At 54.9% G+C, this 107,694-nt stretch carries 100 protein-coding genes, 1 pseudogene, 2 riboswitches and 3 other annotated features (1 of these 106 only partly in view); of the genes and pseudogenes, 29 read left to right on the forward strand and 72 right to left on the reverse strand.

The features are described 5' to 3' along the window. The 25 genes from rpoC to NFU03_RS04860 form a co-directional block, all read right to left on the reverse strand. Nucleotides 1-2,597, reverse strand: partial view of a DNA-directed RNA polymerase subunit beta' gene (gene rpoC / locus NFU03_RS04740; protein WP_285835412.1) — the 5' portion only. It extends 1,003 nt beyond the left edge of the window; 2,597 of the gene's 3,600 nt are visible here — the first part of the coding sequence; the start codon lies at nt 2,595-2,597; its stop codon lies beyond the left edge, outside the window. Nucleotides 2,598-2,699: 102 nt separating this feature from the next. Then, entirely contained in the window at nt 2,700-6,242 is a 3,543-nt protein-coding gene (rpoB, locus tag NFU03_RS04745) for a DNA-directed RNA polymerase subunit beta (protein WP_251636536.1), read from the reverse strand. Between the two features lie 303 nt (nt 6,243-6,545). Next, on the reverse strand, nt 6,546-7,148 hold the full coding sequence (locus tag NFU03_RS04750; protein ID WP_251636537.1) for a class I SAM-dependent methyltransferase: 603 nt from the start codon (nt 7,146-7,148) through the stop codon (nt 6,546-6,548). Between the two features lie 95 nt (nt 7,149-7,243). Next, nucleotides 7,244-7,609 carry a 50S ribosomal protein L7/L12 gene (rplL, locus tag NFU03_RS04755; RefSeq protein WP_251636538.1) on the reverse strand — a complete coding sequence of 122 codons (366 nt, stop codon included), beginning with the start codon at nt 7,607-7,609 and terminating at the stop codon, nt 7,244-7,246. Nucleotides 7,610-7,670: 61 nt separating this feature from the next. Then, entirely contained in the window at nt 7,671-8,171 is a 501-nt protein-coding gene (gene rplJ, locus NFU03_RS04760) for a 50S ribosomal protein L10 (RefSeq protein WP_251636539.1), read from the reverse strand. 35 nt (nt 8,172-8,206) lie between these two features. Next, nucleotides 8,207-8,355: a sequence feature (ribosomal protein L10 leader region), on the reverse strand. Between the two features lie 42 nt (nt 8,356-8,397). Beyond that, complete coding sequence (rplA, locus tag NFU03_RS04765) at nt 8,398-9,096, reverse strand: 50S ribosomal protein L1 (RefSeq protein WP_251636540.1); 699 nt, start codon at nt 9,094-9,096, stop codon at nt 8,398-8,400. A 117-nt stretch (nt 9,097-9,213) separates the two neighbouring features. Further along, complete coding sequence (gene rplK, locus NFU03_RS04770; RefSeq protein WP_251636541.1) at nt 9,214-9,639, reverse strand: 50S ribosomal protein L11; 426 nt, start codon at nt 9,637-9,639, stop codon at nt 9,214-9,216. A gap of 175 nt (nt 9,640-9,814) precedes the next feature. Then, nucleotides 9,815-10,351: a transcription termination/antitermination protein NusG gene (gene nusG, locus NFU03_RS04775; protein ID WP_251636542.1), complete on the reverse strand. Its 537-nt coding sequence runs from the start codon at nt 10,349-10,351 to the stop codon at nt 9,815-9,817. 108 nt (nt 10,352-10,459) lie between these two features. Then, complete coding sequence (gene secE / locus NFU03_RS04780; RefSeq protein ID WP_251636544.1) at nt 10,460-10,645, reverse strand: preprotein translocase subunit SecE; 186 nt, start codon at nt 10,643-10,645, stop codon at nt 10,460-10,462. Nucleotides 10,646-10,699: 54 nt separating this feature from the next. Next, a complete protein-coding gene (gene rpmG, locus NFU03_RS04785; RefSeq protein WP_251636545.1) occupies nt 10,700-10,849 on the reverse strand; it encodes a 50S ribosomal protein L33 in 150 nt (49 codons plus the stop codon). Between the two features lie 96 nt (nt 10,850-10,945). Beyond that, nucleotides 10,946-11,596 (reverse strand): RNA polymerase sporulation sigma factor SigH, encoded by a 651-nt coding sequence (gene sigH / locus NFU03_RS04790; protein ID WP_251636546.1) that lies wholly within the window; start codon nt 11,594-11,596, stop codon nt 10,946-10,948. Nucleotides 11,597-11,664: 68 nt separating this feature from the next. Then, entirely contained in the window at nt 11,665-12,180 is a 516-nt protein-coding gene (locus NFU03_RS04795; RefSeq protein ID WP_251636547.1) for an NYN domain-containing protein, read from the reverse strand. After that, complete coding sequence (gene rlmB / locus NFU03_RS04800) at nt 12,177-12,938, reverse strand: 23S rRNA (guanosine(2251)-2'-O)-methyltransferase RlmB (protein ID WP_251636548.1); 762 nt, start codon at nt 12,936-12,938, stop codon at nt 12,177-12,179. The genes NFU03_RS04795 and rlmB overlap by 4 nt, the downstream gene beginning before the upstream one ends. Then, the gene (locus NFU03_RS04805) at nt 12,925-13,353 is read right to left on the reverse strand and encodes a Mini-ribonuclease 3 (RefSeq protein ID WP_251636549.1); all 429 of its coding nucleotides are present in this window, start codon (nt 13,351-13,353) and stop codon (nt 12,925-12,927) included. The genes rlmB and NFU03_RS04805 overlap by 14 nt, the downstream gene beginning before the upstream one ends. Further along, nucleotides 13,350-14,750, reverse strand: coding sequence for a cysteine--tRNA ligase (gene cysS, locus NFU03_RS04810; RefSeq protein WP_251636551.1), 1,401 nt, complete (start codon nt 14,748-14,750; stop codon nt 13,350-13,352). Before cysS ends, NFU03_RS04805 begins: the two co-directional genes overlap by 4 nt. Further along, the gene (gene cysE, locus NFU03_RS04815; protein ID WP_251636552.1) at nt 14,747-15,415 is read right to left on the reverse strand and encodes a serine O-acetyltransferase; all 669 of its coding nucleotides are present in this window, start codon (nt 15,413-15,415) and stop codon (nt 14,747-14,749) included. The genes cysS and cysE overlap by 4 nt, the downstream gene beginning before the upstream one ends. A gap of 69 nt (nt 15,416-15,484) precedes the next feature. Next, nucleotides 15,485-15,715 (reverse strand) — a binding site (T-box leader). 62 nt (nt 15,716-15,777) lie between these two features. Beyond that, on the reverse strand, nt 15,778-17,238 hold the full coding sequence (gene gltX / locus NFU03_RS04820; RefSeq protein ID WP_251636554.1) for a glutamate--tRNA ligase: 1,461 nt from the start codon (nt 17,236-17,238) through the stop codon (nt 15,778-15,780). A gap of 65 nt (nt 17,239-17,303) precedes the next feature. Beyond that, nucleotides 17,304-17,780 (reverse strand): 2-C-methyl-D-erythritol 2,4-cyclodiphosphate synthase, encoded by a 477-nt coding sequence (ispF, locus tag NFU03_RS04825; RefSeq protein WP_251636556.1) that lies wholly within the window; start codon nt 17,778-17,780, stop codon nt 17,304-17,306. Continuing rightward, the gene (gene ispD / locus NFU03_RS04830; RefSeq protein WP_251636557.1) at nt 17,777-18,472 is read right to left on the reverse strand and encodes a 2-C-methyl-D-erythritol 4-phosphate cytidylyltransferase; all 696 of its coding nucleotides are present in this window, start codon (nt 18,470-18,472) and stop codon (nt 17,777-17,779) included. The genes ispF and ispD overlap by 4 nt, the downstream gene beginning before the upstream one ends. A gap of 30 nt (nt 18,473-18,502) precedes the next feature. Further along, nucleotides 18,503-19,600 (reverse strand): PIN/TRAM domain-containing protein, encoded by a 1,098-nt coding sequence (locus NFU03_RS04835; RefSeq protein WP_251636559.1) that lies wholly within the window; start codon nt 19,598-19,600, stop codon nt 18,503-18,505. Nucleotides 19,601-19,733: 133 nt separating this feature from the next. Beyond that, nucleotides 19,734-21,107 (reverse strand): DNA repair protein RadA, encoded by a 1,374-nt coding sequence (radA, locus tag NFU03_RS04840; protein WP_251636561.1) that lies wholly within the window; start codon nt 21,105-21,107, stop codon nt 19,734-19,736. Between the two features lie 84 nt (nt 21,108-21,191). Next, nucleotides 21,192-23,648, reverse strand: coding sequence for an ATP-dependent Clp protease ATP-binding subunit (locus tag NFU03_RS04845; protein ID WP_251636562.1), 2,457 nt, complete (start codon nt 23,646-23,648; stop codon nt 21,192-21,194). 149 nt (nt 23,649-23,797) lie between these two features. Next, nucleotides 23,798-24,883, reverse strand: a complete 1,086-nt coding sequence (mcsB, locus tag NFU03_RS04850; protein WP_251636564.1) for a protein-arginine kinase McsB — start codon at nt 24,881-24,883, stop codon at nt 23,798-23,800. After that, the gene (locus tag NFU03_RS04855; protein WP_251636566.1) at nt 24,873-25,424 is read right to left on the reverse strand and encodes a UvrB/UvrC motif-containing protein; all 552 of its coding nucleotides are present in this window, start codon (nt 25,422-25,424) and stop codon (nt 24,873-24,875) included. Before NFU03_RS04855 ends, mcsB begins: the two co-directional genes overlap by 11 nt. A 51-nt stretch (nt 25,425-25,475) precedes the next feature. Then, nucleotides 25,476-25,946, reverse strand: a complete 471-nt coding sequence (locus NFU03_RS04860) for a CtsR family transcriptional regulator (RefSeq protein ID WP_251636568.1) — start codon at nt 25,944-25,946, stop codon at nt 25,476-25,478. Nucleotides 25,947-26,226: 280 nt separating this feature from the next. On the opposite strand from NFU03_RS04860, the gene NFU03_RS04865 reads away from it, so the two are divergent. Next, a complete protein-coding gene (locus NFU03_RS04865; RefSeq protein ID WP_251636571.1) occupies nt 26,227-26,814 on the forward strand; it encodes a GNAT family N-acetyltransferase in 588 nt (195 codons plus the stop codon). 86 nt (nt 26,815-26,900) lie between these two features. Here the strand turns inward: NFU03_RS04865 and NFU03_RS04870 are convergent, their stop codons facing one another. The 3 genes from NFU03_RS04870 to NFU03_RS04880 form a co-directional block, all read right to left on the reverse strand. Continuing rightward, complete coding sequence (locus NFU03_RS04870; protein WP_251636572.1) at nt 26,901-27,938, reverse strand: tellurite resistance/C4-dicarboxylate transporter family protein; 1,038 nt, start codon at nt 27,936-27,938, stop codon at nt 26,901-26,903. 115 nt (nt 27,939-28,053) lie between these two features. Then, nucleotides 28,054-28,662, reverse strand: coding sequence for a biotin transporter BioY (locus NFU03_RS04875; RefSeq protein ID WP_251636574.1), 609 nt, complete (start codon nt 28,660-28,662; stop codon nt 28,054-28,056). A gap of 126 nt (nt 28,663-28,788) precedes the next feature. Further along, complete coding sequence (locus tag NFU03_RS04880) at nt 28,789-28,974, reverse strand: histidine kinase (protein ID WP_251636576.1); 186 nt, start codon at nt 28,972-28,974, stop codon at nt 28,789-28,791. A gap of 139 nt (nt 28,975-29,113) precedes the next feature. Continuing rightward, a riboswitch (SAM riboswitch) is annotated at nt 29,114-29,216 on the forward strand. 106 nt (nt 29,217-29,322) lie between these two features. Here NFU03_RS04880 and NFU03_RS04885 point away from each other — a divergent pair. Beyond that, nucleotides 29,323-31,182: a bifunctional homocysteine S-methyltransferase/methylenetetrahydrofolate reductase gene (locus NFU03_RS04885; protein ID WP_251636884.1), complete on the forward strand. Its 1,860-nt coding sequence runs from the start codon at nt 29,323-29,325 to the stop codon at nt 31,180-31,182. Continuing rightward, nucleotides 31,163-34,621 carry a methionine synthase gene (gene metH / locus NFU03_RS04890; RefSeq protein WP_251636578.1) on the forward strand — a complete coding sequence of 1,153 codons (3,459 nt, stop codon included), beginning with the start codon at nt 31,163-31,165 and terminating at the stop codon, nt 34,619-34,621. The genes NFU03_RS04885 and metH overlap by 20 nt, the downstream gene beginning before the upstream one ends. A 47-nt stretch (nt 34,622-34,668) precedes the next feature. Here metH and NFU03_RS04895 read toward each other — a convergent pair whose 3' ends face one another. Continuing rightward, the gene (locus tag NFU03_RS04895) at nt 34,669-35,031 is read right to left on the reverse strand and encodes a hypothetical protein (RefSeq protein ID WP_251636580.1); all 363 of its coding nucleotides are present in this window, start codon (nt 35,029-35,031) and stop codon (nt 34,669-34,671) included. A gap of 403 nt (nt 35,032-35,434) precedes the next feature. Between NFU03_RS04895 and NFU03_RS04900 the strand changes: the two genes are divergently transcribed. After that, entirely contained in the window at nt 35,435-36,373 is a 939-nt protein-coding gene (locus NFU03_RS04900) for a nuclease-related domain-containing protein (RefSeq protein ID WP_251636582.1), read from the forward strand. 115 nt (nt 36,374-36,488) lie between these two features. Here the strand turns inward: NFU03_RS04900 and NFU03_RS04905 are convergent, their stop codons facing one another. Further along, the gene (locus tag NFU03_RS04905; protein ID WP_251636584.1) at nt 36,489-36,668 is read right to left on the reverse strand and encodes a hypothetical protein; all 180 of its coding nucleotides are present in this window, start codon (nt 36,666-36,668) and stop codon (nt 36,489-36,491) included. A 223-nt stretch (nt 36,669-36,891) separates the two neighbouring features. Here NFU03_RS04905 and NFU03_RS04910 point away from each other — a divergent pair, with 223 nt between their 5' ends. Beyond that, on the forward strand, nt 36,892-37,284 hold the full coding sequence (locus NFU03_RS04910) for a thiol-disulfide oxidoreductase DCC family protein (RefSeq protein WP_251636586.1): 393 nt from the start codon (nt 36,892-36,894) through the stop codon (nt 37,282-37,284). 55 nt (nt 37,285-37,339) lie between these two features. On the opposite strand, the gene NFU03_RS04915 is transcribed toward NFU03_RS04910, so the two are convergent. Then, nucleotides 37,340-37,696, reverse strand: coding sequence for a DUF779 domain-containing protein (locus NFU03_RS04915; RefSeq protein WP_251636588.1), 357 nt, complete (start codon nt 37,694-37,696; stop codon nt 37,340-37,342). Nucleotides 37,697-37,808: 112 nt separating this feature from the next. Further along, nucleotides 37,809-39,350, reverse strand: coding sequence for an aldehyde dehydrogenase (gene adh, locus NFU03_RS04920; RefSeq protein WP_251636590.1), 1,542 nt, complete (start codon nt 39,348-39,350; stop codon nt 37,809-37,811). Between the two features lie 276 nt (nt 39,351-39,626). On the opposite strand from adh, the gene NFU03_RS04925 reads away from it, so the two are divergent. The 3 genes from NFU03_RS04925 to NFU03_RS04935 all read left to right on the forward strand — a co-directional run bounded on the left by NFU03_RS04925 (nt 39,627) and on the right by NFU03_RS04935 (nt 43,012). Then, the gene (locus NFU03_RS04925; protein WP_251636592.1) at nt 39,627-40,781 is read left to right on the forward strand and encodes a S1C family serine protease; all 1,155 of its coding nucleotides are present in this window, start codon (nt 39,627-39,629) and stop codon (nt 40,779-40,781) included. 123 nt (nt 40,782-40,904) lie between these two features. Then, nucleotides 40,905-41,603 carry a response regulator transcription factor gene (locus NFU03_RS04930; protein ID WP_251636593.1) on the forward strand — a complete coding sequence of 233 codons (699 nt, stop codon included), beginning with the start codon at nt 40,905-40,907 and terminating at the stop codon, nt 41,601-41,603. Continuing rightward, the gene (locus tag NFU03_RS04935) at nt 41,600-43,012 is read left to right on the forward strand and encodes a sensor histidine kinase (RefSeq protein ID WP_251636595.1); all 1,413 of its coding nucleotides are present in this window, start codon (nt 41,600-41,602) and stop codon (nt 43,010-43,012) included. Before NFU03_RS04930 ends, NFU03_RS04935 begins: the two co-directional genes overlap by 4 nt. A gap of 90 nt (nt 43,013-43,102) precedes the next feature. Here the strand turns inward: NFU03_RS04935 and wrbA are convergent, their stop codons facing one another. Then, entirely contained in the window at nt 43,103-43,717 is a 615-nt protein-coding gene (gene wrbA / locus NFU03_RS04940) for an NAD(P)H:quinone oxidoreductase (protein WP_251636887.1), read from the reverse strand. Nucleotides 43,718-43,802: 85 nt separating this feature from the next. Then, the gene (locus tag NFU03_RS04945) at nt 43,803-45,002 is read right to left on the reverse strand and encodes a DUF3238 domain-containing protein (RefSeq protein ID WP_251636597.1); all 1,200 of its coding nucleotides are present in this window, start codon (nt 45,000-45,002) and stop codon (nt 43,803-43,805) included. Nucleotides 45,003-45,093: 91 nt separating this feature from the next. Continuing rightward, nucleotides 45,094-45,201, forward strand: a riboswitch (TPP riboswitch). Nucleotides 45,202-45,318: 117 nt separating this feature from the next. On the opposite strand from NFU03_RS04945, the gene tenA reads away from it, so the two are divergent. Genes tenA through thiW form a run of 5 tightly spaced genes read left to right on the forward strand, consistent with a single transcriptional unit; the run spans nt 45,319 to nt 48,781 of the window. Further along, on the forward strand, nt 45,319-46,005 hold the full coding sequence (gene tenA / locus NFU03_RS04950) for a thiaminase II (protein ID WP_251636600.1): 687 nt from the start codon (nt 45,319-45,321) through the stop codon (nt 46,003-46,005). Continuing rightward, nucleotides 46,005-46,811 (forward strand): hydroxyethylthiazole kinase, encoded by an 807-nt coding sequence (gene thiM, locus NFU03_RS04955; protein WP_251636602.1) that lies wholly within the window; start codon nt 46,005-46,007, stop codon nt 46,809-46,811. The genes tenA and thiM overlap by 1 nt, the downstream gene beginning before the upstream one ends. Beyond that, complete coding sequence (thiD, locus tag NFU03_RS04960; protein ID WP_251636604.1) at nt 46,808-47,647, forward strand: bifunctional hydroxymethylpyrimidine kinase/phosphomethylpyrimidine kinase; 840 nt, start codon at nt 46,808-46,810, stop codon at nt 47,645-47,647. The genes thiM and thiD overlap by 4 nt, the downstream gene beginning before the upstream one ends. Continuing rightward, nucleotides 47,601-48,290: a thiamine phosphate synthase gene (thiE, locus tag NFU03_RS04965; protein ID WP_398289804.1), complete on the forward strand. Its 690-nt coding sequence runs from the start codon at nt 47,601-47,603 to the stop codon at nt 48,288-48,290. Before thiD ends, thiE begins: the two co-directional genes overlap by 47 nt. Next, complete coding sequence (gene thiW / locus NFU03_RS04970; RefSeq protein ID WP_251636606.1) at nt 48,287-48,781, forward strand: energy coupling factor transporter S component ThiW; 495 nt, start codon at nt 48,287-48,289, stop codon at nt 48,779-48,781. The genes thiE and thiW overlap by 4 nt, the downstream gene beginning before the upstream one ends. Before the next feature lie 213 nt (nt 48,782-48,994). On the opposite strand, the gene NFU03_RS04975 is transcribed toward thiW, so the two are convergent. The 8 genes from NFU03_RS04975 to ytxJ form a co-directional block, all read right to left on the reverse strand. Beyond that, nucleotides 48,995-49,537 carry a histidine phosphatase family protein gene (locus tag NFU03_RS04975; RefSeq protein ID WP_251636609.1) on the reverse strand — a complete coding sequence of 181 codons (543 nt, stop codon included), beginning with the start codon at nt 49,535-49,537 and terminating at the stop codon, nt 48,995-48,997. Nucleotides 49,538-49,620: 83 nt separating this feature from the next. Beyond that, nucleotides 49,621-50,511, reverse strand: coding sequence for a dimethylarginine dimethylaminohydrolase family protein (locus NFU03_RS04980; RefSeq protein WP_251636611.1), 891 nt, complete (start codon nt 50,509-50,511; stop codon nt 49,621-49,623). Nucleotides 50,512-50,623: 112 nt separating this feature from the next. Beyond that, nucleotides 50,624-51,964 carry a D-serine ammonia-lyase gene (locus tag NFU03_RS04985; protein ID WP_251636613.1) on the reverse strand — a complete coding sequence of 447 codons (1,341 nt, stop codon included), beginning with the start codon at nt 51,962-51,964 and terminating at the stop codon, nt 50,624-50,626. Nucleotides 51,965-51,976: 12 nt separating this feature from the next. Continuing rightward, nucleotides 51,977-52,594, reverse strand: coding sequence for a response regulator transcription factor (locus NFU03_RS04990; RefSeq protein WP_251636615.1), 618 nt, complete (start codon nt 52,592-52,594; stop codon nt 51,977-51,979). A 6-nt stretch (nt 52,595-52,600) separates the two neighbouring features. Next, the gene (locus NFU03_RS04995) at nt 52,601-53,734 is read right to left on the reverse strand and encodes a sensor histidine kinase (RefSeq protein ID WP_251636618.1); all 1,134 of its coding nucleotides are present in this window, start codon (nt 53,732-53,734) and stop codon (nt 52,601-52,603) included. An 86-nt stretch (nt 53,735-53,820) separates the two neighbouring features. Next, nucleotides 53,821-54,873 (reverse strand): Delta(5) desaturase DesA, encoded by a 1,053-nt coding sequence (gene desA / locus NFU03_RS05000; protein WP_251636619.1) that lies wholly within the window; start codon nt 54,871-54,873, stop codon nt 53,821-53,823. A gap of 149 nt (nt 54,874-55,022) precedes the next feature. Further along, nucleotides 55,023-55,763: an SDR family NAD(P)-dependent oxidoreductase gene (locus NFU03_RS05005; protein WP_251636621.1), complete on the reverse strand. Its 741-nt coding sequence runs from the start codon at nt 55,761-55,763 to the stop codon at nt 55,023-55,025. A gap of 95 nt (nt 55,764-55,858) precedes the next feature. Next, a complete protein-coding gene (gene ytxJ / locus NFU03_RS05010; protein ID WP_251636623.1) occupies nt 55,859-56,185 on the reverse strand; it encodes a bacillithiol system redox-active protein YtxJ in 327 nt (108 codons plus the stop codon). A 204-nt stretch (nt 56,186-56,389) separates the two neighbouring features. Here ytxJ and NFU03_RS05015 point away from each other — a divergent pair, with 204 nt between their 5' ends. Beyond that, nucleotides 56,390-57,070 carry a phosphatase PAP2 family protein gene (locus NFU03_RS05015; protein ID WP_251636625.1) on the forward strand — a complete coding sequence of 227 codons (681 nt, stop codon included), beginning with the start codon at nt 56,390-56,392 and terminating at the stop codon, nt 57,068-57,070. An 11-nt stretch (nt 57,071-57,081) separates the two neighbouring features. Further along, nucleotides 57,082-57,411 carry an MGMT family protein gene (locus NFU03_RS05020; RefSeq protein WP_251636627.1) on the forward strand — a complete coding sequence of 110 codons (330 nt, stop codon included), beginning with the start codon at nt 57,082-57,084 and terminating at the stop codon, nt 57,409-57,411. Nucleotides 57,412-57,662: 251 nt separating this feature from the next. Here the strand turns inward: NFU03_RS05020 and NFU03_RS05025 are convergent, their stop codons facing one another. The 10 genes from NFU03_RS05025 to NFU03_RS05070 form a co-directional block, all read right to left on the reverse strand. Next, nucleotides 57,663-58,136 (reverse strand): acyl-CoA thioesterase, encoded by a 474-nt coding sequence (locus NFU03_RS05025; RefSeq protein ID WP_251636629.1) that lies wholly within the window; start codon nt 58,134-58,136, stop codon nt 57,663-57,665. A gap of 42 nt (nt 58,137-58,178) precedes the next feature. Then, complete coding sequence (locus NFU03_RS05030) at nt 58,179-59,123, reverse strand: C40 family peptidase (protein ID WP_251636631.1); 945 nt, start codon at nt 59,121-59,123, stop codon at nt 58,179-58,181. 23 nt (nt 59,124-59,146) lie between these two features. Then, on the reverse strand, nt 59,147-60,067 hold the full coding sequence (locus NFU03_RS05035; RefSeq protein ID WP_251636633.1) for a S66 peptidase family protein: 921 nt from the start codon (nt 60,065-60,067) through the stop codon (nt 59,147-59,149). A 143-nt stretch (nt 60,068-60,210) separates the two neighbouring features. Next, complete coding sequence (locus tag NFU03_RS05040; RefSeq protein WP_251636635.1) at nt 60,211-61,167, reverse strand: DUF4003 family protein; 957 nt, start codon at nt 61,165-61,167, stop codon at nt 60,211-60,213. A 35-nt stretch (nt 61,168-61,202) separates the two neighbouring features. After that, complete coding sequence (trpA, locus tag NFU03_RS05045; RefSeq protein ID WP_251636638.1) at nt 61,203-62,000, reverse strand: tryptophan synthase subunit alpha; 798 nt, start codon at nt 61,998-62,000, stop codon at nt 61,203-61,205. Beyond that, nucleotides 61,997-63,193: a tryptophan synthase subunit beta gene (gene trpB / locus NFU03_RS05050; RefSeq protein ID WP_251636640.1), complete on the reverse strand. Its 1,197-nt coding sequence runs from the start codon at nt 63,191-63,193 to the stop codon at nt 61,997-61,999. The genes trpA and trpB overlap by 4 nt, the downstream gene beginning before the upstream one ends. A 12-nt stretch (nt 63,194-63,205) precedes the next feature. After that, complete coding sequence (locus NFU03_RS05055) at nt 63,206-63,814, reverse strand: phosphoribosylanthranilate isomerase (protein ID WP_251636641.1); 609 nt, start codon at nt 63,812-63,814, stop codon at nt 63,206-63,208. Continuing rightward, complete coding sequence (trpC, locus tag NFU03_RS05060) at nt 63,811-64,608, reverse strand: indole-3-glycerol phosphate synthase TrpC (RefSeq protein WP_251636643.1); 798 nt, start codon at nt 64,606-64,608, stop codon at nt 63,811-63,813. The genes NFU03_RS05055 and trpC overlap by 4 nt, the downstream gene beginning before the upstream one ends. After that, entirely contained in the window at nt 64,605-65,636 is a 1,032-nt protein-coding gene (trpD, locus tag NFU03_RS05065; protein ID WP_251636645.1) for an anthranilate phosphoribosyltransferase, read from the reverse strand. The genes trpC and trpD overlap by 4 nt, the downstream gene beginning before the upstream one ends. Before the next feature lie 65 nt (nt 65,637-65,701). Beyond that, complete coding sequence (locus NFU03_RS05070; protein WP_251636647.1) at nt 65,702-67,081, reverse strand: anthranilate synthase component I family protein; 1,380 nt, start codon at nt 67,079-67,081, stop codon at nt 65,702-65,704. Nucleotides 67,082-67,147: 66 nt separating this feature from the next. After that, nucleotides 67,148-67,381 (reverse strand) — a binding site (T-box leader). 216 nt (nt 67,382-67,597) lie between these two features. Between NFU03_RS05070 and rluF the strand changes: the two genes are divergently transcribed. Then, complete coding sequence (rluF, locus tag NFU03_RS05075) at nt 67,598-68,302, forward strand: 23S rRNA pseudouridine(2604) synthase RluF (protein WP_251636893.1); 705 nt, start codon at nt 67,598-67,600, stop codon at nt 68,300-68,302. A gap of 51 nt (nt 68,303-68,353) precedes the next feature. Here rluF and NFU03_RS05080 read toward each other — a convergent pair whose 3' ends face one another. From NFU03_RS05080 to NFU03_RS05095, 4 genes are all read right to left on the reverse strand, one after another. Beyond that, complete coding sequence (locus tag NFU03_RS05080; RefSeq protein WP_251636650.1) at nt 68,354-69,079, reverse strand: amino acid ABC transporter ATP-binding protein; 726 nt, start codon at nt 69,077-69,079, stop codon at nt 68,354-68,356. Nucleotides 69,080-69,094: 15 nt separating this feature from the next. Continuing rightward, nucleotides 69,095-69,760, reverse strand: coding sequence for an amino acid ABC transporter permease (locus NFU03_RS05085; protein WP_251636652.1), 666 nt, complete (start codon nt 69,758-69,760; stop codon nt 69,095-69,097). Between the two features lie 39 nt (nt 69,761-69,799). Further along, nucleotides 69,800-70,636: a transporter substrate-binding domain-containing protein gene (locus tag NFU03_RS05090; RefSeq protein ID WP_251636654.1), complete on the reverse strand. Its 837-nt coding sequence runs from the start codon at nt 70,634-70,636 to the stop codon at nt 69,800-69,802. 142 nt (nt 70,637-70,778) lie between these two features. Beyond that, a complete protein-coding gene (locus NFU03_RS05095) occupies nt 70,779-71,600 on the reverse strand; it encodes a transporter substrate-binding domain-containing protein (protein ID WP_251636656.1) in 822 nt (273 codons plus the stop codon). Nucleotides 71,601-71,787: 187 nt separating this feature from the next. Here NFU03_RS05095 and mgtE point away from each other — a divergent pair, with 187 nt between their 5' ends. Continuing rightward, a complete protein-coding gene (gene mgtE / locus NFU03_RS05100; protein ID WP_251636658.1) occupies nt 71,788-73,170 on the forward strand; it encodes a magnesium transporter in 1,383 nt (460 codons plus the stop codon). 62 nt (nt 73,171-73,232) lie between these two features. Here the strand turns inward: mgtE and NFU03_RS05105 are convergent, their stop codons facing one another. Then, the gene (locus NFU03_RS05105; RefSeq protein WP_251636660.1) at nt 73,233-73,850 is read right to left on the reverse strand and encodes an NAD(P)-dependent oxidoreductase; all 618 of its coding nucleotides are present in this window, start codon (nt 73,848-73,850) and stop codon (nt 73,233-73,235) included. Then, entirely contained in the window at nt 73,847-75,367 is a 1,521-nt protein-coding gene (gene scpC, locus NFU03_RS05110) for a succinyl-CoA:acetate CoA-transferase ScpC (protein WP_251636662.1), read from the reverse strand. The genes NFU03_RS05105 and scpC overlap by 4 nt, the downstream gene beginning before the upstream one ends. 310 nt (nt 75,368-75,677) lie before the next feature. Between scpC and NFU03_RS05115 the strand changes: the two genes are divergently transcribed. Further along, a complete protein-coding gene (locus NFU03_RS05115; protein ID WP_251636663.1) occupies nt 75,678-78,101 on the forward strand; it encodes a sensor domain-containing protein in 2,424 nt (807 codons plus the stop codon). Nucleotides 78,102-78,147: 46 nt separating this feature from the next. Here the strand turns inward: NFU03_RS05115 and NFU03_RS05120 are convergent, their stop codons facing one another. Both NFU03_RS05120 and NFU03_RS05125 read right to left on the reverse strand, forming a co-directional pair. Further along, on the reverse strand, nt 78,148-78,750 hold the full coding sequence (locus NFU03_RS05120) for an SAM-dependent methyltransferase (RefSeq protein WP_251636665.1): 603 nt from the start codon (nt 78,748-78,750) through the stop codon (nt 78,148-78,150). 21 nt (nt 78,751-78,771) lie between these two features. Next, a complete protein-coding gene (locus tag NFU03_RS05125) occupies nt 78,772-79,710 on the reverse strand; it encodes a magnesium transporter CorA family protein (RefSeq protein WP_251636667.1) in 939 nt (312 codons plus the stop codon). A gap of 272 nt (nt 79,711-79,982) precedes the next feature. On the opposite strand from NFU03_RS05125, the gene NFU03_RS05130 reads away from it, so the two are divergent. Both NFU03_RS05130 and NFU03_RS05135 read left to right on the forward strand, forming a co-directional pair. Continuing rightward, a complete protein-coding gene (locus NFU03_RS05130; RefSeq protein WP_251636669.1) occupies nt 79,983-80,615 on the forward strand; it encodes a CBS domain-containing protein in 633 nt (210 codons plus the stop codon). A 104-nt stretch (nt 80,616-80,719) separates the two neighbouring features. After that, entirely contained in the window at nt 80,720-82,390 is a 1,671-nt protein-coding gene (locus NFU03_RS05135; protein WP_251636671.1) for an ABC1 kinase family protein, read from the forward strand. 64 nt (nt 82,391-82,454) lie between these two features. Here the strand turns inward: NFU03_RS05135 and NFU03_RS05140 are convergent, their stop codons facing one another. Continuing rightward, on the reverse strand, nt 82,455-83,483 hold the full coding sequence (locus tag NFU03_RS05140; protein WP_251636673.1) for a YeiH family protein: 1,029 nt from the start codon (nt 83,481-83,483) through the stop codon (nt 82,455-82,457). A 107-nt stretch (nt 83,484-83,590) separates the two neighbouring features. Between NFU03_RS05140 and NFU03_RS05145 the strand changes: the two genes are divergently transcribed. Then, entirely contained in the window at nt 83,591-84,469 is an 879-nt protein-coding gene (locus NFU03_RS05145; RefSeq protein WP_251636675.1) for a LysR family transcriptional regulator, read from the forward strand. Between the two features lie 23 nt (nt 84,470-84,492). Here the strand turns inward: NFU03_RS05145 and NFU03_RS05150 are convergent, their stop codons facing one another. Together NFU03_RS05150 and NFU03_RS05155 are read right to left on the reverse strand one after the other, a co-directional pair. Further along, nucleotides 84,493-85,740: a cytochrome P450 gene (locus NFU03_RS05150; RefSeq protein WP_251636678.1), complete on the reverse strand. Its 1,248-nt coding sequence runs from the start codon at nt 85,738-85,740 to the stop codon at nt 84,493-84,495. A 441-nt stretch (nt 85,741-86,181) separates the two neighbouring features. After that, the gene (locus tag NFU03_RS05155; RefSeq protein ID WP_251636680.1) at nt 86,182-87,561 is read right to left on the reverse strand and encodes an FAD-binding oxidoreductase; all 1,380 of its coding nucleotides are present in this window, start codon (nt 87,559-87,561) and stop codon (nt 86,182-86,184) included. A 115-nt stretch (nt 87,562-87,676) separates the two neighbouring features. On the opposite strand from NFU03_RS05155, the gene NFU03_RS05160 reads away from it, so the two are divergent. After that, nucleotides 87,677-88,279: a YusW family protein gene (locus tag NFU03_RS05160; protein WP_251636683.1), complete on the forward strand. Its 603-nt coding sequence runs from the start codon at nt 87,677-87,679 to the stop codon at nt 88,277-88,279. A gap of 40 nt (nt 88,280-88,319) precedes the next feature. Here the strand turns inward: NFU03_RS05160 and ptsP are convergent, their stop codons facing one another. Genes ptsP through nagA form a run of 5 tightly spaced genes read right to left on the reverse strand, consistent with a single transcriptional unit; the run spans nt 88,320 to nt 94,981 of the window. Next, on the reverse strand, nt 88,320-90,032 hold the full coding sequence (ptsP, locus tag NFU03_RS05165) for a phosphoenolpyruvate--protein phosphotransferase (protein ID WP_251636684.1): 1,713 nt from the start codon (nt 90,030-90,032) through the stop codon (nt 88,320-88,322). Continuing rightward, entirely contained in the window at nt 90,029-90,295 is a 267-nt protein-coding gene (locus tag NFU03_RS05170) for a phosphocarrier protein HPr (protein ID WP_251636686.1), read from the reverse strand. The genes ptsP and NFU03_RS05170 overlap by 4 nt, the downstream gene beginning before the upstream one ends. Before the next feature lie 33 nt (nt 90,296-90,328). Further along, nucleotides 90,329-91,051: a sugar isomerase domain-containing protein gene (locus tag NFU03_RS05175; protein WP_251636687.1), complete on the reverse strand. Its 723-nt coding sequence runs from the start codon at nt 91,049-91,051 to the stop codon at nt 90,329-90,331. A 4-nt stretch (nt 91,052-91,055) separates the two neighbouring features. Then, nucleotides 91,056-91,778, reverse strand: a complete 723-nt coding sequence (locus tag NFU03_RS05180) for a GntR family transcriptional regulator (protein ID WP_251636895.1) — start codon at nt 91,776-91,778, stop codon at nt 91,056-91,058. Nucleotides 91,779-91,828: 50 nt separating this feature from the next. Then, entirely contained in the window at nt 91,829-94,981 is a 3,153-nt protein-coding gene (gene nagA / locus NFU03_RS05185; protein ID WP_251636688.1) for an N-acetylglucosamine-6-phosphate deacetylase, read from the reverse strand. Nucleotides 94,982-95,183: 202 nt separating this feature from the next. Between nagA and guaC the strand changes: the two genes are divergently transcribed. Then, the gene (gene guaC, locus NFU03_RS05190) at nt 95,184-96,167 is read left to right on the forward strand and encodes a GMP reductase (RefSeq protein ID WP_251636689.1); all 984 of its coding nucleotides are present in this window, start codon (nt 95,184-95,186) and stop codon (nt 96,165-96,167) included. Nucleotides 96,168-96,228: 61 nt separating this feature from the next. Here the strand turns inward: guaC and NFU03_RS05195 are convergent, their stop codons facing one another. After that, nucleotides 96,229-96,861 carry a YIP1 family protein gene (locus tag NFU03_RS05195; RefSeq protein WP_251636690.1) on the reverse strand — a complete coding sequence of 211 codons (633 nt, stop codon included), beginning with the start codon at nt 96,859-96,861 and terminating at the stop codon, nt 96,229-96,231. Nucleotides 96,862-96,939: 78 nt separating this feature from the next. Here NFU03_RS05195 and NFU03_RS05200 point away from each other — a divergent pair, with 78 nt between their 5' ends. From NFU03_RS05200 to NFU03_RS05225, 6 genes and pseudogenes are all read left to right on the forward strand, one after another. Then, the gene (locus NFU03_RS05200; RefSeq protein WP_251636691.1) at nt 96,940-97,893 is read left to right on the forward strand and encodes an alpha/beta hydrolase; all 954 of its coding nucleotides are present in this window, start codon (nt 96,940-96,942) and stop codon (nt 97,891-97,893) included. A gap of 131 nt (nt 97,894-98,024) precedes the next feature. Further along, a complete protein-coding gene (locus tag NFU03_RS05205) occupies nt 98,025-98,522 on the forward strand; it encodes a metallophosphoesterase family protein (protein ID WP_251636692.1) in 498 nt (165 codons plus the stop codon). A gap of 618 nt (nt 98,523-99,140) precedes the next feature. Beyond that, nucleotides 99,141-99,497, forward strand: coding sequence for a hypothetical protein (locus NFU03_RS05210; RefSeq protein ID WP_251636694.1), 357 nt, complete (start codon nt 99,141-99,143; stop codon nt 99,495-99,497). Between the two features lie 63 nt (nt 99,498-99,560). After that, nucleotides 99,561-100,226, forward strand: coding sequence for an ABC transporter ATP-binding protein (locus tag NFU03_RS05215; RefSeq protein ID WP_251636696.1), 666 nt, complete (start codon nt 99,561-99,563; stop codon nt 100,224-100,226). After that, nucleotides 100,223-102,772, forward strand: coding sequence for an ABC transporter permease family protein (locus NFU03_RS05220; protein WP_251636698.1), 2,550 nt, complete (start codon nt 100,223-100,225; stop codon nt 102,770-102,772). Before NFU03_RS05215 ends, NFU03_RS05220 begins: the two co-directional genes overlap by 4 nt. A gap of 179 nt (nt 102,773-102,951) precedes the next feature. Next, nucleotides 102,952-104,439, forward strand: a pseudogene (locus tag NFU03_RS05225) (IS5 family transposase). A 9-nt stretch (nt 104,440-104,448) separates the two neighbouring features. Here the strand turns inward: NFU03_RS05225 and NFU03_RS05230 are convergent. The 3 genes from NFU03_RS05230 to NFU03_RS05240 form a co-directional block, all read right to left on the reverse strand. Further along, nucleotides 104,449-105,453 carry an RHS repeat-associated core domain-containing protein gene (locus tag NFU03_RS05230; RefSeq protein WP_251636700.1) on the reverse strand — a complete coding sequence of 335 codons (1,005 nt, stop codon included), beginning with the start codon at nt 105,451-105,453 and terminating at the stop codon, nt 104,449-104,451. Between the two features lie 370 nt (nt 105,454-105,823). Further along, the gene (locus tag NFU03_RS05235; RefSeq protein WP_251636703.1) at nt 105,824-106,648 is read right to left on the reverse strand and encodes a hypothetical protein; all 825 of its coding nucleotides are present in this window, start codon (nt 106,646-106,648) and stop codon (nt 105,824-105,826) included. Nucleotides 106,649-106,951: 303 nt separating this feature from the next. After that, the coding region (locus NFU03_RS05240; RefSeq protein ID WP_251636705.1) for an RHS repeat-associated core domain-containing protein at nt 106,952-107,694 on the reverse strand (743 nt) is incomplete at its 5' end.

The following is a 107,694-nucleotide window of genomic DNA, read 5'->3' on the forward strand; positions in this document are numbered from 1 at the left end:
TGGTCTTTTTCCGCCAGCACTTCACCCGTTTCAGGATGGAGCACCCGCTTCTTCGCATGACGGCCTTCAATCCGCTCTTCCAGTGATTCGATCAGTTCCACGCCTTCTGTGAGCGCCGAGATTTCCAAACCGCGGTCGGTGCCGCAGTCGTCTTCCCGGACGATGACGTCTTGTGCAACATCGACGAGACGGCGTGTCAGATAACCGGAGTCCGCTGTCTTCAGCGCAGTATCGGCAAGACCTTTACGGGCACCGTGCGTGGAGATGAAGTACTCGAGTACTGTCAGACCTTCACGGAACGATGACTTGATCGGCAATTCGATGATCCGTCCTGCCGGGTTCGCCATCAGTCCGCGCATTCCGGCGAGCTGGGTGAAGTTGGATGCGTTACCCCGTGCTCCCGAGTCACTCATCATGAAGATCGGGTTTGTGTTTTCAAGGGAGCCCATCAGTTTGTCCTGGATGGTATCCTTCGCGTGGCTCCAGTAGGAGATAACACGGTCATAACGCTCTTCTTCAGTGATGAGACCACGTCGGAATTGCTGTGTCACCTTGTCCACTTTCGCCTGGGCATCCTGCAGAATTTCATGTTTGTCAGGGAGTACGACGATGTCGGAGATACCGACAGTGATCCCTGCACGTGTTGAATATTTGAATCCGAGGTTCTTCATGCGGTCGAGCATTTTCGACGTTTCCGTGATATGGAAGCGGCGGAAGATCTCCGCGATGATGTTACCAAGATATTTTTTAATGAATGGTGAAACGATTTCCGCATTTTTGATATGCTCGCGGACGTCAGTTGTGCCGGGCACAAAATACTTGGCCGGTGTTTCGACTTGAAGGTTGTGCTGGGTCGGCTCATTGATATACGGGAATGATGCCGGCAGGATCTCGTTGAAGATCACCTTACCAACCGTTGTGATCAGCAGCTGACTATTTTGTTCTTCCGTAAATGTCGGGTTGTTCAGCGAGCTGGCTTTGATGGCAATACGGGAATGCAGATGGACGTGTCCATTCTGGTAAGCGATCAGCGCTTCGTTGGCGTTGCTAAACGTTTTCCCTTCACCGACTACCCCGCTTCGCTCTAGTGTGAGGTAATAGTTACCCAACACCATATCCTGGGACGGTGTAACAACCGGTTTCCCGTCTTTCGGGTTCAGGATGTTCTGCGCTGCGAGCATGAGCAGGCGCGCTTCTGCCTGAGCTTCTGCCGAAAGCGGTACGTGGACGGCCATCTGGTCACCATCGAAGTCAGCGTTGTAAGCTGTACAGACGAGCGGGTGGAGCTGTATCGCCCGGCCTTCGACGAGCATCGGTTCGAACGCCTGGATACCGAGACGGTGAAGCGTAGGGGCCCGGTTCAAGAGAACAGGATGCTCCTTGATGACGTCTTCGAGAACGTCCCATACTTCGGAGTGAAGGCGCTCGATCTTGCGTTTCGCACTCTTGATGTTATGTGCTAATCCGCGTTCCACGAGTTCTTTCATGACGAACGGCTTGAACAGTTCGATCGCCATCTCTTTCGGCAGACCGCACTGGTACATCTTAAGGTTCGGACCGACGACGATAACGGAACGGCCTGAGTAGTCGACACGCTTACCGAGCAGGTTCTGACGGAAACGCCCCTGTTTCCCTTTAAGCATGTGGGAAAGGGATTTCAACGGCCGGTTGCCCGGTCCTGTTACCGGACGTCCGCGGCGGCCGTTATCGACCAATGCATCGACAGCTTCCTGAAGCATCCGCTTTTCGTTCTGCACGATGATCCCAGGAGCCCCTAGGTCAAGCAGTCGTTTCAGACGGTTATTCCGGTTGATGACGCGGCGGTACAGGTCGTTCAAGTCGGACGTTGCGAAACGTCCGCCGTCGAGCTGCACCATCGGACGGAGTTCCGGCGGGATGACAGGGAGGACTTCAAGCACCATCCATTCCGGGTGGTTGCCCGAGTTACGGAATGATTCCACAACTTCCAGACGGCGGATTGCGCGTGTTCGGCGCTGCCCCTGGACCGTTTTCAGTTCTTCCTTCAGGCTCTCCGTCTCCTTGTCGAGGTCGATTGCAGACAATAGCTGTTCAATCGCCTCTGCTCCCATGAGGGCGGAGAATTTCTTGCCATACTTTTCACGGTACAGACGGTACTCTTTTTCAGAGAGCAGCTGTTTCCGCTCAAGCGGGGTATCTGCAGGATCGACGACGACGTATGACGCGAAGTAAATGACCTCTTCGAGTGCACGCGGTGTCATGTCCAGGATCAGACCCATCCGGCTCGGAATCCCTTTGAAATACCAAATATGTGTGACAGGTGCTGCCAGTTCAATGTGCCCCATCCGTTCACGGCGCACTTTCTGACGTGTCACTTCGACGCCGCAGCGGTCACAGACGACACCTTTGTAACGAACCCGTTTGTACTTTCCGCAGTGGCATTCCCAGTCTTTTGTCGGTCCGAAAATACGCTCGCAGAACAATCCATCTTTTTCAGGCTTCAATGTGCGGTAATTGATCGTTTCCGGCTTTTTGACTTCCCCATAAGACCAAGAACGGATCTTGTCCGGTGAAGCCAGCCCGATTTTCATATACTCAAAGTTATTAACATCTACCAAGGAGCCTACCTCCCTCTAGTCTAGTCGCTGCCTTGCTGGCCCTGTGTTCATCACAAAAAGGGGGACTGTGCCCCCGTTTTAAATTGGTTGTGCCTTATCGGATCAGACTGGCTGGTCCTCTTTCATAAGGTTTAGTGCGTCCGTTGGCTGCATATCATCGTCTTCTTCCAGATCACGCAGTTCGATTTCCTGGAAGTCCTCCGAAAGCATCTTGACGTCCAATCCAAGGCTCTGAAGCTCTTTGATCAGTACTTTGAAGGATTCCGGAACGCCCGGCTGCGGTACGCTGTCGCCTTTGACGATCGCTTCATACGTTTTGACACGTCCGACCACGTCATCCGACTTCACGGTCAGGATTTCCTGGAGTGTATAAGCGGCCCCATAAGCTTCAAGTGCCCAAACTTCCATCTCCCCGAAACGCTGTCCGCCGAATTGGGCTTTCCCGCCGAGCGGCTGCTGGGTGACGAGTGAGTAAGGACCTGTCGAGCGGGCGTGCAGTTTGTCATCGACCATGTGCGCAAGTTTGATCATGTACATGATTCCGACAGACACACGGTTATCGAATGCTTCTCCGGAACGGCCGTCATACAGCACGGTCTTTCCGTCTCGGTCCATCCCTGCTTCTTCCATCGTATTCCAGACGTCTTCCTCGTTCGCGCCATCGAATACCGGCGAAGCCATGTGCACGCCAAGCGAGCGGCTCGCCATACCCAAGTGCATCTCCAATACCTGTCCGATGTTCATACGGGATGGTACGCCGAGCGGGTTAAGCATGACGTCTACCGGTGTTCCGTCCGGCATGAACGGCATGTCGGATTCCGGTAGGATGCGGGAGATGACCCCTTTGTTCCCGTGACGTCCGGCCATCTTATCCCCGACGGAGATTTTACGTTTCTGGACGATGTAGACACGCACGAGCTGGTTGACACCCGGTGCGAGTTCGTCGCCGTCTTCACGGTTGAACACTTTCACGTCGAGGACGATGCCGCCAGCGCCGTGAGGTACTCGCAGTGACGTATCGCGCACTTCACGCGCCTTCTCACCGAAGATCGCGTGGAGCAGCCGTTCTTCCGCTGTCAGTTCCGTCACCCCTTTAGGCGTGACTTTCCCGACGAGGATATCACCGTCATGGACTTCCGCCCCGATCCGGATGATTCCGCGGTCGTCCAAGTTGCGGAGCGCGTCTTCCCCGATGTTCGGGATGTCCCGTGTGATCTCTTCAGGTCCGAGTTTCGTATCGCGGGCATCTGATTCGTATTCTTCGATATGGACGGATGTGAACACGTCGTCCTTCACGAGACGCTCACTCATGATGATGGCATCCTCATAGTTGTAGCCATCCCATGTCATGAAGGCGATCAGGATGTTCTGGCCGAGTGCCATTTCTCCGTTTTCCATCGACGGTCCGTCTGCGAGGATGTCCTTCTCCGCAACACGGTCGCCGACGCGGACGATCGGACGCTGGTTGTAGCATGTCCCCTGATTCGAACGGATGAAGTTCGAGAGGCGGTATACGTCGAGATCCCCTTTGACTTCTTTCCCTTCGACTACGTTGATGCGTCGGACGCGGATTTCTTTCGCTTCCACGTGTTCGACGATCCCTTCATAGCGGGAAACGACAGCTGCACCTGAGTCACGTGCTGACACGTGCTCCATCCCTGTGCCGACGAACGGCGCTTTCGGATTCAGAAGAGGCACCGCCTGCCGCTGCATGTTCGCTCCCATGAGGGCACGGTTCGAGTCATCGTTCTCGAGGAACGGGATACATGCCGTCGCTGCCGAAACGACTTGTTTCGGTGAAACGTCCATGTAGTCGATCTGTTCGCGTTTGAAGACAGTGTTGTCCCCTTGGAAACGACCGACAACTTCTTCATTCGTGAATGTACCATCTTCATTCAGCGGTGCGTTCGCCTGGGCGACGACATAGTTGTCCTCCAGATCCGCTGTCAGGTAATCGATACGCTCTGTGACACGACCGGTATCCGGGTCGACTTTCCGGTAAGGTGTTTCGATGAAACCGAACTTGTTCACTTTCGCAAACGTGGAAAGTGAGTTGATCAGCCCGATGTTCGGACCTTCCGGTGTCTCGATCGGACACATACGGCCATAGTGGGAGTAATGGACGTCACGTACTTCCATGCCGGCACGTTCACGCGTCAGTCCGCCCGGTCCGAGTGCTGAGAGCCGGCGTTTGTGCGTGAGTTCGGCCAGAGGGTTCGTCTGGTCCATGAACTGGGACAGCTGGGAGCTGCCGAAGAACTCTTTGATGGACGCGATGACCGGCCGGATGTTGATGAGCTGCTGAGGGACGATCGATTGTGTGTCGTTGATCGACATACGCTCTTTCACGACACGTTCCATCCGGGACAGACCGATCCGGAACTGGTTCTGCAGCAATTCACCGACCGAACGGAGACGGCGGTTTCCGAGGTGGTCGATATCATCGGTTGTACCGACGCCATGCAGCAAGTTGAAGAAGAAGCTGACAGACGCAATGATGTCCGACGGTGTGATGTGCTTGATGGCGTCATCGATGATCCCATTGGAGATGACATTGATGATCTGGCCTTCTTCACCTTTAGGCGCATAGATCTTGACGGACTGGATCCGGATATCCTCATCCAGGACGCCGCCTGTTTGGCTCAGATCCTCGGTGCTGAGACCGTTTTCGAAGTATGGCAGCAGCTTATCGAGCATACGGCGGTCGATCAGCTGGCCTTTTTCGATCAGGATCTCCCCTGTTTCAGGATCAGCCAGTGTTTCTGCGATCGTCTGGTTGAACAGACGGTTCTGCAGGTGGAGTTTTTTGTTCATCTTATAGCGGCCGACATTCGCCAAGTCGTAACGCTTCGCATCGAAGAAGCGCGAGAACAGCAGGTTCTTTGCGCTTTCCAGCGTCGGCGGCTCGCCCGGGCGCAGACGCTCGTAAATTTCGAGCAGTGCTTTTTCGGAGTTTTCCGTGTTATCTTTTTCAAGAGAGTTTCGGAGGTATTCGTTGTCGCCGAGCAGATCGATGATTTCCTGGTCGCTCGAGAAGCCAAGCGCTCTGAGAAGGACTGTGATCGGCAATTTACGAGTGCGGTCGATCCGTACGTGGACAACGTCTTTTGCGTCCGTTTCGTATTCGAGCCATGCACCGCGGTTCGGGATGACCGTGGCACCAAAGCCGCGTTTCCCGTTCTTATCGGTCTTGTCATTGAAATAGACACTTGGTGACCGGACCAGCTGGGAAACGATGACCCGTTCCGCACCGTTGATGACGAATGTGCCATTTTCGGTCATGAGCGGGAAATCACCCATGAAGACGTCCTGTTCTTTTACGTCTTCGGTTTCTTTATTGTGCAAACGGACTTTCACTCGAAGCGGTGCGGCGAAAGTCACGTCCCGCTCCTTCGATTCGTCCACAGGATATTTAGGTTCGCCGAGCTGATAATCGACAAATTCCAATGAAAGATTTCCGGTGAAGTCCTGGATCGGAGAGATGTCGTGAAACATTTCCCGCAGACCTTCTTCTAAAAACCACTCATAAGATGCCGTCTGGATTTCAATCAAATTCGGCAGATCGAGTACTTCGCTGATTCTCGCGAAACTTCTGCGCTGACGGTGTTGACCATACTGAACTAAATGACCTGTCAACTCTTTCACCCCTCATAAGACAATAATAGAGCGCGTTTGGCATGCACGATCCTTCCGAGCCGGCACAAAATTCACGCCATGCTGACCAAACCACCCATAATAAGTCTTTCCGAAATCAAAAAAATAGTGTATGATATCGAAAAAACAAAAAGAAAACGAGTTCCGGCTAGAGCTCATTTTCGATTTACCCATCTTTTATCCAACGTCAGTATACCTAAGATTGCTAACACTTATGCAAGTGTATAAATAGGCATACGAATGCAGTATATTTATTGTTGCATTTTATAATGCTATCACACAGTCCATCTCGCGTCAATGTTTTTTTGACTTGAAGATGTAATACCCCTTGCTTTTTTCCACGATGTCTGCATTCCCGAACAACTCGTTCAGTTTCGCCTCTGTAGACGGAGCCCCCTGTTTCTTCTGGATGACCACCCACAACTCTCCTCCTTCCGCCAGCCGGCTGCACGCTTCTTTGTAGATTTTGAATACGGTTTCCTTGCCTGCCCGGATCGGCGGGTTCGTGAGGATGGCCGCGAACTCTTCGGTGTCCACGGACTCGAGTGCATCACTCGGGTACACTTTCACATTCTGTATCCCATTTTTGGCAGCATTCGATTCGGCGAGCTTGATGGCGCGTTCGTTGACGTCAACCATCTGGATAATCCTTTCCGGAAGCAGGGATGCAACCGCGAGACCGACCGGCCCGTAGCCGCAGCCGACATCGAGTATATCGCCTTCTATGCCAGGTTCCGTGAATGAGTCGATAAGCAGCCGCGAGCCGAAATCGACTTCCCCTTTGCTGAACACGCCGGCATCCGTCGTGAAAGCGAAATTCCGGCCGCGCAGAACGGTCGTCCATTGCTGCGGCTCGCTTTTTGTATGCGGGTTTTTCGTATAGTAATGATCCGACATAATATCCCTCCGCTCTTCCCGCTGTAAAAGCGGGTATAAAAAAAACGGAGAAAAACCCGTCAGCAAAGACGAGCTTTTCTCCGTGATTCCAGCTATTACTTAACTTCTACAGAAGCACCGACTTCTTCAAGTTTACCTTTGATTTCGTCAGCTTCTGCTTGGTCAACGCCTTCTTTGATTGCTTTAGGAGCGTTATCAACAACTTCTTTCGCTTCTTTCAAGCCGAGACCTGTGATTTCGCGAACGACTTTGATGACTTTGATCTTCTGGTCTCCAGCGCCAGCAAGAATTACGTCGAATTCAGTTTGCTCAGCAGCTGCTTCTCCAGCACCAGCGCCTGCGCCAGCAGCTACAGGAGCTGCAGCAGTTACGCCGAATTCTTCTTCGATTGCTTTTACGAGGTCGTTAAGTTCAAGAACAGACATTTCTTTGATAGCGCCTAAGATTTGTTCGTTAGTCATTATAGTTCCTCCTAGTGGATGTGGTTTACGGGTGATCCCGCAGTTTGGTCAAGATGCGATATTACGCGCCTTGTTCTTCTTTCGATTCTGCGACTGCTTTGGTAACCAATGCGAAGTTGCGCATAGGAGCCTGCAGCACGCTGAGGAGCATGGAGAGAAGTCCTTCGCGTGAAGGAAGAGTCGCCAATGCTTTCACTTCTTCAACAGAAGCGATCGCGCCTTCGATGACACCTGCTTTGATCTCAAGTGCTTCGTTATCTTTCGCGAAGTTGTTGAGAACGCGTGCCGGTGCAATGACGTCTTCAGTCGAGAACGCAATTGCGTTCGGTCCTGTAAGATGTTCGTTCAGGCCTTCAAGACCTGATGCTTCCGCTGCGCGGCGGGCCATCGAGTTTTTGTAGACTTTGAATTCAACGCCTGCTTCGCGAAGTTGCTTACGCAGTTCAGTTGCTTGTGCAACGTTCAGTCCGCGGTAGTCAACGACGACCATGGAAGCAGATGCTTTCATCTTGTCCGCGATTTCAGTTACAACCGCTTTTTTTGCTTCTAATACTGTGCTCATCTTGACACCTCCTGTTTAGTATAGGGGCATTCATACCATATGCATAAAAAGCCCTCCGATCTGTGAAACAGACGGAGGGCTGGAAAGTCGTCATCTTTTCGCTTCGAAAAAGAGCGTCTTGTCCCTCGGCAGGATGATTAAGCGCATGCGCCCCTGCTGTCTGCGGTACAAATCGTATTGTTCAACAAACGTTATCCTACCAGAGAGCAGGAAGTCTGTCAACAGATTATTTTACAGTTACTGAAGAAGTGTTGATCTTTACAGCAGGTCCCATAGTCGTTGTTACAACAACAGACTTCATGTAAGTACCTTTTGCTGCAGCCGGCTTCGCCTTCTGGATCACTTCAAAGACAGCGTTAAAGTTTTCTGCAAGTTTGTCGTCACCGAACGAAACTTTACCGATTGGCGCGTGGATGATCCCCGCTTTGTCTGCACGGTATTCTACTTTACCTGCTTTGATCTCTTCAACGGCTTTCGTTACATCGAATGTAACTGTGCCTGTTTTCGGGTTCGGCATGAGACCTTTTGGTCCGAGCACGCGTCCGATTTTACCAACTTCACCCATCATGTCAGGTGTTGCAACGATAACATCGAAGTCAAACCATCCCTGTTGGATTTTAGCGATATATTCAGCGTCGCCGACATAGTCAGCGCCAGCTGCTTCCGCTTCTTTCACTTTTTCGCCTTTAGCGAAAACGAGTACGCGCTGTGTCTTACCAGTACCGTTCGGCAGTACGACTGCTCCGCGGATCTGCTGGTCGTTTTTACGTGTATCGATTCCGAGACGGAAAGCGACTTCGACAGTTGCATCAAAGTTGGTCGTGCTTGTTTTTTTAGCGAGTTCAATCGCTTCAGTAAGATCGTAAGCTGCTGTGCGGTCTACAAGCTTCGCAGCTTCTACGAACTTTTTACCTCTTTTAGTCATCTGATAGTTCCTCCTCGATTGTGGTTTTAGCGGAATGAACCTCCCACGTTTAAGGGTTGCGTGTTCTTTCGAACGACCGCAACCCCCGTATCAATGTCCAATGGATTGAAATGACAATCAGTCTTCGATCGTGATTCCCATACTGCGAGCAGTACCTTCAACCATTGCCATCGCCGCTTCAACAGATGCAGCATTCAAATCCTGCATTTTCTGTTCAGCAATTTCTTTAACTTGATCACGCTTCACGACAGCAACTTTCGTTTTGTTCGGTTCGCCTGATCCTTTTTGGATTTTAGCTGCAACCTTCAGCAAAACCGCTGCTGGCGGAGTTTTTGTGATGAATGTAAATGAACGGTCTTCGAATACAGTGATTTCAACAGGGATGATTAGTCCTGCCTGATCAGATGTACGCGCATTGAATTCTTTACAGAATCCCATGATGTTCACACCCGCTTGACCGAGCGCCGGTCCAACTGGCGGTGCTGGGTTTGCTTTTCCTGCCGGAATTTGCAATTTCACAAGTTTGATTACTTTTTTAGCCACGAGACACACCTCCTTAAGTCCGTGATGTGGTATTTGGGTTGCCCCTCCCACTCAATATGTGCCTGCCGGCTTCCGCCGGTAGAATTTTGTTAAGACGTCCAGACTAATCGATGTCTGACCTTTGAAATAATACCATTATTCCGCTCGGTTTGCAAGAGGGAACGCACTATTTTTTTCAATCGGTGCGTTCGACCTGAGCAAAGTCCAGTTCCATATTCGTTTCGCGGCCGAACATATCGACGGACACTTTGACTTTCCCTTTGTCCAGCTCGATTTCTTCGACTTTCCCCTGGAAGCCCGCGAACGGCCCCTCCAGCACTTCCACCATTTCGCCGATTTCGAAATCGACATCGAGTTTGCGGTCTTTCACGCCCATCTGTTTCAGGATGAACTCGACTTCCTCCGGCAGCAGCGGTGTCGGTTTGGCACCGCCGCCTGACGAACCGATGAATCCTGTGACGCCCGGTGTATTCCGGACGACATACCAGGAGTCATCCGTCATGATGACCTCGACCAGCACGTAACCCGGGAAGGTTTTGCGCATGACCGTCCTCTTCTTGCCTTCTTTGAAATCCGTTTCTTCTTCTTCAGGGACGATGACCCGGAAGATCTTATCCTGCATGCCCATCGTTTCGACACGCTTCTCGAGGTTCTCTTTCACCTTGTTTTCGTACCCAGAGTACGTGTGGACGACGTACCAATTTTTCTCCATTTCCATAGCGCTGAGGACTGTGCGTCCGTCCCTCCTTTTTGTTCAAATGAAAAAACCCGTTCTTTCAGTCAGACGGGATATTTTCAAAATGCTATTCAACATGCTCTATTATAACGCAACATACCATTCCATGACCCGCGATAAGCCGAGATCCACGAGACCGAAATAGACAGCCATGAAAACGACGGTGCTGATGACGACGATCGTATAGCGTGTCAGATCCTTCCGTTTCGGCCAGCTGACTTTCCGCATTTCCGTGACAACATTTTTAAAGAAACTTGTTATCTTGCCCATTCTTTTACAAACCTCCGAATAGTAGATATGACGGCCTTCAGTCCAGCCAGACCCTCACGCTGTTTGTCTGTGTACTGTATGCTCATTGCAATGGCTGCAGTATTTTTTCAATGTAAGCCGTTCTGCGGTACTGCCGCTTGCCGCCGGCATCGAATAATTTCTGGAGCCGCATTTTTCACAGCTAACTACAATTTTTTTTGACATCTCTGTTGAACACCTAGTCTTTCCATAGTCTTGATAAAGAGTACCACCTAACCTATTCTCTGTCAACGCATGCTTAGTCAGAAAATTGACGATGTTTCACATGACCGGGCCGGCTTCCACGAATCTCTCGAGTTTCCGTTTGATGCGCTGCAGGGCATTATCGACGGATTTCACTTGACGGTTCAGCTCATGGGAGATCTCCTGATAGGATTGCCCGTCCAGATAGAGGCCGAGTACTTCCTTCTCCAGACTGCTTAGCACTTTGTTCATCTCGACTTCCATCTGGACAAAATCCTCCTTGTAGATCATCAGGTCTTCCGGGTCGTCGTTTTCGGCGTTCGTCAGTACGTCCAGCAGCGTGCCGTCGGACTCTTCGTCGAACACCGGACGGTCCAGCGAGACGGAGGAATTGAGCGGGATGTGCTTCTGGCGCGTCGCGGTTTTGATGGCGGTGATGATCTGCCGTTTGATGCACAATTCGGCGAATCCTTTGAACGAGCTGAGCCGGTCAGGCCGGAAATCGCGGATCGCTTTGTACAGGCCGATCATCCCTTCCTGGATGATGTCTTCCTTGTCGCCGCCCATCATGAAGTAGGAGCGCGCTTTCATGCGTACGAATGACTGGTATTTCGTAATGAGAAAGTCGAGTGCATCTGTGTTGCCTTCTTGGATGATCCCGATCAGCTGTTCATCGGAAAAAGTGCTGAAGTCTGCTGCTCTAGGTGCAAGAACTGTCTTTTCGGCCATTCCCATCACTCCGGTCTGTCATACTATTGAGTCAATTATAGCCCACTCATTTTTTTAGCGTCAACCGCTCACCTGTTCCCCCGCCGCCACTTTTCGAAGATCTCCGTCACTTCCTGCGACAGCTGGATCTTGGAAATCGGCCGGTCCTCCTGGATCTTCTTCACTTTTTCCGTGATGATCCGATCGATTTCCTGCAGTTCGATTTCCAGTTCGCGCGCGGAGATCCGGAGTGCCCCCTGACCGAAAATCAGCCACTGTTCCGTCCGGTCGGAAGTTGCGACATGCACCTGGACTCTCCGTCCCGACAGCTCCGTGACCAGCTTTTCGATCCGTTCATCCGCCGTTTCGTTCTCTCTGGTGAAGATCACTTCGACGTTCGAATTCCGCTGCTTGTGCTCGATGCCGGGGACCAGGTAAGCATCGAAGACGACGATGACCCGCCATCCTTTGAACGCCCGATACTCCGCCATCTGCTCGATCAGCCTGTCCCTTGCCTCAGCCAGTTTCAGCCGTTTCAGTTCCCGCAATTCCGCCCATGCACCGATGATGTTATACCCATCGACGAGCAGAATGTCCTTTTTCACGGCTTTTCAGGGAGCGGCAGCCGTTTGCGCATCACTTCGTACATGAGGAGCGAAGCAGCGACGGATGCATTCAGCGATGTGACATGCCCGCGCATCGGCAGATGATACAGGAAATCGCACTTCTCTTTCAGCAGGCGGGACATCCCCTTCCCCTCGCTGCCGATGATGACAGCCAGTGGGAGGGTCGCATCCATCGACCGATAGTCGGCAGACCCTTTTGCGTCGGTTCCAGCTATCCATACACCGCGCTTCTTCAAGTCATCGACGGTCTGTGCAAGATTGACGACCCGTACGACAGGGATGTGCTCGATCGCCCCTGTGGACGCTTTCGCGACGACGCCTGTCAGCCCGACGGACCGGCGTTTCGGGATGATGATACCGTGTACGCCGGCTGCATCCGCTGTTCTCAGGATCGAGCCGAGGTTATGCGGATCCTCCAGCTCGTCCAGCAGCAGGATGAACGGGTCTTCCCCCCGCTGTTCCGCAATGGCGAACACGTCATCGAGCTCTGCATATTCGTACGCGGCCACGGACGCGATGACCCCCTGATGGTTCACATCGAGCAGCTGGTCGAGCTTCTTCTTCGGGACCGCCTGGACGACGACGCCCGCCTTCTTTGCGAGCGTGGTGATTTCCCCGATACTCTGCTTATTCAGCCCTTCTGCAACCCAGATCTTATTCAGCTCACGGCCTGACCGCAGCGCCTCCGCGACAGGGTTTTTGCCGCCGATCAGTTCAGCACCTTCAATTTCCGGCATTGTGTACGCCTCCTTCTGCAAGTTCAATGGCCTTGCGGATGAATTCTTCGGTTCTGTCCCGTTCCCCAAGCAGATAAAGGAAGCCGACAACCGCTTCGAAAGCGGAACTGTGGTTGTATGTCAGGACATCCGTGTTTTTCGGGACGGAACCTGACTTTGCGTTCCGCCCCCGTTTCATGACTGCGAGTTCCTCTTCTGTCAGGAACCCTTCTTCCACCATCGTCTTCAAAATCGCCGCTTGCGCTTTCGCGGAAACGAATTTCGTCGCTTCCTTGTGAAGGATGTTCGGCTTGACCCTGCCCGATCTCAATAGATGCTCGCGGACCGCCTGTTCATATACGGCGTCGCCCATGTAGGCGAGGGACAGGGCTTTCAGCTGACGCACGTCCTGCACGCGCAGCGTATAGTCACTCATGACCGTTTCCACCGGACACCTTGTGCCGTGTCTTCCAGCAGGATCCCCTGCTCTTTCAGTTCGTCACGGATTTCGTCGGCCCGTGCGAAGTCCCGGTTTTTCCGCGCTTCCTGGCGCTCTTCGATCAGCCGGTCGATCGCTTCATCGTGCAGTTCTTCCTTCTCGCCGAACGGCAGTCCGAGGACGCCCATCAGCTTGCGGAACGTCTCCAGGAATGCTTCCAGCACGACCGTTTCCGTATTGGTCTCCCGCAGATAGACGTTTGCAAGGCTCGCAAGCTCGAAGATCGCCGCGACGGCATTCGCTGTATTAAAATCATCGTCCATCGCCTCTTCGAACGCCTTCTGCTGTTCCCGGATCTTTTCGAGCCAGATATCGTGCTGGTCGCCGTTGTCAGCAGAAACAGCCAGGCGGTGCCCGATGTTCTCATAGGCGGTGCGGATCCGGCCTAGACCGTTTGCAGCGCTTTCCACGAGTTCCTGCGAGAAGTTGACAGGGGACCGGTAGTGCACAGCGAGCATGAAGAAACGGAGCACTTGCGGGTCGATCTGCTGGATGATGTCATGCACGAGCACGAAGTTCCCGAGCGACTTCGACATTTTTTCATTGTCGATGTTGATGTAGCCGTTATGCATCCAGTAGCGGGCGAACGGTTCGCCTGTCAATGCTTCCGACTGGGCGATTTCGTTTTCGTGGTGCGGGAATGTCAAGTCCTGACCGCCTGCATGGATGTCGATCGTATTCCCGAGCAGCTGACGGGCCATGACCGAGCACTCGATGTGCCAGCCGGGACGCCCTTCTCCCCACGGGCTGCTCCAGGAAATCTCCCCTTCTTTCGCCGCTTTCCATAATACGAAGTCGAGTGCGTCGTCTTTCCGTTCGCTCGCTTCGATGCGCGCTCCGACTTTCAGTTCGTCGATCGATTGGTGCGACAGTTTCCCATAGCCATCGAACTTCCGCGTCCGGAAATACACATCGCCTTCCGACTCGTAGGCATAACCTTTTTCAATCAGCACGGAGATGAAATCGATGACGTCCTGGATATGCTCCGTGACGCGCGGATGGACATCCGCCTTCTGGCAGCCGAGCGCGCCGACATCTTCGAAATAGGCCTGGATGAAGCGCTCCGTCAGCTCAGGCACCTCTTCGCCGAGCTCGTTTGCCGCTTTGATGATCTTATCGTCGACGTCTGTGAAGTTCGAGACGAACTTCACATCGTAGCCGCGGTATTCCAAATAGCGGCGGACCGTATCGAAGACGATGACAGGCCGTGCGTTGCCGATGTGGATGTAGTTGTAGACGGTCGGTCCGCACACATACATCTTCACTTTCCCTTCTTCGAGCGGCACGAACGCCTCTTTCTTACGCGTCAGCGTGTTATAGATCTGAATGGTCATCGGTCATCATCCTTTTCTCCTGTAGTGGGCATTTCTTTTCGTAACGAAGCCAGTTCATCCTCCAGCCTTGCAATCCGGTCTTCCAGCGTCTGGCATCTGTCGGACACCGGATCAGGCAGCGCATGGCTCAGCCGGTCCTTGACACGCACCCCGTTCGAGATGACGACTTTCCCCGGGATGCCGACAACAGTCGAGTCGGCAGGAACGTCTTTCAGAACGACGGAGCCTGCGCCGACTTTGCTGTTTTCGCCAATAATGATATTGCCGAGCACTTTAGCACCTGTCGCCACCAGGACACCGTCATGCAGGGTCGGATGGCGTTTCCCTTTTTCCTTGCCTGTGCCGCCGAGTGTGACTCCCTGGTAGATCGTGACGTCGTCACCGATCACACACGTCTCCCCGATCACGACTCCCATTCCGTGGTCGATGAACAGCCGCCTGCCGATGACGGCTCCCGGGTGGATTTCAATACCGGTGAAGAAACGGCCGATCTGCGACAGAACGCGGGCGCCGAAATGGAGATTCCGGCGGTGCAGCCCGTGGGCGATCCGGTACATCCAGATTGCATGCAGCCCTGAGTATGTCAAGACGACCTCGAGCGTACTGTGGGCTGCCGGATCCTGGTCAAATATGCAGCGGACATCTTCTTTCATGTGAGAAAACATAGTGTTCCCCTTTCTATGGTGCAGCGGACCGAGATTTTGGACAAATACGAAAACGCGTCCCTGTCTGCTGACAGAGACGCGTTTCTGCGTGGTTCCACTCTTGTTCCGGACAGACAGGGATCCTCCTGTCTGTCCGCTCGGTGTCTGTAACGCAGACAATTCGTCCGGCCTACTGCAACGTTCGGCCCGGCGCTCGGAGGTGCATTTCCGCAAATCGGTCAGCCCGGATCCCTTTCAGCCAATGGAGATCCTCTCTGTCGGGCCCGTTTTCTGCGTACTTCTCCTCTTCAACGCTTTTTCTTATCGGTTCTCTCTTCGGTACCTCTTATTGTACACAGCCGAATCCACTTGTCAACAGCGGGTCACTGGGCGTACTTTTCCACGCGGGCGATCGTCTTTTCCCTGCCGAGAAGGGCGATGGAATCCGGAAGTTCCGGTCCGTGCGCCTGACCTGTTGCCACGACGCGGATCGGCATGAACAGGTTCTTCCCTTTGTGGCCTGTTTCTTTCTGGACTGCTTTGATGGCCGCCTTGATGGACGGAGCGTCGAATGTCTCGAGGTCCTCGAGCTGCTTCTTGAACGAAGCCATCACTTCCGGCACTTGTTCCCCTGCCAGAATCTCTTTGGATTGCTCATCATATTCAATGGCGTCCGAGAAGAACTGGGCGGACAGCTCGACGATTTCAGCGCCGAAGCTCAATTGACCGTGATACAGGGCGATCAGGCTGCGCACCCAATCCCGTTTCGCCTCGTCCATGTCTTCACTGACCAGCCCCGCTTTGACGAGGTGCGGAAGCGTTAGGGCGACCACTTCATCCAGGTCGAGCTTTTTGATGTATTGGTTGTTCATCCACGTCAGCTTCTGCTTGTCGAACATCGACGGTGACTTCGACAGCCGGCTTTCGTCGAACTGCTCGATCAGCTCTTCTTTCGTGAAAAGCTCATCTTCTCCGACCGGCGACCAGCCGAGGAGCGCGAAGAAGTTGAACATCGCTTCCGGCAAGTAGCCGAGCTCCTTGTATTGGGAGATGAACTGGATGATCGATTCATCCCGCTTCGACAGCTTTTTACGGTCTTCGTTGACGATGAGCGTCATGTGGCCGTAACGGGGTGCCGTCCAGCCGAGCGTATCGAAGATCATGAGCTGTTTCGGCGTGTTCGTCAAGTGCTCCTCGCCGCGGAAGACGTGCGTCATGTCCATCAGGTGATCATCGACGACGACTGCGAAGTTATAGGTCGGGATACCGTTCGCTTTCACGAGCACCCAGTCCCCGATGTCCTTCGATTCGAACTGAACAGTGCCGCGCACGAGGTCGTCGATCGTGTACGTGACGTCCTCCGGTACACGCATGCGGATTGTGTACGGCATGCCTGCCGCTTCTTTTTCAGCGACTTCCTCTTTGCTCAGATGGCGGCATCTGCCGTTATACATCGGCGCTGCAATGCCGGCCTGTTTCTGCTTTTCACGCTCTTCTTCGAGCTCTTCCGGCGTGCAGAAGCATTTGTAGGCCGCTCCCTTATCGAGCATCTCCGCGGAGTATTTCTTGTACGTATCGAGCCGCTCCATCTGACGGTATGGGCTGTATGGGCCGCCGATATCAACGGACTCATCATAGTCGATGCCGAGCCATTTCAAGTTGTCCAGCTGCGACAGTTCCCCCGCTTCAATATTGCGGGCGGTGTCGGTGTCTTCGATCCTGACGATGAATTTCCCGTTATGATGACGGGCGAATAAATAGTTGAATAGTGCCGTCCGGGCTCCTCCGATATGCAGGTGGCCGGTCGGGCTTGGTGCGTAGCGTACGCGTACTTCTGCTGGCATGGTGGGACATCTCCGTTCTGTTAGTTCGATTAGTTGCAAGCTGTATAGTCCAGTTTACCAAAAACTTAAGCTTTCACCAACAGGATTGCTGCAAGTGCTGCAATTCCTTCTTCCCTGCCGACGAATCCGAGTTTCTCGGTCGTTGTCGCTTTAACGTTCACTTGGGATGGATCTGCATGCAGCAGTTCCGCTACACGGTTCTGAATCGTCCCGATATGCGGCGCCATTTTCGGCTGCTGCGCCATTATCGTACAGTCGATGTTGCCAAGTGCATAGCCTTCCGCTTCGACGATCTTCCACACTTCCTCGAGCAGGACTGCGGAATCCGCATCTTTGAAAGCGGCGTCCGTGTCCGGGAAATGATGGCCGATGTCCCCTTTGCCGATTGCGCCGAGCGCAGCGTCCGTGATTGTATGGAGCAGGACGTCTGCATCGGAATGGCCGATCAGGCCTCTATCATGCGGTATCGTGATGCCGCCGATGATCAGCGGGCGCCCTTCCGCAAACTCATGTACATCGAAACCTTGTCCTATCCGTATCATTCCATCGTCTCCTCCAGCCGTTTTTTCAGTAAGTATCCGCCGTATGCCAAGTCTTCCGGCGTTGTCATCTTAATATTGTCATAGGTGCTTCCCACTACATGCACCGGGAGTCCCGCGCGTTCTGCGAGTGTCGCTTCGTCCGTGCCGAGGAACTGTTCCTGCCGCGCTTTCCGGGAGGCATCGAGCAGCAGCTCATACCGGAACGCCTGCGGGGTCTGGATGATCCACAGACGTTCCCGATCCGCTGTTTCCTCGACCTGTCCGTCCGTTACATATTTCATCGTGTCTTTCGCTTTCACGCCGGCGACGGCTGCCCCGTGTTCCGCTGCGCTCTCCGCGAGCTTATGGATGACGGGGCGGGCGATGAACGGCCGGGCGGCGTCGTGGACGAGCACGATACCGCCTTCCTGATGTGCTTCCAGGCAGGCGGCCACACTGTCCTGCCGCTCTGCTCCGCCGGCGGGCAGCGCCTTCACCTTCGTAATGGCCGAGTCCCGGATGATCGCTTCGATCACCGGTCTTTCGGAGTCTTTGACGGCAAGGATGATCCCGGCGCACCATGGATCCTCTTCAAAGACTGTCAGCGTATGGCCTAAAATCGTTTTGCCGGCAAGTTTGAGGAACAGTTTGTTCTGTCCCGCACCCATCCGCGTGCCGCTGCCGGCTGCCGGCATCATCACTGTATAATCCATTCTCTTTTCATCCTATCTGCTGTCGGACTGTCAAGCCCTCGACGATTTGCTGTGCTTCGGTTTGGCGAAGATCATGCGGCCTGCTGACGTCTGCAGCACGCTCGTGACGACAACGTCGATTGCCGAGCCGATATAGCTCCGTCCGTCTTCGATGACGATCATCGTGCCGTCATCCAAGTAGGCGACGCCCTGGTTATGCTCTTTCCCGTCTTTGATGACGAGCACATGCATTTCTTCCCCTGGGATGACGACCGGCTTGACGGCATTCGCCAAGTCGTTGATATTCAGCACTTCCACGCCGTGCAGGTCCGCCACTTTGTTCAAATTGAAGTCATTCGTGACGACGAGCCCTTTCATCTTCTTCGCGAGATGGACCAGTTTCAAGTCCACTTCCGCGACATTCGGGAAGTCTTCGTCCGTGATGAGGATCTTCTTGCCGTCCCCTTCCTGGAGACGCCGAAGGACATCCAGACCGCGCCGTCCTTTTGTCCGCTTCAGCGTATCAGCGGAATCCGCGATATGCTGGAGTTCTGTCAGTACGAACTGGGATACGACGAGGACGCCTTCAAGAAATCCGGTATCCGCAATGTCCGCGATCCGCCCGTCGATGATGACGCTCGTGTCGAGGATCTTATGGGGCGACTGGGCCGTTTCGGTTCCTTCCGCCTCCCCGTCTTTCTTTTTCCCGACGTTCCGGATCGAGAAGAGGGCGTTCAGGAACTCATCGCGTTTCTTGAAGCCGACCTGGAATCCGAGATAGCCGAACAGGACGGACAGCAGCATCGGCAGAAGTGCCGTCACAGCCGGGATCTGGATGTTATTCAGTGCGGAACCGAGCAGGAACGCGACGATGAGTCCGACAATCAGCCCGATCGACCCGAAGAACAGATCGAGTATCGGCGCTTTCAGCAGCAGATCTTCCAGCCATTTAATGAAATTGACGATCGGATCGGTCAGGAAAGTGCTGAACACGAACAGGAACAGCGCCCCTATGACTGCAGCAACGTATGGATTATTGAACAGCGGGGTGTCGGTAAAAGAAGATAAGTGGAATAAGTACGGGAGAAATAATACACCGAGTGTACCGCCGACCAGCAAAAACATCACTTGCACAACACGTTTCATCATTCAATCCACCTCCTTTTTGTAGTAACAGTATACCTGTATTTGCCTGCGATTGCTCGCTCGGACCCCGGGCAGGCAAGGAATCCTGTTATGTGAACAGGACCCTTTGCAGCAGGGGAAAGTTCCGTTCGACCGCTCATTGCGGCAGACAGAGCTCCAGTGCTTCCCGGACTGTCTCCACGCCGACGACCTGGATGCCTTCCGGATACTCCCATCCTCCGACGTTGGAGGCCGGGATGATTGCGCGCTCGAAACCGAGTTTCGCTGCCTCGCCGACGCGCTGCTCGATACGTGAGACGCGCCGGACTTCGCCGGTCAGACCGACTTCGCCTATGTAGCAGTCCGTCCCGCTCGGTGCGGTGTCCCGGTAGCTGGACACGATGCTCATGAGGACAGCCAGATCGATTGCGGGTTCATCCAGCTTCACGCCGCCTGCGACTTTAATATATGCATCTTGCGCCTGTAACAGCATCCCCATCCGTTTTTCCAGCACCGCCATGAGGAGCGATACCCGGTTCTGGTCAAGGCCGGTCGCCATGCGCTTCGGGTAATTGAAGCTGGAAGGGGTCACGAGCGCCTGTATTTCCACTAAGATCGGCCGCGTCCCTTCCATCGAGGCGACGATCGTCGAGCCTGCACCGCCCTGTGACCGTTCCTGTATGAACAGTTCGGAAGGGTTCAGCACTTCTTTCAGGCCTCCCTGCAGCATTTCGAAGATGGCGATTTCGTTCGTCGAGCCGAACCGGTTCTTCACGCTGCGCAGGATCCTGTACGTATGGTGCCGTTCCCCTTCGAAATACAGCACCGTATCCACCATATGCTCCAAGAGGCGCGGTCCTGCAATCTGCCCCTCTTTCGTGACATGGCCGACGATGAAGATCGCGATGCCTTGCGTTTTTGCGATCTTCATGAGCTCTGCCGTACATTCACGGACTTGGGAGACACTGCCGGGTGCGGAAGTCACTTCCGGATGGTGGACCGTCTGGATGGAGTCGACGATGACGAATTTCGGCTGGACGCTTTCGATCGTTTCGTGGATCATCGCCAAGTCCGTCTCCGCGTAGATGTACAGCTCGTCCGACAGCACTCCGAGCCGCTGTGCCCGAAGTTTCGTCTGCCGGATCGATTCCTCACCGGATATATAGAGCACGCGCTTCTGCTGGTTCGACAGCAGGGCGGATACCTGGAGCAGCAATGTCGACTTCCCGATACCGGGGTCCCCCCCGATCAGGACGAGCGATCCCGGGACGATGCCGCCGCCGAGCACCCGGTTCAATTCGTTCATCTCCGTAAGGATGCGCGGTTCGTCTTCGACTTCCACTGCATTGATCGGCATCGCTTTCTGTTTGACGGCCCCTGAATGCTGGAAAGCGCCCCGAGGACCTTTCTGGATAATCTCCGTCTCCTCTTCCATCGTGTTCCATTCGCCGCAGCCAGGGCAGCGTCCCATCCACTTAGGAGATTCATAGCCACACGATTTACATAGGAATTTCGTTTTCTTTTTTGCCATACATGTCCTCCAAACGACGAAGAGGACAGCCCCACCCCTGTTTCGTGCCAAGGGCGGGCCATCCTGATCCGTCTGTGTTCCGTATTAGTGTCCCACCATTTCCGGGGAGTCCTGGTCTGCCGTATTGACAGTGAATTCGCCGTCTGCATAGTCGACTGTCACTTTCCGTCCGGCCAGGTCCGTGCCTTTCAGCAATTCTTCGGACAACCGGTCTTCCACGTGTTTCTGAAGCGCTCTGCGAAGCGGCCGCGCCCCGTATTCCGGGTCGAACCCTTCGTCCGTGATTTTCATTTTCGCTTCGTGTGTCAGTTCGAGTTCGATGTCCTGTTCTGCAAGGCGGCTGCTCAATTCTTGCGCCATCAGGGAAACGATCTCTTCCAGCTGGTCTTTCTCGAGCGAATGGAAAACGATCATCTCGTCAATCCGGTTGAGGAATTCAGGCCGGAACGCTTTCTTCAGTTCATCCAGCATCTTTTTCTTCATGTCTTCGTAGTCCTGTTCGCCGTCCTGCAGGTTGAAGCCGACGTACCGGTTCTTTTTCAATTCTTGCGCACCGACGTTCGACGTCATGATGATGACGGTGTTGCGGAAGTCGACAGTACGGCCTTTGGAGTCCGTCAGACGTCCGTCCTCAAGCACTTGGAGCAGGATATTGAATACATCCGGATGCGCTTTTTCGATTTCATCGAGCAGGATGACCGAGTATGGCTTGCGGCGGACTTTTTCAGTCAGCTGACCGCCTTCGTCGTAACCGACATACCCGGGAGGTGAACCGACGAGACGGGATGTCGCGTGCTTCTCCATATACTCGGACATATCGATACGGATCATCGAGTCTTCATCACCGAACATCGTCTCAGCGAGTGCCCGTGCCAGTTCCGTCTTCCCGACACCGGTAGGTCCGAGGAAGATGAACGAACCGATCGGGCGTTTCGGGTCTTTCAGGCCGGCGCGCGCACGGCGGATCGCCCTGGAGATGGCCGTCACAGCCTCTTTCTGGCCGATGACACGCTTATGCAGTTCCTCTTCCATGTTGAGCAGCTTGGCGGATTCGGTTTCCGCGATCCGCGCAACAGGGATTCCTGTCCACATGGCGACGACTTCCGCGATATCGTTGACAGTCACTTCGGATTCCGTCTTGCCCTGTTTCTCTTTCCATTCCGTCTTCGTGGTCTCGAGCTCTTCTTTCATCTTCTGCTCTTTGTCCCTGTAAGAAGCGGCCTTCTCGAATTCCTGGCTCTGGACGGCCGCGTTCTTCTCTGAACGGATCGCTTCGAGCTTCTTCTCTAGATCCCGCAGGTTCGGCGGTGTCGTGTAGGAGCGGAGGCGCACTTTGGAGCCTGCTTCGTCGATCAGGTCGATCGCTTTGTCCGGCAGGAAGCGGTCCGAGATATACCGGTCCGACATCTTAGCGGCAGCATCGATCGCTTCGTCCGTGATCTTCACACGGTGATGCGCTTCGTAGCGGTCGCGCAGGCCGTTGATGATGAGCACGGTTTCTTCGACAGTCGGCTCATCTACCTGGATCGGCTGGAACCGGCGTTCGAGCGCGGCATCCTTTTCGATGTATTTGCGGTACTCGTCGAGTGTCGTCGCACCGATACACTGCAATTCTCCGCGTGCGAGCGACGGTTTCAGGATGTTGGAAGCGTCGATTGCGCCTTCCGCCCCGCCTGCCCCGATCAAGGTGTGCAGCTCATCGATGAACAGGATGATATTGCCGGCCTGACGGATCTCCTCCATCACTTTCTTCATGCGGTCTTCGAATTCCCCGCGGTATTTCGTGCCGGCGACGACTGTCCCCATATCGAGCGTCATGACCCGCTTATCGCGGAGGATCTCCGGAACTTCGTTGCTGACGATCTGCAGTGCCAGCCCTTCGGCGATCGCGGTTTTCCCGACACCCGGCTCCCCGATGAGCACCGGGTTGTTTTTCGTGCGGCGCGCAAGCACTTCGATGACCCGGGTGATTTCCTTGCCGCGTCCGATGACCGGATCCAGCGTGCCTTCACGTGCGATTTCCGTGAGGTCCCTCGCCAGTCCGTCCAGTGTAGGCGTGGAAGCCGACGCATTCGTGTTCTGGCTGTTGGCACTTGCCGCGTCATCACTGCCGAGGAGCTGGAGCACTTGCTGACGAGCCTTGTTGAGGCTGACGCCCGCGTTGTTCAGCACACGTGCCGCCACGCCTTCCCCTTCACGGATCAGTGCAAGCAGGATATGCTCAGTGCCGATGTACGAGTGGCCGAGTTTACGCGATTCGTCGACAGACAGCTCGATTACTTTTTTCGCGCGGGGGGTGTAATGGACGATTGGTCCGACATCCTTGCTGCCCGTGCCGATCAGGTTCTCGACTCCGGTTTCGATCGTTTCGAAACTGACGCCGATCGCTTCCAGCGCCTTCGCTGCAATCCCGCCGCCTTCACGGATCAGGCCGAGTAAAATATGTTCAGTGCCAATCGCTTCATGTTTGAGGCGGATGGCCTCTTCTTGGGCCAGCTGAAGGACCTTTTGCGCACGTTGTGTGAATCGGTTAAACATCATATTACTTCCTCTCCTTCTGCACAGGCTATTTTTCTTCACCTTACTTATCTATATTCGTCCGGCCCGCCAAACAATCGGCTGCCGGGCAATTGACTTTGACTATCTTTGATGATTCTATCGGATTTCCGGCATCCGCGCAAAAGAGACGCTCAAGGCTCATCGGGATGCGGTTCACCGTCCGCCGCCCTCTGACGGAGACGTTCGCGGATCAGCTTGGCGCGGCTGCTGTCCAGCTCTTCAGCTGTCAGTTCGCCGCCTTCGAAGTTCTGCAGGAACCCGGACTGCATGAACACCATCAGCTCATTCAGGATGTTCATATCGACGTCTTCGATTAGACCGAGGTCGATGCCGAGCCGGACATCCGACAGGCATCGCGCGGCTTCCGCAGATGGCAGGAGCCGGGCGTATGATAACGTGCCGAGCGCCCGGAAGACACGGTTCTCAAGTGAGAGCCTCGACCGGCCGAGCAGCAGCTCCCGCGATTTCCGTTCATGCACGATGATCCGGCTGACGATATTCGCGAGTTCCGCCAGAATCTCCTTCTCCGACTTGCCGAGTGTCAGCTGGTTGGACACTTGGTAGACGTTGCCGGGCGCTTCGCTGCCTTCCCCGTAACTGCCGCGGACGACCATCCCGAGCCGCGAGACTGCGGGGATGATCCGGTTGATCTGCTTCGTCATCGTGAGAGCCGGCAGATGGACCATGACGGAAGCGCGCATCCCCGTCCCGGTGTTCGACGGGCAGCTTGTCAAATATCCGAACTCCTCATCGAATGCGTAAGGAAGCCTGCTTTCCAGCAAGTTGTCGGTTTCATCCGCTTTCCGGTAGGCATTCTCGAGCTGCAGACCGGGATAGATGCACTGGATCCGCAGATGGTCTTCCTCATTCACCATGATGCTGACCGTTTCGTCCTCGGACAGCAGTACAGCGCCATAGTGCACAGCATCCGCAAGCTGCGGACTGATCAAGTGCTTTTCGACGAGCGTCTGACGGCCGAGTGCCTTCAAATCACTCATTCTGGTATAGGCATACCCTGTTTTCCCGCCGTTAAGCAGTGCGTCCGAAACAAGTTTACCGATTTCTTCCGCCTGTTCGTCCGAGAACGCAATCGGAAACCGGAATCCCCTCAGATTGCGGGCGAGCCGGATGCGGGTCGACATGACGATGTCGGAGTGCTCGCCATGAGGCACCATCCAGCCGGTCACTGCGTTCTGCATATATTCGTTATTCCCCATCGGCTGCCCCTCCTTCCTCAGGTCCGGCTGACAGCTTCCGTTTCCATTCTTTTATTTCATCGCGCAGGACGGCCGCCTGTTCGAACCGTTCCGTCTGGATTGCGTCCTGCATGCTGATTCGCAAGAATTCGATCTGCTTCTTGATGGCCATCTTTTCGTTGAAGGAAGCGGGGATCTTGCCCCGGTGCACCGTGCTGCCGTTATGCAGCTTGCCGAATACCCGCGGCAGCCGCTCCCGGAATGTCTCATAGCAGACGGGACATCCGAATTTGCCGATTTCAAGGAACCGGTGGAACGTCAGGCCGCATTCCGGGCATTCCGGCATCACCTGCGCTTCGAGGGCCTGCGGCTGGACCGCCTCCCCTGTCAGCCACTGGGACAGGAATTGCTGGATCGACATCGGTTCCTGATTCGGATTGACCGAAAACGTCTGCAGGTTGAACGCACACTGGTCGCAGAGGTTCCGTTCGACCGGTCCTCCCGGTGTCTCCTGCTTCAGGATGACGGACACCGGCCGTTCTTTACAGTTTTCGCAAAGCATGTCATACCACCTCACTGAATGTTTGGCTGAAGTGTCCGGCTTCCCGGACGGTTACTCGGATTGCTCGTACAGAAGGGAGAACAGCATCGCCTGGAGGACGCGTGCACGGATGGCGTCCCGTTCCTGCAGCGGATAATGCTTGGCGGCATGCTCGATGCCGGCGAGCATCAGGCGTGCCTCCCGCTTCGAGACGGCCTGTTCAGCGAGCAGGCGGTAGATGATGTCTTCCGTCATCACCGAGGAAGCCCCTTCCTGCAGGCTGTCTAAAATATGATCAACCAGTTCCTTGCGTGAATTCGTCTGGATCCGGTGAATCCGGATATAACCGCCGCCTCCCCGCTTCGATTCGACGGCGTAGCCGCGCTCGATCGTGAAACGTGTCTTGATGACGTAATTGATCTGCGAGGGGACGCACTGGAACTTCTCTGCGACTTCGTTCCGCTTGATCTCCGCGGTCCCGTTATCTTCATGTTCGATAATCGATTTCAAATACCCTTCTATGATGTCGGAAATATTTCTCATCGTTCTCACCTCGTTTGCTGTCAGTTTCGCCTGCTGACTTTGACTATCTTTGACTTAATTGTACCGCATCCGCCGAAGGGCGTGCAAGGATTTTGCCGCCGTCCGTCAGACAGCGGGACCGTCAAGCCCGAATCAGTTGAATGTCCTGTGCATAGTATGTTTAGATAGGACGTATGAAAGATCCCGAGGATTTTTTTCTGACCTCTTTTTTCCTCTCCCTATGTTTGATCCCCAAACAAAAAGCTCCGGGTACACCCATACCGACGGAGGAGATTTACGTATGAACTGGTACGAGAAACTGAGTGAGTATTTCCCGATTGAAGAGATGAAGTCGAAAGAGCATATGGACGCGCTGCTGAAGGATAAGCACAACGTCTATCATAAGGATGAAGGGCCGAAACACGTGCTCATGTTCGTCGAGACCGAGTCGTTCGTCTTCGTCGACTATCTGTTCGTGTCAGCGGCGTCCCGCGGCGAGGGCCTTGGCAGGAAACTGCTGGCGGAGCTGAAGGAGAAAGGCAAGCCGATCCTGCTGGAAGTGGAGCCTGTCGATTACGAGGATACCGACACGGAAAAGCGTCTGCGCTTCTATGCACGGGAAGGGTTCCACCATGCACAGCGCATCGGTTACAGCCGCCGGTCGCTAGCAACAGGCGAGCAGACCGACCTGGAGATCCTGTACTGGTCCCCTCAAGACGAAGAGGAAGAGATGGTCTATGACGCCATGAAAATGACATATGAAGAGATTCACACATATAAGGATGACGAGTTCTACGGCGAGTCGTACGATCCGTCCCACCAAGTGTTAACATTTAAGACTGAAGGCAAACCGAATATCCTGAAAGAGTTCGCAGCAGCCGGCGTCTGAACGGCGCGGTACGTTGCAGCAGGTCCGAAAGCAGAAGCCATTTCCCGCGCTTCTGCTTTTTCTGTGCGGTGCATCTACCGGGGATTTCACCCGTCACTGCGCACCGGACGGATCACGGACACGAGCATGGCGAGCAGTGCCGCCGCCCAGGAGACCGCTGCGGCCGCTGCCATCCCGTCTGCCAGGATCGATACGAACGGCAGATGGAGCGCATTTGCAAATTGGTACGTGCCCGCGGTATACATGGCGAGCGGGAACACCATGCTCCAGATCTGCGGATTGTACGACAGTCCCGGCCGGTGGAAGCCGTAATGCCAGACCGTCAGGATGACGAGCAGCGGAATCCACCACGTGCCGGTGATCCAGAAGAACAGCGTGAACCCTTTCAGGAACGGCGCGATCTCCTCAAGCAGCGGAAAGTACTCGGCATGCAGGATGAGCGCTGAGCCGGAAAGTGTCGCAATGGCCAGCGCCCCCATGCTGATCCAGTATGGCGGCGACAGTTCGTCTTCCCGGAAGCGTACGAACGTGAACCGGTAGAACAGGAGCGCCATCAGCGGCAGGTAGAGCATGCAGCCGAGGAAGTACATCGACAGCGACGAGAACAGGAGGAGATGCTGGTGCTGGCCGGCATACGGGGACAGCAGTGTTCCGAGCACGGCGATCGACTGTGTCGCCACCGAGGACAACAGCCACGTCCCGTTGAACCCTTCTTCAAGCGAGGGCTTCTCTTTCCCGATCGTCATGGCGGTGAAGAACGTATACATGATCACCACCCACAGGACGGCGGCTGCGGGCAGCAGCCCCATGGCGATCTTCACGTGCCCGCCTGTCAGCAGCAGCTGGCTTCCGAAGACGGCGGTCCCGGCGACTATCGTGAAGAAACCGGCGCCTTTGCTGTGGCTCACCAAGTCTTCCTTCAGTTCACGCGGATAGCGGACGAGGCGGATGATCGTCAGTATCCATAGAACGGTATATAAAACGGTATTCACTGCAATCAGGACCGGTGCCGTCCAATGGAAACCGAGCAGATTCAGCCCGACCCCAAGCGCGCCCGTCGCCATGACAGCGGCGAAACTGCCGGGAAACAGATGCTTCGCCTTTTGTTCCAACAGAGTCGTCATGGGCCTGCCTCCTTTGTCTAGCAAGATACTTCCCTATTCCCGGCTTCCGCCCGCGCAACCATGGAAGCGCAAAAAACCTGTCCGCCACGTTCAGCAGACAGGTTTCAGAGATTCATTACAGCGAGCGCCGTGTTTTCAGGATACGGACCATCCGATGGCCGAAGATTCCTGCGAGGACGGACAGGATAATGTCTTTCGGCAATGGGGGGACCATCCACATCCACGCGATCTTGTACGTGAAGGCGTCCGGTGCAGCTGCCCATAGTTTGTAGGCGGCATACATCCAGTTCGTCCCGATGACGTAGTTCACTGCACAGCCGACAAGTGCAGCGATGACAAATGCCGGGACCGACTTATGACGTTCGACAATCTTCCCGACGACGTACGCGACCAATATGAAGGAGACGATGAAGCCGAACAGCGGACCGACAATCGCACTGAACCCGCCGCTGAACTTGGCGAACACAGGTGCTCCGGCGAGGCCTACCGCCATGTAGACCGTCATCGACAGCGCGCCGTAGCGGCTGCCGAGCAGGAGTCCTGCAAGTATGGCGAAGAACGTCTGCAGCGTGATCGGCACGCCGCTGATCGAAAGTGCAGGGATGAAGTATGTAATATTCGCCCCGATCATCATCAGCGCAGCGAACATCGCTGAGTAGACGAGCCCGAGGGTCCCGATCCTTGCGTTTGACCGGTTCGGTTTCATAGTTTCTGCTGTTCCCATTGGTGACACCCCTTTATGATTCTATACGTTAAGAATAAAAGGAATAGATCATTGTGTCAACCTGATATTTTTTAAGGTTTACTCAAAAAGCTCCGTAAAAAAACTGACAGGCATTCCGTCTGTCAGTTACTGGCGCTCGCCTTCGTTTTTCGGGAACAGGAAGTATGAGATGATCCCGCTTACTCCCATCGCTCCGAGTGTAATATAGAATCGTGACATGACCGGCACGTCGGTGTAATCTTTGTTCAGCATCACCCAGGCGACCCCGCCGACGAGCAGCATGATCGGGATGACAAATTTAAAAGCCCGCATAGCAATCCCCTTTCCTTGCATGTCCTTCCAGTTTAGCATATCCCCCCTGCAAGTCACAGCTGGAAAGAGAAGTCCCCTATTGACGGAACTCTCGAACAACGGTATGATGTGTTAAATAATTCTTACAACTCAATAGTCATTCTTATCTAGAGAAGCGGAGGGATCTGGCCCTGTGATGCTTCAGCAACCAGCCTTCCGGTCAGGTGCTAACTCCAGCGGATCTTTTATCCGACAGATGAGGAGAAGACCATCATTTTGATAATGACAAAGCCTTCTTCGTTCACCGAAAAGGCTTTTTTTGTATTTTCTCTTTCACTACACTACCGCAGGAAAGGACAGATAGCTATGATGAAATTCCTCGAACGATTGCAAAACGAAGTGCTCGTCGCGGACGGAGCGATGGGGACGCTGCTGTATGCGGAAGGCCATGATTTCTGCTACGAACAGCTGAATGTGGAGAAGCCGGATGTCATCCGTTTGATCCATGAACAATATATAGCAGCCGGCGCCGATGTCATCCAGACGAACACGTACAGTGCGAACGCCCTGAAACTTGCGCGGTACGGCTTGGAGCACCGCGTGAAAGAATTCAACGAAGCGGGCATCGCCATCGCGAAACAGGCGGCGGCTGCAGGCGGCCAGTATGTGCTCGGCACGATCGGCGGCATGCGCACTATCGGTAAGAACGAAGCGTCGGTCGATGAAGTGGTGTCGATGGTGCAGCAGCAGGCGGAGCCGCTGCTCGCCGGGAACCCGGACGGCCTGCAGCTCGAGACCTATTACGATTTCGATGAACTGAGCGCGGTCGTCCGCCATCTTCGGCAGCTGACTGACGTGCCGCTCATCGCGCAGGTTTCCATGCACGAACCCGGCGTCCTGCAGAACGGTCTTCAGCTGAACGAAGCCTTGCATCGCCTCGAAGCGCTCGGCGCCGATGTTGTCGGTGTCAACTGCCGGCTCGGTCCGTATCATACGATCCAGGCGTTCGAAAGTGTCGAACTTCCGGAGAAGGCCTTCCTCTCCGCGTACCCGAATGCGAGCCTGCTTGACGTGGAGGACGGCCGGATCGTCTACGTATCGGAAACGGATTATTACGGCAGGGCCGCCCGCCTCCTCCAGGAGGAAGGCGTCCGGCTGATCGGCGGCTGCTGCGGCACGACCCCTGCTCATATAGAGGCGGTCAAAGCCCAGCTCGCCGGAACGGTGCCCGTCACCGAGAAGAAAGCGGCAGAGCGGAAGCCGATCGTCATCCGGGATCCGGAGCCTGCCCGCTACGAACCGCTGCACGTGAAAGCGGAACGGGAACGGACGATCCTCGTGGAACTCGACACGCCGCGCCATCTCGAGATCGATGATTACCTGGAAGGGGCACGCCAGCTGAAAGCCGCCGGTGCGGATGCCGTCACGATGGCGGATAACTCCCTCGCCTCCCCGCGGATCAGCAATTTGGCGATGGCATCGATCGTCAAGCACCAGGATGATGTCCGTCCGCTCGTCCATGTGACGTGCCGGGACCGCAATCTGATCGGCCTGCAGTCGCATCTGATGGGTCTCGATGCACTCGGCATCCACGATATTCTCGCGGTGACAGGCGATCCGACCAAGATCGGCGACTTCCCGGGCGCAACGAGTGTATATGATGTGTCGAGCCTCGAACTGTTCCAGCTCATCAAGCAGCTGAACGAAGGCATCTCCTTCTCCGGCAGGCCGCTGCGCAAGAAAGCGAACTTCTCGGTGGCCGGTGCCTTCAATCCGAATGTCCGGGTCGTGGAACGTGCTGTCAAACGACTCGAGAAGAAGATCGAATGCGGGGCGGATTACTTCATCACCCAGCCGGTCTATACGAAAGAGAAGATCCTTGAAATCCACGAAGCGGTCCGCCACTTGGATACGCCGATCTTCCTCGGGATCATGCCGCTGACGAACAGCCGCAATGCAGAGTTCCTGCACCACGAAGTGCCGGGCATCAAGCTGTCCGACGACGTGCTCGCCCGTATGGAAGCATGCGGGGACGACCGGCAGGCGGCGACGGAGGAAGGGCTTCAGATCGCCAGAGAGCTGATCGACACCGCTGCCGGGCTGTTCAACGGTATTTACCTGATCACCCCGTTCCTCCGGTATGACATGACCGTGGAATTGATCCACTATATTAAAGAACTTGACGCACAGTCGGAAAGAGAGGTGCACCATGCCGCAATCACTCGTTGAAACGGAATTGAACAAACGGATACTCGTCATGGACGGCGCCATGGGGACGATGCTCCAGAATGCAGATCTGACGGCGGATGACTTCGGCGGGGAGGCCTTTGAGGGCTGCAACGAATACTTGAACCTGACGAAGCCGGAAGTGCTTGAACGGATCCACCGGGAGTACTTGGAAGCCGGGGCAGACATCATCTGCACGAATACGTTCGGCGGCACGCCTGTCGTGCTGGACGACTATGACCTCGGAGACCGTGCGGAAGAGATCAACCGGCGGGGCGCCGAACTGGCCCGGGCGGCTGTAGATGAACTGTCGACGCCTGAGCGACCACGGTTCGTGGCAGGCGCGATGGGGCCGACGACGAAGACATTATCTGTCACAGGCGGCATCACGTTCGACCAACTTGCCGAGGACTTCTACATCCAGGCGAAAGGGCTGATCGAAGGCGGCTGCGACCTGCTGCTCATGGAAACGAGTCAGGATATGCTGAACGTCAAGGCCGGCACGGTCGGCATCCGCCGGGCCTTCGAAGAGACCGGGCGTGAGCTGCCTGTCATGATTTCAGGCACAATCGAGCCGATGGGCACGACGCTCGCCGGTCAGAGCATCGAAGCGTTCTACATCTCGATCGAACACGTCCGCCCGCTGTCTGTCGGCTTGAACTGCGCGACCGGCCCGGAATTCATGACCGACCATCTGCGCTCGCTTTCCGATCTGGCGACAGGTTACGTAAGCTGTTATCCGAACGCCGGGCTGCCGGATGAAGAAGGCCACTACCACGAATCGCCGGAGTCATTATCGAAGAAGCTGGAAGGATTCGCGGAAAAGGGATGGCTGAATATCGTCGGCGGCTGCTGCGGCACGACGCCCGCCCATATTGAAGCGATCAGTAAAGCCGTCGCCGGGAAAGCTCCGCGGCCGCTCCCTTCGGCTGATGAAACCCATGGACATACCGTTTCCGGCATCGAACCGCTGCTGTACGATCCGAGCATGCGCCCGATCCTCGTCGGTGAACGGACGAACGTCATCGGTTCCCGGAAGTTCAAACAGCTCATCGTCGACGGGAAGATCGAGGAAGCGGCGGAAATCGCCCGGGCGCAAGTGAAGAACGGCGCGCATGTCATCGATGTCTGCCTGGCAAATCCGGATCGCGACGAGTTGACGGACATGACGGACTTCATGAAAGAAGTCGTCAAGAAGATCAAAGCACCGCTCGTCATCGACTCGACGGACGAAAACGTCATCGAGGAAGCGCTGAAGTATTCGCAGGGGAAAGCGATCATCAACTCCATCAACCTGGAGGACGGCGAAGAACGGTTCGACGCCGTCCTGCCGATCGTGAAAAAGTACGGCGCTTCCGTCGTCGTCGGCACGATCGACGAAATTGGCATGGCCGTCACCCGCGAGCGCAAACTCGAAATCGCGGAACGGTCCTATGAGCTCCTCACCGGCAAATGGGGCCTCGCGCCGGAAGACATCATCTTCGACCCGCTCGTCTTCCCTGTCGGCACAGGCGACGCACAGTATATCGGGTCCGCAGTCGAGACAATCGAGGGCATCCGGCTGATCAAGGAAAAACTGCCGCGTGCGCTCACCGTCCTCGGTGTCAGCAACGTATCGTTCGGCCTCCCGGCTGTCGGACGGGAAGTATTGAACGCCGTCTATCTGTATCACTGTACGCAAGCCGGACTCGACTACGCGATCGTCAACACCGAGAAGCTGGAGCGCTATGCGTCGATACCGGAAACGGAAATCGAGATGGCAAACGCGCTGCTGTTCGACACGACGGATGAAACACTGGCCGCCTTCACCGAGTTCTACCGGGGGAAAAAGAAGGAGAAAACAGAGGACGACATCCCGAAGACCGTACCTGAACGGCTTGCGTATTACGTCGTCGAAGGGACGAAGGAAGGGCTGATCCCCGACCTGGACGCCGCCCTCACCCAATACGACGAACCGCTCGACATCATCAACGGCCCGCTCATGACCGGCATGGCGGAAGTCGGACGCCTGTTCAACGACAACCAGCTGATCGTGGCGGAAGTGCTGCAGAGCGCAGAAGTGATGAAAGCGTCCGTGTCGTATTTGGAGCAGTTCATGGAGAAGAAGGAAGATGACAACGGAAAAGGAAAGATCGTCCTCGCGACCGTAAAAGGCGATGTCCACGATATCGGGAAAAACCTGGTCGAAATCATCTTGAGCAACAACGGCTTCAAAGTGATCGACATAGGCATCAAAGTCACGCCTGCCCAGCTGATTGACGTCATCCGGAAAGAAAAACCGGATATCGTCGGCCTGTCCGGACTCCTCGTCAAATCCGCTCAGCAGATGGTCCTGACAGCGCAGGACTTCAAATCCGCCGGCATCGAACTGCCTGTCATGGTCGGAGGAGCCGCGCTGACGCGGCGGTTCACGGATACGAAGATTGCGCCGGAGTATGACGGCCCGGTCATTTACGCGAAAGATGCGATGCAGGGTCTCGACCTGGCCAACCGGCTGCAAAGCGACGGTAAGGAAGCACTGCTGCTCGAACTGGATGAACAGCTAGAGAAACGGGCTGCCAATGATGCGATCAAAGCAGCGAAAGCAGATGCCCGGGCAGACGGCGCTGTTGCAGTCGCCGTACGGCCTGTCAAAACAGTGCGTGATGACGTACCGGTATTCGTTCCGGGAGACTTGAAGAAACGGGTGCTGCGTGACTATTCGATTGCGCATTTATCACCGTACGTCAATATGCGGACGCTGATCGGCCACCATCTTGGTCTGCGGGGCAACGTCGACTCGATGTTGAAGAAGAGCGAACCGAGGGCTGTCGAGCTGCATGACCTGGTGACTGGATTCCTGCAATCCGGTAAACTGAGCGCCTCGGGGCTGTACCAGTTCTTCCCGGCTCAGTCGGAGGGAGACGATGTCATCATCTACGACCCAGCCGACGGACAAACGGAAATTGAGCGGTTTACATTCCCGCGACAGTCGAAGGAACCATTCCTCTGCCTTGCAGATTACTTGAAGCCCGTCGACAGCGGAGAGATGGACTACGTCGCCCTCATGCAAGTGACAGCAGGACACGGCGTCCGGGCGGAAGCGGAACGCCTGAAAGCGGACGGTAAGTTCCTGGAGAGCCACGCGTTCCAGGCCACCGCGCTGGAGCTCGCGGAAGGGTTTGCCGAGCGCGTCCACCAGGAGATCCGCGACCAGTGGGGCTTCCCGGATGCGACCGACTTCACGATGAAAGACCGGTTCGCCGCGAAGTACCAGGGACAGCGCTTTTCGTTCGGCTATCCGGCCTGTCCGAACCTCGAGGACCAGTCAAAGCTGTTCGGCCTCCTGAAACCCGAGGAGATCGGTGTGCACTTGACGGAAGAATATATGATGGAACCGGAAGCATCGGTCTCCGCCATCGTCTTCGCCCATCCGGACGCCCGCTATTTCAACGTGGACTGAAGAGAAAAAGAACCTGCCGGCTTGCGCCGGCAGGTTCTTTGCGTACATTATCGTCTTCCGCACGGCCTTTGTCCCGGTCCCATCGGAGGACCCCACGGACCCATTCCCATTCCTGGTCCCATTCCCATGCCTGGTCCCATCCCCATGCCTGGTCCCATGCCTGGTCTTGCCACGACAGTCTGACCCGGCATTGTTTCATTCACTTCTGTGTAGTAGTGGTGCGGCACTTGTACGGTATGCTGGCGTGTGACATTGACGAACGGGTGGACCACCGGCAGCTCTTGCGGCGCGAACGTATCGTGGTAGCGATACTGGGTCGGACAGATGACCGGCTGTGCCGCACTGTTGCATGGCTGCATCGGCGGCATCGGCTGCGGCTTCATGCAGCGGTTCTGATTATGATGCATCATCTCATCACCTCCTCTGTTCATTACATGCAAGCCGGACGCCGGGAGACGGGCGCGCGCCTTGTGTGGCAAGGAAAAATGGAGATGTGCGCGTATTTTGCTGGCGAGGGCGCGTATTTCAGGCGCGAACGCGCGTATTCCACTGGCGAGCGCGCGTATTCTTCCCGCGAACGCGCGTAAACCGATCGCGAGCGCGCGCATTTTCCGGAGAGCGCGTATTTCAGGCGCGAACGCGCGTATTCCACTGGCGAGTGCGCGTATTCTTCCCGCGAACGCGCGTAAACCGGTAGCGAGCGCGCGCATTTTCCGAGCCGGACAATCTTCATTCATTTAACCAACTATTCCAATTAGTTAGTGCTATACTGATGATGATCGTCTTAATTTGAAAGGAGTGAGCATTATCCTTATGAAATCCCGGAAGTCCCCGGCAATTGCCGCGTCGCTTTCGGCAGCGGTCCGCAGGCTTGTTCCGGATCATCCAAAAGCGCAAATGCTGCAATCCAGACTATCAGCAGTTCAGGCCGGTTATGCAGGTGAGCAGATTGTTGATCGAGTATTGGCTCAGTATGAGTTCCAGTTTCCGCATGCAGTCTTCCACGATCTGTCTCTTCATTCCAGTACCCGCTTCCAAATCGACACACTGTTCGTCACTTCTACGCATGCCGTCATACTGGAAGTGAAGAACATTGCCGGCACGCTAGTGTTCCGCGATCACCCTCCCCAGCTGATCCGGACGTTGGACAATGGCCAGACAGCCAGCTTTGAAAGCCCTATTTTTCAGGTAGAACGTAAAATTGAACTGCTGCAGGATTGGATGAAAGAACGGGAGATTCATTTGCCTGTCTGTGGAGCCATCGTACTGGCGCATTCCCGCAGTCCCGTTGCCGCGGAAACAGCGTGTATTCCCATTTTGTATCCTTCTGGAGTTCCGTCGTTCCTTCGAAATCTTCCTGCTTCCCCGATAGACTTGCCTTCACAGGAATTCTCCACATTGAACCGCCAATTGCTCGATGGCCATCAGGATTACCAGCCCGCGCCCATTGCCGAAACGTATTCCCTGACTCCTTCCGATTTCATAAATGGGGTCTTATGCAAGGAATGTCCTCTGCCCCCGAGAATGGTTAAGAACCGGTATTATTGGACATGTCCTGTCTGCGGCCAGCGGGACAAGGATGCTGACAGCCGGGCTCTCCGTGACTGGTTCACTCTTTTCGGAGGCCCATTGTCCAATGAACAGTGCCGCCGCTTCCTTCACTTGCCTGATCGGCATGCCGCCTATCGGGTATTGCGAAAGATGGGACTTACGAAAACGGGGGGATGTAAAAACCGGCGTTATCTTAGTTGATCATACGTTCTTCTATCTAAGAAAAGGCCGTCCGAGTGAGCGGGCAGCCTGGCTTTCTTTGATTTTTCATCCTAACCTGCCGGCCAACCAAAAAAACCTTCCGGCTGGAAGGTTTTTATTGGTAGTCCCTCGGGAGTTCGTGTTCGTCGAAGCCGTATTCCGGAGGGGGTGCCGGGCGGTGCGCGATGCGTTTGCTGAAGTCCGGCGCACCTTCTCCGATCATGTGCAGGCTGGCGATGTGGTCCAGGTCACTGCGAAGGTTCATTTCATCTGGATGGATGTGATGACGTTCCACTTGGATCACCTTCCCAAAATGTGATTCACATGGCGGGTCGACAATGAGTGAAGCGCAGCCAGGGCTTTACAACCAACAGACTTTCCTGCTTATAATCTATCATACTCCAACCGAATCGTCAACACTATTCTGTTTATTTTCATCTGTGCAATCGCTCGACTTGTTTCGGACATTTCCTTTTCGGCTATAGTATACATATTACTAGCGGTAAGGAGGCAGCCTTATGAAACGCGTGATTTTGTTTGACGGCGAGTGTAATTTCTGTGATGCCAGTGTGCAGTTCATCATAAAACGGGACCCTTATGAATACTTCCAGTTTGCCGCGCTGAAGAGCGAGACGGGTGAGCAGCTCGCGAAGGAGTATGGCATACCCGGGGATGTCGACAGCATGGTGCTGATCGAGAACGGGAAAACATATATGAAGTCGGGCGCCGCCCTGCGGATTGCGAAGAAGCTGGACGGCTTGTGGCATCTGGCGTTCCTGTTCATCCTCGTGCCGGCACCGATCCGGGACGCCGTCTATGATTTCGTGGCGCGCAACCGGTACAAATGGTTCGGCAAGAAAGAGGAAGCCTGTATGCTCCCCTCCCCTGCCGAGCGGAAACGGTTCATCTGATAGGATTCATGCAAAAAGACGGCTCTTCCTGTCATCCAGGAGGAACCGTCTTTTGCTATGGCTGGAGCTGCGCCGTTTCTTCCGGCGTGAAGGCACGGGAGCGGGTCAGGAAGCGTTTTCCTTCCACACCTTCCAGTGAAAACATGCCGCCCCGCCCGTCGACGACGTCGATGATCAGCTGGGTATGCTTCCAGTAGTCGAACTGCGACCGCATCATGTAGAACGGGACGCCGCCGATGTGGCCGAGCAGGACATCCTGGTCGCCGACGAGCAGATCCCCTTCCGGATAGCACATCGGGGAGGAGCCGTCACAGCAGCCGCCGGACTGGTGGAACATGAGCGGGCCGTGCTTCTTTTCGAGCTGCCGGATGAGTGCGAGTGCAGCTGCCGTCGCCACTACACGTTCCGTCATTATCCGTCTCACCTCTTTCGGAATAAGACATTTCGGATCAAGAGATTTCTGCATCCGGGAACTTCGCTCCCGAGATTCCAGATAACGAGGATTCAGATCAACCGTTCATGGATCAGAAGAACCCTTGCTTCTGTTCACTGTAGCTGACGAGCATGTTTTTCGTCTGCTGGTAGTGTTCCAGCATCATGAGATGGTTTTCACGGCCGATGCCGGATGCTTTGTAGCCGCCGAACGCTGCATGTGCCGGATAGGCGTGATAGCAGTTCGTCCAGACTCGTCCTGCCTGGATGCCGCGGCCGAATCGATAAGCCGTGTTCATGTCGCGTGTCCAGACGCCTGATCCGAGACCGTACAACGTGTCGTTTGCAATTTCAAGCGCTTCCTCTTTTGTCTTGAACGTTGTCACTGCGACGACCGGGCCGAAGATCTCTTCCTGGAAGATCCTCATTTTGTTATGGCCTTTGAAGACAGTCGGTTTCACGTAATATCCATCCGCGAGTTCCCCATCTAGCTTATTCTGTTCCCCGCCGGCGAGACATTCCGCACCTTCCTGCTTGCCGATATCGAGATAGGACAGGATCTTTTCCATCTGCTCGCTCGATGCTTGGGCACCCATCATCACCGTTGGATCGAGCGGGTTGCCGATCTTGATCGCCTCGACGCGTGCGAGAGCCCTTTCCATGAATTCATCGTAGATCGATTCCTGAATGAGTGCGCGTGATGGGCATGTGCACACTTCCCCCTGGTTCAGCGCAAACATGACGAACCCTTCAACCGCCTTATCGAGGAAATCATCGTCTTCCGCCATGACGTCCTCGAAGAAGATGTTCGGTGATTTCCCGCCGAGTTCCAGTGTAACCGGGATGAGGTTCTGCGACGCGTACTGCATGATCATGCGGCCTGTCGTCGTTTCGCCTGTGAACGCGACTTTCCCGATGCGCGGATTGGACGCAAGCGGCTTGCCGGCTTCGAGACCGAACCCGTTCACGACGTTCAGGACGCCCGGCGGCAGGAGGTCCTCGATCAGTTCCGTGAGCACGAGGATGGAAGCCGGTGTCTGTTCCGCCGGTTTCAGGACGACGCAGTTTCCGGCAGCGAGAGCCGGGGCGAGCTTCCATACCGCCATGAGCAGCGGGAAGTTCCACGGGATGATCTGTCCGACGACACCGATCGGCTCGTGGAAATGATAGGCGACCGTGTCGTTATCGATCTGGCTGACGCCGCCTTCCTGTGCGCGCACAGCCGAAGCGAAGTAGCGGAAATGGTCGATCGCGAGCGGCAGGTCGGCGTTCAGCGTCTCACGTACCGCTTTGCCGTTTTCCCACGTTTCTGCGACAGCGAGCATCTCCAGGTTCTGTTCCATACGGTCTGCGATCTTCAAGAGGATGTTCGCCCGCTCCGTTACGGACGTCTTGCCCCAGGCGTCTTTCGCCGCATGCGCTGCGTCGATCGCCAGTTCCACGTCCTCGGCAGTCGAACGCGCCACTTGCGTGAACACTTTCCCGGTGACCGGTGTCGGATTATCGAAATACTCCCCATTGGCAGGGGCTGTCCATCTTCCGTTGATGAAGTTATCATAGCGTTCTTTGAAGTGAACGAGCGCGCCTTCCGTGTTCGGGTTTGCATATGCCTGATTTTCAACCTGCTGTACCATTTCCATTCCTCCCATTTTGTAAGTGTAGTTGAGGGTAGGCCCCTCTTCTGCCCAACCATCCATCGTACGCAAGCAGTCTCACGGACATGATGGTTGTATGCGCTTACATTTTCAATCAGCGCTTCATACTCAACATATCTCACTAGTATGATAATTGCAAATTTATTCTGCAATAGCTTTCCTTCATAATTAATCCTTCGGCCATAGTCCCGTAATAATTTGTTCATAACTTCGCTCTATACTTGTCTTATGAACGAACGAGAGGGAGAGATCATGATGAATTCATCCAAAACGAAATGGGCCTTATCGACAATCGGTGCCGGGGTACTCGGCTCTGCACTCACACTCGGTGCTGTCCTGAATACGAATATCCTGCCGCAGAAGACGGAAGTCCGGTCTGCTGCGCAGGCGGAAACGCCATACAACGTCGAGCAGACGAGCGCGGTCGCACAAACATCGCTGTCCGACATGGTCGCCACTGCGTCAAAAGCGATCGTCGGCATCGATAACTATCAGTCGTCCGGCAACCGGTTCGCCGGCGAGGTCCAGGACCAGAAAGCGGGCACCGGCTCGGGCGTCGTTTTCAAGACGGACGGCCAGCATGCCTATATCGTCACGAACAACCACGTCATCGAAGGGGCTTCCAAGCTGACCGTGACGACGGCAAGCGGCAAAGAGACGGACGCCGAACTGGTCGGGACTGACCCCCTGACCGACTTGGCCGTCGTCAAGATCGACAAGAAATACGCCGAAGGGTCGCTGGCATTCGGCGACTCCAAAAAATTGCGTGCCGGTGACTCGGTCGTCGCGATCGGCAATCCGCTCGGTCTCGATTTCTCAGGTACGGTCACTCAGGGTATCGTCAGTGCGCCTGTACGTTCCATTGACGTCGATACGTCCGCAGGCAAGTGGGAAATGGACGCCATCCAGACGGACGCAGCCATCAACCCCGGCAACAGCGGCGGCGCCCTTGTCAATACTGCCGGTGAATTGATCGGCATCAACAGCCTGAAGATCGCGCAAAGCGGTGTCGAAGGGCTCGGCTTCGCGATTCCGAGCAACGAAGTGAAACCGCTCATCGAGAAACTGATGAAAGACGGGGAAATCGACCGGCCGTACATCGGTGTCGGGCTGATCGACCTGGCTGATGTGCCTGAAATGTATACGCGCACACTTCCTGCCGAAGTGGACGGCGGTGTCATGGTCGGCAATGTGGACGCCTCCTCCCCGGCCGGCAAAGCGGGCTTCCGGGAAGAGGATGTCATTACAGCAGTGAACGGGAAGAACGTCGATTCGTCGACAGCGCTGCGGAAACTGCTCTACACCGATTTGAAAGCCGGCGACCGTGCCGACTTCACCATCTACCGGGACGGGAAGAAACAGCAGCTCACCGTTCAGCTTGCAAGCAGTAAATCATCCGAAAACCGATAATGGCTCAGCAGCTGCCGCGGAAACGGCCTCCCCCTGTTTCCGCAGCGGCTGTTTTACATATGTCCACAGTTGCATATTCGCCGGTTTCCCGATACGTTAACACTAGACAGGAGGCGATGCCCGTTGAAGATCCTCGTGATTGAAGATAATGAAAGCGTGTCCCAGATGATCGGGCTTTTTTTCGAGAAGGAAGGGATCGAAGGTGAATTCGTCCTCGATGGAAAGGCCGGTTACGAGCGGGCGCTGCAGCAGCCGTGGGACTGCCTGATCGTCGACTGGATGCTGCCGTCGATGGACGGTGTCTCGATCTGCAGGTCGCTGCGGAAGTCCGGAAGCGATGTCCCGATCATCATGCTGACAGCAAAAGATACCGAATCCGACCAGGTGCTCGGCCTCGAGATGGGGGCGGACGACTACGTGACGAAACCGTTCAGCCCGCTGGCTCTGATGGCGCGCATCCGGGCCGTCACACGCCGGCGCAGTCCGGCTCCGGGCAGCACCGCCTCGCCTCCCCTCCAGACTGCACGCTTCAAAGTGGATGAACAGGCACGCGAAATCTGGGCGGACGGGCATCTTGTCGAGAACCTGACGCCGAAGGAATACGACCTGCTCGTGTTTTTCATCCGCCATCCGAAGCAGGTGTTTTCCCGCGACCAGCTGCTAGAGCACGTGTGGGGGTTCGACTTCTACGGTGATGACCGGACCGTCGATGTGCACGTGAAGCGCCTGCGGACGAAACTCGATACGCTCGGCACGCAAGTCATCCAGACAGTCTGGGGCGTCGGCTACAAATTCGACGAGACCACGGAGAACTCGTCATGAAACTGAACTACTTCACGCAGCAGCTGATCAGCCATATAAGCGTGATCGTCGCCGCGGTCCTGCTTGTAGGGCTGCTGTTCTCCCACTTTTTCGAGCAGTATGCGTTCGATACGAAGACGGACGAACTGACGCAGTACGGACAGTCACTGCTGGAGGACCTGGACAGCAGCCGGCAGCCGGCGGACGCAACACTCCGGACATTCGGCCAGGTGCTGAAAAGCCGGGAGATCCAATACAGTCTGTTCGATGAACAATCGAAAATCATCTATTCAACAGGACTGAAGACACCGCTCATCGAACTGGATGATAAGGAATGGACGAAACTGCAGCGCGGACAGGTCATCGCCGTGCGGCAGGAACAGGAACGGTTCAGCCAGGCGGTGACCTTCGTCCTGCTGCCGTACTTCCAGGGCCGGCAGTTCGTCGGGGGCGTGCTTCTGACCTCCCCGATCGAAGGAACGCAGGCCGCCATTTCGCAGATGAACCGGTATTTGCTCTATGCGGCGGCAATCGCCTTGGTGGTCGCAGTCCTGCTGAGCGGATTCCTCTCCGTCTACCAAGGCCGCCGGATCCAGCGGCTTCGCCAGGCGGCGGCAGCTGTGTCGGCCGGTGATTATGCAGTGCAGCTACCGGAAAAAGGCCGGGATGAAATCGATGCCCTCTCCGCCGACTTCAACACGATGGTGAGGGATCTCCATGAATCCCATGAGGAAATCGAGAATCTCGAAAACCGGCGGCGGCAGTTCATGGCCGACGTCTCCCACGAACTGCGGACGCCGCTGACGACGATCCGGGGGACGATTGAAGGCTTACGGGGTGACATGATCTCGGAACAGGAGAAAGGGAAAGCGCTCCAGCTGGCGGGCAGTGAAACGAAGCGGCTGCTGCGGCTGGTCAATGAAAACCTCGACTATGAAAAGATCCGCTCCAACCAGATCACACTTACGATCCAGCCGATCCGGATCCTGGATCTGTTTGAAGTCGTGGACGAGCAGCTCACCCCTCTCGCCGTGGAGCGGGAGACGGAAATCCGCGTCAGTGCACCAGCCGAGATGACTGTGCACGCCGACTACGACCGGCTGCTGCAAGTGCTGCTGAACATTACGAAAAACAGTATCCAATTCACGGAAAACGGATTCATTTCACTCAGCGCCTATGAAGAGGAGGCCAGCAGTGTCCTGCAGATCGAAGACACAGGCATCGGCATGGAGCCGGAGGAAATCGACAAGATATGGAGCCGTTTCTACAAAGCCGTCGACTCCCGGACGTCCAACCCGTACGGCGAATTCGGTCTCGGCCTGTCCATCGTCCGCCAGCTCGTGAACCTGCACGGCGGAACGATCGGAGCCGCGAGCCGGAAAGGCCGGGGGACGGTGTTTACGATCCGTCTGCCGAAACATCGTACGTGAACCGGCTGCAGGCGATCCATATATCCCCGCGCAAAAAACCGCAGGCTGTCCAGCTCTGCGGTTTTTCGTTTTCCGTCTGGCAGCGGGTGATTACAGCTGCTGCAGCGCCTTGGCAATCGCGACTGTCCGCTTCGCCTGATAGGCGACCGCGGCCTGGATCGCTTTCCGATCGGTTTTCATCTCCCCGGACTGATCGACCGCCACGCTCGTACCGTAAGGGTTGCCCCCGGCCCCGAACAGTACCGGGTCCGTATAGCCGGGTGCCGCTACAATCGCTCCCCAATGGTACATCGTCGTGTAGAGCGATAAGATGGTGGCTTCCTGTCCCCCGTGCTCATTCTGCGCGGATGACATGGCGCTGACAGCCTTGTTCGCTAATTTGCCTTGCGCCCAGAGACCGCCCGTCGTATCGATGAAGCTCTGGACCTGGCCCGGGATATTGCCGAAACGCGTCGGTACGCTGAAGATGATGGCATCCGCCCATTCCAGATCTGCCGGCGTCACTTCCGGGATATCCTTCGTCTCGTCGTGATGCTTCTTCCACGCGGCATTGGATTCGATGGCCGAAGCCGGCGCCGTTTCCTTCACTTTCAGCAGTTTGACCTCCGCCCCCGCATCCCTCGCCGCCTGTGCTGCCCATTCCGCAAGCTGATGGTTTGTTCCTGTTGAACTGTAAAACACGATTGCCGCCTTCACCATAGTGATTCCTCTTTTCTATAAAGTAGTTTCGCGCCGAACCCAGATTCTGCCCCTGTTGCCGGGATCTATACAAGGCGCATCATACATTCACTCAGCCGAGGTTGGAAAAACGCCAGTACTGGAACGCCGTCACTTCCGTCATGAACGCCAAGCCTTCACTGCGGCTCTGATGAATCGGGATCCAGCGGCTGCCTTTCCCTTTAGTAATGTAAATTTCGTGATCCGGCGATTGGTCGTGATAGCCGGTGAGATCACACGTGCCGTTCTCCCGGAAGACCGCTTGTACTTCGTAATTAATGTCCGGGGCGGTCGTCAGCGGGTTGCCGACTGCGTGTTCGAGGAAGAACCCGGTCTCCCCTTTGCCGTGGTCGAGCTGCTTCATGACGATGCCCTCGTCGGAAGCGGTGTCCCGTTCACGGATTTTCTTATCAAGTCCGTACGCCACACTCTCCCCGACGTCCTTCTTGAAGGTAAGCGGGGAACCCGGCCGGCTGTAGTCCACGTCGATATCGACAGAGGTGCGGTACGCAGCGGATTCCGGGTCGAAGTGACGGTTATCCCCTTTGAAATAACGGTTCGGCGACAGGACATTCGGGTTTTCCAGAATGTCGTCCTCAAGGAAAGTTTTGTAGCGGAAATGCCAATGGGTGACCGGCATCGGCGTCGGTGTATCTTCGACTGGTTTCAGAAGATCATGAACGCTGCCGATCGACTTCATCATCGTGAAGCCTTCGACGGACGCTTTCTTTTCCGTCGTTTTCGGATAGAAGATCCCGAACACTTTTGCGATGACCGATTTGGCCGTGTTGAACGTTTCCTCGGACTCGGCGATCGGCCGTTCACAGTAGATCGAATACGTGAGCGGCTCGTCGGCAGGGAAATCCCTGTCGATGAACCGGTTCGCCCCGACCTGCGCCAGCTCCTCCCCGTTACGGTAGATCGTATACTGGTCAACATCCTTCATGCGCTCCCAGGACAGCGCCACTTGGGATTTCGCGACAATTGTCGTCATGACGAGGGACTGAAGCGGATTGTCCGCATTCTTCTCCATCGACAACGGCGTCGTCTGCATGACGATGACGTCTTTGGTCATCCCTTCCTGCTGGCGCTCGATCGTATACTTATAAAGCTTTCCCGGTGTGAAGTCCGTGTCCTGGAAGTCCGTCGACGTCCCTTCGTAAACATGCTCTCCGTCCTTGTATACATGATACGTACCGCCCGTATCCTCCCAATCGAAAGCGATACGGCCGATTTCGTGCGTCACAGATGTGATTTCAAACCGCTGCGGCATCTGCATGGCCTCCTTTAGACGTGATATTAGTATTTTGCCCTTCTTGCCAATAATTGAAACTATGTTATAGTGGGGATGAAAACTGAATACGATTGCCCACTGGGGGAGTCTTTGCAAAAGACTGAGACGCGTATGGATATGCGGACCCTTGGAACCTGATCTGGCTCATACCAGCGGAGGGAAGTGGATCGCAACCAGGATACTTTTCTGTATGCTTTGTCAGTATTACCAATCCTAACCGCGAACCGTCCTTTTTCGGCTGCTGAGCCGTCAGGGGGCGGTTTTTTCAGTTGACTGAGGAAAGGTGAGGAGATCATTGACATTTTGTGAAGAAGTACGCCGTATGTGTGATCCGATTTGGGAGGAGAGTTTTAACCATCCGTTCATCCAGCAGCTGGCAGCGGGGACTTTGCCGGAGGAGGTATTCCGCCACTACGTACTGCAGGATTCGTATTACTTGAAGCACTTTGCGAAGGTCCATGCAATCGCAGCGGTCCAGGCCAATGACTTGCGGACGACGCAGGCGTTTGCGAAACACGCTGAAGAGACATGCGGCGCGGAGATTTCCCTGCATGAAGGATTCTTCGAGCTTCTCGGGATTACACAGGAAGACCTGGATGCGTTCGAGCCGGCGCCGACGGCCTACGCATATACATCCCACTTATACCGGACCGCCATGACCGGGGATCTGGCAGATACGTTAGCAGCCCTGCTGCCTTGCTACTGGCTGTATTATGAAATCGGCGAACGGCTGAAGCATGCAACGCCAAATCATCCTGTCTATGACAAATGGGTCGCCACTTACGGTTCGGAATGGTTCGAGCTTGCTACGATAGAACAGATCGACCGCATGAACGGGCTTGCCGATCACCTGCCGGAAGAACGGCGCATGGAACTGGCTGCCCATTTCGAGAAAAGCAGCCACTATGAAACCCGTTTCTGGGAAATGGCTTGGAATCTACAAGAGTGGTCCCCGCTCAATAAAACCGGAGCATTCTCGTGATGCATGCGGCAAAACGTCTTGCTGAAGTTCGGCGTACTGCACCGCTCGTTCATTGCATGACCAATATCGTAGCCGCAAATTTACAGGCGAACGGACTGCTGGCACTCGGCGCGTCCCCTGTCATGGCGGACGGAATGGAAGAGGCAGGCGAGATTGCCGCACTCGCATCCTGCACCGTACTGAATATCGGAACACCGGATGCCAGGAAGATCGAAGCGATGATCGCTGCAGGAAAGAGCGCGCGGGCGGCAGGCCATCCGCTCATTCTGGACCCGGTCGGCGCAGGGGCGACCCGTTTCCGGAAGCAGTCTGCAGAGCGGCTCCTCCGTGAGCTCGATGTATCCCTGGTCCGAGGAAATGCTGGTGAAATCGCGGCTATCGCAGGAATCGATTGGAAAGCCAAAGGGGTCGATGCAGGCAGCGGGAACGCGGACATTGCAGCGGCGGCCCGGTCTGTGGCGAAGAAATACTGCTGCCTGGTTGCCGTTTCAGGCGAAGAGGATATCGTGACCGACGGAACCCATACCATCAGGGTGTCAGGCGGTCACCCGGCGATGACAGGAGTGAGCGGCACCGGCTGTCTGCTGAGTGCGGTGTGTGCCGCATTCCTGGCAGCCTGTACGGAAACGCCCCTCGAGACGGTCGCAAGCGCCCTTGCATTCTATAAGAAAGCCGGCGAATCGGCGGCGGCAGCGGCTGAAGGACCCGGAGACTTTCCGATCCAGTTGCTGAATTCGCTGAATCGGCTGGACGGCACAAGCACCGAATACCGCCAGTTCACGATGGAAGAGGAGGCTATTTCATGACATATGTTGCACTGACCATTGCAGGCTCGGACAGCGGAGGCGGTGCCGGTATCCAGGCCGACATTAAGACATTCCAGGAACTTGGAGTATTCGGCACGTCCGCCTTGACAGCCATCACTGCCCAAAATACGCAAGGTGTACAGGCCGTCCAGCCTGTAGATGCGGCAATCGTGCAAGCACAGATAGAGTCCGTGCTGAGCGACTTCCCGGTAACGGCCATCAAGACAGGAATGCTGTTTTCTGCTGAGCTGATCCGTACGGTCGCACTCGCTTTGCGCAGTGTACCGGAAGTTCCGCTTGTCATCGACCCCGTCATGATTGCGAAGGGAGGCACTTCCCTGCTTCAACAGGAAGCAGTTACAGCTCTCCGGGAAGAACTTCTCCCGCTGGCCACACTGGTCACACCGAATCTGCCGGAGGCCGAGGTGCTGACAGGGATGACGATCGACTCTCCGTCTGACATGGAAGCGGCCGCGGAGAAGTTGCTGAAGACCGGCACGTCCACCGTCTTATTGAAAGGCGGTCATCGTGGAGACGTGCCCTATGCAGAAGACCTGTTCCTGTCGTCCGACGGCCAATCCTTCTGCCTGCGGTCGGAACGGGTCCGAACGGCGGACACCCATGGTACGGGCTGCACGTTTGCCGCCGCGATCACCGCAGAATTAGCAAAGGGACGCAGTATGACAGAAGCCGCAGTGACAGCAAAGCATTTCATTCAGCGGGCGATCGAAGATTCCCTCCGGCTTGGCAGCGGACACGGGCCAACCAATCACGCGGCTTACCGGATCCATGGCAATCTGCGGGAACAGGAGGTGGAAGTCATTGGAAAGTATTGACCTTGGTCTGTATTTCATCATGGGGACAAAAGACGTTCGCTCCGGCAATCCGCTGGCCGTGCTGGAATCTGCACTGCGTGGGGGTGCCACCCTTTTTCAGCTGCGGGAAAAAGGGCCCGGTGCATTGGAAGGAGAAGAGAAGTTCGCCTTTGCGAAAAGCTGTCAGCGGCTGTGTCAGGTGTTCGATGTCCCCTTCATCGTAAATGATGATGTGGATCTCGCCCTGGCTGTGGATGCGGATGGAATCCATGTCGGCCAAGATGACTGGGACGCGGCCAGGGTGCGGAAGAGACTCGGTCCCGACCGGATTCTCGGCGTGTCGGTGCATACGGTGGCAGAAGCGGAAGCTGCTATCGCAGCAGGCGCCAATTACGTCGGGATGGGGCCGGTCTTCGGGACCCGTTCGAAGCCGAATGCCCGCACTGCGGCTGGAACTGTCGGCATCCGGGAAGTGGCTGCGCGGTTTCCGGAGCTGCCGATCGTGGCAATAGGCGGCATTACAGCGGGGGCTATGGCCGAAATTTTGGCGAGCGGCGCACAGGGGGCTGCGGTGATTTCCGCAATCGCCGGTGCGGGAGACGCCGAGCAGGCTGCAGCTGAATTCGTTGCTGCACTCGGCAGACCGGAGGCGGTCATGCGATGAATGTAAAAAAGCTGTCGATCATGGCGCTGTTCGCTGCCCTGGCCGTTGCAGGTTCGGTATTTGTTTCGTTCCCTGCAGGAATTGCGCGGGCCTATCCGATCCAGCACGCCGTCAATGTAGCCGCGGCTGTACTGTTGGGTCCGGTTCCTGCCGTGCTCATTGCTTTTGTGGCAGCTGTCGTGCGTATTTTGACTGGTACCGGCTCCCTTCTTGCGCTTCCGGGAAGTATGATCGGCGCGGCACTCGCCGGGTTGCTCTATGCCCGGGTGAACAAGATAGGGGTGGCTGTTATGGGTGAGATGATCGGCTCGGGGCTGATCGCTTCGCTGGTGGCCGTTCCTTATGCGGCGGTGCTTATGGGAACATCGGTCGGAGCATTCTTTTTCATGCCGCCTTTTCTTGTCTCCAGCGTGAGCGGGGCACTGCTCGGCGGATTCCTCGCCGCTCGGCTGCAGGGGCTGCCGGTCGGTCGTCGGCTGAAAGCGCTATGAACGGCAGGCGGTTGGTGGGGAGCGGTTTTATGTTTTATGAGCGTTTTCTCGGGTTTATGAGCGCTTTTCCGCGATTTATGAGCGGTTTTCGTGATTTATGAGCGCTTTTCCGGTTTTATGAGCGTTTTTCGTGATTTATGAGCGTTTTCCGCGATTTATGAGCGCTACCCACCGGAAGGGACCAAAAAACCCAGGCAGCTGCCCGGGTCGGTGTCAGGAATGGTTCATGAGATGAGTGATCGTACCGGCGTCACCGCGGATGCGAAGTTCGTACAGATCGGGATGCTGCACCGCCTGCCATTCTTCGAAGCCGATCCGTTCATCGAAACAGCGCATGAGCAGGACGAGCAGCAGGCTGTGGGTTACGATGACCGTCCTGCTTGCTTCCGGCAGTTCCTGGATCACTTCGCAGGACCGCTGCATGGCATCATGGGAAGACTCCCCGTCCTGGTAAGCCAGATTCAGGTCGAGGAACGTGTCTTCCACTTTCAGCAGCCAATCATCGAACACTCGGGAGCTCATCTGGCGCTCGGCGAGACGGCTGTCCTCTTCGATATGGATTCCGAGTTTGTCCCCGATGGCACCGGCCGTCTGACGGGCGCGCAGCAGCGGACTAGTAATAATGCGTTCGACGGAATAGGATTCCAGCAATTCACCGAGCTCATCGGCATGGACAATGCCGGCTGCTGACAGTTCGTCGTGCGGAGCCGAACCTTCCGCTTCCCCGTGGTTCACTAAGTAGATGACTTTCTCCATTGAATGACCTCCTTCTTTGTCAATTCCTTACTTCATCCGATTGAAAAAAGGCCGTCTGCCTGACGGGCAGCGGCCTGTGTGTGTCAGTCGTTCCGGACGACCGGCATCGAACAGCAGCGGAACGAACCGCCTGATTTGATGATCTCCGAGAAATCGACTTCGATCACGTCGAATCCTTTTTGCCGCATAGCTGCATTCACTTCCGGGTTTTGCGGCAGGCTGAACAGCCGGCCTTCCCCGATGGACAGCACGTTGGTGCCCATGGAGAACTGCTCGCTTTCAGTCACTTCGATCAGATCGTAGAGGGCCTCCAGTTTCTTGCGTGTCACTTCGTCGAAAGCACTGGGGAAGTAGAGTCCTGTCTCCGGTGAAAGGACATTGAAGACGCAGTCCAGATGCAAATACTTTTCGTTGAATGGCACCCGGATCACTTCATGATCGGGAAGGCTCTGCTCCAGCTGCTGGACGGCTTCCTCGCTCGTCCGGCTGCTGATGCCGACAAACACGCGGTTCCGGTCAACGATGACATCCCCGCCTTCCACCCGGCTCTCCGATACGCGGAACGGGATGTTCTCCTGCAGAAGCCAGTTCTGCAGGGCGGCTTCCTCGCCTTTCCGGATGTCACTGGCCATTTCCGCCAGAAACAGCCGATCACCGACTGTGAAGCCGATATCGCGGGTGAAGACTTGCTCCGGAAAGCGCTCGGAAGATGGGAGTTTCACCACTTCGACGTTGTTTTCGCGCAGTTTCCTCTCGAACTCCTCGTGTTGTTCCATCGCTTTGGAGCGGTCTATATTTTCATCCTTATATTGCTTCTGTACGTCGTTGATGACGTCCTCGATTGCCATGTATTTCGGTTCACAGAGGACGACACGCCGCAGCGTATCGTATTCTGTCCGACACTGAGCCTCTGGTATGACGGTACGGGGGGCTTCGTTCTGCTGTTCTGCTGTTTTAGTAACAGGGGAATTCATAGTTGTTCATCCTCCAGATTGGATTTGTAACGATCGTGTCTGTATATATTCCCCTGATCGCTGTCCGTCAAACTGGATGCCTCAAATTCCCACTTGTCGATTAACTCGCAGTTCACTCGCTTTTTGTCGATTTCCCGGGAAATAACTCGACGGATTCCCCTTCATCATAGTAAGCTTCCATAACGTCTTCAGGCACCATCCCGCCTCCTGTCGACCAGACGAGATGCCTTGCGTCAGCCGATTGTGCAGCAGGCCGGCCGGCGCGGATCGTATACAACGGGCCCATCATCCCGGCAAGAGCGGAAGGTTCGGCCATGATCCGTTCGGTGTCCGCAAGCATCCGCAGCAGGCCGAAGAGCGTCCTGTCCTCCACGGTGAAAACTCCGTCCAGGAGCGGTGCCATGACTTTTCCGACGAACCCGGATGGCCTGCCGACCGCCAGTCCGTCTGCAGCTGTCCGGTTGTCGAGCCCGACGTCCCGCACGCTGATTGTGTCATGCAGCTTCGTCATCATGCCGAGCAGCATACAGGGGGAGCTGACCGGTTCGGCAAAGTAGCAGCGGACCGCATCCCCGTATTGCAGCTTCAGGCCGAATGCAACGCCGCCCGGACCGCCGCCGACACCGCATGGCAAATAGACGAATAGCGGATGGTCTGCGTCGATCGGGATCTGCTGCTCAGCGAGCTGGGCAGCGACCCGTTCCCCGGCGACCGCGTAGCCCAAAAAGAGGTCCCTGGAGTTTTCATCATCGACAAAGTGGCAGGAAGGGTCGTTTTCCGCTTCCGCCCTGCCCTGTTCCACCGCCTTGCTGTAGTCGTCTTCATATTCTTTCACATGGACGCCTTTGCTGCGCAGCAGGTCCTTCTTCCATTGTTTGGCGTCCGCGGACATATGGACTGTCACGTCGAAGCCGAACTCAGCACTCAGGATGCCGATGCTCAGGCCGAGGTTGCCCGTCGAGCCGACAGCAATCTTGCGGGAAGCAAAGAGATCCTTGAAGGGCTGGTCTTTGAACTGCACATAACTTCGGGACGGATCGATCAGACCCCGGTCCCCAGCGAGCGTCTCGGCGACCCGCAACACTTCATGGAACCCTCCTCTTGCCTTGATCGACCCGGATACCGGCAGCGCATTGTCCTGTTTCAGCAGGAGCATGCCGGGAATTTCCAGGCGTGCTGAAGAAGCGAGCGTCGCCTGCATGGCTGGTATGGGAGACAGGGGCGATTCGATCAGCCCTCCGCGCCCGGTTGTTTCAGGGAAGACATCTGCAAAATACGGCGCAAACCGCCGGAAACGGTCTGATGCTTCTTTGACGTCCTCTTCCGTCAGACCGGATGCCGCCAGCCCTGCTGATGCCGTCTCCGTGTCCGGATTCACCCACAGCCACTCCTTCCGGTCTGTGATGTGCCGGATGAGCGGGAAGTTTTCCATCCATTCGTTATGTCCGGTCATGTTGTCGCCTCCTCAATGATTTCTGGACCAGCCGTTTTCCTTGAACCGTTTGACCGCTTCTATGCGGCTTCCTGCTGACATTTTGTCTAAAATGATGGAGATGTAGTTCCGGACGGTGCCGGGTGTCAGGTGGAGTAAGGCGGCGATTTGCTTCGTCGTCCGCCCATCAGCGAGGTGCTCGAGCACTTCGGCTTCGCGTTCGGTCAGGGGATTGCAGATTTCAGCATCCTCCCCAAAAGCGATGTCCACGAGTTCCGGCGCATAGATGCGGCGTCCGGCCATGATGGCCCGGATGGAGCTGACGAGTTCTTCAATCGGACTGTCCTTCAGCAAATAGCCGCGGACCCCCGCCTTCCGCGCCCTTTCGAAGTAGCCGGTGCGGGCGAATGTCGTGAGGATGATGATCTTGCATGCATTTCCCTTCAATTCTTCCGCAGCATCCAGACCCGTCTTCACCGGCATTTCGATGTCCATGATGCAGACATCCGGCTCCAGCTGCTGCACTAGCTGTACCGCTTCCTCACCGTTCCGTGCCTGACCGACGACTTCCATGTCTTCTTCGAGACCGAGGAGTGAGCCGAGCGCTCCGAGAAGCATCCCCTGGTCTTCCGCTAACACGATTCGTATCATGCCCCTTCACTCCTTCACAATATGCTTCAGAACGGACGGAACAGAGAATGTCAATTCCGTGCCGCCTCCAGGTGCGGGTGTAATCCGCAATGCACCATTGACGAATTCAAGACGCTCCCTCATCCCTTCGAGCCCATTTCCGGGCAGGGCGGCGCGTCCTTCCAGAAATCCGATCCCATCATCGATAACGGAGATGGCATAGCTGTCGCCAGCAGGGTGGAACGTAATACCGCATCGCTTGGCGAAACTGTGTTTGACGACATTCGTCACTGCTTCCTTCAAGCACATGCTCAGTACATTCTCGCCGATCGGTGTGATCGTTTCGTAAACTGGCGTTCCGGTTACGCCAACCTCGATTTCAGCCGCCCGCAACACTTGCCTGACACGTTCCAGTTCTTCGGGAAGCCGGACGGCACGCATCGTGGACACCAATTCCCGTACTTCGTTCAGAGCGATGCTTGCCGTCTGGCGGATATCCCTCACCTCTTGCGCCGCCCGCTCTGGATCGCGGCCTATCAGCTTCCCTGCCAGATCACTTTTCAGCCCGATCAGGGAAAGCTTCTGTCCGAGTGTATCGTGCAAGTCACGTGCGATTCGCTGCCGCTCCGCGACCAGCGTCAGTTCGGATATCCGTTCCTGTGCGAATTCCAGCTGGCCTTCCAGCTTCTCCTGCTTGTTGCGGTTGAACAGGTTGAATGGCAGCAGGACGACTCCGATCAGCGTCAAGATCAGGAAATGCACCTGGGGCAGGAAGAGCTCGATCTCCAGGAAGAAGCCCGCTACGATTGCGCCTATCGTCACCGCGATGTGAACGCCATACATGATGAAAAATCCGGCGGGCCGTCTGATGTTGCCGATGAAAAAAGCGGTAAACAGCGCCAGGTAGACATAGCCGAACAGCAGTGTGAGCCCGACGGTGATCGCCATTTCGAGAGAGACCCACATATAGACGAGGCCGCTTTTCGATTTGAAGGAGAACCGGTAGCAGAGGAAGAACAAAAAGACCATAATGATCCCGATTGCGATGCTGACCGGCTCGGATGTCCTGAATATGAAGAAGAAGGGCAGCACACAGAAAATCACCCATATGTACACGCTGAGCCATGGATTCCGGGGAAACAGGTTATACCAGCTATCCATCCGTGTTCCCTCCCTTATTGTTTCCTTTCAGTGTACCGGTTCAAAAGAAAAAAAGCCATCTCCCTGGAGAAGATGGCTTCAGTCAGTTATTTCGTCTCTAATGATGTCTTCTCGGGTTTCAGGGCGATGGACACCGGCGTCAGTTTGGCTGCATTGCGGACCTCGCGGAAGGTGATGAATTTCTTATGTTCCGGATCGTACACTTTGTACCGGAGAGACTCCAGACTCTTCTTCACATCGATGGTCGTCGCCTTCTGAAGTGGCGGTGTCAGCTCATGCGCCATCTCCAGATTGTAGTTCGGCACACGCGGCGCCAGATGATGAACGTGGTGGAAGCCGATATTACCGGTAGCCCACTGGAGCACTTTCGGCAGCTTGTAATACGAACTGCCTTCCACTGCCGCCTTCACATAATCCCACTCGGATTCCTCTTCGAAATACGAGTCTTCGAACGTGTGCTGGATGTAGAACAGCCAGATGCCGAGCGCGCCTGCTGTGAACATCGTGATTCCCTGGACGATGACGAAGGCCTGCCAGCCGACCAGCAGGATCATCCCTGTGTAAAGGACGACCAATGCAGCGTTGATGAAATACGTATTCAGCCGTTCTTTGCGTCGTGCATCCTTCCGGTTGAACCGGCTCGAGATCAGGACAAGGTAAAGAGGGCCGAAACCGAACATGACGAGCGGATTCCGGTAGAAACGGTAGCTGAGGCGCTGCCAGAAAGAGGCTTGCTGATACTCCTCGACCGTCATCACCCAAATATCGCCGACTCCCCGTTTGTCCAGATTTGAACTGGTCGCATGGTGGATGGCATGCTCGCGCTTCCACTTCTCATACGCAAACAGTGTGAGCACACCTGTAAATGTACCGACAATGTCATTCGCTTTCTTGTTCTTGAAAAACGATCCGTGTGTGCAGTCATGGAAAATGATGAATGTCCGCACGACAAACCCGGAAGCGATGATACAGAGACCTGCTGTCAGCCAGATCGATACGGAAAGTGCCTGGTAGGCAGCAAACCAGAGGATCAACAGCGGCGGAATGGTGTTCAGCAGTTGGATTATACTTTTCTTCTTGTCTGATTTCGCAAATGGAGCCACGTTTTTGTGCAGCTGTTTCGTTTTTTCTTTACTCATGACAGCCTCCTCAGCCGAACGGTCCGAGGTGCCGGCCGTTCTGTGATACCCTTATCATACTGCCGATGAAAGGGTATCCAACAGGCATGAATGTCATGACTTTCAACGTGTTAAGTGTCATGTTTTGTGAAATCATTCACAAATTATTACTACTTCAACATGCCGCCATCGACTTCCAGCACGGTCCCATTAACGAATCCCGCTTCTTCGGACGCGAGGAACAGGTAGGCGTTCGCTACGTCTTCAGGCGTTCCGAGACGCGGTGACGGCGTCAGCTGGCGGATCTGTGCCGCCACTTTTTCAGGGATCGTGTGGATCATCTCTGTTTCGATGAACCCCGGAGCGACGGCATTGGCCGTCACCCCTTTCGGTCCGAACTCTTTGGCCCATGTTCTCGTCAGGCCGACAACAGCTGCCTTCGAAGCCGCATAGTTCGCCTGTCCGACGTTGCCGCCCGTCCCGGCGATCGATGAGGTGCTGATGATCCGGCCATACTCCGCTTCCGCCATCCCGCCGATGAACGCTTTCGTACAGTTGAAAATCCCTGTTACATTGACGTCGAGCACTTTTCGGAACGTCTCCGTCTCCATTTTGAGCGTCATGGCGTCCATCGTGATACCTGCATTGTTCACAAGGATATCCACTTTGCCGAACTGCTGGAGGATCGCCTCAGCCGTCCTGCCCACTTGCAGTTCGTCTGTTACATCCGCCTGGAAAAACGCGATGTCATTGCCTTCTGCGTGAAGCTGGCGGGCCAATTCATCGCCCGCTTTTTCGTCCATGTCGATGATCGCGACCTGTGCACCCTGCTCACAAAACAGCCGGGCAGTGACGGCTCCGATCCCTTTCGCTCCGCCTGTTATGACAGCTGTTCTACCGGTAATCCGCAATCCCAACGCCCTCTTCCTCTTAGACTTTCTGATAACTCCAAGCATACCACAATCAGGCAAAACAGGCACTGCCTGCTGGAGAAAATACGTCCTTCTCAGCTGCTGCGTTCTTCGGCTCCCGCCAAGTTATCCCGCTGGATATCATAATGCGATGCATGCCAGACGGCTTTCCCATCTTTCAGCAGCAGCACTTGGGGGGATTCGTGTCTGACGCCGGTATCTTCGGCGATTTTCTGCGATACGTCCCGGGCTGTCTGGACTACGGCCACATACTTTGGCAGCTCTGTTTCATAGAAGAGGAATTCCTGATAGCCCGCTGCACTGATCGGGCACGTACTGCTATGTTTCATGACAAATAACGGATGCCCGTCCGACTCCTGTAAGGCGTCCTGCCATTGTTGCAATGTGTGAAGTTCGTTCATGTTCATCCATCCCTTCGTGTCTATCGTATTTGTAGTGATCGTATGCTGTGCGTTACCTGATTTCCCGGTTGTCGGATTCTGTAAACAGCAGTCATGGGAGTAATGGGGGTTCCGTGAAATAATTCTCCTATATCGCTTGCATTTTACTCCGGTGTTCGTGAGAATTGGTGGGTGTCTACATGATTACGGAAAGGTATGAATGCAATGCGTGTTTTAACGGGCAGGTTGACGGCCGCCCTAATTTCCTGTCTCTTACTGGCCGCGGTTTTCGGCTATGTCGCCTATTCGATCAGCAGCGGGGGCATCGTCCGTTTCGATACGGCAGTCATTAACGCTGTCCAAGGTATGGAATCTCCAGGACTCACCGGGTTCATGAAATTTTTCACGGCGGTCGGTTCGACGAAGACTGTCTTGGTGATTTGCGCTGTGACTGCCGGGACTCTGCTGTACTTTCGGCAGAAGGCCCAGACAATCCTCTTTGTAGTGGTTATCGGCGGGACGGTTGCCATTAACCAAGTGATGAAACTCTTCTTCCACCGTGCACGGCCCGATCTGCACCGGCTGATCGAAATCAGCGGCTACTCCTTCCCGAGCGGGCATACGATGATGGCGGCGAGCCTCTACGCCATCCTGGCCTTCATCCTCTGGAGGAACATCCGCCATGCCGGACGGATCGTCTGTGCTTTCCTCGCGTTCTTCATGGTTGCGATGATCTGCATCAGCCGGATCTACTTGGGTGTCCATTATCCGAGTGATGTCGTCGGCGGACTGTGTGCGAGTACGTTCTGGGTTGTCATCGCAACGAGTGTCTATGCGGATTACATGAAGCACCGGGCCTCTGCAGGTAAACCGGCTGCCTCCCGTCCGCAGGGTGCCGGGAAATAGGAGGCGGACAGATGAATCCATTCACTGCGAAGACAGTTCAGCTGATCCGGTCGATCCCTGAAGGCCGCGTCATGACGTACGGACAGGTGGCGGCGGCTGCAGGGAACCGCCGGGCTGCGCGGCAGGTTGTGCGCGTCCTCCATTCCATGAGTGCGGCGGAGCAGCTGCCATGGCACCGGATCATCAACGCGAAAGGCGGTATTTCCGCGCCAGCAGACGCAGCAGGGAAAGGGATCCTCCAGCGGGACCTGCTCGAAGCGGAAGGGATCGTTTTCCGGGAAGACGGCACGGTCGACCTGGAAGCCTGCCGGTGGTTCCCGCCTGACGCTGAGATGGAGTGATCCCGGCCGGCCGTGGCCGCAGCGGGACGGCTGGCCGATCCGCCATTGAAGGATCGGGGCCGGCATGGTAAAGTTAAGACAATGATCTGGCAAAGGAGGGGCTTCTACATGTGGTTCGTATATATTATGTTTGCTTTGTTTGCTTTCATCCTTGTTGGAAGTGTGGCAGGAGTCGCACTGTCATACAAAAACCATAAATAATACAAAAAAGGCTGCTGCAGGAGGGAGTACCCCTCTTGCGGCAGCCTTTTTCAATGTTCCATTTCCATGCGCTGTTTGCGGTGGAGACGCCGGGCCGGAGCCGTTTCGAAAATGCGTTTTTCCCCTTCGCTTTCCGGGATGACGCCAGGTACGGGTGTCGGGCGGTTGTCCGGTCCCATCGCAACCATCGTCAGGAACGATTCCGTCGTCATCTTCCGTTCGTTCGTCAGCGGGTTTGCTGAGTGCACCATGACATACACTTCCATGGATGTCCTGCCTGTCGAGCTTACATTCGCTTCCAGTTCCAGTACATCCCCGACGACAGCGGATGACAGGAAGTCGACAGAATCGATCGAGGCGGTGACGACAGGTGTCCGGGCATGCTTCATGGCAGTGATCGCTGCGATTTCATCGATATAGGCAAGCACCTTCCCGCCGAAGATCGTGTCCAGATGGTTCGCATCCGGCGGCAGGACGAGTTTCGTTTGGATAGTTCTGGAGTCGCTCATTTTACGTGGTTCCATCATTTCAGCTCCTTGCATTCTATTCCTTCCGGGCCGGCAGGTTTACAGTGTCTGTCCCTGCCCGCTGAACCGGCGCACGGCACACAGTCTGCCGGCATAAGGGGTGTTTTCCAGTTTACTCAGCTCGACGGTTCCGCTCTTGCTGGACGTGGCGTGGATCATCTGGTCGTCGCCGTAGTAGAAGCCGACATGTGTAATATTACCGGAGTTCTCCCCTGTGAAGAACAGAAGATCTCCGCGCCGCCAGCTTTCCGGTTCATCGACCGCGACGGCTTCTCCTTCAGCCACCTGGTCGTTCGCGTCCCGGGAGATGTACATACCGCTTGCTTTCATCATATTATACGTCAAGCCTGAGCAGTCATACCCGTACGATGACATGCCTCCCCAGAAGTACGGAAGATCGAGGAAATCGACAGCCCGTTCCGCTGCCTCCTGCGCGGTTTTCTTCTTAAACCGGTGGATGGAAGGGGCGGTGTCTATGTCTGCTGCACGGAGGAGCCGGCGGCCGTGCGGCGTGGCGACAGCCGCCCAGCCGTCCTCCATGCCGAGCAGCGGCAGGATCGAATTGAACGGGATGACGAGTGTGTCGGGCGTCCGGTCCGCAAGCCATACTTGACACTTCGGCACGTCGACCCGCACAACCCCTTCCGGATCATCGAGCGGTACCGCTTCCTTCAGCTGGGCAGCAGGCACGAAGCCCGGATAGCCGCGCTCATCTTTACTGGAAGGCTGCCAGACCGCAATAATTTTCGCCCAGCCGTTGTCGATCGACTCGACAATGACCGGCTCCCCGTAGAGAAGCTGGCTCTGCACACGACTTTCTTTACAGAGGGCGAACCGCTGCTCCAGATCCATGGCGGCTAGCCAGCTGTTCATGCTGAGTGGCTCTGCAATCCCTGCTGCATCCATTGGGCGCGCCGACTCCGGTGATGTCCAGATGGTCGCGACAGGCACCGTACACTCCCACATCGTCTCTAGCTGTTGCATGATTGATCAGCCTCCTGTTTTCGTTACTCCACGCCCGGCAGGATCGTCAGCGTCTTGGCATCCGCATCCAGCCTGGACAGTGTTCCGAGCGGCACCGCGAAATGCGGTTCGCAGTGGCCGATCTTGAAGCCGCTGACAACCGGCTTGCCGAGTGACCCTGTGTAGAATTCAAGCACTTCCTCCAAACTGAGGGACGGTTCCTTCTTCGGCTCCGCTTTCGCAAAATCACCGATGACAATCCCGGCCGCATCCGCGAATTTGCCGGCCAGCCGGAGCTGGTTCATGAGATTATCGACGCGGTACGGTTCTTCCCCTACGTCCTCGATGAGCAGGATCTTCCCTTTCGTGTCGACTTCGAATTTCGTACCGATTCCGCTCGCAAGGAGCGACAGGTTGCCGCCGGTCAGTTCACCCGAGGCAACCCCTCCTGCTACTGTTTTCAGCGGGCCGATCTCCTCCGTATAATGCAGTTCCATCGGTTCGAACAGCTGCTGGAACAGCTTCGCTGACAGTTCATGGAACGTGTCTTTGCCAACGCAGGAAGCGAGCATCGGTCCGTGGAAAGTGACGAGCTCGGAATACGTTCCGATCGCTGTATGTAAATAGGTGATGTCGCTGAATCCCCAGAAGACTTTCGGGTTTTCCCGGATCAGCTGATAGTCGAGCCTGTCGGCGTAGCGGGCGGATCCATAGCCACCGCCAGCACATAAGATGCCGTCGATGTCCGGATCGGCGAACATGGCCTCGATATCCGCAAGCCGATCGTCATCCGTGCCGGCCAAATAACCGTTGACGTCTTTGACGTGCCGGCCGAGTTTCCATTTCAGGCCGAGTTTTTCGAGGAATGCATACGAACGTTCGAGACTTTCCTGGTTCGGCGGGCTGGCGGGTGCAACGATTCCAATCGTGTCGCCCGGCTGCAGCCGTTTCGGTAGTAGGTTCAATCGACTTCCTCCTTCGTTTGTCTGGCTGCTTTCCAGTCTATCATATTATCAGGGAAAGCAGAAAAGCCTTGCCGCATCGAAAAGGGCAGCTCCGCCAGTGAGTGGTGAACACCTGGCGGCACTGCCCGGCTTATGTAGGGGGATCAGGGGAGGGCAGCCGTTGAGCCGGATACGATTGAAGCGACCGAAGCTCCCATGACGGCCTGCCGGATGATGAAGAGGGTCGGCCTCGGGATTTCGGCAAACTCCCCTCTTTCCATCAGCTGCTGGAGCAAGTAGCCTGTTCCGAATGAAAACGCCGCCGCACGCCGCAGCTTGAACAGCTCCTCTTTCGCGAGGAAATTCGTGAGGCTGATCAGCTGTTCGACCTGGTCATCGCTGCATTCCAGAATGGCGAGGAAACCGATGAGCGGATAATGGATCGGCTTCAAATTGACCCGCTTCCGGATATGGGTCATCAGTTCCCGTGAACGGACTGCGTGTTCTTCCTTGTAACTGCAGCAGTCGATGGTCAGCACCTGTGACAGCCACTGCAGTTCCGCACCCGATTTGAAGCCGCTGCCGTTCAGCTCATCATAATACTTCCTCATCAGTGCCGCCTGCTCTTTCGGATCGTTCTTCAGCTTCCCGAGCAGCATGGCGTATGAATAGTCCTCGTCCGACGTCAGCAGGAAATGCTGTTTTTTCATGGCTGTGTAAAGACGCTTCGCCTGCACCGCCTCGGACTGGAAGGAGCCGGGGGTGGGCGACATCAGCAGCGCCGCGAGGAACGAATGGACGGTGTTCTTGAATCCCGCTCTCCTGAGCACTTGCTGGCGTTTGAACAGCCCGTCGACCGCCTCGTCCGCGGGAAGCCGGCCCGTATCGAGGAACGACGCAAGCAGCGGCAGGAAATTGCCTCGTACCGGGGACAGCCAGCCGACCCGCTTCTTCAGGGCGTCCATCGTCCTTGAGAAACTTTCCGCATCGAAGTCATGCTGGGCCAGTACATAATAGACCGCCGTCGTCAGGACGTCTTTTTCATCGACCGACCATCCTGCGAGTGACGTCACTTTTTCATGTGTCCAGGTGATTTCGGCGTTCACTGTGTTCCACTCCATCCCTTCCCCCTCCTTCCATTATTGGTACGCAGCAGTCAGGAAAAAGTTTCATATTGGGGCAGTCGGCGCCTCCCTGCTCCTGCCAGTTCCCTGATTATGTCCAGGTCCCCTGTCCGGAAGGCTTCCACAACTGCGCTGCCGACGATGACGCCGTCCGCCAGCTTTTGGAATTTCTCGACTTGTGCAGGGTTCGAGATTCCGAAACCGGCGAGCACAGGTATTTCCGACGCCTCCTTTAGCTTTGCCAGATGGTCACCCAGGCCGCTGCCGAAACTGTTCCGCTCCCCTGTAATGCCGTTGACGGTCACCGCATAGATGAACCCTTCCGCCTCTTCAGCGATCATGGCTACCCGTTCCGGGGAACTCATCAGGGATACGAGCGGGATGAGGGCGATTCCGCTCCCCGTCATTTCGACTGTCAGAAGGGATCGTTCCTCATGGGGCAAGTCCGGAACGATCAGCCCCAACACGCCCGCCCGGCGGCACTCTCCGAGGAAATGAGGGATGCCCATGGCGATGATCGGATTCAAATACGTCATGACGATAAGAGGAATATCATGGGACCGTTCCGCCAGGCAGTCCAGCACTTTCCGCAAGGTCGTGCCTGCCGAGAGGGCCCGTTCCCCCGCCTGCTGGATCACTTCCCCGTCAGCTGACGGATCGGAAAAGGGGATGCCGATTTCGACGGCATCCGCACCCGCGGCCGCTAAGAATTCGATACGGCCATGCAGCGCGCCGATTCCTCCGTCTCCGGCCATCATGTAGGGGACGAAGATCTGCTGCCCGGCTTGTTTCTTCTCCTGTAAGATCCGTGTGAGCGCCTGTTCCTTCATACAATCCCACCTCCGGATACGTTGCGCACAGTGTGCATGTCTTTGTCACCGCGCCCTGACAGGCAGACCACAACGATTTCTTCCGGCGTCAGTTCCGCAGCCAGCCGGCACGCGAAATGCACTGCGTGGGCACTTTCGAGCGCCGGGATGATCCCTTCCGTGCGCGACAGCAGTTTCAGCCCTTCGAGCGCCTCTGCATCGGTCGCGGCTGTGTAGGTCACTCTGCCGGTCTCGTGGAGATGGCAGTGCTCGGGGCCGGCCGCCGGATAATCGAGACCGGCCGAGATCGAGTGCGCCTCCTGGATCATGCCATCATCGTCTTGCAGGACATACATATACGCTCCGTGCAGGACGCCTTCCTTGGCTTCTGCCATCGCCGAAGCGTGCTGCCCGGAAGCAAGTCCGCTGCCGGCCGCCTCCACGCCGAAGAGCGCCACCCCCGAATCGTCCACGAACGGGTGGAACATGCCGATCGCATTGCTGCCGCCGCCGATACAGGCGACGACCGCGTCAGGCAGACGGCCTTCCTTCTCGATTATCTGCCGTTTCGTCTCCTGCCCGATCACCTGCTGGAAATCACGCACGATTTTCGGAAATGGATGGGGGCCGAGAGCGGAGCCCAGAATATAATGGGTGTCCCCGACATTCGCGACCCAGTAGCGCATCGCTTCGTTCACGGCGTCTTTCAGGGTGCCTGCCCCCTTATCGACTTCCTCGACGCGCGCGCCGAGCAGCTGCATGCGGAACACATTCAGCTCCTGGCGGCGTATGTCCTCCTTGCCCATGAACACAACACATTCGAGTCCGAGGAGCGCGCACGCTGTCGCTGTCGCCACGCCGTGCTGGCCGGCACCCGTTTCCGCCACGATTTTCCGTTTGCCCATCCGCTTCGCGAGCAGTGCCTGCCCGAGTGCATTGTTGATCTTATGGGCGCCGGTATGGTTCAGATCTTCGCGCTTCAGATAGATCTTCGCCCCGCCTGCAACAGCCGTCAGCCGCTCAGCGAAATAGAGGGGGTTCTCCCGCCCGACAAAGTCTTTCAGATAACCATCGAGTTCTTCCCGAAATGTTCCGTCCTTCATCGCACGTTCGTGGGCTTCCTCCAGTTCCGTCAGTGCGCCCATCAATGTCTCCGGGACATATTGTCCGCCGAATCGTCCATACCTTCCTTTACCCTCCGCTGCTTGAATCATGCTCATCTCTCCTCACTTTGTCTGCTTGACCCGGCGGATGAATGCCCGGATCAGCTGCTCGTCTTTCCTCTTGTTCCGCTCCACACCGCTCGACACGTCGACCATCATCGGCCGCAGCCGTCGGATCGCTTCACTGACATTCCCTTCGTCGAGCCCGCCCGCCAGTACGAACGGCCGGCCGGCAAACCCCGCTTCCTCCAGCAGCTGCCAGTCGAATGTCCTGCCGCTGCCTCCGCGATGATCAATACCCGGTGCGTCGAAGAGCGGCCAGGCGGCGAATCCCGCGGCCGGCTCCAAGTCCGTTACCGTCCGGATGGAAAAGGATTTCATGGCAGGGAGGCCGATTGCCCGGATTTCCTCATCTGTTTCGTCCCCGTGATACTGGATCATGTCGAGCGGGACGGTTTCGGCAATGCGCCGTATCTCTGCAGGCGGGGCATCCGCAAACACGCCGATCTTCAGGACAGATGCCGGGATGTCCGCCGCAAGTTCTGCCGCTTTCTCAGGGGTGATCCGTCTCGCGGACGGCGCAAAGACGAAACCGATTGCATCAGCTCCGGCATCGACAGCAGCCTTCACATGCACTGCCTCGGACAGCCCGCAGATCTTCACCTTCGTCATCTCCCGGCCCCCTCCCCCGTCACCTGCAGGGAGCGGATCGCCTGTTCCGGGCTGCCGCTTCTCATCAGCGCTTCCCCGACCAGCACGCCGGAAGCACCAGCCGCTGCTGCACGGCGGGCATCGGCCGGTCCCATGATCCCGCTTTCGCTGATCAAGACATGGCCGCTGTCACTTGGGACTGCATGCGCCAGCTGTTCGGTCATCGCCAGGTCGACAGTGAACGTCCGCAGATCCCTGTTGTTGACACCGATGATCCGGGCGCCCGCCGTGAGCACACGGGTCAATTCCTGTTCACTGTGGACTTCCATGATCACTTCCATGCCGAGCGCCCCGGCATAGCTGTGCAGCGCACGCAGTTCCGCATCCTGCAAGACGGCCGCGATCAGCAGGATGACGGACGCCCCCGCCGCTTTCGCCCGGTCGATCTGGATCGGATGGATGATGAAGTCCTTGCACAGGATCGGCGTACGGACCGCTTGCGCCACAGTCCGAAGATCGTCATAGGAGCCGTTGAAAAAGGAATGATCCGTCAGCACAGAGATGCATGCCGCACCGGCAGCCTCGTAGCACACCGCCTGTTTAACAGGGTCCACCCCGTCCCGGATGATGCCTTTCGAGGGCGAGGCGCGTTTGATCTCCGCGATGACTTGCAGGTGTTCCGTCTGTTGCAATGTGCTGAACAGCGACGGGCGAGCCGGCAGATCCTGCACCGGTGCCTGCACCGCCGCCCCTCCTTCGAGAAGCGCAGCCACTTCCCGCTCTTTCTCACGGATGATGTCATCGAGAATCGTCATCTGGCCGCCGCCCCCTTTCTCGCTCCTTCACAGAATCCGATGACATTGTCCAGCTGCTGCTGCGCCCTGCCGCTGCGGATGCACTCCTCTGCCAGGGCAACCCCTTCCCGGATGGTGCCGGCTGTCCCTTCCGCAAAGAGGCCGATGCCGGCATTCAGGGCGACGGTATCCGCTTTCGGTCCGCGCTCCCCGGCGAATACGGAGCGGATGATCCGTGCGTTTTCATCCGCGTCCCCTCCCTGTACGGTGTGCAGCGCCGCCTGCTGCAGACCCACGTCTTCAGGTGCCAGTGTGAACGGGATCAGATCCCCGCCGTCCACAAACACCAGCGTGTTCCGGCCGGCAAGTGATGCTTCATCCAGACCGCCGGCGCCCGAGACGACAACGGCACGCCGGCGTCCGAGCATCCTGAGGGCGGCGGCATACTCCATGACGAATCCGCTGCGCGGGATGCCGGTATACTGGGCATGCAGATCCGCAGGGCTGGCGAGAGGGCCGACCATGTTGAAGACGGTCGGACGGGCCAGCTGCCGGCGGATCACCCCGATGCGCTTCAGTTTCGGGTGGACGGCAGGCGCGAACAAGAACGTCATCCCCGTCCGTCTCATCATATCCGCCCTTTCTTCCGCCGACAGATCAGCCGGGATGCCGAGGGCTTCCAATACATCATGGCTGCCGGCTGCGCTCGATATTTTCCGGTTGCCATGCTTCGCGACACGGACACCGCAGGCCGCCAGCACGAACGCGGAAGCTGTACTGATGTTGAAACTGCCCGAACAGTCTCCCCCCGTCCCGCAATTATCGAAATACGTCCCTTCCGGCAGCGGCGGCTGGATTGCATGGCGCCTCATCACGCCGGCAAGTGCTGCTACTTCCTCGGCCGTCTCTTTCTTTTCAGCTATTGCTTGCAGGAAAAGTGCGATGCTGCCTGCGTCCGTGCTGTCCGTAAACATCAGTTCCGACGCCTGTTCCATTTCCAGGGAGGTCAAATTCCGTCCGCGCCGTATCTGTTCGATATAATTCTTCACGTCTCATCTCTCCTGTCTCTTCTCTTCAGTTCTCTTCTCTTCGCTTCCGTCTTCTTCCATTTCACTCAGACCTGCCCGAGCGACGTCAGCGATCTCGCCTTATGGACCGTCTCCAGCAGTTCGCGGTGCGGATCGGATGCGGCGACGATGCCCGCACCTGCCTGCACGACCGCCGTATTCCCCCGGACCACCATCGTCCGGATGGCGAGCGCCGCGTCAAGATTGCCGTTGAAACCGACGTATCCGACAGCTCCGCCATAGACTCCGCGGGGCGTCCGTTCGATAGTGCGGATGAATTCCATTGCGGCGGCTTTCGGGCTGCCGGTGACAGTCCCTGCCGGCAGACACGCCCGGAATGCATCCATTGCATGCTTCCCTGCCGCAAGCCTTCCTTCGAGTTCGGAGACGAGATGCATGACGTGTTCATAGCGCACGGTTGCCTGCCGCGCGGTCACCCGGACGCTGCCCGCCTCACAGAACTGTTCCATTTCGTGTCTGCTGAGTTCGACGAGCATCTCGTGTTCCGCCAGCTCTTTCGGATCGTTCCGAAGCGACTGCTCGAGTGCTTCATCTTCCGCGCGATCCCTCCCGCGCGGCCGGGTGCCGGCGATCGGATTCGTCCGGATGATGCCATTCTCCGCTTTGACGAGGCTTTCCGGAGACGCCCCGAGAATGATCTGATCGTCGAACTCCATGTAGTACATGTACGGGGATGGATTCCTTTCGCGAAGCTGTTCATACAGACGGACCGGATTCCCTGTCAGCTCCGCCTCCATCCGCCTGGACAGGACGATCTGCTCCGCTTCCCCTTTCCATATGGCATGCAGCGCAGCCTGCACATCCTCCTCGAACTCGCTTTCCGGCAGCGCACTCCGGAATTCGGACAACACCGCTGCCTCTTTCATCCGACCGGTTCCCGGATCCTCCGCCAGCAAACGGTCCTCGAGCAATCCGAGATCTGCTGTGCGATTCTCCAGGCCGGTTTCCGTATGGATGAGTGTGATTTCCCCAAGCAGATGATCATAGACGGCCACCGTGTTGTACACGTGGAAGAATGCGAGCGGTTCCGTGCGTTCCTCCCGCTTCCTGCCCGGGTCCCCGGCTTCATAACAGCAGCAGCCGACCGCCCCGCCGGCGAACGGGAAAACGGTTCCGCTGTCAATGCTCGGGATCAGCTGTTTCAGCAGATCGAACAGATCGCCTTCATGGGAAATCGTCACGCCGGTCCGGTGATCCGTTTCCCGGATCCCTTCCGCACTGCCGATGAACGATTTGACAGGCTCCGAGCCGATAAACGAAAAACGTCCGCGCCCGTTACTTTCCGCTGAACTCTCCAGCAGGAATTTCCTTGTCCCCGGCAGGCGCTCCATGATCCCGAGCGGCGTCAGCCCTCTGCCGCTCAATTTCTTCGTTGTCACTCTCGCACTTGTTTGTTGTTCCATCATTTCCGTCTCTCCCGTCTGTCGGACAACGTCAAAAAAGTCCCCTGCCGGAAGACGTGTAGTCTCCTGACAGAGGACGGATTGATCCGCGTTGCCACCTCTATTGGAATGCATGCGCATCCCCTCTTTGTGTGCTGTGTCTGCACTTCCCGTAACGCGGGAACCACGTCCGAAAAAGACCCATGACAGGCCAATCCCGGCTCTCCTAAGCCCATTCACATCACAAGACCGATCGGTTCCCACCATCCCCGACTCTCTGGACGCGCCTTCTATGATGCTACTCCTCTTATTCAATGATTTCTCAGCTATGCTCTTCTCTGCTAATCTCAGCTCTCCGTGGGTGGTCCCGCTCCCGGTCCCGTCTGCCCATCTGAAAGTTGTCTCCCATCTTACCGCCTCTCTTCCTCGTTGTCAATCATTTTCTTTTCGGAATTGGTTGACTACTTGTAAGGGGATTGGATTACAGATGAAAAACGAGCTACAATAGAACAAAATGCAAGCTGAAGAGGTGAACGAATGATGCGCATCAATAAGTTTTTAAGCGAAGCCGGCATCGTCTCCCGGCGCGGTGCAGACAAATGGATCGAAGACGGCCGCGTCGTCATTAACGGGCAGCCCGCAGAACTCGGCAGCAAAGTCCTGACCGGCGACGTGGTCGAAGTGGATGGAAAACCGGTTGCGGCACAAGAACAGCTCGTCTACATCATGCTGAACAAACCTGTCGGGATCACAAGCACGACGGAGCGCCACGTCAAGGGGAATGTCGTAGACTTCGTCAATCATCCGCTGCGCATTTTCCATATCGGACGGCTCGATAAAGACTCCGATGGCCTGCTGCTGCTGACGAATGACGGTGACATCGTCAATGAAATCCTCCGTGAAGAACACGGACATGAGAAGGAATACATCGTCACGGTTGACCGGCCGATCACCGACGAATTTGTCCGATCCATGGAGCGCGGTGTCCCGATCCTCGAAACGGTGACGAAACCGTGCAAAGTGAAAAAGCTCGGCGCCCGGAAGTTCAATATTACGCTGACACAAGGGCTGAACCGCCAGATCCGCCGCATGTGCACGGCACTCGGCTATAACGTTGTCAGCCTTCGCAGAACCCGCATCATGAACCTGACGCTCGGCGATCTGCCGGTCGGACAGTGGCGGGATCTCACGGACGCTGAACGTCAGAAGCTGTTCCGCGAACTGGCGTACACCCCGAAACGCTGAAAACCCGCTGTCCCCGTCAAGTTGACCGGGACAGCGGGTTTTTTCGGTCCTTCAGACATTGACCATCTCCAGAAACTGACGTGTCCGTTCGTTCGTGGAATGGTTGAAGAACGTATCGGGATCGGCATCCTCGATGATGACGCCTTCGTTCAGCATGATGATACGGTCCGCTACTTCCTTTGCGAACTTCATCTCATGCGTGACGACGACCATCGTCATGCCGTCTTCCGCCAGCTCTTTCATGACCTGCAGCACTTCCCCGACGAGCTCCGGGTCGAGCGCGGACGTCGGTTCGTCGAACAGGAGCGCTTTCGGTTCCATCGCAAGGGCTCTCGCGATCGCAACTCGCTGTTTCTGCCCGCCCGACAGTTTGTTCGGATAGACGTCCGCCTTATCGGACAGCCCGACTTTGCCTAAAATGTCGAGGGCATTCGCTTTCGCCTTGGCCTTATCCATCTTCTTCACCATGATGGGCGCCTCCATGACGTTTTCCAGAACCGTCTTATGCGGGAACAGGTTGAAGTGCTGGAAGACCATACCGACTTCCGCCCGCACTTTGGACAAATCGTCCTTTTTCTGGTCGACCCGTTTGCCGTCGATTGTGATGACCCCGTCGTTCGTCAGCTCCAGGAAGTTTAGGCAGCGGAGGAAGGTACTTTTTCCTGACCCGCTCACGCCGACCATGACAACCACTTCGCCCGGGTGCACTTCCATGTCGATCCCTTTCAGGACTTCCAGCTTGCCGAATGACTTATGGATGTTTTCTGCTTTAATCATCGTTTTCGCCCTCCATTATTTGTCCACGTCCAGTTTGTTTTCATACCAGCGCAGCAATGCCGTGAAGATCATCACGAGCACCAGATAATAGAAACCGACCACGAGGAACGTCTCGAGCGGCAGGAACGAGGAAGCGGCTTCCCGGTTCGCAAGCCCGAACAATTCCGAGACTCCGATTACATAGACGAGTGATGAGTCTTTCAATGTGATGATGAACTGATTGCCGAGCGGCGGGATTGCACGGCGCAGTGCCTGCGGGAAGATGATCCGGCGCATCGTCTGTGTCCGGTTCATGCCGAGGGCGAGACTGGCTTCGCGCTGTCCCCTGTCGACACCCTGGATCGACCCGCGGAAGATTTCCGCAATATAGGCACCATTGTGGATACCGAGAGCGATCGCCCCTGCCCAGAAGTTCGACAGGATGATGATCGACGTGATTCCATAGTACAGAAACATGATTTGCACGATGAGCGGTGTCCCGCGGATAATCGTTATATAGAGGTTTGCAATCGTTTGCAGGATCTTGGAGTGCGAGATCTTCATGAGCGCAAACACGATACCGAGGAAGGTTCCGACGACGACAGCAATCGCAGTGATTTCGATCGTCAGCAGGCCTGCCTGCAAAAACCCTTTATATGTTCTCATGAATACATCATAGATGGTCACTAGTAATTCAGGCACCGGCACACCTACTCTCTGTCAAATACGCAGTTAAGTCACTCATTCCAGCAGCTCGACACCTTCCAGATCGATGTCCAAGAGGTCACGGTCGAACCATTTCTCTGAAATCTCCTTGTATTTCCCTTCGTCGATCAGCTCTTTCAGTGCTTTGTCGATCGCTTTTGTCAGCTCTTTGTTGTCTTTGCGGACAGCGATGGACGGCTGTTCCACCCACAGCGGTTTGCCGACTTCTTTGATAGCGAAACCGTTGTCAACTGCTTCGTAGCCGACGATGTCAGCTGTGATGACCGCGTCCAGGCGGTTTTCAACCGTCAGGTCTTTCAGCGCCACGACGTCACTGCTGTAATACTGGATGTTATCCGACAGTTCTTTCGCCGGCTCTTCGTAGGTGGATTGGGCCACGACCCCGATCTTCTTGCCTTTTAAGTCTTCCGGGCTTTTGATTTCGTCGTTATCTTTCGCGACCCAGATCATCCCGCCCGAGTAATAGTATGGCTCCGTGAAATCGGCCTGCTCGGCACGCTTCTTCGTGTAGGCCATGGAACCGATGATGGCGTCGAACTTTTTCGCTACCAATCCCTGCAGGATCGTTTCGAACGGATTGGTGACCGGTTGAGGATCAAGACCGAGTTTGTCGGCGATCGCTTCACCGATTTCCACGTCGAACCCTGTCAGTTTCCCGTTCTCTTCATAGCTGAACGGCTTATACACGCCGCTTGCCGCAAACGTGAACTTCCCTTTTTTCACTAATTCGTAGCCGGCATCCTCTGAACCATCCTTCGTGCCGGATGTGTTGCCGTCATCTTTTTTACCGCACGCGGCGAGGACCAAGACAGCTGCTGCCAGCATGAGCAGCATCATTTTTAGTTTTCCCATTCTCCCGAACTCCCCTTTTAGTTAGCCAGTCGGCTATTTTTTTCACACCTTACCTTGCAAATACCCCAATCGAATTCACTTAAACAAGAAAATTAGAAAAACAGTAATCTCCCTGTAATATTTTGAAATATAAGTGGTTTCCTCACTCCAGCAGCTCGACCCCTTCCAGATCGATATCGAGTAAATCGCGGTCGAACCACTTCATCGAGATTTCGTTGTACGTCCCGTCGTCGATCAGTTCCTGGAGGGCATCGTCGATGGCCTGGCGGAGTTCGTCGTTGTCCTTCCTGACAGCGATCGACGGCTGCTCCACCCACAGCGGCTTGCCGACTTCTTTGATGGCGAAACCTTTGTCGATCGCTTCATAACCGACGATATCGGCTGTGATGACTGCGTCGAGCCGGTTGCCGACGGTCAGATCCTTCAGTGCCACAAGGTCGGCACTGTAGTACTGGAGATCATCGGAAAGCGTTTCGGCCGGTTTCTCGTAAGTCGTTTCCGCCCCGACACCGATCTTCTTGCCTTTCACATCATCGGGGGTCTTGATGTCGTTATTGTCTTTTGCGACCCAGATCATACCGCCTGAATAGTAGTAGGGTTTCGTGAAGGACGCCTGTTCGGCACGTTTCTTCGTATAGGCCATGGAACCGATGATCGCATCATATTTCTTCGCAACCAGGCCCGGCAGGATGGTTTGGAATGGGTTTGTTACGGGGTCCGGTTCAAGACCGAGTTTTTCGGCGATCGCTTCTCCGATTTCGATATCAAAGCCTGTCAGTTTACCATTCTCTTCGTAGTTGAACGGTTTGTATTCCCCGCTCGAAGCGAATGTCAGCTTCCCTTTCTTCACTAAGTCGTACGAGTCCTCTTCCTCTCCGCTCGCAGTGCCTCCGCTGCCGCTGCAGGCACCAAGCAGGACAGCCCCTGCAAGCAGCATACTGCCGATAGTAAATTTCCTTCTCAAATCGATCCTCTCCTTTTTAAAGTTACCGTCTATTAAAACATGAAAAGTCTGAAATGTGAAATTTTCTTCGGTTCGTCCTTCTCTATTTCCGATCTGCTTCCATAGCTTTGTTTTCTTTCCGGCAAGTTAGGGCATACACCAAATACATAGTAACGGTAACGTTCGACCATTCGCGGAGGTGAAGGATTTGGCTCTATTCAAGAAGGAAAAACAACAGGAGAATTGGGATAAGGAAAAATTGGACCGTGCAATCATCCGCGTGCTCAGTGAAGGGAAGAAAGATATGTTCCTGGAGATCGTCCACGGTCTGACGCTCCATGATCTGGCAACCCATTACAAGGAACTGCCGAAGAAACGGAAGCCCCTCTTCCTGGAGTGGCTGTCCATCGATCAGATCACCGGTCTGCTGCGCTACTTGAGCAAGGATGAGCAGCTTGCCGTCCTTGAGCGTATCGGCCCTGACCGCTCCACTGAAATCCTACATAAGATGCAGAGCAATGATCTCGCCTTTTTACTGACAGGCCTTTCGAAAGCCAAAGTGGATGACCTGATCGCCCAGATGAGGCGCGAAGAGATGGAATCGATTCTCCACATCATGGACTATCCGCCGAAAACAGCGGGCCGGGTCATGACGAACCGGTATATCCCGGTGGCGCCTGACGTAACGGTCGGTGAGGCGGAGGAGAAACTGAAGACATTCGAGAACCTTGCACACTTCGTGAACTACTTATATGTCGTGGATGAAGAGCAGCGGCTGATCGGCATCGTGACATTCCGGGATCTCCTGCTTTCCGATGACGACAAACATATCAGGGACATCATGCGGGATCAGCCGATCACCGTGGATGTGCAGATGAAGCAGGAGGAAGTGGCCCGCATTATCGGACAGTTCGATTTCGAGGCGATCCCTGTGACGACAGGCGACCAAGTGCTCGTCGGCACGATTTCAGGCGATCAGGTGCTCGATATCGTCGTGCGGGAAGCGGATGAAGATATCGAAATGCTCCTCGCCACCGGCAAGTCGATCGACTTCCGGACGAAACCGCTCACCGCGGCGAGGCGCAGGCTTCCCTGGCTGATCCTCCTGCTGTTCATCGGTCTGGTCTCCGGAAGCATCATCTCCAAGTTCGAAGACACGCTGGAAGCGGTCGTCGCCCTTGCGTTCTTTATGCCGATGATTGCCGGGATGACCGGGAACACAGGCACCCAGTCACTCGCAGTCGTCGTGCGCGGACTGGCTTCCGAGGAGATGACGTGGAAAAAAGCGACCAAGCTCATCGTCCGCGAACTATTTGTCGGAATTATGATCGGTGTGACATGCGGCCTGCTGATCGCCGTCATCGCGTTCTTCTGGCAAGGCAGCGCCGTGCTCGGCTTCGTCGTCGGCATCTCCCTGCTCTGTACGCTGATCATCGGGACATTCGCCGGAACGGTCATCCCGCTCATCCTGAACAAATTCAAAGTCGATCCAGCGGTAGCATCCGGTCCCCTGATCACGACGCTGAACGATATCCTGTCGCTGCTGATCTACTTCGGCATCGCGACGATGTTCCTGTCGAAACTCACATAACGTAAAAAAAACCGGCGTACACAAGACCTGCAGGGTTTGTGTACGCCGGTTTTCTGTTTTCCTTAATACGCGATCCCGACCCGGTGCCGCACGTGGCCGTTTTCGCTCAGTTCTTGGACCGCGAAGTGCGCGGTATCCCCTGTCGAAATCCGGTCGCCGCCCTCCGGCAGCCAATCGTCTTCGATCCGGTACGTGCCTGTATCCTTACCGTCCGGCAGATACGTCGGACAGACGATCGTCCATTCCAATGCCGAATCGGCGAGTGCCCGGTAGGCTGCGTGGTGTTCTTCCGCTGCCCTCGTCAGCTTGCGGTTCGAATCCCCTGCCTCATACCTGAGGCGGCCGGACTCCAGCCGGCTCTGCAGGATGCCCGCCGTCCCGATCGTCAGGATTCGCCGGATCTGCAAGCCTTCCATCGCCGCAATCATATGAGGGACCGCTTCGCTGAGGACAGTCGATTTGTCCGTCCCGAGCGCACTCGCCACGCAGTCCGCCCCCTGTACGGTGTTATGGACATCCGCTCCGTTTTTCGCATCTCCCGTAACGACGGTCAGCTGCGGGTGGGATTCCAGTTTGCCGGCGTCACGCACGAGCACGGTCACTTCATGTCCTTCCGCCAGCAGCTGACGGAGCATCTTGGATCCGACGCGTCCTGTACTTCCGAATAGGGCAACCTTCATGATGACATCACTTCTTCCCGTGATTCGCGCATCGTCCCGGTTTCTGAGAGCCGGATATGCCAGCCGAGCGCTTTTTCGAGAATATGCGGTGTGTGGCCGCCCCGGCTCAGCGCCTCTTCGTAATAAGCCCACAGCTGATCACGGTACGACGGGTGGGCACAGCGGTCGATGATAAGCGGCACCCGCTCTTTCGGTGCCAGCCCCCTCAGATCGGCATACCCTTGTTCCGTGACGATGATGTCGACGTCATGCTCCGTATGGTCGACGTGGGAAACGAACGGCACACAGCTCGAAACGTCCCCTTTTTTCGCCAGCGATTTCGTGACGAAGATCGCAAGGCGTGCATTCCGTGCAAAATCCCCAGAGCCTCCGATTCCGTTCATCATCTTCGTCCCTGTCACGTGAGTGGAGTTGACATTGCCGTATATATCGAACTCGAGCGCAGTGTTGATGGAGATTGTGCCGAGCCGCCTGATCACTTCCGGGTGATTGGAAATTTCCTGCGGCCTCATGATGATCTTCTCTTTGTAGAATGCGAGATTGTTCCGCAACTTGTCCATCCGCTCTGCCGTCACTGTGATCGACGTACAGGAAGCGGACTTTACCTTGCCGGCATCGATCAGTTCGAATACGGAATCCTGCAGCACTTCCGAGTAGAGTTCCAAGTTTTCGAATTCCGAGTCGAGCAGGCCGTGCAGCACTGCATTCGCCTGTGATCCGATACCGGACTGGAGCGGCGCGAGCTCGTTCGTCAGACGACCGGCTGCGATTTCAAAACGGAGGAAGGCGAGCAGATGCCCCGCCATCACTTCCGTCTCTTCGTCAGGCTGGTCGATCGTCGAGAACGAATCGTACTCTTCTGTCAGCACAATCCCGGCGATCTTGTCAGGGTCGACAGGGATTCCATATGTACCGATCCGCTCGTCAGGATGCATGAGCGGAATCGGTTCGCGGTCCCCGAGCACTCCCGGATCATAGACGTCGTGGACACCTTCCCATTCCGTAGAGTGCGCGACGTTGATCTCGACGATGATCGACTTCGCGTGCTCCGCGAAGATCAGGGAATTGCCGATCGAGGTGGACGGGATGATGGCGCCGTCCTCCGCAATCGCCACCGCCTCGATGACTGCGTAATCGATCTGAGGCAGCACGCCGCCCCGCACGAGTTCAGATGTATCCGACAGATGGTGGTCGACGAACAGCAGCTCCCCCCGGTTGATGCCTTTCCGCATCGTGGCATCCGCCTGGAATGGCAGGCGCTTGTTCACGATACCCGCCTCCGTGAACAGTTTGTCGATATCGTGGCCGAGCGATGCGCCCGTGAAGACGTTCACCTTGAACTCCTCATCCGCCGCCCGCTTCACCAGTGCCTCCGGAATCGCCTTCGCGTCACCGGCACGCGTGAATCCGCTCAAACCAAGTGTCATTCCGTCCTGTATCCAGGATGCGGCTTCGTCTGCCGTCACCACTTTCCCGCGTAACGATTCCCTTCTGATCCGTTCCAACTGTCCTTCCATATCCGACCGCTCCTTAGCGTTTTTTTGCCTGCTCATCTTCTTGCCGTTCATCGTGAAGAATGGGCCAGACAGACCGATATATTCCATATACAGCTATTCACTCTTCATGATACCGTTCCGTCCCGGTTCCCGCAACCGGACTGGAAAGTGTCTGACAAGTGGTGACTATGAAACTATGGACAAATCATAGTTCTTTCACAAATGCCCCTTACAAGGTCTAAAGATATAGTGTTATACTGGAAGAAATAGAACTATAGTATATGAACGCTCCACCTGTTCCGTAACTATGCCGAAGAGAGGATCTTGTCAAATGGTTCTTAGAGAAACCCACAACCTGCACTCCATGACGCAGTTACTAGACGAAACGTTTTGTGTCTCCATGATCGACAAGGACGGCAGGATCATCTATGTCAACGAGCGCTTCTGTGAGACATCCAAATATGCAGAATACGAGCTGCTTCACCAGACATACGGCGTCCTGAACCCGGCTTACTGCAACGAGTCCTTCCTGACGGCGCTACAGCTGGTGGTGGACAGCCATGGCCTCTGGCAGGAGCAGGTCAGGAGCATCGCGAAAGACGGAACGCCGTACTGGGTGCTTGCGACCGTCGTCCCTGTCAGAGACGACAGCGGCCAACCGACCCACTACATCTCCGTCGACATCGATATAACGGCCGAACAGCTGACGACCGAGCGGTACACCCGCACGCTGCAAGTGCTCCACAACCTGGAGTCCGCGCTCGATCATGCCTCGGTGATCGCGGTGACAGATGCAGCAGGCGTCATCCAGTACGTGAACCCGAAGTTCTGCGAGCTCTCCAAATACTCGGAAGACGAACTGCTCGGCAAAACCCACAGAATCATCAACTCCGGATTCCACCCGCAAGCGTTTTTCGAGGACATGTGGTCGACGATCCGGCGCGGTGAGATCTGGCGCGGTGAAGTGAAGAACCGGGCGAAAGACGGTTCGTTCTATTGGATGAACACGACGATCGTCCCGTTCACCGACGCCGAGGGGAAACCGTTCGAATTCATCTCGATCCGTACGGACATCACTGCCCGCATCGAAGCCGAACAGGCATTGGAAAGTGCCTTGAAGAACGATTTCCGGACTACGGTGAAAAACCTGCAGAATGCTATCTTCAAGTATGAGCAGGATGCGTTGGGCCGTATTGAAATCACCCTGCTTGAAGGGAAGATGTGCGAAAAGATCGGGCTCACTTCCGCGCGGCTGAATGCCCGGGGGGATGGTAACCCATTCACCCCATCCGAACGGGCTTATTTGCGCGCCTATCTGTACGCGGCACTCGACGGGGAGCCGTGCCAGTTCGAATTCGCCTACTCGGACAGGACTGTCATCATCTACTTGTCCCCTGTCCTGGAAAACGGGACCGTGCTGGAAGTCGTCGGCACGTGTGTCGATATTACAGATAGGAAGAAAGCGGAGAAGCAGGTCGAGCATATGGCCTATTACGATGCACTGACCGGCCTCGCCAACCGCCGTCTGTTCAAGTCGGAAGTGACGCAGGCGATCGAGCGCCGCAAGCCGCATTTCTCACTTCTCTATTTGGATTTGGACCGTTTCAAGAACATCAACGACTCGCTCGGACACTACATTGGCGATAAAGTCCTGAAAGCCGTCGCGGAGCGTCTTGAGAAATGTCTTGGGCCGGACGACCTGGCAGGCCGGCTCGGCGGCGACGAATTCGTCATCATGCTGAAGGAAACGGCCATGGACCGGGTCAACTCGGCTGCGCTGCGCATTATCGAGGAGATCTCCGCCCCGTTCTCATTCGACTCGCTCGAAGTCTATATCACACCGAGCATCGGGGTCAGCCGGTTCCCTGCGGACGGGGAAGACTACGACACCCTCATGAGGAATGCGGACACAGCGCTGTTCGTCGCGAAAGAGCATGGCAAGTGCACACACCGCTTCTTCACCGAGGAAATGAACAACGATATGATCGAGAAGACCCTGCTCGAGATGGACTTGCGCCAGGCGCTCAGCAGGAACGAACTCAGTCTCCACTACCAGCCCCAATACGATATGAAAACCGGCCGCATGACAGGCGTGGAAGCATTGGCACGGTGGACTCATACGAAGAAAGGGCCGATTTCCCCGGGGCAGTTCATCCCGATTGCGGAAGAGAGCGGGCTGATCCTGCCAATCGGCGCCTGGGTGATGGAAACGGCATGCCGTCAGGCGAAACAATGGCAGGATGAAGGCCTCCTCGCTGTCCGGATGAGCGTTAATGTCTCGATACGCCAGTTCAAACAGCCGACGTTCGTCAATGATGTACTGCACATACTGAAGAAAACCGGCCTGGAACCCCGCTTCCTGAACATCGAGATCACGGAAAGCATGACGACCGACGTCCTGTACTCCCAGAAGATCCTCCAGCGGCTCCATGAGGAAGGCATCCATGTGAGCATCGATGATTTCGGCACCGGCTATTCGTCGCTCAGCTATCTGAGCACATTCCCGATCACCCACCTGAAGATCGACCAAGTGTTCCTGAAGGACTTGAGCAGCAGCAACACCGCGATCATCAAGACGATCATCGAACTCGCGAAGAACCTGGATATCGACGTTATCGCCGAGGGTGTGGAAACGGACGCACAGGCTTCCTTCCTGAGCACACTCCGGTGCGACGAAGTGCAGGGCTTCCTGTACTCCCGCCCGCTGACACCCGAAGCCCTCACCGAGCTCCTGGCGGCGACCGAGCACGTATGACAGAACAGGACTGCTGCCGGACACGGCGTCAGTCCTGTTTTTCAATTCAGCCGACCCGGTAGATGAGGATCCGTTCGTCTTCGTTGTCTTCGGAGAGGAATGGTATCGGGATCTCACGGATGCGGGAGAACGGGGTCTGCTCCTCGAGGAAGAAGACGTACGCCGTCGTCGGATAATAGAGGATCAGGTCCGCCTGGCGAGGAGACCGTGCGAGCGAGTCCAGCATCTGGAAGATGACGGACTGGAAGATCTCCAGCGAGAACGGATTGAAGAAGTAAAAGACATTCTGCTCCGGCTGGACGGCATACATCTCAGCCTCCGTCTGTTCGAATATGATCTGCCCTCCCGATTTCCGATGGGCGGTTCTGAATGATTCGAGGTTTTCATAGGCTTCCTGCAGGAGACGGCCGTTCAGGTCGATGCCGGTTGCCGTCACGCCGAACCGGTAGGCACTGTAGATCGGCACCCGCCCTTTCCCGCAGCCGAAATCGACAAGATGGTCGCCCGGCCGCAGCGGTTCTGCCGCGAACCACTCATCGAGAACGGCATACGGAGTCGCTTCGTAGCGGTTGTAATGAGCGGATTTCTGGAGGATTTCCAAAGTCCCTTCCGTTCGGATCCCGAGGTATTTGTCTTGCGATGTGTCCATTCTGCATCTCCTTCTCCGACTTCAGCGGATGATCTTCTTTTTTGAACGGGTTTTCAGGATATCCCCTATCCAGCCTTTCTGCTTCAGGTAGAAATAGAGCGCAAACGTTGTCGACAGGATGACGGTGAGGGCGAATGCATAGCCATGCGCCCACTCGAATTCGGGGATCGACTTGAAGTTCATCCCCCAGATGGCACCGAACACAGCTGCCGGGGTGAAGATGGTCGTGATGACGGTGAGTGTCTTCATGATCTCATTGCCGCGCTGGGTCGAGACGAGGTTTTCCATGTCGGACAGCGCCTCGATCTCCCTGCCGTATTCGCTGATCAGCATGCGGAGCCGTTCCAGACGGGTGCACAGCCGTTTCGTTTCCGCTTCGTCCATGAGTGGTTCACTGAAGGTCTCATCGAGGGTCATCTGTGTTTCGACCAGCGGGATGACCAGGTTGCGCCAGACGATGAGGGCGTGTTTGCTGTCTGCGATGCGCTCCAGCAGGTCATCGCTGTTGTTTTCTTTAATGCCCCATATGAGTTCCCGTAATTCGTGTTCGAAGTGGTCGATCTGACTGAGGAATTTGTGGAGGACGGTATTCAGGAAGACGACGAACGCCTGCACTGCATTGTCCGCCAGCTCCAGCTTTTTCTCGAGTTCTTCCCGGGCCTCGCTCGGGAACAGGTGCCGGTCAAGCTCCGAAGTGATCAGCATGTTTTCGGTGAGGAAGAATGCCACCGTCCGTCTATCCGTTTTGACCTGCATGCTCTGTTCGTAGGTCAGTCTGCCCCAGATGGCCTCCTCGCCGGCGACTGCCGTGGAACTGCCGATGATGTCCTGCCTGCTCGCTTTCAACGATTCCAGCCAGCTGCTGCCCGTATCGGGCTGGGAGGAAAGCAGCTGCCCGAGATCGGCGTCTGCACCTTCCTCTTTCCACTCCCATTTCTTATGCTTGAACGAAAAGTACATGGCCCATTCCTCATTTCAAGTAACATTACAATCTAGTTTACCCTCTCTGAACGTAAGCGCAACCTATCAATTACGGTTAGTCTGCCGGAAATCAGGGAAGAAACCAAACAACGTGTGACAACTCGCAGAGGCGCAAGACATTTGCACACCTGTACGCTATACTGGAGAGGAACAGCGCACTGAAAAATACCTTGCTCTCTGCTTTCTGTTTCACTTATACTTATTTTTACCGAATAGTAAGAAATGATTGAAAACAACTGGAGGGAATGCACATGCGCGTACGTGATTTATTTGTAGCCCGAAATTATGTAACTACCGTCAATGACAAAGATACGGTGACTGAAGCACTCGATAAGATCCGCAAAAGCGGATACCGGTCAGTGCCCGTGGTGGATGCGGACGACAATTACAAAGGGATGATCTACAAGATCCATCTCATCGAATACTTATATGAGCAGAACGGGGACGCCAGTACAACGATCGATTCCATCGTCAAGCATAAGGACGACTGTATCGAAGAGACGTCCTCCTTCCTCGATGCCCTGCTGAAGATCAAAGCCCTGCCGTTCATCTCCGTGACGGATCACGGCAAACTCGTCGGGATCCTGACGCATAATCAGATCGAAGGGGTTTTCGAAGATGCGTTCGGCGTGAAGACAGGCGGCCTGAACCTAACCATCTCGTCGACCGAAGCACGCGGCATGATTGAAAAGCTCGCCCGCACCCTGCGCGGTGAAAACATCGAGGGCATGCTGACGCTCGACAACGGCTCTGTGCTCGTCCGTCGTGTCGTCCTGACACTTGAAGGTGAAAAATCCGACGACGAGGTCAGCGCACTCCGCACGAAGCTCGAAAAAGCCGGATTCCGCATTTTGCAGATCGAGCGTCTCGCCGCACAAAACTAACCGCCTGAACTACAGCCCGGCACGTCATGCTTTCTGACGTACCGGGCTGTTTTAGTCAGTTTTCCGAAGGGTATATGCTACTGTTGAGTGGAGGTGATCCCGGGATGAAGCTTTCCATCCGCAAGACGTACCGATTCCAAGAAATCGTCAATACATTCCTAAAGAACGGATTCAGCCACGTGCTGTTCCGTCTCGGCATAACAGAGCGCCGCAAGCCGGGCGCCCTGGACAGCGATCAGATGGACACGAATCTGCAGCACATCGGGCAGAAACTGAACCGGACGCTGCAGGAACTCGGCCCGACGTTCATCAAGCTCGGACAGATCGCCAGTACGCGGCGCGACCTTGTGCCGCCGGAGATCAGCCGGGAGCTGGAGAAACTGCAGGACCATACCGAACCGTTCCCGTTCGGCGAAGTGCAGCAGATCGTGGAAGCTGAACTCGGGCAGCCGCTGTATGAGCTGTTCGAGTCGTTCAGCGACGTTCCGCTCGCCACCGCCTCGATCGGCCAGGTGCATGAAGCCTTCCTGCACAGCGGCGAGAAAGTCGCGGTGAAAGTGCAGCGGCCGGATATCCGCCAGACGATCACGACCGATTTATCGATCCTGAAGGAGATTGCGTCGATCGTCGAAAACAATACGGAATGGGGCAAGATGTACGGCATCCGGGATATCATCAACGAGTTTTCCGATTCGCTGCTCGGTGAACTGGACTACGAGAAGGAAGCGAGGAACGCGGAACGCATCGCGAAACAGTCGGAAGGCGATGCTGCCGTCCATATTCCGGCAATCCATTGGAGCCATTCATCGGAAAAGGTATTGACGATGGAAATGGTGGAAGGCGTGAAGTCCGACCACCTGGACCGGCTGGATGAGCTCGGCTATGACCGTGAACTGCTGGCCTGCAATCTCGTGCATGAAATGTTCAGCCAAGTGCTCGACCACGGATTTTTCCACGGCGACCCGCACCCGGGCAATATTTACATACTCCCCGGAAATGTCATCACGTTCATCGATTTCGGCATGATGGGGGTGCTCGACGACAATCTGAAGTTCCAGTTCGCCAAGCTCGTCATGGAACTGGAGCGCGGCAATACGAAAGGAATCATCAAAGCACTGGACGCCATGGATATCCTCGATGACGACACCGATCTGCCGGCGCTCGAAAAGGACCTCGGCATTCTGAAGACGAAGTACTACGACAAACCGCTCGAATCAATGAGTCTCGGCGAAATCTTCCTGGACCTGTTCGGTGTCGCCTACAAGCACCGCATCCGGATCCCGAGCGAAATCACCGTCCTCGGCAAGACGATCCTGACGCTCGAAGGGCTCATTTCCAAACTGGATCCGAATATGCGGATCATGGACGGCGTCGAACCGTTCGGTCAGCAGCTGCTGCGCGAGCGGTACAGCCCTTCCGCAATCATGAAGTACCTATGGGAGAATCTCAGCGAGAACGCACAGATCATCGCCCACATCCCGAAAGACTTCAAGGAGATCAGCAATGCGGCGAAAAAAGGCAAACTGAAGCTGGACATCAACCTGCGGCAGGCGAACTTCGTCATGCGGCGGCTCGACATCATCAGCAACCGGCTCGCCTTCAGCGTCATCCTGCTCGCCTTCAGCATCCTGATGACAGGGCTGATCATCGGCTCTGCCATCGCCGGGCAGAATAACGTCCTGCTCAATCTCCCGGTCATCGAAGTGGGCGCGATCGTCGCTTTCCTGATGTTCATCTTCCTGCTGTTCTCGATCTTCCGTTCAGGCAAGATGTAGCACGCAAAAAATCCGCTCGGAGCTCTTGCCTCCAAGCGGATTTTTTGTGTCTGTCTGCATTTCTTCAGACGATGAAATACGCGATCACTGACAGCAGGATTGACGTGATCGTCATGGCGGCGAGCGGTCTCAAGGCACGGGCCCGCAGATCGCGCAGGCTGACGTTCAGTCCGAGTCCGACCATCGCTGCCGTCAGCAGCCACGTCGTCAGGACGGACACGAAGTCATAGACGCTGTCGGCAACCGGAATGACCGGGCCGAGTACATAACTGCCCAGGACGCTGAGGATGATGAACCCGACGAGGAACCACGGGAACTCGATCTTCGCGTCGCTTTCCTCGTTCCCTTTGTTTTTCCGCTTCATGACCGCCATCAGGATGAAACAGAGCGGCACAAGAAGGAAGACACGGCCGAGCTTCGCAAGCAGCGCGATCGCCAGACCGTCTTCACCGGCGGGGGCACCGGCGAGCGCCACATGGGCGATCTCGTGAAGGCTGATGCCGGCCCACATGCCGTACGAGATGGAGTCGAGCGGCAGGAACGGACGGAGGATCGTGTAGCCGATGGCAAAGATCGTCCCCATAAGTGCGATGATGCCGACGCCGATCGCGGTGTCCTCGTCTTTCGTCTTCAGGATCGGAGCCACTGCAGCGATCGCCGCCGCACCGCACACCCCCGTGCCGATGCCGAGCAGCAGTGAGATGTTCGGGTCCGCTTTGAACATTTTCGCGAGCCACACAGTGAGGAAGATTGCGAAGACGATGACCCCTGCGTCGCGGACGAGCAGCCCGAGCCCGTCACTCAGCACGGTATCGATGTTGAGTTTCAATCCGTACAAAATGATCGCGGCGCGCAATAGTCGTTTCGATGAAAATGCGATGCCCGGCCGGATCGCTTCCGGATAGCCGAAGAACTGCCGGAAGACGACCGCAATAATGATGGCGGATGCCAGTTGACCGATATGATCGAAGCCCGGCAGCTTGGCGAGCAAGTATCCTAAAAGGGCGATGAAAAATGTAAATGCCACTCCGCCGATCCAAGCTGTCGTTTTTGACGGCTTTTTCGGTGAAGGTGCAACTGATGTTGTGTTCATGTGAACACCTCCTGGATTCAGTATACGCCCGCCGCTTCCATAAGAAAAATAACAATGTATAATCGTTATCATAAGTAATCCGTTATCAATGATAAGGAGTGGACCATATGGACCAGGGTCTGACCGTCTTCGTGACAGTCGCGGAAAAGAAGAACTTCACACGGGCCGCCGAGGAATTGCACATGACCCAGCCTGCTGTCAGCCAGCATATCAGGGCGCTCGAAGAGACGATGGGCGTCCGTCTGTTGGAGCGCACCAACAAGTATGTCCGGCTGACGAAAGCCGGGGAGATCGTCTATCATCATGCAAAGGAGATCGTCGGGCTGTACGATCGTATGCATCATCTCGTCAGCGACCTGTCGAATGTAGCGGGCGGCCGCCTGGCGATCGGTGCCAGCTATACGTTCGGCGAGTATGTGCTCCCCCATATTCTTGCCCGTCTGCTCGACCGCTATCCGGCAATACGGCCAGAAGTGACGATCGGCAATACGGCAGAAATCGCGGAGCTGATCACAAACCGTCAGTTGGACGTCGGCATCGTGGAAGGGCGTTTCAAGGAAAACGCCGAGCTGACGGAGCAGGCGTTCGCCGAAGACCGGATGCTGCTCGTCTCCTCCCCGTCTCATGTGCTGGCAAGGCAGACGGAACCGCTCCGTTGGGAACAGCTCGACGGCCGGACGTGGATCATACGTGAGGCCGGCTCCGGCACGCGGGAAGCGGCGGAAACACTGTTCACCCGCTTCGCGATCCAGCCGTCGCATACGATCCGGTTCAGCAGCACACAGCCGATCAAAGAAGCGGTGGCAGCCGGTCTCGGAATCAGCCTGCTGTCGGACTGGGCGGTGCGGAAGGAGATCCGCCAAGGCGATCTCGTTTCATTGGACATCGAGGGACTGCCGTACGTCCGTCAGTTTTCCGTCGTGACCAACTCGCCTTACCGGACGAAAGCGCTGCAGGTTTTCCTGGACTTGCTGCTGGCTGTGTAGGTCTTCCGGCAGCAGGCGGCTGCTCAGCGGCGGCGGACGTTCTCCATGATAATTTCGCTTTCCGGGACGGCCGGCATGCTCGCCTTGCTGTAGCCCATGTCCTGTTCCGGAATGTCATACGCCATTTTGTTCGCCAAGTAGTCGAGCGTCACTTTCATCACTTCGATTGTCGCCCACTCCCCGGCACAGCGGTGGCCCGTAGCATAATCGCCGCCTCCCTGGGGCACAAAGTTGAACGGTGTGACGCTGGCGGAAGCGAACCGGCCGGGTCGGAATTGATCGGGGTCCGGCCAGTTCTTCTCCTCCCGGCTCGTCCCGTAGAAGTCGAAGAGGACGAGCGTCCCTTTTTCGAACGTCATGCCTTTCCATTCGAAGTCGTCCTTGACGCGGGCGCCGTTGAACGGGAAGAACGGATAGAGACGTCTCACTTCCTGGACGAAGTGTTCGAGCGGCTCCTCCTTGCTGCCTTCTAGGGCCGCCCGCTCGTCGGGATGCTGCAGCAGCGCATGTCCCGTGAAGGCGATGTAAATGGAGATCGCCACGATCGGCCGGACGATATTCAGCACTTCCACCGCCGCAATGCGCGGTTCGAGCAGTTTTCCTTCCAAGTCCTTGTGCTCGGAAAACGTCAGCAGAGCAGTCCCGGACGGCGGCTGCAGCTTGTTCTGCCGTACGTCTTCAACGAGACCGGCAATCCACTTCTCCAGTTCCTTGCGGGCATGCACCGCTCCTCTGTACTTCATCCCGACGGAAGCGGGCGATTCGAACAGCTGAGCAAGCTGGCGGGTCCGCTTCTCCACGTCCTTCTCCTCCAGCGGCACACCCGCCCAGCGGACGGCTGCGCGTGTCAGCACTTCCTGAGCTACTTGATATAAACGGATCGTTTCCCCATCTCCCCATCCATCGAGTTTGCGCTCCCATTCATCGGCGATCAGCTTGCCGAGCTGGCGGATGTGTTCAGGGTTCATGAGTTCCATGAACATCGCTTTCCGGTGATGATGCGCCTCGCCGTCGAGCGACTGCACGCCTTTTTCGCCGAGCAGCGTCTTCTGGGCATGCTTCGGTGCCGCGCCGCTGCGGATGAATTTGTTGTTGTCGTAGAAGATTTCCCCCGCTTCCTCGCCAGTCATGCAGATGACCCGTTCGCCGAGCAGACTCGTTTCGAACAAGTTGGAGTTGAACTGCCGGCTGCGGTTCGGAATGAAGTCGTACCCTTCTTTCAGCACGGATATCGTATGGTCCAGTCCTTCTTCTTTCGGGATGTTGGTCATTTTGTCTCTGCCCCTTTGCATGTAGTGTCGTTTTTACACTATGGATTCCCTGTCCGGCTTGCTGTAAACGGGGGATGAGTGAACTGGCGGCAGAGTTTATGAGCGCTTTTGTGGGTTTATGAGCGGATTTTGAGATTTATGAGCGGTTTGCGGAGTTTATGAGCGTTTTTCCAGTTTTATGAGCGGTTCTGCGGATTTATGAGCGTTTTTCCAGTTTTATGAGCGGTTTCCACACATTTATGAGCGTTTCTCCGTTTTTATGAGCACCCCTCGCCATACTATCCCCCAACAGAAAATGCTCCGCGCAGCGGAGCCCACAAGTCAGTCTTTGCTTGTTTCGTTGCTGCGCGGTATGGCTTGGTGGAGCGGCCAACGCGACGGACGCGGGCGTGAGTGATGAAAGCATACAAAAAGGAGCTGCAGGGCAGCTCCTTTTCATCATTATTCGACGATCAGCTTACCGGGGTTCATGAGGTTCCCCGGGTCGAGCGCCTGCTTGATCTTCAGCATGACGTCATAGGCCGGGCCGTGTTCTTCCCGCTGGTATTTCTGCTTACCGACACCGACGCCATGCTCGCCGGTGCATGTGCCGCCGCAGGCGAGTGCGCGGCGGACGATCGTTTCGTTATAGGTATCGGCCCGCTGCAGCTCGTCCGCGTCTGAATGGTCGATCATGAGCAGGACGTGGAAGTTGCCGTCGCCAACGTGGCCGACGATGCCGCCTTCGAGCCGCTGCCGGTCGAGTTCTTCGCGGGCGAAGACGACCGCTTCCGCCAGTTCCGAGATCGGGACGCACACATCCGTCAGCATCATCTGCTTGCGCGGGAAGCCGTGCGTATAAGCATACGCGGCATTGTGCCGCGCTTCCCACAGTTTGTTGCGGCTCGCGGTTTCCTGTTCGAAGAGGATCTCCCGGCAGCCGAAATCCTTGACGATCTCTTCCGTGAACGCGACGTCCTGGGCGAGGCCTGCCTCGTTGCCGTGGAATTCAAGGAATAGGGTCGGCTGTTCAGCGTAATCGGTTTCGCTGTACGCATTCACTTGCCGGATTGATTCGGTATCGACCAGTTCCACGCGGGCGATCGGGATGCCGGCCTGGAGAATCGCCGGCACGGCTTCGATGGCATTCGTGATCGAGTCGAAAACCGCACGCGCTGCCACCGTCACTTCCGGGATGCCGAATACGCGCAGCGTCAGTTCGGTGAAACAGCCGAGCGTCCCTTCCGAGCCGACGAACAGGCCGTTCAAGTGGTAGCCGGAAGACGATTTCGCCGCCATATTGCCGGTATGGATGATCGATCCGTCCGCGAGTACGACTTCCATATCCCGGACCTGGTCGCGCATGACGCCGTATTTGACGGAAGTCGTGCCGCTCGCATTCGTCGCCGCCATGCCGCCGAGCGTTGCATCTGCGCCTGGGTCGACGGAAAAGAACAAGCCATGCTTCTTCAGTTCTTTGTTGAGCGCGGTCCGGGTGACGCCCGGCTGTACGGTCACGAGCATATCCGCCGGACGGATGTCGAGGATTTTATCCATCTCCGTAAAATCGATCGTGATGCCGCTGTCGTATGGAATGACGTGTCCTTCAAGGCTCGAGCCGACGCCGAACGGGATGACCGGCACTTTGTTCGCAGCTGCCGCTTTGACGATGCGGCTCACCTCTTCCGCAGTGCGCGGGAAGACGACGGCATCAGGCATGCTCGGCGTATGATAGGATTCATCTTTGCTATGTAAGGTCCGGACCGTTTCGTTTACCGTGATCTGATCGGCCTCCAGGAATTGCGACAGTTCGTCTGTCAGCTGTTCAATTGCAGTTGTCATAAAATCCTTCCTTCCTTTTTCGTTATTTTCCAATTATAGCGCATTTTCTTCCTGTTTGGTAACGGCGGAATCGGGAACAGTATAAGTACTCAAAACTGACAGGAGGGCTTCACCTATGAAACCAACAGCAGCGGCAGGCAGTGTCCTCGCCCTGAGCCTGCTCCTCGGAGCTTGCGGCAACTCGGACGACAGCAATTCGAACGGTACTGCAGGGACGGAAGATACATCGACAGAACAAGGAACGGTCAATGACACGGATACCGGCATGGACGACTCGGGGACTGACAGCACGGACGGCACATCGGGAACAGATACTTCTGGAGACAGTTCAAGCACGGACAGTTCCTCCGGTTCCTCGGACACAGCCGCCGGCCAGGACGACATGAAGGAAAAGATGGATAAACTCGGCTACGATGAATTCGAACTCGAAGTGGATTACGGAAAAGACAAGGAATACGAAATTGAAATCGAGCAGGATAACGGTGTCATCGAATCTGCGGTCGAGGACGAACTGACCGATCAGAACCTGAAAGGCCAGGAAGCGTTCGATGAGATCTATCCGAAACTGGAGAAATTGAATATAAATGACACAACGTCGAAAGAAGACGCCATACAGCAGGCGCTGGACGCATTCGGCTTGAAAGACGATTACGTGAAATTCGATATGGAGATCACAATGCCGGACGGCAAGAAACTCAACTTCGAAGATAAAAAATGACAGACGGAAAAAGCGGAACCGGCTTACGGTTCCGCTTTTTTCATTTGCTGTGTTCCTGTACGAACTTGATGATCTCCTCGGAAGTCCCCATCTGCAGGATTTCCGGGATGTAGCCTTCCCACTCGGCTTTCGATAATCCGGCAATCTGAGCACGGGCTTTCAGAATGCTCGACGGGCTCATCGAGAATTCGTCGAGTCCCATGCCGAGCAGGATCGGGATGACCAGCGGGTCGCCCGCCACTTCGCCGCACATGCCGGCCCACTTGCCTTCTTTGTGCGCTGCTGAAATGACATTATGGATGAGCCGCAGGACAGCCGGATGGTTCGGCTGATACAGATACGACACGGATTCGTTCATGCGGTCCGCCGCCATCGTGTACTGGATCAAGTCGTTCGTCCCGATCGAGAAGAAGTCGACCTCTTTTGCGAACAGGTCCGCAATGACTGCAGCAGCCGGAATCTCGAGCATCATTCCGACTTCATACGTGTCACTGATTGCAAAGCCGTCCGCTTTCAGTTTCTCTTCCTCTTCCAGCAGCATCTGCTTCGCCTGGCGGAACTCTTCGAGAGTCGCGATCATCGGGAACATGATCTTCAAGTTCCCGTGGACGCTCGCCCGCAGAAGTGCGCGGAGCTGCGTGCGGAACATGTCCGGCTGCGCGAAGCAGAGACGGATAGCACGCTCCCCAAGGAACGGGTTCATCTCTTCCGGTGTGCTGAAATAATTGAGCTCCTTGTCGCCGCCGATGTCGAGCGTCCGGACAACTGTCGGACGGTCGTCCATCGCCGTGAGGACAGCTTTGTATGCTTCCAGCTGTTCTTCTTCGGATGGCCAGTCGCTCTGCCCCATATAGAGGAACTCTGTGCGGAACAGACCGACGCCTTCCGCCCCGTTCTTGTCGGCGAGCGGCAGGTCGTCGATTGAAGCAATATTCGCACCCACTTCGACGTGCTGCCCATCGCTCGATGTCGTCGCTTCCGATACATAGCGATTCAGGAGTTCCTTGTCCTGCTGGAACTTTTCCTTCTTTCCTTCATACGTGCCGACTTCGGTATCTGCCGGATCGATAAGGACTGTGCCGTCCGTGCCGTCTACGATCACCCGGACGCCCTGTTCGATTGTGTCCATCGCAGTCTTCGTCCCGACGACTGCCGGGATCTCGAGCATCCGTCCGAGGATGGCGGAGTGCGACGTGCGGCCGCCGATATTCGTGACGAACCCTTTGACGAACTCCTTGTTCAGCTGGGCTGTCGCGGATGGCGTCAGGTCGTCCGCGATGATGATGACTTCCTCATCGATCGCGGACGGATCAGATACGTGGACTCCGAGCAGTTTTGCGAGGAGGCGCTTCGTGACATCACGGACATCCGCAGCGCGTTCCCGCATGTATTCGTTATCCATCGATTCGAACATGGCGGTGAAAGTGTCGGCAGCCTGCTGCAAAGCAAACTCCGCATTCACGCCCTGCTCGATGCTTCCGGTGACGCTCGACGTCAATTCAGGATCATTGAGCACAAGCAAATGGGCCGCAAAGATGGCCGCTTTGTCTTCACCGAAGTTCTCGGCAGCTTTCAGACGGATCGCTTCCAGTTCTTCCGCCGCCTTCGACTTGGCCGATTCGAAGCGGGCGATTTCGTCAGCAGGATTGTCGATGGAGCGTTTTTCCACTGTCAGGTCGGGAGCTTCCAGACGGTATGCTTTGGCGATCGCGATGCCGTCGGAAACACCGATTCCTGTAAGTTGGCTGGTCACTCGCCGATATTCTCCTGTTTCATGATCTCGTCCACTTTCGCGATCGCCTCTGCTGCGTCAGCGCCATCTGCTTCGATTTCGACTTGAGCACCCGATTCGATACCCATGCCCATGACACCCATGATCGATTTCATATTCGCTTTCTTGCCGTTATAGCCGATCGTCACGTCGGATTGGAACGGAGTGACGGCGGAGACGAGAAGTGAACAAGGACGTGCGTGAAGACCTTCGCTGCTAGTGATCGTGTACGTTTTCTTTTCCATGGGAAATCTCTCCTTTGAAGTTAAATAATGAAGTTAAAAATCGATGCGCCCGCTGTATCGGGCAACCAGCTGTTCGTTATGTGCTTCGTTTCCATCCAAATTCCCGCTTCTGAAAACCGGTGCTGCCATGCCGTTTTCCTCCATATAGGAAACGGTTTCACAAAGCAGTGCATGAAGCAAAGCGTTCCCGATAACGGAAGACACAGGTCCGCACTGGATACCGCCGATCTGCAGGATTCCGTCCCCCGGCGGCACCTTCGTATCAAGCACGGCTGACACGATGTCCTCCAGCCGTTTTCCGGAAGCGTGACGGGAAGGATGTTCCTGTCCAGTATACCGTAAAGACTGCAAAGAAACCGTATATGCGCCTTGCGAAACGGCGTATTCCGCCGCGTCGAGCGGCACGGGATTCCGGCCCGACGTCGAGATGATGATCACTGCGTCGTCCGGCCGGATATCGAGCGACGGCAGGAACGTTTTGCCGAAAGCCGGATCCTTTTCGAGCGCGGACGACCGCAAAGCTCCCTCATGCAGCATGAGCGGCTCAATCGAAATCGGTTTGACTGGCGCCAGGCTCCCCGCCCGGTAGAACCCTTCCTGAGCAAGCAGCTGCGAATGCCCCGACCCGAACAGCTGGACGATGCCGCCGCGGCGGATCCGTTCCGCCAGTTCACCGGCAGCCGCTTTCAAAACTGGCTCCGCGTCCGTCTCCACTTCTTTCAGCAGTGCCTGCACTGCGTCAAAGTATGCATTCATACGATCACCTCCCGATTTCACTGATGAATTTATACCGGTCCGCCCGGTATGTGCTGCGGACCACTTCGAACGGCCGGCCGTCATCCAGCATACTGATGCGCTCGATGAGGACGACAGCTGCCGGCAGGCTGATTTGCAGATACTCGGCGTCGTCCAGCTTCGCAAGCGCGGCTTCCATCCGCTGGGTCGCCTGACCGATCACGAGATGCGCCTGCTGCTCGATATACGCATAGAGCGATCCCTGCAGCGCTTCTTCCGTCAGTTCCGGCAGCAGTCCGACCGGCAGGAAGGACCGCTCGATCGCCATCGGCGTGTTGTCCGCATAGCGGATCCGGATGATCTTGTAGACGGACGCTTCCCCGTCCAAGCCGAGTTTCGCCGCAATCTGCGCGTCCGGCTGCACGATGCTGAAACCGATGAGCTTCGTGCCGGGAACGAATCCCCGCGCTTTCATGTCTTCCGTGAAACTGGTCAGCCCGTTCAGCGGCTGTTCCATCTTCTCTTCTGCTACAAAGGTTCCTCTGCCCTTTTCCCGGTACAGTAAACCCTCTTTCACTAAATTCAGGAGCGCCTGCCGCACCGTCATCCGGCTGACTCCGAATTGGGCGGACAGATCGCGCTCCGAAGGGATCAGCGAGTTGACGGGATAGGTCCCCTCGGCGATGCGTTCCCGCAGCAGCTCCTCGATCTGGACGTAGATCGGGATAGCGGATTGTTTGTCAACGATCGGGAGCACCCCCACTCCGGCTTGCGGTGAATCCTCTCTGCGTGCTGTGGTCACTGGTTTTCATCGCGCTCATACCCTGTCCTGCCTCCACAGATGGTCCGTACGACGTTCCATCGGTCATCGAGCACGACGAGATCCGCATCCTTGCCGGCAGCGATAGCGCCCTTCTGCGTGAGGCCGAGCTGGCGTGCCGCGTTGCCTGACGTGATCTTCGCCATGTCGACGGGTCCAAGGCCGAGCAGCTCCGCCACATTCTTCACCGCCTGATCCATCTTCAGAATACTTCCCGCAAGCGCTCCGTTCGTCAGCCGCGCGTCAGTCTCTGTCACGTGCACAGGCTGTCCGCCGAGCTCATACTCGCCCGGCTCGAGCCCTTTCGCCCGCATCGCGTCCGTGATCAGAACGAGGCGTTCCGGTCCTTTCATGCGGTAGGCCAGCTCCACCGATTTCGGATGACTGTGGATGAAGTCCGCGATGATTTCAGCGGACAGTCCATCCGTCAGCAGCGCGCCGCCGATCGCTCCCGGCTCCCGGTGATGGAACGGCGACATCTGGTTGTACAAATGGGTCGCCTGTTTCGCTCCTGCTTCTGCGGCTTCTTCCATCTGTTCAACCGTCGCATCCGTGTGACCGAGAGAAGCGATGACGTTCTCCGACGCCAACTTGCGGATGAACGCCATTCCGTCCGGCTCCTCTGGCGCGAGCGTCACCATCTTGATCTTGCCGCCGGACTCCTGCTGCCAGCGGTCGAACTGATCGGCATCCGGCGGGCAGATGTACTGCAGCGGCTGTGCTCCCGCGCGTTTCGATGATACGAACGGCCCTTCCAAATGGACGCCGAGCATGTCGGCCTGTCCCGGTCCTGAATTGAACGCGGCCAGGTTCTTCATCGCCGCGCTGATCGCTTCCGGCGCCTGCGTCATGGAAGTCGCAAGGAAAGAGGTCGTCCCTTCTTTCGGCAGGACGTCCGCCATCGTCCGGATCGCTTCCGGTGTCGCGTCCATGACGTCCGCACCTGCCGCCCCGTGGATATGCATGTCGATGAATCCCGGCAGCACATATTGTCCTGCTGCGTCGACCTGCTCGTCCGCTTTGTACTCCAGATTTCTGCCGACTTCCACGATGCGTCCGTCTTCGATCAGCACATCGCCTTTGTCCAGCAGACGTTTCTTCAGATCATCCCGCAGCGAAGCGAGCTGATCGATATCGTCCCCTTTCACAGTCACCGTGACCGGCGCGCCGACAGGAGGTCCCTGGACGATCGTATTCAGGAAGATTTCTGCATCCGGATTGCGTTTCCGCAGTTCCGGTTCCCATTTGTTGATGAATTCCGAGGCGCTAATCTGCGCTTTCTTCACACGGAACACTGCCTGCCCGGTGTTCTCCCCCGTATTGTCCATCGACGCGGCAAACAGGTTCGGCAGGCCATCGCCTGTAAACAGGGCCGTCTCCTTGACGCTGCCGTCCTCTTCCGCCACTTCGTCCATGATACGCTGGAGTTCGTTGTTCGTTTCATCGAGCGCCGTCCCTTCGGCCAGGCGGACGTTCATCGTCACTTCTTCCTTATCGGCAGCCGGGAAGAATTCGAACGGCGTCAGCAGCGCCAGGAACAGCAGGCCGGTCGCGATCACCAGGCCGCCGAGCCCGACGAGCAGCGGACGCTTCAAGACAGACCGCAGCACCTTTTCCGAATAGAAGACCGCGATCTTCTCGAGCGGCTTGCCGAGGAATCCAGGTGTGTCGGAAATTTTCTTCCCGCGGCGTTTTGTTTTGATATACTGCATCATCGGCACGAGCGTCACCGACAGAATTGTCGACGCGATGATCGTCGTAATCAAAATGCTCGGCAACGCTTTGATGAACGCCCCATTGCCGCCCGACAGCAGGAGCAGCGGCGAAAACGTCACGACGATGGCGAGACTGGAAGAAATGATCGACGAATACACTTCCTTCACGCCGTTCACCGCGCCGTCCAGCGCGGAATCCCCAAGCTTGTAACGGCGCTGAATATTATCGTTCACGACGATGCTGTCATCGACCAGAATCCCGATCGCGATGATCAGCCCAATCACCGAAATCTGGTTCAAGTCCACGCCCATGAATGGAATTGGAATGAGACCAGTCAATACGGACGCAAGCACTGTCAGCGCCACCGCAAACGACCCGAACCATGTCAGCCCGGCCGTCGTCACGACGAGCACCGCAATAACTGCGATCAGCAGGGACACATACAGACTGTCGAAGATCGTGTTCACGTTGTCCGCCTGCGATTCGTACGTATGGGCAGATACCTCGTCCGGCAATCCGCTGATGAACCCATCCATCTTCTTAGCGACGGTTTTGTCCATTGACGGGATATCCTGCCCCGGCTGCAGGAAGACCGTATAGGAAACAGCCGGCTCCCCGTCGAAGGTTACGATGTCCTTCACCTCTGCATCCGACTCACCGATGTCCGCAAGCTTCGACAGCGGCACGGCAGCATCCCCGATCTGCAGGGACTTGAGCTTATCGATGCCGTCTTCCTGCTGGACGCTCAGTACGACGCGTTCCTTGCCGTCGTCATGCGTTCCGAGCGCCACCGGCTGGTTCGCCTGCTGCAGCACGCTCAGCACGTCATACGGCTGCAGGCGGTATTCCGCAAGTTTCGCCGGATCGAGGTCGATGATCACCTGCTTTTCGGCATATCCTTTCACCGTCGCGCCGGCCACTCCCTCGATCGACTGGATATCATCCGACAGCGCCGCAAAATCGGTCTCCAGTTCCTCCAGTGCCTTCTCATCCCCGGTGAACATATAGGAAACGAGCGGGAATGCCAGATCGAGCTTCTTCACTTCAGGCGTCTGCGCATTATCCGGCAGCTCGCCGGCCGCCTTCTGCACCTCCGACTGCAGCTCACTGAGTGTCTGCTCTGAATCCACCCCGTCCTTCAGTGAAATCGTGATGATGGACGCGGAGTTGGCCGATACCGACTGCAGCGTATCGATGCCGTCCACTTTCTTCACGGCACGCTCTAGCGGATTCGTCAGCGCCCGCTCCGTCTCTTCGGGTTCCGCCCCCGGCAGGATCGCCGACACCATCACAAGATCGACCGGCGTCTCCGGAATCTCCCGTTTCGGAAGCGTCAAAAACGTATACACGCCGACTAACATGAGAATGAATATAAGAAAAATGAACAGCTTACTCCGTTTCAATAAATAGGCCACTGGACCAAACCTCCCCTTCTATAGATGAATCAATCAATCTACTGTACTTCCATCATGCCACAGCCGTTTGCCGACCACAATTTTGGAACGTCAGAAAAGACAGAGAATCGTTTGACAAGGACAACTGAATCTTGTACAGTACATAAGGACGAACAATTTAAGGTGAGTCCGACAAATTATTCGCTTTTAGGAGTGTTCACTAATGGATGTAGTATTCGATTATGAAGATATTCAACTGATTCCCGCAAAATGTATCGTCGACAGCCGTTCCGAATGTGATACGTCCGTCCGACTTGGAAAGTATACGTTCCGCCTGCCGGTCGTCCCTGCCAATATGCAAACTATCATTGACGAAAAAATTGCCGTCCAGCTCGCTGAAGGCGGTTATTTCTATATTATGCACCGGTTCGATCCGGCTTCCCGCCCGGCGTTCATCCGCGACATGCACAGCCGCGGCCTGATCGCTTCCATCAGTGTCGGCGTCAAGGACGATGAATATGGATTCGTCGAGCAGCTCGCTGCGGACTCCCTCATCCCTGACTACATTACGATCGACATCGCGCATGGCCACTCGAATGCCGTGATTCGTATGATCCAGCACATTAAGAAGCACTTGCCGGAAAGCTTCGTCATCGCCGGTAACGTCGGCACGCCGGAAGCCGTCCGTGAACTCGAAAACGCCGGAGCGGACGCCACGAAAGTCGGCATCGGCCCCGGAAAAGTATGCATCACGAAAATCAAAACCGGTTTCGGAACAGGCGGCTGGCAGCTCGCTGCGGTCCGCTGGTGTGCGAAAGCCGCTTCCAAGCCGATCATCGCTGACGGCGGCATCCGCACCCACGGCGATATCGCGAAATCCGTCCGATTCGGCGCAAGCATGGTGATGATCGGATCCCTGTTCGCAGGACACGAAGAATCCCCGGGCCAGACGGTCGAACAAGACGGAGAGACGTACAAAGAGTACTTCGGCTCTGCGTCTGAATTCCAAAAAGGCGAAAAGAAGAACGTCGAAGGCAAGAAGATGTACGTCGAATACAAAGGACCGCTTCAGGATACGCTGACGGAAATGGAACAGGATCTCCAGTCCTCCATCTCCTACGCAGGAGGCCGCAGCCTGGACGCCATCCGCACGGTCGACTACGCCATCGTCAAAAACTCCATCTTCAACGGTGACAAAGTCTACTAATAAACTGCACGCCGAAAAACCGGAATCCGCTCCATGCGGGTTCCGGTTTTTACAATACCTATTAAAAGGCGAAAGAGAAGAACAGGACGAGCATGACAGCAATTGCGGCGATGATCAGGAACCCGGCTGCAATCACAACGAGGACGACGCCGAACCCACGCCATGCAGAAAAGCCGTGGATGAGTCCGATCCCTTTGCATGAAATGACAAGGGAGTAGATACCGAGTGCAAATGTCAGGAAGTTGACGAGCGCAAAAACGGCGAGTGGCAAGTACGTGATCTCAAAACTTCCGGCAGGCGGCTCCATGAATGCCTTCTTCCCGAAAGCGGCGATGATCCAGTAGTTCACCGGAGCCATCCAGATCATCGGGATGGAAGAAGCCGGAACAATGCGCAGCATCTCCGAAAACGTCCCGTGTCCGCCGAACATCCCTTTCCCGATCCACGTATACAGCGCAGCGCCGATCACCCAAGAGATGAGTGCCCCGACGAACGTCAGGACGATCAGTACGACGATCAGCGCACCGAGCGGCAGATTCGTGAACAGGTTGGCATTCCCCGCCTGGTAGCCCCCAGTCGCAAGGGCGGCAAGTGCCAGGATGAAGACCGCATATTTCAGCGACACCTGTTTTCTCATATATTCCAATACTTCCATCGGCCGAGACCAGATGGTGATAAGCGGTTTACCATTCATTATAAAATTCCTCCTTGAAGTTCAGGCTCCCTATTCAGTGAAAAGATGGTAAACTGAGAACACTGGGGGTGGGATTTTTTGAAAAGAAAAATATGGGCAGCAACTATTTTGGTCGTGATCGTTCTTCTGGCCGGCCTGATCTTTGCCGGCAACTACTTTTACGATCAAGGCATTAAGCGGGGCACCGAAGTCAAACTGCACAGCGAACCGGAAGGCGTCAATGACCTGGCGTCCGACGAAGACCGGGCGCTGCTGAAGGAAGCGAATGACTGGTACGCCGGACAGGACAAAAATACGATCACGATGAAATCCTACGATAACTTGAAACTGAAAGCGCAGTTCATCAAGAACAAAGAGAACCCGGATCATCAGGCGGTCATCCTCGTCCACGGATTCCGGAACACCGGCGATGATATGGGCAAATACGCGAAGTTCTATTACGACCGCGGGTTCGATATCCTGCTGCCGGACGCGCGCGGCCACGGACAGAGCGAGGGCGATTACATCGGCTACGGCTGGCACGAGCGGCTCGACATGAAAGACTGGATCACATACCTTATCCAACAGCATGACGCAGAAGAGATCATTTTACAAGGAAATTCCATGGGCGCTGCGACCGTTCTCATGACGAGCGGGGAAACATTGCCCGATCAGGTGAAAGGGATCGTCGCGGACAGTTCGTACAGCACCGTCAAGGACGAACTCGCCCACCAGCTGAAATCCATCTACGGCTTGCCGGCGTTCCCCCTTCTTGACGTGACGAGTGTCATCGCCAAAATCCGGGCGGGCTACACGCTGCAGGAAGCCTCCGCCGTCGATCAGGTGCGCAAGAACACCAAGCCGCTGCTTCTCATCCACGGCGACAAGGACGACCTTGTGCCGACGGACATGGCGGACATCCTGTATAAAGCGGCCGGCGGGGACAAGGAATTGTGGATTGTGGAGGACGCAGGCCATACGAAAGCCTATGACAACCGCACCACAGAGTATGAAGGAAAGCTGTCGGACTTCCTCGACCGCGCACTCGACTGATAGAGCTGCCGCTTCTCTTCGGAGGAGCGGTTTTTCGATGCTATGCCTGTTATACGTGCCGGGTTTTTTGAAAGTTTCGTTTTGCGGGTATCGATGATTGAAAGAGTTCGAGGGAAAGGAGCTGATGGCGGATGAAGATCGTCATTACAGGGGACACCCACATTCCCGGCAGAGGAAGCAAACTGCCCGAGCGGCTCACTGCGGAATGCCGGGACGCCGATCTGATCATTCACACAGGTGATTTCCGGTCGCCTGCTGTGCTGGATGAACTGGAGCAGTTCGCGGAAGTCTGTGGGGTTTACGGCAATATCGACGGGGAGGATATCCAGGCGCGCGTGCCAAGGCGCCAGCTGTTTGAAGCAGGCGGGCTGCGCATCGGGCTTGTCCACGGTCACGGTGAGAAGAAAACGACCGAGCAGCGCGCTGTCGAAGCGTTTGCCGAAGATGACGTGGATGTCATCGTCTTCGGCCACTCGCACATCCCGGTCGTCAAATATTTCAAAGGGATGATGCTGCTGAATCCCGGCTCGCCGACCGATAAACGGAAACTGCCGTACTATTCGTTCATCGTTCTGACGATTGGCGAGGTAGTGAAAGCGGATTTGGTGCTGTTTGGGGATAAAGGCTGAGGAGGATCACGATAATGAGCAGTTAGAAAAAGCGCGCTCACCAAACGATAGGAGCATACCTTTTCACACTCACAAGAGGATTATAGCGTGTCACAGACTCTATTACGATCATCCCCATTCCCTTTTTGAAAGAGGGTCAAATGAGCGCCACAACAGTCTTCCGATGCGCTGTATTCCGATAGAAGAGCGATGTCCGAGTACTCTTTAGAAACCATTAAACGTATCTGCCAGACGCTCAATCAGTTGCCGAGAAAAATCTTGGGCTACCACCAACCGCCGCATCTGTGCGTTGAAAAGGGAACGAAAACGGCAGAAAGTCTCAAAAACAAAATCTAGGTCAAGACAGCCCTATTGATGAAAACACTGCGATTTATCCAAGCGACTAACTTAATATTGCAAGTTAATCTTAATCTTTCATTTTCATCTCCAATATCCCATTTAGTAGTGATACCTAATGATTGAAGCGAAGAGCGTCAACTCAAATAAATCTACACGAGCTGATGACCTGAAACATCATGACCCCTATTTACAATGTTTGTTAATTATTCAGAAATTTTAAATTAACTATTTACAATTGAGTTACATTAATGTAATATAGTTTACAGAGGAGGTGATAATATGAAAAAATTTATTATGGCATTAGTGGTGTTACTTGGATCTTCTTTCTTGTTCGCTTCGGTAAGTGAAGCTGCTTCTGTAAGTCCATCAAGACAAGACATTAAAGGATCAACTGCAGTCGCAAGTTGGAGTTTCAGTTTCGCAAATGATGGAGCGAACTCTATAAGATTTAACCCAGGTGACGGTTCCGGCTACAAAGTAATTGATTCAAATAACACTGTAGGCTTAAGTAAGTATAGCTATTCTTACTACAGTCAAACTCGGGCAGTTACATATCTTCCTGAATTCATGGCAGTTAATAAGGGAGATGGCACAGCAAAAGTTGCCAGGGCAACAGTTTATAAGACTCTACCTTAATAAAAGAGATGCCTTTAAGTTCAGCTTAAAGGTATCTTTTTACTTCTATTGCGGGAGGTGTAGATGGTGATACAAATAGCTAAAGCTCAAATTTCATATGGCGATAATCTTCCTATTTTAAAAGATATAAACTTAACCGTGAATAAAAATGACTGGATTATAATCCTTGGAGTCTCCGGAACCGGCAAGACATCACTGCTGAACATGGTCGGCGGCTTGCTACGCCCTGATGCGGGGGACGTGGTGGTCGGCGGCAGGAACTTACAAGCTCTGAAAAGTGAAGAGATGCAAGAGTACCGTCGGAATACTATTGGTTTCATCTATCAGGATTTCAAGTTATTTGAGCAATATACGGTGCTTGAAAATGTTATGCTACCCCGACTACCGTATGATTCACGTAAAAAGCTAGAGAAACAAGCGATCCAATTACTGGAAAGTGTTGGTCTCAGTCATAGACTGAGCCATTTACCTGCTGAGTTATCAGGGGGAGAAAAGCAGCGGGTAGCGATTGCCCGGGCTTTAATTGGGAGTCCCGAAATCCTGTTATGCGATGAACCGACTGGCAATCTAGACAGTGAAAGTACGAAAACTGTGATGAATATCTTGCAGAAACTACATACTGTTGGCTTAACTATCCTGCTGATCACTCACGATGACAGTTTATCACCTTATGGAAATCGCATATTAACGACTGGCGACGGTACCATAGTGGAGTTGGAGGACCAATGAAACAACTTTTAAAGGGAAACCTTCGTTATTTTAGGAAGACAAATAGCATGCTTATCGCAGCCTTTGTCCTTACTTTTTCTGTCACTCCGATTGCTCTGTATTCAATTGCAAATCTGAATCATTCTATTAATGCTGATATCGTACAACACTCTCGGGGAAGTTATGATCTGTTGGTTCGCCCGCCTGATGCGATCACGCCTTTAGAAGACGAGATCAGGATGGTGCCGGAAAACTACATCGGAGGAGGGCGCGGTGGAATTTCCTTGGAGCAATGGAACATCATCAAAAACAATAGTCATACTGAAATTGCTGCGCCAATTTCATCGCTAGGGTACTTTACAGGACTCAATACAACACTGGGCGTCCTGCCATCACCGCAAGCGCCTTCAGTCTACCAAGTGGAATATGTGACATCAGATGGTGTGAATGAGTACACGACGGACACCTACCGCCAGATTTTCCTGCAACATATGGAGGGTGGACTTCCATTGGTTACACAAGTAGAAATGCTCCCTTATATCCATCCCCTGCACGCCCTGTTTCCCCTTCCTATCACCTATAATCTTTTGGTAGGAATCGACCCAGCAGAGGAAGAAAAGTTGACAGGTATTGATTTTTCTCCCATCCAGTTCGGTAAAGAAGCAGAGGGAATCATTCGCAAAAACACAGCTGGCCATGAAAGGTTGAAAGACGCGCAAATTGTACCCGTTCTTCAACTACGGAATGAGTCAATTTCCTTGGAAGCGAAAGTGTCCAGCTGGGAACTATCATATACATCTCAAGAAATTCAAAAGCTGGTTGAGGCATACGGCCTTGATGAACAGCAATTGGTTGACTTCGAAAATCCAAAAACCCAAGAGCTATTTAAACGGCTCCTTACGGCACCAGTAACGAACGAGTTCTCTCATGAATTATCGCTGCTTGGGTATTTGGAGCCTTTTAATGCAGAAGCCAAAGGGCTTGTCGTCATGGAAGACGGAGAATTGGAAGATATGGATACCTACAGTGATACCACCAGTTATGCCAGTTCCGTTAATTGGAACAGCAGTACCAAGTATTATAAGGCAGGTCCCATATTGTATAAGCGAAGTTCCGATGGACTAAAAGTTACGCAAATCGGCACCGTGCATGGGGTGCCCGTCTATCGAACTCTCGAGGAAATAGGATCCACTATCACCAGTGGCGATCAGACAGCAGGTTCACTGTCAATCTTAACTGATCCAGTGGGGTATTATGAAACCGGAACAAAGAAAGAGCATCTCGCGGCTAGCCCCTTGGGCATCTATCAGTTGGATCCAGTAACTTACAAGGAAACAGATGGGACAGTGAAAGCGCTTACCCCCACCTATACACCAGGAAGCTTCGTGACAGCTCCTGCGGAAGGTGTTACAAACATTGAATCATCGAAGTTAGTAAAAGGAGACACACCGATCGATGCGATCCGTGTGAAGGTGGCTGGCATAACGGACTATACACCGGCGGCTGCAAAGAAAATTGAAGAAGTGGCGAACGATATACGTGGCATAGGACTGCATGTGGACGTTATCGCCGGTTCCTCACTGCAAACGCTAGATGTTGACGTAGAAGGACTCGGAGTTGTGCAGGAATCATGGACAAGTTTAGGGGCATCCGGAAAGATCGTGAAGCAGTGGAATGCCACAACGCTTGTGCTGGCGATCATGTTTGCATTGGTAGCCATCCTGTTCCTTGTGAATCGGATCAGACTGTGGAGTGGCGAGCGCAGACAATCCGTAGAGTTGCTTAAGCTGATGGGGTGGAGATCAAAAGACATACAGAAGTTATACATGAGAGAAATGAAAAGGTTACTACTGATTGTGATGACCTTCTCAGGTGTCTTCATTATCGCCTTTTTCTATGTAAATGAGGTTAGTTTCCGATTGGCTGCCTACCAGGTCCTACTATTGGTGGTTCTGGTGCTTCTGACTATTGGCTGCACAAATGGTCAAGTGCAGCGTCTCCTCCGAAATGCAGGGAACACGGAAAACGGGAGAAAGGTGACTCGGTCACGATCTTTGGTACTCAGAAACATTCTCTTCTATCGCAAGAGCATTACAGTTACGTTTCTTCAGCTGATCCTTGTTAGTTCGTTGGCTTCTTTCGTCTACTTGGCATTGAACGAATCCATATTACAGACCAACGCCACGGTACTGGGCAAATATGTAAATTCTGAAATTGGGAGCTGGAATAAGCTGTTGCTGGCAGCCACATACATGATGGCGTTCATCACGTTGCTCGAAAATATGAGTCGAATGCTCAAGGAACGCAGTCACGAACTTATAAGCTTTAAATTGATCGGTTGGAAATTCAAGGACATAAAGAGGACTTTACTTACAGAACTCTCGATCTGGACTAGCCTATCAGTCGTTTGTGGAAGTATGCTCAGTGGACTACTATTCACGCTGTTCTATCCAATGACCGTTGCCAATGCAATGTTCTTGCTGCTTACCAGTGCCGCATTGTTTGGCCTCATCATGGCTCAGTGCTATGTTTTGGTAGAATATCGAGTTTGTAAAATAATGCTATAAAAGAGAATTTCAAAAGCGAAATAGCCCTTCTCTTCATTTGACCGAAGAAAAGGGCTATTTAGGGGTTACTGAACAACTTGAAAACCCATGTAAATAAAGGGTTCTTCACCCTTCTTGTCGAAAATACGTGCATACTGAAAAAATAAAACGCATCGTTTGACTGCTTAGGAGGCCATGTCATGTATGAACACAACTCCAACCAGATGATCCTGCCACATGAATTCTTTTTACCATTCGGAGGACACTTGAACCCGGATAACCATTGGGTTCGCATGGCTTCTATCATTCCTTGGGCTGACTTGGAGAACGCTTATCTCGAATCACTTGGTGATTCCAATCAAGGGAGTAAAGCGTATAATGCGCAACTTGCACTTGGCGCGCTAATCATTAAGGAACTGCTCGGTCTGAGTGACAAATAAACTGTCGAAGCGATCACTGAGAATCCCTACATGAAGTATTTCATCGGACTGCCTGCGTTTCAGCAAACTCCTCCATTTCACGCATCTTCATTAACCCATTTCCGTAAGCGATTTAATGTCGATATAATCAACCAACTGAACGAAACGATTTCCGCAGCGCATCGGAAACCAACGAATCCAAAGGATTAGAGTGACTCTGACGACGAGGAGCCGAAGGGCGGTAATGGCAGTCTGACAGGGGGCATGGACATTCCTGATACGAAAGAGGATGCATCTGTCTACAAACAAGGGAAGCTACTGATTGATGCTACGTGTGCTCCTTCAGATTTCGCGTATCCAACGGATATTGGCCTGTTGAACCAAGCCAGGGAAAAGCTCGAAAAGATGATTGATACATTACACGCAGAACGTCCGTATGGAACAAAGAAGCCGCGCACCTATCGACGAAACGCCCGGAAGGAATACCTTTCCTGGTCCAAACAGCGGAAGCCGGGATACGAAAAGATTCAAGCCTGCCTGAAGGGGCAGTTGACCTATGTCCGCCGCAACCTGAAACACGTGGAAGCCCTTGCGAATGAAGTGGGCCTTGATAAACTGACAAGGGCACAGCACAAAGACCTTTTGGTCATCCAGGAGGTATTCCGTCAGCAAACCATCCTATTTGGAAACGAAACTCGTTCCATTCAGGATCGAGTGGTCAGTACCCAGCAACCGTACATCCGCCCAATTGTCTGAGGGAAAGCAAAAGCACCTGTCGAATTCGGTGCAAAGATCTCTGTCAGTCTGGTCGATGGGTACACCTACAACGAGGGTCCTCTATTGAAAGAGGCCATCCTGGCATACAAGAACCACTTCGGCCACTATCCGGAAGCCGTCTTAGCGGACACAATCTACAGGACACGAGAAAACCGGAAATTCTGTAAAGAACTCGGAATCCGGCTGAGTGGTCCGAGACTTGGCCGTCCGGCCAAAGACCCGCATGTTTTGGCAGAACAAAAGAAAGTGGAGAAACAGGATCACGGTGAGCGGAACGCCATCGAAGGGAAGTTTGGCGAAGGCAAACGCACGTATGAGCTGGGTCTTATTCAAACACGCCTACAAGCGACCAGCGAGACGACGATCGCTCTCCAACTGGTAATAATGAACCTCGAAAAGATCCTCCGGGATACTTTTTTGTCTTTTTTCCTTCGAAAAGTTCGCCAGTTGAATCGCTTATTTTTCGTGCATCATAATTTTAAAACGGCCTGATCGGGTTGTTCAGCAACCCCTAATTACAAGCCAAGCGTAATTACCATCTGTATCAGACATCATGACCGGATTATTATTCATATAGTTGTAGCCGTTCTGCGTGATCGCAAGATCCAGATCTCCTCCTTCCGGATCGGCAGAGAAGAAAACGCCCTCCTCCGGCTGATAATAGCGGGCGATCAGGTAGTAGAGATCCGTTTCGTCATCGTACCGGGCGCCTTTGTACCGCAACGGGTTATCAGCCGCCATGGCGCCGCTCTGGGACAAAATGTTCCCCCATGCGTCATAGGAATAGGTGGCGACAAAATTGCCATCCCGGTCTGTCAGTCCGACAATTTCCTTCAGGCTGTTGTAGACGTAGTAATAGTTCTGGGTCCCTTTGGACAGGACGAGTGGCAGACCGTCCGGATCGTAGATGTATTCCGCCGTGATCGTTCCAACTGCGTCGGTTTCAAACAGTACCTGAATGCCATCTCCGTAATGGTAGTTTGTTATCTTCCCGCCGACTGCCTTGCTGGTCCGGCGTCCGGCATCGTCATAGGTATAGGTCGCCGTCAGGGCGCCAGTTTTCCTGTCTGTAATGGACGTCAGCTGATCGAATTTGTTGTAGGTGTAGCTGTAGCGGCTGTCGAGCGTCCGATTGCCATTCTTATCGTACGTGTAGGGCTCGCCATTGACGGTTTCCAGCTCGTTGTTGCCGTTGTACGTGAACGCGGTATGCTTTGTGACACCGTTCTTCGTGGTTGTCCGGCTCGCCCGGTTTCCTGTCGCGTCATACGTGTACGTTTCGGATAGCTGGGCGGCAGGGATGTCCTGGGACAGCAGCTGGTTCCCCTTGTCGTAGCTGAATGTCTTGTTGCCGGTCGTTGACGTAACGGTCTGAAGGAGACCGAGCACATCATAGCCGATTTTCTCCTCAAGCAATATGGAAGTCCCTTTGGTCACTTTCAGACTGTCCATTTGCTGGTTGGCGTCGTACGTGTACGTTGTAAGATTCCAAACACAAATGAACACTTACACAAACCTACTTGCACTCCAGTCAAAAAATATTGCTAATCTGATAGCCACTAGTAAGACAGTATTAGCTGTAGCAGTAGCTGCGCAGTTTGAAAAGAGATCTTTTATCATTGTAAATCGATATCTTTACAGCTCAACTTTTCATCCATAAAATATCTGAATTATACTATGTACAGATAAGTGGTCAAATATTTTGTATAAGTGGAAGATTGTAGGCATAATAAAATCCAATTAGAAATTTAGTTCGCTCATATTTATCCAAAAAATAAAATTATTACCTACGAGCAGGAATATTTCAAACCATTCCATTTTTAATAGTTGAATACGAAGCTCGAAGATACAGAGTCAATTTAATTACGTTAGCAAACTAACGATTATCTTTTTTAAAAATGCACTCTTTATTATTTTCGATGTACACATAGATCATTCTGTCGAATTCAGGTAAGTACTCATTTGCAAACGGGGTATCCATACAAACAAACCATTCTAGATTTTTAAGTTCATCTAAGAAGAATAATTTTCCTATTGCATTACATTTATCTATTATTAACTTCTTTAAACTGGAAGCTTCCCCCAAGGCCTTATAACTTTCAACGCCCCTACATGCATATAAATCTAATTGTTCCAACGATGTAGCTAGAGCTTCAATACCTATGAAGTTTTTCAGTTTTTTTGCGTAATTTATGTGCAGTATTTTTAATTTACTTAGCTTTTCAATCCCTTGCAGTGACGTAACTGACGTTTGGTTTAATATTAGTGTTTCTATTTTTAACGAGATAGATAGACTAGTAAGGTTTCCATTCGCGGGATTAAATTTACTAACATTTAAATATTTTATTTTTTTGCAAGAGTCTAGGTTTTTAATACTTTTATTCCAAATTATACTTAGCTCTTCTAGGTCACACAACAAAGAAAAATCTAAATTTATAATAGGCGATTGTGAGGACAAACATTTTAATTCTGTCAATGAATATAGGGCAGAATAATCTTTAATGACAGAATCCACAATATATACATGTGTGATTTGAGGACACTTAGTTAAAAAAGATAAGGTATCATCAAAATAATATGATGAGTTTATTTGCACCTCTTTTATACTATTTTCATTTATATACTCAATATATTTATCTATAAATTCCGTTTCCACTTCAACTGTTTGCTTATCTAATTTTCTTATTCTTTTAAAAGACATTACAAGCCCCCTGTAACATAGAATTATGAAACGTGTTCTTTATTGAAAATAACTTCAGGAACTATTTATAAAGACTTCAGGTTTTTTAAAATGAGCAATGAGTGTATGTTCTATACTCACTGCTCACTTTAAACAATTCTTAAATACTCAGTTCATCTAATAGATATGTGCTAAATTATGGATTTTACTATAAGAATTAGATTTTGATCTTTACTAGACAAATTCTCAGACTGCCATTAGCTAATTAGATTTCTAGAGCAATATATTTATTTTATTTTTATAGTTTAAACACAATTCCCTGCATTAAAACTTAGCTCCTGGGCTATTTATTTTATTATAATTCTTCCTATTTAAAACACCATTTTTATCTTTTTGAATTCGGGCATGTTCTTGTTTAAAGGCTTCTCTGTCATTCTTAGCAGGCGTCCAATGAATTTTTCTGACAACCTCCCCATATTTTTTTTCATAGCGTCTTCCCGATTCTCTTGCGCGACTCTTGGGACCCTTACCGTGGTATTTCATACCGCTTTTGTAAAATACCGTGTAAGATCCAACTTGATTAATGTTCTTCGTTATTCCTAGCAGCTTGCTTGCTTTTTTTAAGTGTCCTATTTTCGCAAAACTGCTTCCCGATGCCCATGCAACAGAACCAACTAATTTTAAGCCTTTTTTCCCTGATGCTTTTCCTGTTTTATACGCTTTGTATCCATCATAAATAGCAAATCCTGCATTAATAGCCAACCAAATATAATTACCATCAGGGTCGGTGTACATGACCGGATTATTAGTCGCATAGTTGTAGCCATTCTGCGTGATTGCCAGATCCAGGTCGCCGCCTTCCGGATCCGCAGAAAGGAAGACGCCCTCCTCCGGCTGGTAATAGCGGGCAATCAGGTAGTAGAGACCCGTTTCGTCATCATACCGGGCGCCTTTGTACCGCAACGGATTATCAGTCGCCATTTCGCCGCTCTGGGACAAAATGTTCCCCCATGCGTCATAGGAATAGGTGGCGACAAAATTGCCATCCCGGTCTGTCAGTCCGACAA

The sequence above is a fragment of the Sporosarcina sp. NCCP-2716 genome, from assembly GCF_023707985.1.
Taxonomy (GTDB): domain Bacteria; phylum Bacillota; class Bacilli; order Bacillales_A; family Planococcaceae; genus Sporosarcina.

Bases quoted from the DNA above. Each gene is read 5' to 3' on its own strand.
- NFU03_RS04885 (WP_251636884.1), top strand. From the start codon at position 29,323: ATGAAATTCCTCGAACGATTGCAAAACGAAGTGCTCGTCGCGGACGGA.
- NFU03_RS04985 (WP_251636613.1), bottom strand. From the start codon at position 51,964: ATGACCGGACATAACGAATGGATGGAAAACTTCCCGCTCATCCGGCAC.
- thiW (WP_251636606.1), top strand. From the start codon at position 48,287: ATGAATGTAAAAAAGCTGTCGATCATGGCGCTGTTCGCTGCCCTGGCC.
- NFU03_RS04805 (WP_251636549.1), bottom strand. From the start codon at position 13,353: ATGAGTGACTATACGCTGCGCGTGCAGGACGTGCGTCAGCTGAAAGCC.
- NFU03_RS05195 (WP_251636690.1), bottom strand. From the start codon at position 96,861: ATGAATGGTAAACCGCTTATCACCATCTGGTCTCGGCCGATGGAAGTA.
- NFU03_RS04975 (WP_251636609.1), bottom strand. From the start codon at position 49,537: ATGGAGAAAGTCATCTACTTAGTGAACCACGGGGAAGCGGAAGGTTCG.
- NFU03_RS05170 (WP_251636686.1), bottom strand. From the start codon at position 90,295: ATGGAAAAGAAAACGTACACGATCACTAGCAGCGAAGGTCTTCACGCA.
- NFU03_RS05235 (WP_251636703.1), bottom strand. From the start codon at position 106,648: ATGTCTTTTAAAAGAATAAGAAAATTAGATAAGCAAACAGTTGAAGTG.
- rpmG (WP_251636545.1), bottom strand. From the start codon at position 10,849: ATGTCAAAAAAAATTGTAGTTAGCTGTGAAAAATGCGGCTCCAGAAAT.
- thiE (WP_398289804.1), top strand. From the start codon at position 47,601: ATGGCAATCTGCGGGAACAGGAGGTGGAAGTCATTGGAAAGTATTGAC.
- ytxJ (WP_251636623.1), bottom strand. From the start codon at position 56,185: ATGAACGAACTTCACACATTGCAACAATGGCAGGACGCCTTACAGGAG.
- NFU03_RS04855 (WP_251636566.1), bottom strand. From the start codon at position 25,424: ATGCTTTGCGAAAACTGTAAAGAACGGCCGGTGTCCGTCATCCTGAAG.
- trpC (WP_251636643.1), bottom strand. From the start codon at position 64,608: ATGACGATTCTCGATGACATCATCCGTGAGAAAGAGCGGGAAGTGGCT.
- ispF (WP_251636556.1), bottom strand. From the start codon at position 17,780: ATGATACGGATAGGACAAGGTTTCGATGTACATGAGTTTGCGGAAGGG.
- cysE (WP_251636552.1), bottom strand. From the start codon at position 15,415: ATGTTTTCTCACATGAAAGAAGATGTCCGCTGCATATTTGACCAGGAT.
- NFU03_RS05080 (WP_251636650.1), bottom strand. From the start codon at position 69,079: ATGATTAAAGCAGAAAACATCCATAAGTCATTCGGCAAGCTGGAAGTC.
- rplL (WP_251636538.1), bottom strand. From the start codon at position 7,609: ATGACTAACGAACAAATCTTAGGCGCTATCAAAGAAATGTCTGTTCTT.
- gltX (WP_251636554.1), bottom strand. From the start codon at position 17,238: ATGCCAGCAGAAGTACGCGTACGCTACGCACCAAGCCCGACCGGCCAC.
- NFU03_RS05015 (WP_251636625.1), top strand. From the start codon at position 56,390: ATGCGTGTTTTAACGGGCAGGTTGACGGCCGCCCTAATTTCCTGTCTC.
- NFU03_RS05155 (WP_251636680.1), bottom strand. From the start codon at position 87,561: ATGACAACTGCAATTGAACAGCTGACAGACGAACTGTCGCAATTCCTG.
- mcsB (WP_251636564.1), bottom strand. From the start codon at position 24,883: ATGGGGAATAACGAATATATGCAGAACGCAGTGACCGGCTGGATGGTG.
- NFU03_RS05020 (WP_251636627.1), top strand. From the start codon at position 57,082: ATGAATCCATTCACTGCGAAGACAGTTCAGCTGATCCGGTCGATCCCT.
- NFU03_RS05105 (WP_251636660.1), bottom strand. From the start codon at position 73,850: ATGAAGGTTGCCCTATTCGGAAGTACAGGACGCGTCGGATCCAAGATG.
- rluF (WP_251636893.1), top strand. From the start codon at position 67,598: ATGCGCATCAATAAGTTTTTAAGCGAAGCCGGCATCGTCTCCCGGCGC.
- scpC (WP_251636662.1), bottom strand. From the start codon at position 75,367: ATGGAAGGACAGTTGGAACGGATCAGAAGGGAATCGTTACGCGGGAAA.
- guaC (WP_251636689.1), top strand. From the start codon at position 95,184: ATGGATGTAGTATTCGATTATGAAGATATTCAACTGATTCCCGCAAAA.
- NFU03_RS04875 (WP_251636574.1), bottom strand. From the start codon at position 28,662: ATGGGAACAGCAGAAACTATGAAACCGAACCGGTCAAACGCAAGGATC.
- NFU03_RS05115 (WP_251636663.1), top strand. From the start codon at position 75,678: ATGGTTCTTAGAGAAACCCACAACCTGCACTCCATGACGCAGTTACTA.
- NFU03_RS05120 (WP_251636665.1), bottom strand. From the start codon at position 78,750: ATGGACACATCGCAAGACAAATACCTCGGGATCCGAACGGAAGGGACT.
- NFU03_RS04995 (WP_251636618.1), bottom strand. From the start codon at position 53,734: ATGGATAGCTGGTATAACCTGTTTCCCCGGAATCCATGGCTCAGCGTG.
- NFU03_RS04835 (WP_251636559.1), bottom strand. From the start codon at position 19,600: ATGATGAAACGTGTTGTGCAAGTGATGTTTTTGCTGGTCGGCGGTACA.
- NFU03_RS05205 (WP_251636692.1), top strand. From the start codon at position 98,025: ATGAAGATCGTCATTACAGGGGACACCCACATTCCCGGCAGAGGAAGC.
- NFU03_RS04935 (WP_251636595.1), top strand. From the start codon at position 41,600: ATGAAACTGAACTACTTCACGCAGCAGCTGATCAGCCATATAAGCGTG.
- nusG (WP_251636542.1), bottom strand. From the start codon at position 10,351: ATGGAGAAAAATTGGTACGTCGTCCACACGTACTCTGGGTACGAAAAC.
- NFU03_RS05030 (WP_251636631.1), bottom strand. From the start codon at position 59,123: ATGCAACAGCTAGAGACGATGTGGGAGTGTACGGTGCCTGTCGCGACC.
- NFU03_RS05215 (WP_251636696.1), top strand. From the start codon at position 99,561: ATGGTGATACAAATAGCTAAAGCTCAAATTTCATATGGCGATAATCTT.
- NFU03_RS04860 (WP_251636568.1), bottom strand. From the start codon at position 25,946: ATGAGAAATATTTCCGACATCATAGAAGGGTATTTGAAATCGATTATC.
- NFU03_RS04945 (WP_251636597.1), bottom strand. From the start codon at position 45,002: ATGCCGCAGCGGTTTGAAATCACATCTGTGACGCACGAAATCGGCCGT.
- trpB (WP_251636640.1), bottom strand. From the start codon at position 63,193: ATGATTCAAGCAGCGGAGGGTAAAGGAAGGTATGGACGATTCGGCGGA.
- metH (WP_251636578.1), top strand. From the start codon at position 31,163: ATGCCGCAATCACTCGTTGAAACGGAATTGAACAAACGGATACTCGTC.
- NFU03_RS04845 (WP_251636562.1), bottom strand. From the start codon at position 23,648: ATGATGTTTAACCGATTCACACAACGTGCGCAAAAGGTCCTTCAGCTG.
- NFU03_RS05175 (WP_251636687.1), bottom strand. From the start codon at position 91,051: ATGAATGCATACTTTGACGCAGTGCAGGCACTGCTGAAAGAAGTGGAG.
- NFU03_RS05145 (WP_251636675.1), top strand. From the start codon at position 83,591: ATGGACCAGGGTCTGACCGTCTTCGTGACAGTCGCGGAAAAGAAGAAC.
- NFU03_RS05160 (WP_251636683.1), top strand. From the start codon at position 87,677: ATGAAACCAACAGCAGCGGCAGGCAGTGTCCTCGCCCTGAGCCTGCTC.
- radA (WP_251636561.1), bottom strand. From the start codon at position 21,107: ATGGCAAAAAAGAAAACGAAATTCCTATGTAAATCGTGTGGCTATGAA.
- NFU03_RS04870 (WP_251636572.1), bottom strand. From the start codon at position 27,938: ATGACGACTCTGTTGGAACAAAAGGCGAAGCATCTGTTTCCCGGCAGT.
- NFU03_RS05140 (WP_251636673.1), bottom strand. From the start codon at position 83,483: ATGAACACAACATCAGTTGCACCTTCACCGAAAAAGCCGTCAAAAACG.
- NFU03_RS04925 (WP_251636592.1), top strand. From the start codon at position 39,627: ATGAATTCATCCAAAACGAAATGGGCCTTATCGACAATCGGTGCCGGG.
- NFU03_RS05070 (WP_251636647.1), bottom strand. From the start codon at position 67,081: ATGATGGAACAACAAACAAGTGCGAGAGTGACAACGAAGAAATTGAGC.
- NFU03_RS05150 (WP_251636678.1), bottom strand. From the start codon at position 85,740: ATGACCAACATCCCGAAAGAAGAAGGACTGGACCATACGATATCCGTG.
- NFU03_RS04865 (WP_251636571.1), top strand. From the start codon at position 26,227: ATGAACTGGTACGAGAAACTGAGTGAGTATTTCCCGATTGAAGAGATG.
- NFU03_RS04880 (WP_251636576.1), bottom strand. From the start codon at position 28,974: ATGCGGGCTTTTAAATTTGTCATCCCGATCATGCTGCTCGTCGGCGGG.
- NFU03_RS04910 (WP_251636586.1), top strand. From the start codon at position 36,892: ATGAAACGCGTGATTTTGTTTGACGGCGAGTGTAATTTCTGTGATGCC.
- NFU03_RS04990 (WP_251636615.1), bottom strand. From the start codon at position 52,594: ATGATACGAATCGTGTTAGCGGAAGACCAGGGGATGCTTCTCGGAGCG.
- thiM (WP_251636602.1), top strand. From the start codon at position 46,005: ATGCATGCGGCAAAACGTCTTGCTGAAGTTCGGCGTACTGCACCGCTC.
- sigH (WP_251636546.1), bottom strand. From the start codon at position 11,596: ATGGCCGAAAAGACAGTTCTTGCACCTAGAGCAGCAGACTTCAGCACT.
- NFU03_RS04750 (WP_251636537.1), bottom strand. From the start codon at position 7,148: ATGTCGGATCATTACTATACGAAAAACCCGCATACAAAAAGCGAGCCG.
- secE (WP_251636544.1), bottom strand. From the start codon at position 10,645: ATGGGCAAGATAACAAGTTTCTTTAAAAATGTTGTCACGGAAATGCGG.
- NFU03_RS04915 (WP_251636588.1), bottom strand. From the start codon at position 37,696: ATGACGGAACGTGTAGTGGCGACGGCAGCTGCACTCGCACTCATCCGG.
- NFU03_RS05135 (WP_251636671.1), top strand. From the start codon at position 80,720: ATGAAGCTTTCCATCCGCAAGACGTACCGATTCCAAGAAATCGTCAAT.
- NFU03_RS04900 (WP_251636582.1), top strand. From the start codon at position 35,435: ATGAAATCCCGGAAGTCCCCGGCAATTGCCGCGTCGCTTTCGGCAGCG.
- rplA (WP_251636540.1), bottom strand. From the start codon at position 9,096: ATGACTAAAAGAGGTAAAAAGTTCGTAGAAGCTGCGAAGCTTGTAGAC.
- NFU03_RS04980 (WP_251636611.1), bottom strand. From the start codon at position 50,511: ATGAATTCCCCTGTTACTAAAACAGCAGAACAGCAGAACGAAGCCCCC.
- thiD (WP_251636604.1), top strand. From the start codon at position 46,808: ATGACATATGTTGCACTGACCATTGCAGGCTCGGACAGCGGAGGCGGT.
- ispD (WP_251636557.1), bottom strand. From the start codon at position 18,472: ATGGATTATACAGTGATGATGCCGGCAGCCGGCAGCGGCACGCGGATG.
- rplJ (WP_251636539.1), bottom strand. From the start codon at position 8,171: ATGAGCACAGTATTAGAAGCAAAAAAAGCGGTTGTAACTGAAATCGCG.
- trpA (WP_251636638.1), bottom strand. From the start codon at position 62,000: ATGAAGGAACAGGCGCTCACACGGATCTTACAGGAGAAGAAACAAGCC.
- rlmB (WP_251636548.1), bottom strand. From the start codon at position 12,938: ATGCCGGAAATTGAAGGTGCTGAACTGATCGGCGGCAAAAACCCTGTC.
- NFU03_RS05040 (WP_251636635.1), bottom strand. From the start codon at position 61,167: ATGGAGTGGAACACAGTGAACGCCGAAATCACCTGGACACATGAAAAA.
- NFU03_RS05130 (WP_251636669.1), top strand. From the start codon at position 79,983: ATGCGCGTACGTGATTTATTTGTAGCCCGAAATTATGTAACTACCGTC.
- NFU03_RS05125 (WP_251636667.1), bottom strand. From the start codon at position 79,710: ATGTACTTTTCGTTCAAGCATAAGAAATGGGAGTGGAAAGAGGAAGGT.
- NFU03_RS05055 (WP_251636641.1), bottom strand. From the start codon at position 63,814: ATGACGAAGGTGAAGATCTGCGGGCTGTCCGAGGCAGTGCATGTGAAG.
- NFU03_RS05090 (WP_251636654.1), bottom strand. From the start codon at position 70,636: ATGGGAAAACTAAAAATGATGCTGCTCATGCTGGCAGCAGCTGTCTTG.
- cysS (WP_251636551.1), bottom strand. From the start codon at position 14,750: ATGACCATTCAGATCTATAACACGCTGACGCGTAAGAAAGAGGCGTTC.
- NFU03_RS04895 (WP_251636580.1), bottom strand. From the start codon at position 35,031: ATGATGCATCATAATCAGAACCGCTGCATGAAGCCGCAGCCGATGCCG.
- NFU03_RS05025 (WP_251636629.1), bottom strand. From the start codon at position 58,136: ATGGAACCACGTAAAATGAGCGACTCCAGAACTATCCAAACGAAACTC.
- NFU03_RS05210 (WP_251636694.1), top strand. From the start codon at position 99,141: ATGAAAAAATTTATTATGGCATTAGTGGTGTTACTTGGATCTTCTTTC.
- NFU03_RS05220 (WP_251636698.1), top strand. From the start codon at position 100,223: ATGAAACAACTTTTAAAGGGAAACCTTCGTTATTTTAGGAAGACAAAT.
- desA (WP_251636619.1), bottom strand. From the start codon at position 54,873: ATGAGTAAAGAAAAAACGAAACAGCTGCACAAAAACGTGGCTCCATTT.
- adh (WP_251636590.1), bottom strand. From the start codon at position 39,350: ATGGTACAGCAGGTTGAAAATCAGGCATATGCAAACCCGAACACGGAA.